The organism is Flavobacterium chungangense LMG 26729 (assembly GCF_000735715.2).
Taxonomy (GTDB): Bacteria; Bacteroidota; Bacteroidia; order Flavobacteriales; family Flavobacteriaceae; genus Flavobacterium; species Flavobacterium chungangense.
Genome location: NZ_JASY01000002.1, coordinates 807,399 through 922,741, shown reverse-complemented (window position 1 = coordinate 922,741; position 115,343 = coordinate 807,399). Strand labels below are relative to the sequence as shown.

General features: G+C 33.8%; 102 protein-coding genes and 4 tRNA genes (1 of these 106 only partly in view). 53 read left to right on the top strand and 53 right to left on the bottom strand.

Annotated features, from left to right (window positions below; genetic code table 11):
- The 5 genes in view from JE46_RS07210 to mraZ are tightly spaced (at most 15 nt apart) and all read right to left on the bottom strand, a layout consistent with a single transcriptional unit that may run on beyond the window.
- Positions 1–608: the 5' end (the start) of a UDP-N-acetylmuramoyl-L-alanyl-D-glutamate--2,6-diaminopimelate ligase gene (locus tag JE46_RS07210; RefSeq protein WP_031454588.1), read on the bottom strand. The gene continues 856 nt to the left of window position 1, outside the view; 608 of the gene's 1,464 nt are visible here — the first part of the coding sequence; the start codon lies at positions 606–608; its stop codon lies beyond the left edge, outside the window.
- Positions 605–2,611: a penicillin-binding protein gene (locus tag JE46_RS07205; protein ID WP_031454587.1), complete on the bottom strand. Its 2,007-nt coding sequence runs from the start codon at positions 2,609–2,611 to the stop codon at positions 605–607. Before JE46_RS07205 ends, JE46_RS07210 begins: the two co-directional genes overlap by 4 nt.
- A complete protein-coding gene (locus JE46_RS07200) occupies positions 2,602–2,949 on the bottom strand; it encodes an FtsL-like putative cell division protein (protein ID WP_031454586.1) in 348 nt (115 codons plus the stop codon). Before JE46_RS07200 ends, JE46_RS07205 begins: the two co-directional genes overlap by 10 nt.
- A gap of 15 nt (positions 2,950–2,964) precedes the next feature.
- Positions 2,965–3,873: a 16S rRNA (cytosine(1402)-N(4))-methyltransferase RsmH gene (gene rsmH / locus JE46_RS07195; protein ID WP_180904079.1), complete on the bottom strand. Its 909-nt coding sequence runs from the start codon at positions 3,871–3,873 to the stop codon at positions 2,965–2,967.
- Positions 3,848–4,321 carry a division/cell wall cluster transcriptional repressor MraZ gene (gene mraZ / locus JE46_RS07190; RefSeq protein ID WP_031454584.1) on the bottom strand — a complete coding sequence of 158 codons (474 nt, stop codon included), beginning with the start codon at positions 4,319–4,321 and terminating at the stop codon, positions 3,848–3,850. The genes rsmH and mraZ overlap by 26 nt, the downstream gene beginning before the upstream one ends.
- 379 nt (positions 4,322–4,700) lie before the next feature.
- Between mraZ and JE46_RS07185 the strand changes: the two genes are divergently transcribed.
- From JE46_RS07185 to JE46_RS07175, 3 genes are all read left to right on the top strand, one after another.
- Positions 4,701–5,465: an alpha/beta fold hydrolase gene (locus JE46_RS07185; protein WP_031454583.1), complete on the top strand. Its 765-nt coding sequence runs from the start codon at positions 4,701–4,703 to the stop codon at positions 5,463–5,465.
- 43 nt (positions 5,466–5,508) lie between these two features.
- On the top strand, positions 5,509–6,129 hold the full coding sequence (yihA, locus tag JE46_RS07180; RefSeq protein ID WP_031454582.1) for a ribosome biogenesis GTP-binding protein YihA/YsxC: 621 nt from the start codon (positions 5,509–5,511) through the stop codon (positions 6,127–6,129).
- Positions 6,130–6,290: 161 nt separating this feature from the next.
- Positions 6,291–6,917, top strand: coding sequence for a hypothetical protein (locus JE46_RS07175; RefSeq protein WP_157505882.1), 627 nt, complete (start codon positions 6,291–6,293; stop codon positions 6,915–6,917).
- 46 nt (positions 6,918–6,963) lie between these two features.
- Here JE46_RS07175 and gldC read toward each other — a convergent pair whose 3' ends face one another.
- Together gldC and gldB are read right to left on the bottom strand one after the other, a co-directional pair.
- Positions 6,964–7,299 carry a gliding motility protein GldC gene (gene gldC, locus JE46_RS07170; protein ID WP_031454580.1) on the bottom strand — a complete coding sequence of 112 codons (336 nt, stop codon included), beginning with the start codon at positions 7,297–7,299 and terminating at the stop codon, positions 6,964–6,966.
- Positions 7,299–8,255, bottom strand: coding sequence for a gliding motility lipoprotein GldB (gene gldB, locus JE46_RS07165; RefSeq protein WP_031454579.1), 957 nt, complete (start codon positions 8,253–8,255; stop codon positions 7,299–7,301). The genes gldC and gldB overlap by 1 nt, the downstream gene beginning before the upstream one ends.
- A 98-nt stretch (positions 8,256–8,353) precedes the next feature.
- Here gldB and nadE point away from each other — a divergent pair, with 98 nt between their 5' ends.
- Both nadE and JE46_RS07155 read left to right on the top strand, forming a co-directional pair.
- On the top strand, positions 8,354–9,160 hold the full coding sequence (gene nadE / locus JE46_RS07160; protein WP_031454578.1) for an NAD(+) synthase: 807 nt from the start codon (positions 8,354–8,356) through the stop codon (positions 9,158–9,160).
- A gap of 92 nt (positions 9,161–9,252) precedes the next feature.
- Positions 9,253–9,882 (top strand): response regulator transcription factor, encoded by a 630-nt coding sequence (locus JE46_RS07155; protein WP_007810686.1) that lies wholly within the window; start codon positions 9,253–9,255, stop codon positions 9,880–9,882.
- Positions 9,883–9,955: 73 nt separating this feature from the next.
- Here JE46_RS07155 and dnaG read toward each other — a convergent pair whose 3' ends face one another.
- From dnaG to JE46_RS07115, 8 genes are all read right to left on the bottom strand, one after another.
- Positions 9,956–11,986: a DNA primase gene (gene dnaG, locus JE46_RS07150; protein WP_031454577.1), complete on the bottom strand. Its 2,031-nt coding sequence runs from the start codon at positions 11,984–11,986 to the stop codon at positions 9,956–9,958.
- A 127-nt stretch (positions 11,987–12,113) separates the two neighbouring features.
- Positions 12,114–13,163, bottom strand: a complete 1,050-nt coding sequence (locus tag JE46_RS07145) for a porin family protein (protein WP_031454576.1) — start codon at positions 13,161–13,163, stop codon at positions 12,114–12,116.
- Between the two features lie 83 nt (positions 13,164–13,246).
- A complete protein-coding gene (locus tag JE46_RS07140) occupies positions 13,247–13,957 on the bottom strand; it encodes a hypothetical protein (protein WP_031454575.1) in 711 nt (236 codons plus the stop codon).
- A complete protein-coding gene (locus tag JE46_RS07135; RefSeq protein WP_031454574.1) occupies positions 13,944–14,504 on the bottom strand; it encodes an RNA polymerase sigma factor in 561 nt (186 codons plus the stop codon). The genes JE46_RS07140 and JE46_RS07135 overlap by 14 nt, the downstream gene beginning before the upstream one ends.
- Positions 14,505–14,803: 299 nt before the next feature.
- A complete protein-coding gene (locus tag JE46_RS24725) occupies positions 14,804–16,042 on the bottom strand; it encodes a DUF2207 domain-containing protein (protein ID WP_083480856.1) in 1,239 nt (412 codons plus the stop codon).
- Positions 15,948–16,712, bottom strand: a complete 765-nt coding sequence (locus JE46_RS24720; protein WP_031454572.1) for a DUF2207 domain-containing protein — start codon at positions 16,710–16,712, stop codon at positions 15,948–15,950. Before JE46_RS24720 ends, JE46_RS24725 begins: the two co-directional genes overlap by 95 nt.
- A gap of 12 nt (positions 16,713–16,724) precedes the next feature.
- Positions 16,725–17,276, bottom strand: a complete 552-nt coding sequence (locus JE46_RS07120; protein ID WP_031454571.1) for a LemA family protein — start codon at positions 17,274–17,276, stop codon at positions 16,725–16,727.
- A 60-nt stretch (positions 17,277–17,336) separates the two neighbouring features.
- Positions 17,337–18,314: a polyprenyl synthetase family protein gene (locus JE46_RS07115; RefSeq protein ID WP_031454570.1), complete on the bottom strand. Its 978-nt coding sequence runs from the start codon at positions 18,312–18,314 to the stop codon at positions 17,337–17,339.
- 154 nt (positions 18,315–18,468) lie between these two features.
- On the opposite strand from JE46_RS07115, the gene JE46_RS07110 reads away from it, so the two are divergent.
- The gene (locus JE46_RS07110) at positions 18,469–19,326 is read left to right on the top strand and encodes a hypothetical protein (protein ID WP_031454569.1); all 858 of its coding nucleotides are present in this window, start codon (positions 18,469–18,471) and stop codon (positions 19,324–19,326) included.
- Positions 19,327–19,409: 83 nt separating this feature from the next.
- Here JE46_RS07110 and rlmN read toward each other — a convergent pair whose 3' ends face one another.
- Complete coding sequence (rlmN, locus tag JE46_RS07105) at positions 19,410–20,453, bottom strand: 23S rRNA (adenine(2503)-C(2))-methyltransferase RlmN (RefSeq protein ID WP_031454568.1); 1,044 nt, start codon at positions 20,451–20,453, stop codon at positions 19,410–19,412.
- Between the two features lie 424 nt (positions 20,454–20,877).
- Between rlmN and JE46_RS07100 the strand changes: the two genes are divergently transcribed.
- From JE46_RS07100 to JE46_RS07080, 6 genes are all read left to right on the top strand, one after another.
- Positions 20,878–21,474 (top strand): YceI family protein, encoded by a 597-nt coding sequence (locus JE46_RS07100; RefSeq protein WP_035136433.1) that lies wholly within the window; start codon positions 20,878–20,880, stop codon positions 21,472–21,474.
- Between the two features lie 302 nt (positions 21,475–21,776).
- Complete coding sequence (locus tag JE46_RS07095) at positions 21,777–22,130, top strand: hypothetical protein (protein ID WP_031454566.1); 354 nt, start codon at positions 21,777–21,779, stop codon at positions 22,128–22,130.
- Between the two features lie 109 nt (positions 22,131–22,239).
- Entirely contained in the window at positions 22,240–22,881 is a 642-nt protein-coding gene (locus JE46_RS07090) for an O-methyltransferase (protein ID WP_031454565.1), read from the top strand.
- Between the two features lie 69 nt (positions 22,882–22,950).
- Positions 22,951–23,169, top strand: a complete 219-nt coding sequence (locus JE46_RS24675) for a hypothetical protein (protein WP_317041402.1) — start codon at positions 22,951–22,953, stop codon at positions 23,167–23,169.
- Between the two features lie 3 nt (positions 23,170–23,172).
- Positions 23,173–23,673 (top strand): phytanoyl-CoA dioxygenase family protein, encoded by a 501-nt coding sequence (locus JE46_RS07085; protein ID WP_317041403.1) that lies wholly within the window; start codon positions 23,173–23,175, stop codon positions 23,671–23,673.
- A gap of 134 nt (positions 23,674–23,807) precedes the next feature.
- Positions 23,808–24,275, top strand: a complete 468-nt coding sequence (locus JE46_RS07080; RefSeq protein WP_051872832.1) for a hypothetical protein — start codon at positions 23,808–23,810, stop codon at positions 24,273–24,275.
- Between the two features lie 181 nt (positions 24,276–24,456).
- On the opposite strand, the gene JE46_RS07075 is transcribed toward JE46_RS07080, so the two are convergent.
- The 7 genes from JE46_RS07075 to JE46_RS07045 all read right to left on the bottom strand — a co-directional run bounded on the left by JE46_RS07075 (position 24,457) and on the right by JE46_RS07045 (position 30,507).
- Positions 24,457–25,020: a phosphatase PAP2 family protein gene (locus tag JE46_RS07075; RefSeq protein WP_031454563.1), complete on the bottom strand. Its 564-nt coding sequence runs from the start codon at positions 25,018–25,020 to the stop codon at positions 24,457–24,459.
- Between the two features lies 1 nt (position 25,021).
- Positions 25,022–25,369, bottom strand: a complete 348-nt coding sequence (locus JE46_RS07070; protein ID WP_031454562.1) for a Sec-independent protein translocase subunit TatA/TatB — start codon at positions 25,367–25,369, stop codon at positions 25,022–25,024.
- Positions 25,370–25,471: 102 nt separating this feature from the next.
- Entirely contained in the window at positions 25,472–27,715 is a 2,244-nt protein-coding gene (locus JE46_RS07065; protein WP_031454561.1) for a M1 family metallopeptidase, read from the bottom strand.
- 64 nt (positions 27,716–27,779) lie between these two features.
- Positions 27,780–28,286, bottom strand: coding sequence for a DUF6702 family protein (locus tag JE46_RS07060; protein ID WP_031454560.1), 507 nt, complete (start codon positions 28,284–28,286; stop codon positions 27,780–27,782).
- The gene (locus JE46_RS07055; protein ID WP_031454559.1) at positions 28,283–29,038 is read right to left on the bottom strand and encodes a hypothetical protein; all 756 of its coding nucleotides are present in this window, start codon (positions 29,036–29,038) and stop codon (positions 28,283–28,285) included. Before JE46_RS07055 ends, JE46_RS07060 begins: the two co-directional genes overlap by 4 nt.
- Entirely contained in the window at positions 29,028–29,753 is a 726-nt protein-coding gene (locus JE46_RS07050; RefSeq protein ID WP_031454558.1) for a carboxypeptidase-like regulatory domain-containing protein, read from the bottom strand. The genes JE46_RS07055 and JE46_RS07050 overlap by 11 nt, the downstream gene beginning before the upstream one ends.
- Positions 29,740–30,507, bottom strand: a complete 768-nt coding sequence (locus tag JE46_RS07045; RefSeq protein WP_035136455.1) for a hypothetical protein — start codon at positions 30,505–30,507, stop codon at positions 29,740–29,742. The genes JE46_RS07050 and JE46_RS07045 overlap by 14 nt, the downstream gene beginning before the upstream one ends.
- A gap of 162 nt (positions 30,508–30,669) precedes the next feature.
- On the opposite strand from JE46_RS07045, the gene pepE reads away from it, so the two are divergent.
- Positions 30,670–31,377, top strand: coding sequence for a dipeptidase PepE (pepE, locus tag JE46_RS07040; RefSeq protein WP_031454556.1), 708 nt, complete (start codon positions 30,670–30,672; stop codon positions 31,375–31,377).
- 46 nt (positions 31,378–31,423) lie between these two features.
- On the opposite strand, the gene JE46_RS07035 is transcribed toward pepE, so the two are convergent.
- Positions 31,424–31,496: transfer RNA gene (locus tag JE46_RS07035), tRNA-Gly, on the bottom strand.
- Between the two features lie 92 nt (positions 31,497–31,588).
- Positions 31,589–31,661: transfer RNA gene (locus JE46_RS07030), tRNA-Gly, on the bottom strand.
- A gap of 135 nt (positions 31,662–31,796) precedes the next feature.
- On the opposite strand from JE46_RS07030, the gene JE46_RS07025 reads away from it, so the two are divergent.
- Both JE46_RS07025 and JE46_RS07020 read left to right on the top strand, forming a co-directional pair.
- The gene (locus tag JE46_RS07025; RefSeq protein WP_031454555.1) at positions 31,797–32,234 is read left to right on the top strand and encodes a GNAT family N-acetyltransferase; all 438 of its coding nucleotides are present in this window, start codon (positions 31,797–31,799) and stop codon (positions 32,232–32,234) included.
- A gap of 1 nt (position 32,235) precedes the next feature.
- Complete coding sequence (locus tag JE46_RS07020; RefSeq protein WP_031454554.1) at positions 32,236–33,819, top strand: L,D-transpeptidase family protein; 1,584 nt, start codon at positions 32,236–32,238, stop codon at positions 33,817–33,819.
- On the opposite strand, the gene JE46_RS07015 is transcribed toward JE46_RS07020, so the two are convergent.
- Positions 33,808–34,527: a murein L,D-transpeptidase catalytic domain family protein gene (locus tag JE46_RS07015; protein ID WP_031454553.1), complete on the bottom strand. Its 720-nt coding sequence runs from the start codon at positions 34,525–34,527 to the stop codon at positions 33,808–33,810. The genes JE46_RS07020 and JE46_RS07015 overlap by 12 nt on opposite strands.
- A gap of 479 nt (positions 34,528–35,006) precedes the next feature.
- Between JE46_RS07015 and gpmI the strand changes: the two genes are divergently transcribed.
- The gene (gpmI, locus tag JE46_RS07010) at positions 35,007–36,524 is read left to right on the top strand and encodes a 2,3-bisphosphoglycerate-independent phosphoglycerate mutase (protein WP_031454552.1); all 1,518 of its coding nucleotides are present in this window, start codon (positions 35,007–35,009) and stop codon (positions 36,522–36,524) included.
- 60 nt (positions 36,525–36,584) lie between these two features.
- On the opposite strand, the gene JE46_RS07005 is transcribed toward gpmI, so the two are convergent.
- Positions 36,585–37,838 carry a DUF445 domain-containing protein gene (locus tag JE46_RS07005; protein ID WP_031454551.1) on the bottom strand — a complete coding sequence of 418 codons (1,254 nt, stop codon included), beginning with the start codon at positions 37,836–37,838 and terminating at the stop codon, positions 36,585–36,587.
- A 187-nt stretch (positions 37,839–38,025) separates the two neighbouring features.
- Here JE46_RS07005 and map point away from each other — a divergent pair, with 187 nt between their 5' ends.
- From map to apaG, 6 genes are all read left to right on the top strand, one after another.
- Positions 38,026–38,844: a type I methionyl aminopeptidase gene (gene map / locus JE46_RS07000; protein WP_031454550.1), complete on the top strand. Its 819-nt coding sequence runs from the start codon at positions 38,026–38,028 to the stop codon at positions 38,842–38,844.
- A 70-nt stretch (positions 38,845–38,914) separates the two neighbouring features.
- Positions 38,915–39,319: a GxxExxY protein gene (locus JE46_RS06995; RefSeq protein ID WP_051872831.1), complete on the top strand. Its 405-nt coding sequence runs from the start codon at positions 38,915–38,917 to the stop codon at positions 39,317–39,319.
- A gap of 41 nt (positions 39,320–39,360) precedes the next feature.
- Positions 39,361–40,134 (top strand): class I SAM-dependent methyltransferase, encoded by a 774-nt coding sequence (locus tag JE46_RS06990; protein WP_031454548.1) that lies wholly within the window; start codon positions 39,361–39,363, stop codon positions 40,132–40,134.
- Positions 40,135–40,257: 123 nt separating this feature from the next.
- Positions 40,258–43,152 (top strand): DEAD/DEAH box helicase, encoded by a 2,895-nt coding sequence (locus JE46_RS06985; RefSeq protein ID WP_031454547.1) that lies wholly within the window; start codon positions 40,258–40,260, stop codon positions 43,150–43,152.
- A 75-nt stretch (positions 43,153–43,227) separates the two neighbouring features.
- Entirely contained in the window at positions 43,228–44,481 is a 1,254-nt protein-coding gene (locus tag JE46_RS06980) for a type IX secretion system plug protein (RefSeq protein ID WP_031454546.1), read from the top strand.
- An 81-nt stretch (positions 44,482–44,562) separates the two neighbouring features.
- Complete coding sequence (gene apaG / locus JE46_RS06975) at positions 44,563–44,949, top strand: Co2+/Mg2+ efflux protein ApaG (protein ID WP_031454545.1); 387 nt, start codon at positions 44,563–44,565, stop codon at positions 44,947–44,949.
- On the opposite strand, the gene pdeM is transcribed toward apaG, so the two are convergent.
- The 5 genes from pdeM to JE46_RS06950 form a co-directional block, all read right to left on the bottom strand.
- Positions 44,946–45,581 (bottom strand): ligase-associated DNA damage response endonuclease PdeM, encoded by a 636-nt coding sequence (pdeM, locus tag JE46_RS06970; RefSeq protein WP_031454544.1) that lies wholly within the window; start codon positions 45,579–45,581, stop codon positions 44,946–44,948. The two genes, apaG and pdeM, sit on opposite strands and share 4 nt — an antisense overlap.
- A gap of 81 nt (positions 45,582–45,662) precedes the next feature.
- Positions 45,663–46,721, bottom strand: coding sequence for an alpha/beta hydrolase (locus JE46_RS06965; protein WP_031454543.1), 1,059 nt, complete (start codon positions 46,719–46,721; stop codon positions 45,663–45,665).
- Positions 46,722–46,922: 201 nt separating this feature from the next.
- The gene (locus tag JE46_RS06960) at positions 46,923–49,382 is read right to left on the bottom strand and encodes a ligase-associated DNA damage response DEXH box helicase (protein ID WP_031454542.1); all 2,460 of its coding nucleotides are present in this window, start codon (positions 49,380–49,382) and stop codon (positions 46,923–46,925) included.
- A 103-nt stretch (positions 49,383–49,485) separates the two neighbouring features.
- Positions 49,486–51,087 carry an ATP-dependent DNA ligase gene (locus JE46_RS06955; protein ID WP_031454541.1) on the bottom strand — a complete coding sequence of 534 codons (1,602 nt, stop codon included), beginning with the start codon at positions 51,085–51,087 and terminating at the stop codon, positions 49,486–49,488.
- Positions 51,088–51,275: 188 nt separating this feature from the next.
- Positions 51,276–52,331 (bottom strand): ligase-associated DNA damage response exonuclease, encoded by a 1,056-nt coding sequence (locus JE46_RS06950; protein WP_031454540.1) that lies wholly within the window; start codon positions 52,329–52,331, stop codon positions 51,276–51,278.
- Between the two features lie 177 nt (positions 52,332–52,508).
- Between JE46_RS06950 and pruA the strand changes: the two genes are divergently transcribed.
- The gene (gene pruA, locus JE46_RS06945) at positions 52,509–54,137 is read left to right on the top strand and encodes an L-glutamate gamma-semialdehyde dehydrogenase (RefSeq protein WP_031454539.1); all 1,629 of its coding nucleotides are present in this window, start codon (positions 52,509–52,511) and stop codon (positions 54,135–54,137) included.
- 115 nt (positions 54,138–54,252) lie between these two features.
- On the opposite strand, the gene rsmG is transcribed toward pruA, so the two are convergent.
- Positions 54,253–54,882 (bottom strand): 16S rRNA (guanine(527)-N(7))-methyltransferase RsmG, encoded by a 630-nt coding sequence (gene rsmG / locus JE46_RS06940; RefSeq protein ID WP_031454538.1) that lies wholly within the window; start codon positions 54,880–54,882, stop codon positions 54,253–54,255.
- Positions 54,883–54,989: 107 nt separating this feature from the next.
- On the opposite strand from rsmG, the gene JE46_RS06935 reads away from it, so the two are divergent.
- The 13 genes from JE46_RS06935 to JE46_RS06875 all read left to right on the top strand — a co-directional run bounded on the left by JE46_RS06935 (position 54,990) and on the right by JE46_RS06875 (position 68,153).
- The gene (locus JE46_RS06935) at positions 54,990–56,087 is read left to right on the top strand and encodes a fatty acid desaturase family protein (protein WP_031454537.1); all 1,098 of its coding nucleotides are present in this window, start codon (positions 54,990–54,992) and stop codon (positions 56,085–56,087) included.
- Positions 56,088–56,155: 68 nt separating this feature from the next.
- Positions 56,156–57,346, top strand: a complete 1,191-nt coding sequence (locus tag JE46_RS06930; protein ID WP_031454536.1) for a pyridoxal phosphate-dependent aminotransferase — start codon at positions 56,156–56,158, stop codon at positions 57,344–57,346.
- 333 nt (positions 57,347–57,679) lie between these two features.
- Complete coding sequence (locus JE46_RS06925; RefSeq protein WP_031454535.1) at positions 57,680–58,135, top strand: ferritin-like domain-containing protein; 456 nt, start codon at positions 57,680–57,682, stop codon at positions 58,133–58,135.
- Positions 58,136–58,249: 114 nt separating this feature from the next.
- Positions 58,250–58,678, top strand: coding sequence for a hypothetical protein (locus JE46_RS06920; RefSeq protein ID WP_031454534.1), 429 nt, complete (start codon positions 58,250–58,252; stop codon positions 58,676–58,678).
- Positions 58,679–58,807: 129 nt separating this feature from the next.
- A complete protein-coding gene (locus JE46_RS06915) occupies positions 58,808–60,679 on the top strand; it encodes a peptidase U32 family protein (RefSeq protein ID WP_031454533.1) in 1,872 nt (623 codons plus the stop codon).
- 404 nt (positions 60,680–61,083) lie between these two features.
- Positions 61,084–62,244 (top strand): formate-dependent phosphoribosylglycinamide formyltransferase, encoded by a 1,161-nt coding sequence (purT, locus tag JE46_RS06910; protein ID WP_031454532.1) that lies wholly within the window; start codon positions 61,084–61,086, stop codon positions 62,242–62,244.
- Positions 62,245–62,246: 2 nt separating this feature from the next.
- A complete protein-coding gene (locus JE46_RS06905) occupies positions 62,247–62,567 on the top strand; it encodes a DUF6370 family protein (protein ID WP_031454531.1) in 321 nt (106 codons plus the stop codon).
- Complete coding sequence (locus JE46_RS06900) at positions 62,567–63,142, top strand: Crp/Fnr family transcriptional regulator (protein ID WP_031454530.1); 576 nt, start codon at positions 62,567–62,569, stop codon at positions 63,140–63,142. The genes JE46_RS06905 and JE46_RS06900 overlap by 1 nt, the downstream gene beginning before the upstream one ends.
- Positions 63,143–63,466: 324 nt before the next feature.
- On the top strand, positions 63,467–65,461 hold the full coding sequence (locus JE46_RS06895) for a tetratricopeptide repeat-containing sensor histidine kinase (protein WP_031454529.1): 1,995 nt from the start codon (positions 63,467–63,469) through the stop codon (positions 65,459–65,461).
- Complete coding sequence (locus tag JE46_RS06890; RefSeq protein ID WP_031454528.1) at positions 65,458–66,078, top strand: response regulator; 621 nt, start codon at positions 65,458–65,460, stop codon at positions 66,076–66,078. Before JE46_RS06895 ends, JE46_RS06890 begins: the two co-directional genes overlap by 4 nt.
- Before the next feature lie 11 nt (positions 66,079–66,089).
- On the top strand, positions 66,090–66,449 hold the full coding sequence (locus JE46_RS06885) for a hypothetical protein (protein ID WP_031454527.1): 360 nt from the start codon (positions 66,090–66,092) through the stop codon (positions 66,447–66,449).
- Positions 66,450–66,649: 200 nt separating this feature from the next.
- The gene (locus JE46_RS06880; RefSeq protein ID WP_031454526.1) at positions 66,650–67,366 is read left to right on the top strand and encodes a pirin family protein; all 717 of its coding nucleotides are present in this window, start codon (positions 66,650–66,652) and stop codon (positions 67,364–67,366) included.
- Positions 67,367–67,619: 253 nt separating this feature from the next.
- Positions 67,620–68,153, top strand: coding sequence for a YceI family protein (locus JE46_RS06875; protein ID WP_031454525.1), 534 nt, complete (start codon positions 67,620–67,622; stop codon positions 68,151–68,153).
- 135 nt (positions 68,154–68,288) lie between these two features.
- Here JE46_RS06875 and fabD read toward each other — a convergent pair whose 3' ends face one another.
- On the bottom strand, positions 68,289–69,164 hold the full coding sequence (gene fabD / locus JE46_RS06870; protein WP_031454524.1) for an ACP S-malonyltransferase: 876 nt from the start codon (positions 69,162–69,164) through the stop codon (positions 68,289–68,291).
- Between the two features lie 69 nt (positions 69,165–69,233).
- Positions 69,234–69,596, bottom strand: a complete 363-nt coding sequence (locus JE46_RS06865) for a DUF983 domain-containing protein (RefSeq protein WP_031454523.1) — start codon at positions 69,594–69,596, stop codon at positions 69,234–69,236.
- A gap of 97 nt (positions 69,597–69,693) precedes the next feature.
- On the opposite strand from JE46_RS06865, the gene JE46_RS06860 reads away from it, so the two are divergent.
- Complete coding sequence (locus tag JE46_RS06860) at positions 69,694–70,557, top strand: AraC family transcriptional regulator (RefSeq protein WP_031454522.1); 864 nt, start codon at positions 69,694–69,696, stop codon at positions 70,555–70,557.
- Between the two features lie 138 nt (positions 70,558–70,695).
- Here the strand turns inward: JE46_RS06860 and JE46_RS06855 are convergent, their stop codons facing one another.
- Both JE46_RS06855 and JE46_RS06850 read right to left on the bottom strand, forming a co-directional pair.
- The gene (locus JE46_RS06855; RefSeq protein ID WP_031454521.1) at positions 70,696–72,129 is read right to left on the bottom strand and encodes a rubredoxin; all 1,434 of its coding nucleotides are present in this window, start codon (positions 72,127–72,129) and stop codon (positions 70,696–70,698) included.
- Between the two features lie 94 nt (positions 72,130–72,223).
- Positions 72,224–75,742 (bottom strand): nitrate reductase, encoded by a 3,519-nt coding sequence (locus JE46_RS06850; protein ID WP_031454520.1) that lies wholly within the window; start codon positions 75,740–75,742, stop codon positions 72,224–72,226.
- A 281-nt stretch (positions 75,743–76,023) separates the two neighbouring features.
- Between JE46_RS06850 and JE46_RS06845 the strand changes: the two genes are divergently transcribed.
- The 6 genes from JE46_RS06845 (at position 76,024) to JE46_RS06820 (ending at position 82,417) form a co-directional block, all read left to right on the top strand.
- Positions 76,024–76,728, top strand: coding sequence for a Crp/Fnr family transcriptional regulator (locus tag JE46_RS06845; protein WP_031454519.1), 705 nt, complete (start codon positions 76,024–76,026; stop codon positions 76,726–76,728).
- A 313-nt stretch (positions 76,729–77,041) separates the two neighbouring features.
- A complete protein-coding gene (locus JE46_RS06840; protein ID WP_209445150.1) occupies positions 77,042–78,565 on the top strand; it encodes an alginate export family protein in 1,524 nt (507 codons plus the stop codon).
- Between the two features lie 31 nt (positions 78,566–78,596).
- Positions 78,597–79,808, top strand: a complete 1,212-nt coding sequence (locus JE46_RS06835; protein WP_031454517.1) for a CmpA/NrtA family ABC transporter substrate-binding protein — start codon at positions 78,597–78,599, stop codon at positions 79,806–79,808.
- A gap of 176 nt (positions 79,809–79,984) precedes the next feature.
- Entirely contained in the window at positions 79,985–80,872 is an 888-nt protein-coding gene (gene ntrB, locus JE46_RS06830; RefSeq protein ID WP_051872830.1) for a nitrate ABC transporter permease, read from the top strand.
- A 79-nt stretch (positions 80,873–80,951) separates the two neighbouring features.
- The gene (locus JE46_RS06825; RefSeq protein ID WP_031454515.1) at positions 80,952–81,758 is read left to right on the top strand and encodes an ABC transporter ATP-binding protein; all 807 of its coding nucleotides are present in this window, start codon (positions 80,952–80,954) and stop codon (positions 81,756–81,758) included.
- A 107-nt stretch (positions 81,759–81,865) separates the two neighbouring features.
- Positions 81,866–82,417 (top strand): chlorite dismutase family protein, encoded by a 552-nt coding sequence (locus JE46_RS06820; RefSeq protein ID WP_031454514.1) that lies wholly within the window; start codon positions 81,866–81,868, stop codon positions 82,415–82,417.
- 153 nt (positions 82,418–82,570) lie between these two features.
- Here the strand turns inward: JE46_RS06820 and JE46_RS06815 are convergent, their stop codons facing one another.
- The 8 genes from JE46_RS06815 to nirB all read right to left on the bottom strand — a co-directional run bounded on the left by JE46_RS06815 (position 82,571) and on the right by nirB (position 92,978).
- The gene (locus JE46_RS06815; RefSeq protein WP_031454513.1) at positions 82,571–82,936 is read right to left on the bottom strand and encodes a hypothetical protein; all 366 of its coding nucleotides are present in this window, start codon (positions 82,934–82,936) and stop codon (positions 82,571–82,573) included.
- Between the two features lie 187 nt (positions 82,937–83,123).
- Positions 83,124–84,512, bottom strand: a complete 1,389-nt coding sequence (locus tag JE46_RS06810; RefSeq protein ID WP_031454512.1) for a CmpA/NrtA family ABC transporter substrate-binding protein — start codon at positions 84,510–84,512, stop codon at positions 83,124–83,126.
- Between the two features lie 269 nt (positions 84,513–84,781).
- A complete protein-coding gene (locus JE46_RS06805; RefSeq protein WP_031454511.1) occupies positions 84,782–86,260 on the bottom strand; it encodes an MFS transporter in 1,479 nt (492 codons plus the stop codon).
- A 100-nt stretch (positions 86,261–86,360) separates the two neighbouring features.
- A complete protein-coding gene (locus JE46_RS06800) occupies positions 86,361–87,020 on the bottom strand; it encodes a response regulator transcription factor (RefSeq protein WP_031454510.1) in 660 nt (219 codons plus the stop codon).
- 300 nt (positions 87,021–87,320) lie between these two features.
- Positions 87,321–89,141: a PAS domain-containing sensor histidine kinase gene (locus JE46_RS06795; protein WP_031454509.1), complete on the bottom strand. Its 1,821-nt coding sequence runs from the start codon at positions 89,139–89,141 to the stop codon at positions 87,321–87,323.
- A 64-nt stretch (positions 89,142–89,205) separates the two neighbouring features.
- Positions 89,206–89,790 (bottom strand): DUF4202 domain-containing protein, encoded by a 585-nt coding sequence (locus tag JE46_RS06790; protein WP_031454508.1) that lies wholly within the window; start codon positions 89,788–89,790, stop codon positions 89,206–89,208.
- 33 nt (positions 89,791–89,823) lie between these two features.
- Positions 89,824–90,204: a nitrite reductase small subunit NirD gene (gene nirD, locus JE46_RS06785; protein WP_031454507.1), complete on the bottom strand. Its 381-nt coding sequence runs from the start codon at positions 90,202–90,204 to the stop codon at positions 89,824–89,826.
- A 263-nt stretch (positions 90,205–90,467) separates the two neighbouring features.
- Complete coding sequence (gene nirB, locus JE46_RS06780) at positions 90,468–92,978, bottom strand: nitrite reductase large subunit NirB (protein WP_031454506.1); 2,511 nt, start codon at positions 92,976–92,978, stop codon at positions 90,468–90,470.
- A gap of 271 nt (positions 92,979–93,249) precedes the next feature.
- Between nirB and JE46_RS06775 the strand changes: the two genes are divergently transcribed.
- On the top strand, positions 93,250–94,026 hold the full coding sequence (locus JE46_RS06775) for an META domain-containing protein (protein WP_031454505.1): 777 nt from the start codon (positions 93,250–93,252) through the stop codon (positions 94,024–94,026).
- A 67-nt stretch (positions 94,027–94,093) separates the two neighbouring features.
- Here JE46_RS06775 and JE46_RS06770 read toward each other — a convergent pair whose 3' ends face one another.
- Entirely contained in the window at positions 94,094–95,227 is a 1,134-nt protein-coding gene (locus JE46_RS06770) for a DegT/DnrJ/EryC1/StrS family aminotransferase (protein WP_031454504.1), read from the bottom strand.
- Positions 95,228–95,363: 136 nt separating this feature from the next.
- On the opposite strand from JE46_RS06770, the gene JE46_RS06765 reads away from it, so the two are divergent.
- Both JE46_RS06765 and JE46_RS06760 read left to right on the top strand, forming a co-directional pair.
- Positions 95,364–96,608 (top strand): 3-deoxy-D-manno-octulosonic acid transferase, encoded by a 1,245-nt coding sequence (locus tag JE46_RS06765; RefSeq protein WP_031454503.1) that lies wholly within the window; start codon positions 95,364–95,366, stop codon positions 96,606–96,608.
- Positions 96,609–96,945: 337 nt separating this feature from the next.
- Positions 96,946–97,161: a PG1828 family lipoprotein gene (locus tag JE46_RS06760; RefSeq protein WP_031454501.1), complete on the top strand. Its 216-nt coding sequence runs from the start codon at positions 96,946–96,948 to the stop codon at positions 97,159–97,161.
- A 106-nt stretch (positions 97,162–97,267) separates the two neighbouring features.
- Here JE46_RS06760 and JE46_RS06755 read toward each other — a convergent pair whose 3' ends face one another.
- From JE46_RS06755 to mutS, 4 genes are all read right to left on the bottom strand, one after another.
- Complete coding sequence (locus JE46_RS06755; RefSeq protein ID WP_031454500.1) at positions 97,268–97,642, bottom strand: hypothetical protein; 375 nt, start codon at positions 97,640–97,642, stop codon at positions 97,268–97,270.
- Between the two features lie 240 nt (positions 97,643–97,882).
- Positions 97,883–97,968, bottom strand: a tRNA-Leu gene (locus tag JE46_RS06750).
- Between the two features lie 76 nt (positions 97,969–98,044).
- Positions 98,045–98,117 (bottom strand) — tRNA-Gly (locus JE46_RS06745).
- Positions 98,118–98,263: 146 nt separating this feature from the next.
- Positions 98,264–100,870, bottom strand: coding sequence for a DNA mismatch repair protein MutS (gene mutS, locus JE46_RS06740; protein WP_031454499.1), 2,607 nt, complete (start codon positions 100,868–100,870; stop codon positions 98,264–98,266).
- A 160-nt stretch (positions 100,871–101,030) separates the two neighbouring features.
- Here mutS and JE46_RS06735 point away from each other — a divergent pair, with 160 nt between their 5' ends.
- The 3 genes from JE46_RS06735 to JE46_RS06725 all read left to right on the top strand — a co-directional run bounded on the left by JE46_RS06735 (position 101,031) and on the right by JE46_RS06725 (position 104,372).
- Positions 101,031–101,462, top strand: a complete 432-nt coding sequence (locus tag JE46_RS06735) for a DUF1573 domain-containing protein (protein ID WP_031454498.1) — start codon at positions 101,031–101,033, stop codon at positions 101,460–101,462.
- A gap of 74 nt (positions 101,463–101,536) precedes the next feature.
- Positions 101,537–102,088: an RNA methyltransferase gene (locus JE46_RS06730; protein WP_031454497.1), complete on the top strand. Its 552-nt coding sequence runs from the start codon at positions 101,537–101,539 to the stop codon at positions 102,086–102,088.
- Between the two features lie 199 nt (positions 102,089–102,287).
- Positions 102,288–104,372, top strand: coding sequence for an Ig-like domain-containing protein (locus JE46_RS06725; RefSeq protein ID WP_236010735.1), 2,085 nt, complete (start codon positions 102,288–102,290; stop codon positions 104,370–104,372).
- Between the two features lie 118 nt (positions 104,373–104,490).
- On the opposite strand, the gene folK is transcribed toward JE46_RS06725, so the two are convergent.
- Entirely contained in the window at positions 104,491–105,624 is a 1,134-nt protein-coding gene (folK, locus tag JE46_RS06720; RefSeq protein WP_031454495.1) for a 2-amino-4-hydroxy-6-hydroxymethyldihydropteridine diphosphokinase, read from the bottom strand.
- A gap of 137 nt (positions 105,625–105,761) precedes the next feature.
- Between folK and sppA the strand changes: the two genes are divergently transcribed.
- From sppA to JE46_RS06705, 3 genes are all read left to right on the top strand, one after another.
- Complete coding sequence (gene sppA / locus JE46_RS06715) at positions 105,762–107,519, top strand: signal peptide peptidase SppA (protein ID WP_031454494.1); 1,758 nt, start codon at positions 105,762–105,764, stop codon at positions 107,517–107,519.
- Between the two features lie 9 nt (positions 107,520–107,528).
- Positions 107,529–108,476 carry an alpha/beta hydrolase gene (locus tag JE46_RS06710; protein ID WP_031454493.1) on the top strand — a complete coding sequence of 316 codons (948 nt, stop codon included), beginning with the start codon at positions 107,529–107,531 and terminating at the stop codon, positions 108,474–108,476.
- 328 nt (positions 108,477–108,804) lie between these two features.
- Positions 108,805–111,432 (top strand): AsmA-like C-terminal region-containing protein, encoded by a 2,628-nt coding sequence (locus tag JE46_RS06705; RefSeq protein WP_031454492.1) that lies wholly within the window; start codon positions 108,805–108,807, stop codon positions 111,430–111,432.
- A gap of 41 nt (positions 111,433–111,473) precedes the next feature.
- Here JE46_RS06705 and JE46_RS06700 read toward each other — a convergent pair whose 3' ends face one another.
- Complete coding sequence (locus tag JE46_RS06700) at positions 111,474–112,553, bottom strand: glycosyltransferase family 9 protein (RefSeq protein ID WP_031454491.1); 1,080 nt, start codon at positions 112,551–112,553, stop codon at positions 111,474–111,476.
- Between the two features lie 236 nt (positions 112,554–112,789).
- Entirely contained in the window at positions 112,790–113,584 is a 795-nt protein-coding gene (locus JE46_RS06695) for a DUF2797 domain-containing protein (protein ID WP_031454490.1), read from the bottom strand.
- 227 nt (positions 113,585–113,811) lie between these two features.
- Between JE46_RS06695 and JE46_RS06690 the strand changes: the two genes are divergently transcribed.
- A complete protein-coding gene (locus tag JE46_RS06690) occupies positions 113,812–115,320 on the top strand; it encodes a GH3 auxin-responsive promoter family protein (RefSeq protein ID WP_031454489.1) in 1,509 nt (502 codons plus the stop codon).
- Positions 115,321–115,343 lie beyond the last annotated feature (23 nt).

The window sequence follows — 115,343 nt, the reverse complement described above, 5'->3', positions numbered from 1 at the left end:
AGGTTCGTAAAAATTCCTCCCACAAAATGCAAAGCTTCTGTTCTTTTTTGATGAATTCCGTGTGAACTCACTTCCATAAAACAATGTGTCACTCCCGCTTCAATCATTTCATTTAAATAATGATTAATTGTAATGGAGTCCGGAGTTGTATGCGTTGCTTTATATTCTGTTTCATCAACCATTATTTTTACGGTTGACAATAAACCAACTTTAAAATCTGCTTTTTGAAATAATTGAAATAATAAGGAAGCAATCGTTGTTTTTCCGTTTGTTCCTGTAACACCAACTAATTTTAATTTTTCAGAAGGATTTCCAAAATAATTGGCAGCCATAAAAGCCAAAGCCGTATTGGTATCCTTTACCTGTATATAAGTTATTCCTTTTTCAATATGTTCCGGTAATGTATCGCAAATAATTGCTGTCGCACCTAACTGAATCGCTTTTTCAATATATTCATGCCCATCAGAAAGTGATCCGCGAATAGCTATAAAAACATCATTTTCTTCAATTTTTCTTGAATCAAAATCAATTTTATGAATAGCAATTTCTGTTGAACCTATTACCGATTCAATGCCTACTTTGTATAATATGTCTTTCAGTATTTTCACGATAATTCTAATACTATTGTTGCGTTTTTACTAATACTTTCCCCAGCTTGTAAAGACTGTTTTTTAACTTTTCCTACTCCGTTTACTTTCACTTTCAAACCTAAATTTTCCAATAAAGCAATGGCATCCATTCCTGGCATTCCTTTTAAATTTGGAATCAGTTTTGGTTTTTTATTTGATTCTACATCAAACTTATTGTAGCTATTTTCCTGTTTGGTAATTTTTAAATCTAAACGCTTGATTTTATTTGTTGAAGGTGCATCTGTAAATATTTTTTGAGCGATTCTTTTAAAAACTGGTCCTGCAACATCTGCTCCGTAATAATTATTCATAGCTGTATTGGGTTTATGAACCACTACAATACAAGAATACTTCGGATGATCTGCCGGAAAATATCCTACGAAAGATGATGCATAATACATTCCTTCCCTTCCTGCTTTATTATAATTAACCATAGCTGTTCCTGTTTTTCCTGCCATTGGAAAATCTTTCGAATACAGTTTAGAAGCTGTTCCTTTTTTTACCACATTCCCTAAAACTGCCCTTACTTTTTTAAGTGTTTCAGGCGAACAAATCCTTGGATTAATTACCTCTGTATCAAATTTTTTAATCGTTTTGTTCCATTCTTTAATTTCTGAAACAAATTGAGGCCTTACCATTACTCCATTATTTGCAACCGAATTATAAAAGGCTAAAGTTTGCATTGGAGTAACTGAAACTGAATATCCAAAAGCCATCCACGGAAGTGAAATTCCGGACCAAATTTTATCACCAGGATGTGGAATAATTGGTCTTCCTTCTCCTTTAAAATGCAATCCTAAAGGCTTATCCAAACCAAAACTTCTGATATGATTTACAAATTTTGTCGGATTATTTTTATAATTATCATAAACTGCCTGAACCATCACTGTATTTGATGAAAGTTCAAATCCACGGGCTAATGAAATCTTTCCATAACCACCTGTATGCGAATCTCTCACAGCTCTTCCGTAATACTTAATTACACCACCATTACTATCATACACCGTGCTTGTATCAGCAACCTTATCTTCTAAAATTGCCATTAAATCAACCAACTTAAAAGTTGATCCCGGTTCGTGAGATTCTGCTACTGCATAATTTATAGTTTCTGTATACGATCCGTCTTCTTGTCTTCCTAAATTAGAAATTGCTTTTATATGACCCGTTTCTGTTTCCATTACGACTACACAACCATGATCAGCTTCGTAATCCTGAAGCTGTTTCAATAAGGCATGGTGGGCAATATCCTGAATAAAAACATCAATTGTTGAGATTACATCGTAACCATCTATAGGGTCTACTTCGTTCAAATCACGAATAGGTTTCCACTGCCCTTTAGCAATTTTTTGCTTTAAGATTTTACCATCTTTTCCGTTAAGATAACTTTTAAAAGCCCATTCAATTCCTTTTCCAACTTCAACACCCGTTACAGGATCAATACGATCATACCCAATTGTTCTTTCAGCAATTTTTCCTATCGGATGTTTCCTAACGGTTTCCTGCTCAACGATAATTCCTCCTTTGAATGCACCTAAATTAAACAACGGAAACCCTTTAACCCTCACATAATCAGTATAGCTTAATTTACGTGCAATTAAATAATAACGATTTTTATTGTTTCGTGCTCTTCTTAATTCATTTTGATAGTAACCGCTTGGTCTGTCAAAAATAACAGCCAAAGAATCTGAAAGAGGTTTTATATATTTCTCAAAATTTTCTTCTTTCGGTGCTTTCGAATCAAAACGGATTTCATAATTTGGAATTGATGTTGCAAGCAAACTCCCATCAGCAGAATAAATATTTCCTTTATTGGCCGGAATCACAAAATTTCTTACCGTACGCTGTTTGGCTAATTTTCGATAATAATTACCCTCAACCCACTGAATATTAGTTAATTTAACAACAATAGCAATTGCCATCACAAAGATGAAAACTGCTACAAGGTAAATTCTGTAGGATATATGTTTATCGTCTACTGCCATATTCTTTTAAAAAAACTTTTTTCTTCTTCTTTTTTAACTTCTATTTTTGTCGGAGGAACCGTTGATGGATAAATTTGTTTTTCAAGCATTTTATTAGAAACTGTTGATTCCATTTTCAGTTTCATTAATTCTGATCTTCTGTCTACAAATTCAGAACGTAATTCTTTTACTTCATTATTCAGTTTTGCAATTTCAAAAACCTTTTGTTCGTATCGTTGTGTATTTGCAATCATTATTATAGCAAGCAGAATGATAAAAACAATGAATCGCCAGTTTTTCACAGCGTCATCATTAATCAAGAATCTTGCTTTTAATATGCCAAATACACCACTTTTCATTTTATACCTATATTATTATATCTTTTCAGCAATTCTAAGTTTGGCACTTCTTGCCCTGTTATTAATTTTGATTTCGGCATCATCCGGGACAATCAATTTACCGACAGTTTTAAACGGAACTGAAAAATTTCCATAAAAATCACGTTCAGGCTCACCTTCAAACATTCCGTTTTTAATAAATCTTTTTACCAGCCTGTCTTCTAAAGAATGATAAGATATTACAGAGAATCTTCCGCCGGGTTTTAAAATTTCTAATGATTGCTCAATAAATTCTTTTAAAACATCCATTTCCTGATTCACTTCAATTCGAATAGCCTGATAAATTTGAGCCAATACTTTATTACGAACCCTTTCAGGTAAATATTTCGCCAAAACCTCTTTTAATTCATCAGTCGTTTTTATTGGATAATGCTCTCTGGCTTCTATAATTGTTCTTGATAAAGCAGGAGCGTTTTTTAACTCTCCATAATCCGAGAATACTCTCCTCAAATTTGCATCATCATATTCATTAACTACACGATAAGCATTTAAATCATTCTTCTGACTCATTCTCATATCCAGCTCAGCATCAAAACGCGTCGAAAAACCTCTTTCCGGAACATCAAACTGATGCGATGAAACTCCTAAATCAGCCAAAATTCCATCTACACTTTTCACTCCATGAAACCGTAAAAATCTTTTTATAAATCTAAAATTCTCATTAATTAAAGTAAACCTTTCATCCGGCAATGCATTTGCTAGCGCATCTTCATCCTGATCAAAAGCAAACAACTTCCCGTTTGGACCTAATCTTCTCAAAATTTCTTTTGAATGTCCTCCGCCACCAAACGTTACATCCACATATATTCCGTCAGGTTTAATATTTAAACCATCAACTGTAGGATGAAGTAAAACCGGATTATGATATTCCATTGTCGTCGTCATTAATATTTCCCATTACTTCTTCGGCTAAATCTGCAAAATCCATATCTTCGCCGCTTATTGATTTTTCATATAAATCCTTATCCCAAATTTCCACAATATTAACCGCAGATGAAAAAACCACATCTTTCGAAATACCCGAAAAAGCAACCAAATCTTTCGGAACCAACAATCTACCTAATGCATCGATTTCTACTACTTTAACTCCCGCTGTAAATCTTCTGATAAAATCATTATTTTTTTTTACGAAACGGTTTAGCTTGTTAATTTTTTGCATCATCAAATCCCATTCTTCCATTGGATACAATTCTAAACACGGCTGAAAAACTGAGCGTTTCAAAACAAATCCGTTTTGAAGAGAGGAAGCCAATTGCTTTTTCAAAGGTGCAGGCATCATTAGCCTTCCTTTAGCATCCACTTTACACTCATATGTTCCTACAATAGTGTTCAAAAAAAAACTCATTAACATGTTACACAGCAAAAATATAAAAAATATTACCACATTTTACCACTATATACCACTTTGTTGATAAGTTTACCCACTTTCACTCCACTTGCTCTAATCAATAGACTATCAAGATGTTAAACATTAATCATTTTCTAAATCCATTCCTTTCGCAATTATAAAAAATACATAGTCTTTCTCTTAAAAAATCAATTATAACGCAATGATTTTAACAATTTAAAAATTCAACAAAAACCACTCTAAAAGCTGATTTTTAAACAATTATAAATTCTACTTAAATTATATAGTTAAAAAATGACAGCAAAAATTCATTTTTATTTATTAAACCCTATATTTGTCCAAATTGAAATTGGCATTAAATTAAATGGACAAACACTACAAAAAAGAGGGCAAATACAGCTATTTTGAAGCTGGTGAAGGAACTCCTATCGTAATTCTTCACGGATTAATGGGAGGTCTTAGTAACTTTGACGGTGTAGCGCAATACTTCCCAACAAAAGGATACAAAGTTGTAATCCCGGATTTGCCAATCTACACTCAAAGTATTTTAAAAACAAACGTGAAAAGTTTTGCGAAATACGTTAAGGATTTTATCAATTTTAAAGGTTTTGATAAGGTAATTTTATTAGGGAATTCTTTAGGAGGACATATTGCCCTTTACCACACTAAACTATATCCCGAAAAAGTAGCAGGACTAGTAATCACAGGAAGCTCAGGTCTTTACGAAAGCGCAATGGGAGACAGCTACCCTAGAAGAGGCGATTATGAATACATCAAAAAGAAAGCTGAAGCCGTATTTTATGACCCAAAAATTGCTACTCCTGAACTTATTGATGAAGTATACGCAACCGCAAATGACCGTATAAAACTGATTAAAACATTAACGATTGCCAAGAGTGCAATTCGTCATAATATGGCAAAAGATTTGCCAAAAATGACAGTTGAAACCTGTATCATCTGGGGTAAAAATGACACCGTAACTCCTCCAAATGTAGCTGAAGAATTTGATCAGTTATTACCTAATTCAACTCTATATTGGATAGACAAATGCGGACACGCTGCTATGATGGAACATCCTCAGGAATTTAATGAAATTCTTGAAGAATGGCTTACTAAAAAGAATTTTTAGTATCTAAACTGTAGAATTTAAGACGTTTTAAAAATCAAAAAACATGAAAATTACTACTGCTGAATTCATTGTCAGTAATTCTGAAGTTGCAAAATGCCCACAAGAATTTTTACCGGAATATGCTTTTATCGGAAGATCAAATGTAGGAAAGTCTTCTTTGATAAACATGCTTACAAACCATAAAAATCTTGCAAAAACTTCAGGCAGGCCTGGTAAAACACAATTGATAAATCATTTTAAAATCAATAATAATTGGTTTTTGGTCGATTTACCGGGTTATGGATATGCCAAAGTTTCTAAAAAAACCAAATCGGTTTTCCAGCAATTTATTACTGATTATTTTGAAACCAGAGAGCAATTAGTTTGTGCTTTTGTTTTAATTGACATACGCCATGAAGCTCAGAATATTGATATTGAATTCATGTCTTATATGGGCGAAAGCGAGATTCCGTTCTGTATTATTTTTACAAAAGCAGACAAAATCAGCAAAGTAAAAATTGATTCACATATTGCAGCATACAAAAAACAAATGTTTGCCAACAACTGGGCAGAAATGCCTCAGTATTTTGTTACCTCATCAACAGAATCAACAGGAAAAGAAGAACTTTTATCTTATATAGATGAAGTAAATCAGGAAGTTTTTAAAAACAATAGTGGATTTTAAACCTAAATTCGAATCTTTAAATACTCCTGGCCGCATCTTCATTTTATCATTCTCTTTGAAGAACAAGAAGATACTCCTTTAGATCTGAATTTATTTACGGATAACTTTAAGTCAATATCTTTTTTTAAATTATATTTGAACCAAATTAATTTCATTCTTTTATGAAGAAAACTCTTTGCTTTTTACTTTTATTACTCTTATCTGCCTGCAATGTCACGCACTACTTTTTACACAGTACAGATAAAGCGAATAGTTTGGATTTCACTAAAGGCACCTGGCTTGTTGGCGATATTGAAGTTGATCAAAATACCAAAACAAAATTAACCCGTTATGTAATGGCTGATTTTTCTAAATATTTAGGAAGGAGAGCAAAGTATTCAATGGACGAACGAAAATACTTCGCTACCAAACAAGTCCCATTGAAATTAGACAAAGCAGCAATTTTAGAGCTTAAAAAAGCAGCTGATGCTGATTATTATGTCAATATAAAATGTAAAAATGCAAAAAATGACTTTAGTAGTTTTGAATTTCAAAATCATTTTTACTACAAGAAACAAATGACATACGCTGAAGTCATTTTAGAAGTATACGATTTGAATCGCGGAGAGATAATTTACTCTCGAGCATCGGGAGGATGCCTGGAAGAAGAGCTCAGTATTACAAACTACCCCACATCCGTAGTGATAATAGGATGTTACAGGAAAATTATAAATGACATCAAAAAAAATTCTATCAAGCCTGTAAATCGCCTGCCGACCTATCAGGAGAAAAAAAATTCCAGATCCTAGTTGTAGTAATACATGGAATCTGGATTTTTTTTATTTCTTTTTACTGCTACTTGGTAAGTTCCAGTTTTTCTGCAAAATAATCACAGAAATCTTTCATTGTATCTGACATTTTTACATCATCAGTTGCACGTTTAAAAGTGTCAGACATTGCCACCAAAGTTTGGTGAAAGAAAATTTTCATTTCATCAACAGGCATATCTTTCGTCCAAAGATCAATTCTCATTGTTTCTTTAGCTTTGCTGTCCCAAATCGACAACATAATTGCCTTAGCTTCTTCGGCCTGAACTCCTCCATCCTGAGCGCTCCATGTTAGCTTTTCAGGAACACGGTTTTCATCTAACTCAATATTGAATTTAATTTCTGAATTTATTGTATCTGACATTATTTCTTAGGTTTGTATTTTGACTTTTCAAAGATTTCTTTCGCGCTTGTTTTTAATAACTCCGGCAAAGTTACGGTATTATTTTTCATGTACGAACGTACCATTTGCCAACCTATCCAGGCACCAACCTTTCCTGGAGAATCATTATCTATTTCCAGATAAAATTTTGAAAAAGGTGCCGGAGCAATAAATCGGGTTGTCAACTTCGGATCGACACTATATAACATCTCTTTTTCTATAAAATAACGCCACATGTATGCTTCATTTTCTTCACACCATTTTATCTGCTCAGTTGTGTAACCTATTTTCTCAGCATCTGTATATTCAGGTAAAAGCAAATCTTTGGCATATAATTGTTTTCCTTCGAAAATCATTTGAGATACCAGATTTTTATCAGCATAAGCCGGAATATTCCTGTAAGCAAAACTTGAAACCACATCTGGCATTATTTGTCTTTCTTCAAAATTTTGTTTCAGGTAATTTGGAAACTGATAAAATTTATGCTCCTTTCCCAAATATAATTCAAGTGCTACTATAACCAGACTATCTGCATAAATAGCTTTGGCATTATAATCCATTTCTCCAATCACCGTAATTACTTTTGGTGTTTTTGATTTTGGAAAATAATATTTTACATGCTGAAAAAGCGCATTAAACTCCTGACGAACCGGCTCAAAATTTGAATATTTTTTTTGAACTTCAGTATAGACTTCTCTCCAAATCGGTTCCTGCATTTTACTTAACCAGACGCTATCATCGTTCCCTGCAGGAAAAAAGAAAGGGAACTGTTTTTTGACTTTTTCTAAATCTTCAGGTTCGGTTTCAAAAAAAACTTTATCAAAACGTTCAACCTTAATATCAACCGGAATTTCTTCAACAGCTTTTTCTACTTTGTTTTTTTGATTACAGGATAAAAAAAACAAGGACAGAACCACTACAAAGCGATATAATTTCATTTTATTTTAATTAGATTTGTGTTACTTATCTTAAGTAAACATATACTTAAAAATATTTGTGCAAATATACATCCCTACATCTTAAAACTTGAATTATTATGGCTAAAAAAAGCACTATTCAGACAGAAAAAGTAAATAACCACATTGTAGAGTGGCTGAAAAATTATGCTAATAAAGCAAAAGTTAACGGTTTTGTAATTGGAATTTCCGGGGGAGTTGATTCAGCTGTAACTTCTACATTATGTGCTCAGACAGGATTGAAAGTTCTATGTGTAGAAATGCCTATTCATCAGGCACCAAATCAGGTTTTGAGAGGAAGAGAACACATTGAACAATTAAAAAAGCGTTTCTCAAATGTTTCAGATGTCGAAACAGATTTAACAGCGACTTTTGAAGCATTTAAAACTACAGTTCCAAAATCTGATGATGAAGCAAAAGTAAATCTTTCACTTGCAAACACCCGTGCTCGATTAAGAATGACTTCTTTATATTATTTAGCCGGAATTCATGGTTTATTAGTTGCAGGTACTGGTAACAAAGTAGAAGATTTTGGCGTTGGTTTTTATACAAAATACGGAGACGGAGGTGTTGATTTGAGTCCGATTGCAGATTTGATGAAATCTGATGTATATGCCCTTGGAGAATTTTTAACAATTCCTGACTCAATTTTAACAGCTGCTCCTACAGATGGTCTATTTGGTGACAACAGAACAGATGAGGATCAATTAGGCGCAAGTTATGACGAATTGGAATGGGCTATGTTAGCCGAAGAAGCAGGAAATACAGCAGATAATTTTAGTGGAAGAGAAAAATCTGTCTTCGAAATTTATAAACGTCTAAATACCAGTAACAAGCATAAAATGGAAGAAATTCCGGTCTGTATCATACCAAAAACGTTAAAATAATACTTTTTAACATTTGTCAGCTATAAACTACAGAATTTATTTATTAATTTTACAGCTCCAAAAACAATGTACAATTCTAAAAAGGTAAAATTATGATTAAAGTATGTCTAGCAGACAACCACCCTGTGACTCACTTTGGCGTTAAGTCGTATTTTAAAGACCACGATCAAATTTCAATCGTTGCCAATGTAGGTAATTTTTCAATGGTTAGAGATATTCTTCAGACGAAGGAGATCGACATCCTAATTCTAGATTTAGAGCTAGAAGGTCTTTCGAGTATCTTTGAAGTGAAATCTATCCTGAAAAATTTTCCTAAAACGAAAATTGTAATCTTCAGCGATCTGGCCGAGCAAATGTACGCTCCTAATGCAATTAAAGCGGGGGTTTCCGGGTACGTGCACAAAACAGAAAAACTTGAAACATTAGGTGTTTCAATTATTAAGGTACACGAAGGAAAAGTTATTATTAACGAAACTGTACGTAAAAACATGGCACTTATTGCTAAACAAAGCAAAAGTGAGCGTTTGTACAGAAAACTTTCTAATCGTGAAATTGAAGTTTTACGTTACTTAAGTGACGGTAAGAAAAACAACGAAATTTCTAAAATTTTAAACCTGAATGAAAAAACAATTAGTACTTATAAACTAAGACTATTAACTAAATTGAATGTGACCAATTTAGTTGACTTGGTTAATAAAGCTAAGACTTTAGAAATTATTTAAACAATATGACTGATTCTTAAGTGAATCATCAAAAGTAAAAAGCTCTATATTGAAAAATATAGAGCTTTTGTCTTTATGAATGATAAGGTACAACAACCCTACCCAGTTTTTTTGAAAAATTATTAAGCAGTTTAGAATAATCAACAACCATAGATAATATTTCTGAATTATCTTCCTTCGGATCGCTTAATAAGGTATTTTTTAATTCATGAATAATTTTAGAAATTAAATACCATCGCATTGAAAAAATGGTATCTGACACATTTTGCTCAATGGTTGCATCTTTGTGTTTTGGAAAAATATTCTGTCCCTCCCAGTTGTGAATAGTCAGTCTTTCATCTTCCATCAAAATATTCGTTACTTCCTGAGCAAACTCTGGTTGAAGATGCATCAAATATTTATCTAAACTAAAAGTTTCATTTTGATTATAAAAATCAATTATATTATTAAAAATATTTTGAAATAATTGATTTGATAGTTCTACTTCGTCTTCCTGCAAACTAAGGTAAACTTTCTCATAAACCTTATATTTTCTTTTTTCTGTAACCTCTTTTACATTTCCTTCTTCGTCAGCCTTTAAGAAAACGTCTTCAAAATCTTCGGTAACACTTCCATAGAGCAATAAAATTTCAATGATTTTTCTTTCTAAACCGTATAAAATATCTATTTTTTCAGACGGCTGTTCCATATCTCCAGGAAAAGTTGGGTCATCATAATATCTAGGATCATCCGGCGGATAATTATTTCTATGAACCTCAAAAGCTTTTTGTTCTTGCTTTTGCTTTTTACCAGCGTCAGCAATCTCTTTTTGAGTTAACTGTGCCAATGTACTTACCAAAACCTGCTCAGAAATATCCATTATTCGGGCACATTCCTGTATGTAAACTTCACGCTGAATACGGTCTGGAATTTTAGAAATACTGGTAACCATATCCCGAATCAAATCGGCTTTTTTTATAGGGTCGTTTTTTGCTTCTCCTATTAAAATTGAAGCTTTAAACTGTATAAAATCTTTACTATTGTTTTCTAAATAAGCAACCAAATCATCATGTGATTTTTTTCTGGCAAAGCTATCAGGATCTTCCCCATCCGGAAAAGCACAAACCCTTACATTCATACCTTCTTCCAGAATCAAATCGATTCCGCGAATTGCGGCCCGGAGACCTGCAGCATCGCCATCAAAAAGAACCGTAATATTTCTGGTTAATCTATTTACCAAACGAATCTGATCCGGCGTTAAAGCTGTTCCGGAGGAAGCCACAACATTTTCAATACCGGCCTGATTAAACTGAATCACATCCGTGTAACCTTCAACCAAATAACAATTATTTAGTTTAGCAATTGATTGTTTAGCCTGAAAAATTCCGTAGAGCACTTTACTTTTATGGTAAATATCACTTTCCGGTGAATTCAGATATTTTGCTGCTTTTTTATCATTGGTTAAAATACGTCCTCCAAAACCCAAAACACGACCCGACATACTTTGTATCGGGAACATTACGCGTCCTTTAAAACGGTCAAAAGGTCTGTCTTCTCTTGGAATTGTTAAACCGGTACTTTCCAGAAACTCTAGTTTATAGCCTTTCCCTAAAGCTTCTTTGGTCAGAGCATCCCAAGTCTCCGGCGAATACCCTAAATTGAATTTTTTGATAGTTTCATTTGTAAAACCTCTTTCTTTAAAATAAGACAACCCTATGGCTTTCCCTTCTTCTGAATTCAAGAGAGTATCATTAAAATACTTTGCAGCAAATTCTGAAACCAAATACATACTTTCGCGAACATCTGTTATAGCTTTTTCAGCATCCGTTTGTTCGGTTTCTTCGATTTCAATATTGTATTTCCTGGCCAGGTATTTAATAGCTTCCGGATAAGTAAACTGTGAGTGTTCCATTAAGAATTTAACAGAATTCCCACCCTTTCCTGTACTAAAATCTTTCCAAATCCCTTTTGCAGGCGAAACCATGAATGACGGTGAGCGCTCATCTGAGAATGGACTCAATCCTTTAAAATTACTTCCGGCACGCTTTAAATTAACAAAATCACCAATAACCTCCTCTACACGAGCAGTTTCAAAAACAGTATCAATTGTATTCTGTGAGATCAAACTTAAAATATTTTTAAAAAAATAATAGCCTGTAAAAGTACACAAATCCTTCTTTAATTTACTGCTTTTACATAAAAAAAGCGCCTCTTTTAAAGCGCTTTTTCTACTAATTAAAAAAATTGAATACTTAATTAAAATCAAACCTTAACCCTAATGAAATATTATTTTCTTTAACTAAATTATCCTGGAATAATGGATTTAAATCATACTTTAAATACAAGCTCAATTCTTTATAACCAATATAAGAACTCAATCCGTAAATAAAATTATTCACGTTATAATCGCCTTTTATTGTCGTTTTATATTTCAGATCATCTTCTTCAAATTTTAAAATCTGTTTCGATTTCACATTGATTCCGGCATACCCTCCAATTCCAAAACGAAAACTTTTATGCGTTCTAAAATACGTTTTTCCATCTTTTTCTTTTGGTTTTGTAAAATCAAATTCTAAATGTACCGGCAAAACTAAATATACATTTCTAAAACGTGATTCTTTTAAATTTACAGGATTAATCTCTAAATTGGTCTGATCTCCGTTGACTACAAAACTGCGATTATTGGTTGGGCGAATATTATTGTACATTAATGACAACCCGTATTTTGCATGCAATAAATTATAATTTTTAATTAATCGTGAATTATAAGTAAAACCCCATTCGTAAAAATGTGAGCCCATAAACTTATAATTAGAATCCTGCAGTTCCCCATCTGCTATAATATTATTGAGACCCATGGCAAAAACAAATTGCGAAGTTGTTCTTTTTTCTCCACGAATAGAGTCTTTACCATTTTTATTATTCCAATCGTTTCTGTCCCAATGAATTATTAACCTGTTTTTCTTTGTTGAATCCTGCTCTTTCAGCTTCCCGTCTACTTTCTGCTGAACCAGGTCATTAAGTTCATTTTGAGCAAGAGTTACTTTCTCTTCGATAATGACAGCTCTTGCTTCTGCTAACTCTTTTTTACGTTTATCAGCCTGCTCTCCTGTAATTACTCCATTTGAAAGCTGTACATTTATTTCTTCAACTTCTTTTTTAAGGGTTTCTTTTTCCTGTTTAGTAATTTTTTCAATTTTATTAGCAATTTGCTTAGCTTTTGATTCAAATGTTTCTTGTCCGAGTACCTTACTGACGAATAAGAAAACTAAAATAACGAGGTAAATGGTAAAATTTTTCATGATTGATTTTTTAATTGATTGATGATTTTATTCTTATTTTTTTGCATTGAATTTGTTATTTGCAATTGAGATTGAATTTTCAATTATTCCTGCTGATTTCTGCTGGCTACGGCAACTTTTACTGTCTGATAATTTTTATTGACTTTTGAAATTATTTTTTCTCTAAAAGAAAGTTCTAGTTCACCGTCAACCTGATTGAGTAAATCATTGGCATTGACTTTCACCTTTGATTTTGGTTTGGTCGAATTTTCTGCGACAACTTTGTTTTCTGCATTTTCCAATAACTGATCGACATTTGAATTTTTAGTGTTTTCGGCAATTACAGTTTGATTATTGATAGATTGTTTTTCCTGATTGTTTTTGATGATGACTGAAGACTCCGCTATTTGATTTGATTCATTTTTAATTGTTTTATTTGAAATTTGATTAGATTTTTTTTCTTCTTTATTTAAATTTTCCTTTGAATTATTTTCTGAGACAGCAATTTTTGTTTTTACTGGATCTGTATTATCCAAAACCGGTTTCAGAACCGAATCTTTTTTAGTATTTTCCTCAATAACAACTTTCTTTGGCGTTTGGGTTGCATTATTATTTTGAGTAAAAAAGAAAGTTCCAACCAATAAAATTCCCATGACACTCGCTGCAACATAAAGCCATTTATTACTCTTTTCCGGCTTCTTTTCTTCGGCAATACTTAACATGGCATCCAATCTGTCCCAGGCTTTATTGCTTGGTTCAATTGTGCGCTGATTTAGTTTTTCACGGAAATCCTTTTCAAAATTATTCGGTTCCATTTTCTTGTTTTTTTAAAATAGTAATTTGTGTTTGCAGCATTTTCCTTGCATGCGATAATTGCGATTTTGATGTTCCTTCATTAATTCCTAACATCTTAGCAATTTCATTGTGTTTATAACCTTCAATTGCATATAAATTGAAAACCATTTTATATCCGTCCGGCAAGGCATCTATTAAAAACTGAATCTGATCAACAGTAAACTGGCTATCAATTTCGTTGAAACTTTCTTCTGTAAAAAACTCATCTTCTGCAAATTTTACTTTTTTCTGAACTCTCAAATACGAAATACATTCGTTAACCATAATTCGGCGGATCCAGCCTTCAAAACTTCCTTTATGTTCAAAGTTCTTTAGATTCGTAAATACTTTCATAAAAGCGGTTATCATTACATCTTCTGCAAGCTGAATGTCTTTTATATATTGACGGCAAACGCTAAGCATTTTCGGAGAAAACCTGCTATAAATCTGCTGTTGTGCTTGTCGGTTATTTTCGACAGCCAACTTTATGATTTTGGTTTCTTCGTGATGTAACTGAATAATTTTCATTAATAAGCGTTCAGATTTTGTTTTACTAACAGACTTCTATTAGCATAGACGAGTATCGTTTTAAAATGGTTGCATGTGAGTAGAAAAAAATCAAAAAAATAAATTTAAAATCCTAATTCATAAATACAAATTATTGATTTACTGATACTTAAATTCATGTTCTTTTTTATTTTGATTTTATAAAAAAACAGCATCCGGCTAAAACCAAGAAAAAATACAATAAAAAAACCTTGCTATAAAATTATTGCAAGGTTCTTCAAAATAAAATATTTTTCAAAATAACTCTTTACGGGCAAGTTTTACCAACCGCCACGGCCGCCACCGCCGCCTCCACCGCCGGAACTTCCGCCACCAGAGCTGCCGCTGCTCCAACTGCCACTACTTCCTGATGAAGAGTTCGATGATCTGGAGGGAGTTGGATCGGTTCCTGCTGCACTTACAGAATTTCCAAAACCTGATAAAAACAGTGTTGGCTGCCTGTAAAAAGTATCGTTTCCTTGATACCAATCCGGATTATATTTTGCGAGTTCTAAAATTTCTTCAAATTGTTTTCCCCATTTTATTTCGACTCCCAATGCTATTGCGTACGGAAGTAACTTTTCGAATAATTGAGGTGTCAGCTCAGGCGGATTCAACATATTCATTCTGTCTTTCTCCGCAGTTTCGAGATATAACTTAAATCCTTCTAATCGATTAAATTCTTCTGCACCTTTTTCTGTAAATTTTCCCAAAGTCACTACGTAGAAGATATACATTAAAAAAACGATACCAATAACTACAATTTGTATTGTGCTTAAAAAAGGAATTGTCATTAAAAAAATTCCAATTGCCAGTGGATAAGTAAAGAAAGCAAAAAGGAATCTTAAAATTACTAAACCAGTTCTCTCTTCTTTTTGTAAAAACCAATAGGTTAATGCCGCCACAGCACAAATTAATCCTGTATAAAAAGTATAATTTATAAATCCTTTGTTTTTAGACAATATCTCATAAATCAATCCTCCAATTACAAAAACGGCAAAACCAATCCATTTTAATCGCGTATTGTTTTGGTAAATTTCTTCTAACTTAATTTGATCTTCTATCGCTTTAGTCCATTTAGAATAAGCTTTCTCAAAAATCCTATAGTTAGAATCCTGCACTTTTATTTTTGCTTTTTTAGAAAAACTATCTACTATTGCTGATTCTTCAGAACTTAAAGATTTTGAATCTTTTTCTAAAACTTCAATTTCGTATTTGTTTTCGTTTACAAAAATACCGCTTTCTATCGTAGACGAAATTTTAACAGCACCCTTTACTGCGGTATTTATAAGGGAAGCCATATGTATTTTTGCATTGAGTTCTCTATGATAGACATACCCTACAAGGGCAGGAGACCAATCAAAAGGAGGCAAAAATTCTGGTATTACTGTTTTTTTAACGGGATCTTTTCCATGTTTTCTCCAACTAAAAAAGAAAAAAAAGAAACATTCCAATTCCAAAAACAACAGACCAGAAATAGGTTTTGATTCGTTTATAGAAAGAATTTGATTTTTGAACATAAGTTGGGGGATCAATAATTCCTTTAGGAAATGAAGCCGCAACTGTTAATCCTTCATTTGATCGAAGTTGATGTGCCGAAAAAGTAACAATTGTTTTACTTTCATTTAGGGAACTAGTACAATTTGAAGCCGAAGATCCTTCACTACCGGTGTAGCAATGTAAGTTTTCAAATTTATTGTTTTCAGATGGGAGATAAAATTGGCAGGTTGCTTTATCAATAGGAAAATCCCAGCCATTTCCGGTTACATTCCAATAGAGTTCATCATAATTGTCAAAATATCCAATCTGAAATGGAACGCTGTAACTGATCTGGTATTTATACGTTCCGTCTTCTAATTCAACAGCTGCATCTCCAATGTAAATTTTCCAATAATCTTCTTCTTCTTTTGTAAAATAATCTTCGGTTGCTCCGTCTTTTTCAATGGAGTTTATCGAATATTTTACATCGATATCATTACCGTCTTTATCTTTTCGGGTTAGCGGAAAAGTTCTTAAAAGTCCGTGTTTAAAAACATTTCCTTCTGCTTTTATCGTAATATTTTCGACAACCTCAATGGTTCCTGATTTTTCAATTTTAACTTTAACATCAAAATTTAAAATTCTTTCCTGAGCGTGTAGTTGATTTACGAAAATAGAAAATAGAACAAAAAATATTTTTTTTAGCTGCATATAATAAAGGAATTAAAACTGAACTTTAGGTGATTCTCTTTGGTCTTCCTCTTTTAATTCAAGGAAATCTTTTTTCGGAAAACCAAAGATGCCGGCAATTAAATTACCCGGAAAAGATTCTACAGCAATATTGTAATCTCTTACTGTTCCGTTGTAATATCGTTTTGAGCGTTCAATTTCAGTTTCTATTTCTCCTAAATCAGATTGCAGACTTAAAAAATTAGTATTGGCTTTTAAGTCGGGATAACTTTCTGCTAAAGCAAAAACTGATCCCACAGCATTATTAAGCTTTTGATCCAGTTTTAATCTTTCATCCGGATTATTAGTGCTCAAAGCCTGATTACGAAGATTTACAATAGAACTAAATGTTTCTTTTTCATGACTCATATATCCTTTTACGGCTTCTATAAGATTCGGGATCAGATCGAATCGTTTTTTTAAGATAATGTCAATGCCGCTAAATGCCTCTTCTACCCGATTCCTTTTGGAAACGAAACCATTATAAAGTACAATAAAGAGAATAAGAATTAGTAAAAAAGAAACAGATATAAGTATGGTAATCATATTTTAGAATTAAATTCGGAGTCAAATTTAACAATAAAAATATTAAAAAATGACACAGAATTATTTCTTTCTCTCAATAACGTAATTCACCATTAAGGTAAGTGCGCCCTTGAATTCAGAATCCGGGTAATTTCCTAAAAGAGAAAGTGCTTCCTGCTGAAACTGCACCATTTTGTTTTCGGCATAAGCCAAACCATTATTGTTTTTTACAAAGGCAATAACTTCTTTAACGCGTTTTTTATCTTTGTTATGGTTTTTGATCGAGTTTATAAGCCACTTTTTTTCCTGCGGAGTACAAGTATTTAAAACGTGAATTAAAGGCAAGGTCATTTTTTGCTCTTTAATATCGATTCCGGTTGGTTTTCCAATGGCTTCTTCACTGTAATCAAATAAATCGTCTTTGATTTGAAATGCCATTCCGATAAGTTCGCCAAATTTGCACATGTTCTCAACCTGAATATCGTCTTCAATTACCGATTTTGCACCAAGCGCACAACAAGCTGCAATAAGTGTAGCGGTTTTCTTTCTGATGATTTCATAGTAAACATCTTCCGTAATATCGAGTCTTCTCGCTTTTTCTATCTGAAGCAATTCGCCTTCACTCATTTCGCGAACGGCTACCGAAATAATTTTCAAAAGGTCAAAATCGCCATTATCAATAGAAAGCAGTAATCCTTTTGAAAGCAAATAATCCCCAACCAAAACTGCAATTTTATTTTTCCAAAGTGCATTGATAGAAAAAAATCCACGGCGGCGATTACTGTCATCTACCACATCATCATGCACTAAAGTAGCAGTATGAATGAGCTCAATTACCGAAGCACCACGATACGTTCTCTCATTTACAACACCACCAGAAACCATTTTTGCGGTTAAAAAAACAAACATCGGACGCATTTGTTTTCCTTTTCTGTTTACAATATAATAGGTAATGCGGTTGAGCAAGGCAACCTTTGAAGTCATCGATTCATAGAACTTTTTTTCGAAAAGTTCCATTTCATTAAAAATAGGTTGCTTTATTTGAGAAGTAATATTCATTTCGTTTTCAAATATACTATTTTAAATAAAAAAACGTTGTTTATTTTAGGTTAGTATATCAACATTTTGTGTACTAATTCAAAAACATACCAAAAAAAATCTAATACCTAATTTGAATTCAATTAATTAAAAAGTAAAATTTAAATTATTTATTATGAAAACAAAATTTTTATTCATTGGATGTATTGCATTCACTTTTTTCATTGGATGTAATTCTGACGAAAACACTAATAATGAAACACCAACAGCAATTTCTAACGACGAAATTATCACCAACTCTAAAATTGATGCCTCAATAGAAGACGTTACCAATATTGCCGATGATCAATTTACCGCACAGCAAAACATCAATAACAAACCTGAAGGGACTGTCAAAAACTATCTGCCAAGCTGTGCTACCATTACAACAGTCTTAACTAATAATACCTGGACAAGAACGATTGATTTTGGCGTTGAAGGCTGTACACTTGAAAACGGTAACTCTGTAAAAGGAAAAATGATCCTTTCATTTTCTAATGATTTTTCAGCCTCAACACAGACTATCAGTTACACTTTTGAAGGTTTTTATCATAATGGCAAAAAACTACAGGGAAGTAAAAGTATTGTCCGCACTAAAAAAGCTACCGCCTTACAATCAGAAATACATCCGGTTTTGACAGCATTAATTGATTTGACTATCACTTTTGATAACGGAGGTATTTACAGCCGAAAAGGAACTCTGACAAAAGAAACAATTGCAGGTTACGATACATGGTTTAATTGGGAAGATAATGTTAACGTAGTAACAGGAAGCGGAACAACAACTTTCCCTAATGGCGATACTTTTTCTGCAGAAATCACAACTCCTCTGGAATTTTATGCTACCTGCAGAAAACCATTTGCTGTAAAAGGAATTCTATCCATTACAAAAAACGGAGCAAATGCAATTGTTGATTTTGGAAACGGAGATTGCAACACTCTTGTAAACGTAACCAAAGATGGTGTTACTACCGAAATAGATTTGAAAAAATAACCTTTTTTGCCCAAAAAGAAAAAAGCATTAAAAACAAGTACGAGTCTTGTTCTTAATGCTTTTTTATTTTCTGTTTAAAATTTCTAACCTTCTTTATTAGCCAATTGTCCGCAGGCAGCATCAATATCTTTTCCACGGCTGCGGCGTACTTTTACCACTACTCCAATATTCTCCAATGCTTTAATATACGCCATGATTGATTCTTCTGAAGCTTGCTGAAATTCACCATCATCGATTGGATTGTATTCTATTAAATTTACTTTGCAGGGTACATATTTGCAAAACTTAACCAAGGCATCAACTGAAGCTTTATCATCGTTGATTCCTTTCCAGACCACATATTCGTATGAGATTTTGCTTTTGGTTTTTCTGTACCAATATTCCAAAGCTTCACGCAAATCCTTTAACGGGAAATTTTGACTAAAAGGCATAATTCTCGCACGAATTTCATCAATCGCAGAATGCAGGGAAACTGCCAATTTGAATTTCACATCATCATCGGCCATTTTTTTAATCATTTTTGGGATTCCTGAAGTTGAAACCATAATACGTTTTGGCGACATTCCTAAACCTTCTGTAGAGGTAATCATATCAATAGCCTTAATGACATTGTTATAATTCATTAAAGGCTCCCCCATTCCCATAAAAACAATATTCGAAAGCGGATGATTATGATACAGACGGCTTTCTTTATCAATTGCGACAACCTGATCGTAAATTTCGCCCGGTTCCAGATTTCGCATACGTTTTAATCGTGCAGTTGCACAAAAGTTGCAATCCAGACTGCAGCCTACCTGACTGGAAACACAAGCTGTTGTTCTGGTTTCAGTAGGAATCAAAACTGATTCTACCACCAAACCATCATGCAGACGAACGGCATTTTTTACAGTTCCATCACTGCTTCGCTGCATCGTATCAACCTTAATATGATTGATTACAAAATTATTTTCAAGCATCGCCCTTGTAGGCTTTGCTACATTGGTCATATCATCAAAACTATGTGCTCCTTTGCTCCACAACCATTCATAAACCTGATTCCCACGAAAAGCTTTGTCATTATTAGCGACAAAAAACTCACGTAACTGATCTTTTGATAAGGCTCTTATGTCTTTTTTCTCGATTTGCATGGTGCAAATTTAATCACTTTTGTTCTTTTTAAATGCTTTTTTGAGTCATTCTTGCCAGTAAAGCCCAATTTTTAAAGTTATTTTAGGAAATTCTCAATTATTTTGTTCAAATAAAAGACTTTATATACCACATCCAAAATATTCAGACATCGCAATTAGCATCCCCAACAACTTATTAAATTTCAAATAGATACAAATTTCAAACCTTTTAATCAGAGCTCCTTTTAGTAATACAAAGATTGTACCTACTATTATTATAGTCTTTTAAAACAATTTTATCTATGATTTTTATCATCAAATATGCTTTGTATTCACAATAAATTTGATACAAGAATTAAGGAGATGATTGTTGACATAAGATTTCATTAGACTATTAAAACATCATTCCCTTAATTAAATGATTAACAAAATAAATCAATAAAAAATGAAAACTCTCAAATCTTTTTTTCTAACAGTTATCTGTTTAGGAATTACATTTTACACCAATGCTCAAAAAAATTATACGGTAAATACAAAATCAAAATTTGAAGTCGCGGGTACTTCTACTGTTCACGATTGGGTAATGAAATCTACAGAAGGAACCGGCACCGCGAATTTAACGGTTAAAGATTCTAAACTAACCGATATAAACAGTTTAACGATTATATTACCTGCAGAAAGTTTAAAAAGCGGCAAATCAAGTATGGATGACGTGGCTTATGAAGCTTTAGACACAAAAGCACACAAAAACATTAAGTATGTTTTAAAATCTGCTGATAAAGTAAATGAAACCGTTTGGAATCTAACCGGTACTTATACCATTTCTGGTATCAGCAAAGAGTACAGAACGCAGGTAAACGTAACGGCTGTTAATGGGAATTTTGTTTTAAGAGGTTCTAACCAAATTACTTTTGCTGATTTTGGAATATCTCCTCCAACGGCAGCACTTGGAGTTGTGAGAACAGGAAAAGATCTGACTATCCTTTTTAATATTACTTTAAATGATTATACACAAAGCGAAAATGTCTTAGTAATTAAATAAATCCTGATTGAAGTAAACTATATTTACTACTTTCAAAAATGAACGGAGTCGAAGGCTTTTTATCCAAAAAGGCTTTGACTCCGTTTTGCTTTCCTGCTGTTTTGAATTAGATACAGTCGTAAAAATATTTTTCTTTAAAAAAAATCAACAGCATACCCAAAAAAATAAATTTTGGCACGGGAATTGTCTTGCACTCGATAGGAAAATAATCTTACAAAGAGCGCTTAATTTTAAAATTTGTACTTTTATTTTTTCAGCTTTATACCCTTTATATATTATCAATTTTAAAAAATTAAATTATCATGAAAAAACAAATTTTAAGTTTAGCAGTTATCGCTTTGTTAGCATTCGGTGTTCAGTCTTGTGAAGACAAAAAAGCAACTAAACCTGAAGAGGAATTAACTCTTGGAAACAAAGTAGACTCATTAACAACAGATATTGAAGAAGTAAAAGACAGTGCTGTTGTAAAAGCAGAAAATGCAGCTGATAAAGCAAAAGCAGCTACTGAGGAAGCAAAAGAAAAAACCAAGGAAACGATAGAAGATGTAAAAGATGCTACTAAAAAAGGTGCTGAAAAAGTAGAAGCTGCTGCTAAAGCTGCTAAAGACGGAACAGTGAAAACTGCTAAAGAAGTAAATGAAGCCTTGAAAAAATAATTTCATCAGAATTCAACATTAAAACCATCCACTTTACGGATGGTTTTTTTTTGACCAAAAGTGAGCTTATATTTTGTATTTTTACAGCCAAATTTGAATACACTACGCAATGCATTTTATCTCACAAGACTTAGAAGATTATATTGAACAGCATTCTGAAAACGAACCGGAATTGTTAGCGAAACTTAATAAAGAAACGTACCAGAAAATCCTTTTACCAAGAATGTTAAGCGGGCATTTTCAGGGGCGTGTTTTAAGTATGCTGTCAAAATTGATCCGACCGGTGAATATTTTGGAAATTGGAACTTATACGGGTTATGCCGCTTTGTGTTTGTGTGAAGGAATGCAGGAAAATGGACAGCTTCACACCATTGACATTAAGGAAGAGCTCATTGATTTTCAGCGTAAATATTTTGATGCATCGCCATGGGGTGCACAAATTTTTCAGCATTTAGGTGAAGCAATCGATATTATTCCGACTCTGGATGTAAAATTTGATTTGGTTTTTATTGATGCCGATAAAGAAAACTACATTAATTATTGGGAAATGATTGTTCCTAAAATGAATAAGGGCGGAATCATTTTGTCTGATAATGTTTTATGGAGCGGAAAAATCCTGGAACCGGTACATCCGAATGATGTAAGTACCAAAGTACTTTTAGAATATAATTTACTTTTGAAAAATGACCCAAGAGTAGAAACAGTTTTACTACCAATTCGCGATGGATTGACAGTGAGCAGGGTTTTGTAAATTTTAAGATTCTGATACGCTAAGTTTCTAAGATTTTTTCGTAATAAACTTGATATTCCAAAATTTAAAATGAAGAATTTACATCAAATAAATACTGACGGATTTACAATTATTGATAATGTTTACAACGAAGATGAGATTCAAAAAATAATCTCGTTAATTGAAGATAAAACAGAAAATAATCCTGAAAACGCTACTTTCAGAAAATCTCAGGATTTATTTGCGATAAGGCAATTTCACAAAGAAATACCCGGAACTTTACCTTTTATATTCAATCAAAAATTATAGAAAATTATAGAAACTGCTTTTGGAAAAGGCTATTTTATAACCAAGTCCATTTATTTTGACAAACCCGAAAAATCGAACTGGTTTGTTGCCTATCATCAGGACCTGACTATTTCTGTCAATAAAAAAATTGAGGTTGAGCATTTTGAAAACTGGACTGTAAAACAAAATCAGTTTGCGGTTCAGCCTCCTGCAGCAATTCTTGAAAATAATTTCACTATCAGAATTCACATTGACAAAACCACAAAAGATAATGGTGCTTTGAAAGTCATCAATAATTCACATTCAAAAGGAATTTTAAGAATTGAAAAGCTTGATTTCGAAAACGAAAAGGAAACTATCTGCGAAGTTGAAAAAGGCGGCATTATGATTATGAAACCTTTGCTGTTTCATGCTTCAAATAAAACTACAAACAACGAACGAAGAAGAGTTATTCATATCGAATTCAGTAAACAGGAACTTCCGGACGGATTGAAATGGAGCGAGAAAACGATTCTTTTGAACTAATATTTTCTTTTTGAATTATGATCTGAGAGTTTAGATCTGTTTTCTATTTCCTAATTCACGACGAACTTGAGGTAAGTCAAATTTATAGAGAATATTTAAATGTTGAATCATTCATCTATGTAAAAAAATAAATTTTGAATTGGATAATAAGAAATACAGAAAAATTATACTGCCACACAAACTTAAATGATCTTTTAAATTCATCATGGATAAACATTTCCGAATTTAATTGGGTGATGTCTGACTTAGACGTTATAAATTTTTCAAAAGAGCAATTACCAATTGATCTGAAAGATGATTATTCAATAATAACACCTGAAAATTTAAAAAAAATAGTTAAAACAGATTCTCAAATCATATGGGGTGTAATATCTGCCGTTAAAAAAACTGAAGAGCCAATATTTGATATAAAAAACCCTCCATTTGCAGAAGGAAATGATGATGTTTGGATTAATGATAAATTTCAGGTTAAAAACTCATCCTGCGAAATTACCGCTTGGGATAGTTCTTTTACAATTGTAAAATTTAAAGATGGAGAATTATCTAAAAAGTTTAAGGCTTATTTTGACGAAGCGATAGAATTAGAAGAATTTAATTTCTAAAGAAAGTATTTTTAAAAACAGGTATATTTAATAATTACATCTGTTTTTAAAAATTTCTTTTTGAAAACGAGTGTCCTAGCCCGGATGGAAGTGACATCCTTTTGTGCCAGAGTTTGGCGCAAAAGATAGAGCGGACAGCCGGAATCAGCTCCTTCTTTCGACTAAGCTCAGGATGACAGTATTATCCCGGAAAGTATTTTGGTTTTAAATTTTGATATACTTTGAACATCAAAAATCCAAACAAAGCTCCAAAGAAATAGCCAGTCAGAATGTCTCCCGGGTAATGTAAACCTAAATAGATTCGGCTATAGGCGAAGATTAATGGCCATAAAAACAAAAATCCAAGGTATTTGAAATGTCGTTTTAAAACCAGAAATAAAAACATAGCAACAGCCATTGTGTTAGCAGCATGACCTGAGAAAAAACTATACGATTTTCGGGATTGTACTACCCTGATAATTGTGTTGATTTCAGGATTATTGCAAGGTCGTAAACGCTGAAAAGTGTTTTTAAAAAGATTGGTTGTCTGATCTGTAAAAGCAATCAAAACTGCTATAAAAAGCAATAAATACAAGGTTTGTTTTCCTCCAATTTTTCTATAAATAAGATAAAACATTAATAAAAAAACGGGAGTCCAATTTAACTGACTTGTAATAATCAGCCAGAAATTATCGTATGTTTCAGAACCTAAACTGTTAAGATAAACTAATAAATGAGTATCTAATTCTTGTATTTTTTTAAGCATATTATCTTTGACGTTTTACAGGTCCTGCGATGGAATCAATATCTTCTTTTACTTTGTCAATTTCTGTAGCTGTGTCGCCCAATAAATTTGTTGTATCACCTAATAAATTCGATTTGGCATCATTAATTTGAGCGTTGATATTCCCTGTGATATCTGAAAGCGATTTTGCATCAAGACCATTTGCTTCAGCCCCTTTTTGAATTTCGCTTTTAATATCATTTGTTGCATTTTTTAACTGCGCCATCGCTTTACCCATTGTACGGGCAATTTCAGGCACTTTATCTGATCCAAAAAGCATTAGTACTATAAAAAGTATAAAAACTAATTCTCCTCCTCCTATACCAAACATATCTTTTATTTTTTGTGTCACAAAGATATTAAATTTTACAGGCTGGTGTTTTAAAATTTACTTAAAAAAAAGACTCTTTTCAGAGTCTTTCTAATTTTATATTTAATCAAATTTTGACTTTTGCTCGACTTTTGGCCAAGAGTTGTTGGTTACATCAATATCAGCGGTCAATAATTTAGGGTCTATCTGAATGCTTTTGACAGGTTTTTCAGTTGCATACACTTTTTTGGCTGACTCACTGCCTTTTCTCCATATTTGTGCAGGATACTGATAATTGTCTTTTGTACCGTCTTCATAGGTAATTTCAACCAAAATTGGCATAATCATTCCGCCTGGTTTATTGAATTCTACTTCGTAGAAATATTTAGGCGATTTAATGCTTGCTTTTTCCTCTGCCGTAAAAGTCTGATCTACATAATCAGCCAAAGGCTTAAAATCTTCTACTTTTAAAGCCTTTTTCTTAGATCCCTCTACTTCTGTATTATCACCTGCCACCAAATAAACAAAAGGTCCTTTTTCGTATCCGAAACGTCCTTTTCTAACTTTGACATCTTTGATATCTGTAGTTGGAGTTTCTGAAACATAATATTGCTTTACCTCTTTGATTCCGATATCTACAAAGTCAGTTGAATAAAACCATCCTCTCCAAAACCAGTCTAAATCTACTGCAGAAGCATCTTCCATCGTTCTGAAAAAATCTTCCGGAGTTGGATGTTTAAATTTCCATCTGTTTGCATAGGTTTTAAAAGCATAATCAAACAATTCTCTTCCCATCACTACTTCTCTTAAAATATTAAGTCCTGTAGCCGGTTTTCCGTACGCATTATTTCCGAATTGATGAATGGTTTCAGAATTAGACATAATTGGTTCCAAAAACTTCTGGTCTCCGCTCATGTACGGAACAATATTTTTTGCAGGTCCGCGTCTTGAAGGGAACTTTGGATCTAATTCCTGTTCTGCCAGATATTCTAAAAATGAATTTAAACCCTCATCCATCCAGGTCCACTGACGTTCATCAGAGTTTACAATCATCGGAAAGAAAGTGTGCCCAACTTCGTGGATTACAACACCAATCATTCCGTTTTTCACTTCTTTGCTTGTTACACCATTTTCGTCAGGACGACCAAAATTCCAGCAAATCATAGGATATTCCATTCCCTGATCTTCTGCAGAAACGGATACTGCTTTTGGATATGGATAATCAAATGTATGTGACGAATAACTTTTTAAAGTATGTGCGACTGTCAAGGTAGAAGTTTCTCCCCAAAGCGGGTTTGCTTCCTTTGGATAAACGGATTCAGCCATTACTATTTTACCACCCAATTTTACAGCCATTGCATCGTAAATGAATTTTCTTGAAGAGGCAATTCCAAAATCACGTACGTTTTTTGCACTGAACTTCCATGTTTTTTTCTTTTCAGAGAAACCTTTTTCAGCAGCTTCAGCTTCTGCCTGTGTAACAATTACAACCGGTTTATCAAATGATTTTTGAGCCTGTTCATAACGTTTTACCTGTTCTGCCGTAAAAACTTCACTTCTGTTGGTCAATTCTCCCGTAGCATCAATAACATGATCAGCAGGGACTGTAATATTTACATCAAAATTTCCAAAAGGAAGTGCAAACTCCCCGCTTCCCCAAAATTGCATATTTTGCCAGCCTTCAACGTCATTGTAAACTGCCATTCTTGGATAAAACTGGGCTATTACATATAATTTATTACCGTCTTTTTCAAACAACTCATAACCGGAACGTCCACCTTCTTTTCTGTAATTATTGATGTTATACCACCATTTTACAGACAATGAAATCTTTTCTCCATGTTTTAAAGGTGAAACCAGATTAATACGCATCATGGTTTCATTGATGGTGTAGGACATCGGATTTCCTTTAGCATCTTTTACATATTCGATATTAAAACCGCGTTCTAAATCTTTCTTTAGATATTTACCCGAAAAACCCTCCAAAGGCAAGACCTGATTAATTTTCTCTCCTTCGGCCAAAGCAGATTGTGTATTGGCTTTAGCCTGATTTTGATCCAGTTGAATCCATAAATACTCTAAATTGTCAGGTGAATTATTTGTGTAAGTAATCGTTTCAGATCCGCTTAATCTTGAGTTTTTATCATCCAGTTCAATATCAATCTTGTAGTCTGCCTGCTGTTGATAATAAGCAGGCCCCGGGGCTCCTGATGCCGTACGAAACATATTTGGCGTAGCCATCAAGTCATACATCTGGCTAAATTTGTTTGTATCATACTTTCCCTGTTGTTTTGGAGCAACAGTGGTATTTTTCTCCTGAGCCATTAGCACAGCAGGAAAAAGCAATAGTAATGAAAGTCTTTTCATAAATATTTTTTGGAGTTTTTGAAGCCGTGAAAATAGGAATTAAAACAACAATTTTACCCGTTCATTAATACTTTAACACTTCTTTCTTTGAAGATTCCGTAAAAAGCACACTTCTTTTGGTTCCATATGCTGAAATATGTGTAATGTTTTGCTGTTCAGCATTCCAATCAACTAAAACTGTATTTGAAATTTCTAATACTTTAAATTTCTCAACAGCAGTAATTCTGGAATAACAAACCAAAACATCATCGGCTTCGAGTTCTTTTGATAAAAAAGTAATAGGTTTTAGATGACCATTTATTTTTATATTAAAATTTTCTGAAAGGTATCTTTTTAATAAATCAATATCAGCCTGAGTTTCCTTATCAGTACCCAGAAAGGTCTTTTTATTGTATTTTTTTTCTATCCCCTTATTCAGATCATCAACAAATATTCTAGAGGTAATTTGAATCATTTTTTTTTCAGCCGCATAATTAATTTGAAAAACTCCCATGTAGAATTTATGGAATGCAAATGCCGACAAGGATAAAAATAATATTCCAATTAAGAAATAAAGGAGATTCTTTTTCATTTCTGTTTCAACACAACCTTTTTAAAATCTTTATTTTTATTGATCATAAAATCCATCAGTTCAAATTTTTGATCTGTTTTTAAATGTCGTTTAGATTCTGAATCATTCGAACAATACATTAAAAACAAATCGATTTCATCTTCTTTTAGTCCTAATGTTTTAGTAAAGAAATCAGGTGTAAAATTATCTTTCGAATATTCAACAAAAGCGATGTCACTTATTACTTCCTCTTCAACTTCTTTATCTTTTCGAAGCAACTTTTTAACATCTTTAAAAATTCGGACAAAATCAGTCCCGTATTTAATCGTCTGATTTGAATACATTACCGTGTTTTTAGCAGTTGATTGTTTGTCGTCTTCAAATTGCATGTCAACAAAACGCTGCGAACCACCATCTAAAGAATTAATTTTTAAGTCTTTATGAACCAAAACTTCTTTTAACTCAATATTGACTAAATCCAAAGGGACAAATAAAAGCGTTTCCGCACAGTCTTTTTCTGTTAAAATAATTTTTTTAGACTGAAACGCCAAACCTGTAAACAATAGAGTATCTTTTGGCCTTGCCAAAAGATCAAACAATCCTTTTGGACCAATGTAAGTTCTTATTTTAGCATTTATATTCATCACATAGCCTGTCTCTATAGGAAGAGAACTGTTCACTACCTGGCCGTGTAAAGTTTTTCTCGAATTAGTTTGTCCCACTACAAATTGACAAAACAAACACAGTACAAATATTCCTAATTTATTTTTCATGCTCTATAATTGTTAGATATTCCTGCGCCAAACGAGTTATCAAAAACATACTCATTGTTTTGTTCTTAGTATCCAAAGATACAGCAAATTCAGGATTATCCACGCAATAAAGCTGAAATCCTTTTATATGTTCTAACGGAATTTTAAGACGATCCGTATAATATGCTTCCTCAAAAAGATATTCAATTTTCCTAAAAAGAGCTTCCTTTTTCTCAACTTTAACCTCCTTTTTTAACATCTTAGTTCTTCCGGAAATTGCATTTATTACTTTATCAACAGAAGTTGATGTTGCCGTATAAACCTTTCTTTCAGCCGGAGTGTATTTTTTTTGTCCTTGTGGAATAATCCCTAGATTTTCCGCTGTGATATTAGCATTCTCATTTACAACTACTTCTTTTAGCTCAATTTGTTTTGCTGTCATTTTTATCAAAAGCGAACTTGAATTTAAATCATCAGTAGTAATGCGGCGCTTTAAAGGCTCTAAATTTACTGATGAAAAAACCAGAACATCTCCTGCTTTTACCACAATAGAAAACATTCCATTTACATCTGAAACAGTAGTAATCTGTGTGTTATTATTAATAATATTTACACCCTCCACAGAAGTAGACTGCTCAAAAATTTGTCCAAAAATTTCTTTCGAAACTTTATTTTGACCAAGACAAATTTGAACAAAAAAAAACAAGATTATATATAAGGTATTATTTGTTTTCAATAGCGATTATCTCTTTGTATTTAACAGCCAATTCTCCCAACAAAAATTCTGTCGAAGTTTTATTTTTAGAATTTAAAATCGCTGTAAACTTATCATTTTCTACAACATAATATTCAAATCCTTTTACATATTCAAGAGGAATTTTTAGTTTGTTTACAAAATGATCCAATGTAAATAAATTTTCTAAAAGCCGCATGTAAGACTCTTTTTTCTCTACAGCAACTTCCTTTTTCAACATTGCCGTACGCCCTGAAAAGAAATTCAATAAAGGATCAACAGAAATAGAACCTCCAGCCATTGTTCCTGCATTTGCAGTAGGATTTAATGCGGTAGCTGTATGCAACTTTCTCTCAGCTTCAGTATAGCTTTTTTGTCCCGAAGGAATAATCCCCAAAGCAACAGCATTAATATTATCGTACCGTTTTACAATTACCTCCTGCAATTGATACATGAGAAGATTTAATTTTACAGTATAATTAAGGTCTGAAAAATTTTCAGGCGTCAATAGCACCCGGTTTTCCTTAAATTGAATTGATGAAAAAACAAGTATATCTCCGCTTTTGGCCTTTATAGAAAACGATCCATCTGCAGTAGTTGTTACCATTGCTTCAGTTTGCGCATTCACCACATACACCCCTTCTAAATCATTTGTATTTGAAATTATTTTTCCGTTTAAAACAATACGTTCCTGATTCTGAGACCAAACAACCTGACTCAGAAAAACAACCAGTAAACAGATAATTTTATCAATCAAAATCAAAAATTTAGAATTACTCTTAAAAATGTAAAAATATCCTAATGTGTTCCAAATTTAATACTAACAGCTTGGTAAAAATATGTTAATTTAAAAAGGCTTTTAACAACAGAAAAGGCTTTTCAATACCTTTATCCTTAAACAATCAGAGTTTCTAATTTTATGAAAAACATCATTATTGCAAGCACCTCTACACTACATGAAGGCCGTTATTTAGAATATTTGCTACCTGTATTGCAATCGCATTTTAAAAATTGTTCAACTATCTTATTCATTCCCTATGCCCGTCCTGGCGGAATTTCACATGATGAATATACTCAAAAAGCAGCTTCAGTTTTTCAAACTATCAACATTTCAGTAAAAGGAATTCATGAATTTGAAGATCCTGAAACAGCTTTAAAAAACGCTGAAGGAATATTTACTGGCGGAGGAAATACTTTTTTATTAGTTACTCAATTATACAAAAATAATGCTATGCAGGTTCTTTCTGAAACGGTAAAAAACGGAATACCTTATTTAGGAACCAGTGCCGGAAGTAATATTTGCGGTCTTTCAATGCAAACTACAAATGACATGCCTATAGTTTACCCTCCTAGTTTTCAGACATTAGGATTAATTCCTTTTAATCTAAACCCTCATTATTTAGATCCTGATTTACAATCTAAACACATGGGAGAAACCCGCGAAACAAGAATAAAAGAGTTTCATGCTTTTAATACTATTCCGGTTTTAGGATTAAGAGAAGGCAGCTGGCTTGAAGTAAAAGGAGAAAAAATTACTTTAAAAGGAAATCTATCAGCCCGTTTATTTCTACAGAATCAACAGCCAACTGAGTTAAATCCCGAAAGTGACCTTAGTCATTTAAAATAACCTAAAAACAAAAAATCCTCAAACAAATTGTTTGAGGATTTTGAAGAGCGAAAGACGAGGCTCGAACTCGCGACAACCAGCTTGGAAGGCTGGAGCTCTACCAACTGAGCTACTTTCGCATTAACAGGGTGCAAATATAAATAATTAAATCGTTTAAAAAAATAAAAAACAAATTATTTATATTTTAAATCTAAACCTAAGTTTTGATTAGAGCGAAAGACGAGGCTCGAACTCGCGACAACCAGCTTGGAAGGCTGGAGCTCTACCAACTGAGCTACTTTCGCATTACTGTGGTGCAAATATAAAAAATAAGTAAGGTTTAAAACAAGCTTTTTTTGAAAAAAAATAAATTAAAAATCACTATTTTTAGTAATCTATTTAAAATTAAAATGTTATAGCTTTGTTTTTTTATTCAGAACATGACATTAATTAAAGAAATATCTGCACAGGAAGCCATTATTGTAAGACATCCTGTACTTCGAAAAGAAAAACCCATAGAAACCTGCATTTTTGATGGGGATGATTTAGAAACAACACATCACTTCGGATTATTTAAAAATTCAAATTTAACAGGAATAATTTCGTTATTCGTAAAAAGCAATCCTATCTTTGCAGAAATTTTTCAGGTGCAAATTCGCGGAATGGCTATTTTAGAATCGCACCAAAAAAAAGGTTTTGGAGAGAAACTAATAATACATTGCGAAGAATATTGCCTGTCAAACCAATTCGATTTGATATGGTTCAATGCAAGAACAGCCGCTGTTGGATTCTATAAAAAACTGGGATATAAAACAAAGGGAAATCCGTTTGAAATCCCAAATATTGGAGAACATTATTTAATGTACAAAAAAATATAAAATGAATAAACTTTACTTTCTGTTGATACTATGTTTCTTTATAAGCTGCAAAAAGAACCAAAAAGACACACTCCCAAAAATAAAAAAAGCTTTACCTGCCATAGTAATTACAGATGCAAGAACTGTTGACATAGATACTGCACTTATAAACGCTTATAAAAGTGAAACATTAAAACAATTTTACCTGTCTTCTGACAACAAAACCATTTGGGGAAATATTAAAAAAAGGACTTATATTTTATCGCAACTAAAACAATCTGATGAATTAGGCCTGAATCCAAATGATTATAAGGTAAAAAAGATGGATATTTATGAAAAACAAATCGATAAACTAAATAATAAACAGCTTGCTGAGTACGACCTGCTGCTGACTCATAATTTTGAAAAATATGTCACCCATTTATACGAAGGAAAACTAAATCCAAAATTTTTATATAGGGACTGGGCACTTGAAGACAAGGATTTAGACATTAACACTGCATTAGTAAAAAGTTTCAATCACAATACTTTAGATAGTTTAGTTAAAAATATCCAGCCTAAATCGGAAACTTATATACAATTACTAAAAGCCTTAAAACTTATCAATAGTTTTCCTGACGATCCTATTAGCACCATTGAATCAAAAGAAAAAATAGTACTGAATGATACTAATCGCGCATTAATCAATATTAAAAAAAGACTTTTATATTGGAATGATATGTCAGGTAAAGACAGCTTAACGGCTATCTACGACAATAAAACATTTGAATCTATGAAAAAATTCCAGTCCCGTCACGGTTTAGTTCCGGATGGTGTCATTGGGGCCAGCACTATTCATCACCTAAACTTTTCTAAAGAAAAAAGAAAACATCAGATTATTGCCAATTTAGAGCGCTGGAGATGGTATCCGAATGAATTTGCTGAAAATTATTTTATAGTTAACATTCCTGATTTTAGTTTGCATGTTGTAGAAAATAAGGATACGACTGCTGTTAGAAATGTTGTTGTTGGAACCAGTAAAAGAAAAACACCGGTTTTAACCTCTACCCTTAAAAGCATCGTTTTCAATCCAACATGGACTGTCCCTCCTACCATTCTAAAGGAAGATGTGGTTCCTGCAATGAAACGAAACAGAAATTATTTGAAAAACAAAAACATCACCATTTATGATAGCGCCGGACACGAAGTCAATCCTGCAAACTGGAACATAAATAAACCCCGCAGCTACAGGTATATTCAAAAACCAGGTTATTACAACTCACTTGGATTAATAAAAATTATGTTTCCTAACAATTATAGTGTTTACTTACACGACACCAATCACCGAAATTATTTCGAAAGAAGCAATCGTTCTTTGAGTTCCGGCTGCGTACGTGTTGAAAACCCATTGGAATTGGCCCAGCACATTTTAGATGATTCTAAAAACTGGTCAAAAGATAAAATTGACACCATAATCGCCCGTAAAAAAACAACGAGCATTAAGATTACCAAAAAATATAAATTATATCAATGGTATTGGACTGCCTGGAGTAAAAAAAATCAATTGATTTTTAGATATGATGTTTATGATCTCGATGAAGACTTGTATTCTAAATTACGAAATTAGTTGCTCCATAGGAAAACTTCGCGAAGGATGATAGATATACAAACATGATTTACCCTTTATGGTCTGAATAATTTCGTCTGTTAATTCAACAGGAATTGCCGGGCATCCCTGACTTCTTCCTAATCTTTTGTGATCTCTGATAAACGATTCAGAAACATAATCGGCTCCATGCATGACAACGCCTCTGTTACGAGCCTGATCATTTATTCCTTTTTCTAAACCATCTAAGCGTAATGAAATACCATGTTTTCCCTGATAAATTTCTCCGGTACTATAAAACCCTAAGCTGCTTTTAAAAGATGAACTAACATTTGAAAATGCTGAAGCAAACTCCTCACCGGTATTTCTGCCGTGCGCTACAAGAGATTGAAATAAAATAGTATGGGTCGATAAATCAATAACCCACAGACGTTTTAAGTTTGATGACAAACTAAAATCAACCAGAGTTAAAATATCTTTTTGAATAAAACCTTTTTCTTTCAATAAGTAAAAACCTTTCAAGGCTTCCGTAAAAGTTTTTAGTTCAGGAAGAATAAAACTATTCGTATTTAATGTGTTATAAATATTTTCAATCTTCGCATCGATAGCCGGTTTTTCAACTTTAGCAATGTTGCGTACTGTTACTTCTTTAGCTTCAGTGTTATTTTTAGTATCTGTACCAAAAGACAAAAATAAAAATAAAATTGCGGGATAAATCTTATAAATCATTGATTTCGTTTAGATTACACTTATTTGAGGTTTGACAAATGTATAGTTTATTTGCAATCCTAAAAATTAATATCACTAAATTAGGTGATTTTTGCTCAAACTTTAACACTAAATCGCAAAAAAAGTTAAATTAAGCTAAATATATCATTTTTTTTTGCAGGAATTTACGTTGTTTCATAAACATAATTCATTATTTAAAAACAAATTGAATTGTTTTTAAAACCTAATTAATATGAAATCAAAAGCTTAGCAATATTTTTGTATCTAAAAAAAATATAAATCACTAAGACTATTTAGTCAATATAAAATACTATTCAACTACTGCAGAATCATAAGCCTGCCTGCATTAATTTTAAAAAACAAAGCTTTCTTCAATTAAATTATTATTTTTTTGCACTGTTCATTTTATAAAACATAATTGTCACAATCGTTTCTTGCCTGTTTTATAAATGGTTTATCTTTGCCAAAAACTAAAAACCATGAATAAAAAAGTAATTCTTATGATTTTAGACGGTTGGGGAAAATCTCCTGACCCTAAAGTATCTGCAATAGACAATGCAAATGTTCCTTTTATAAATAGCCTTTACCAAAATTACCCAAGCGCACAACTTCGTACCGATGGATTAAACGTTGGCCTACCGGAAGGACAAATGGGAAACAGCGAAGTTGGACATATGAACCTGGGTGCCGGAAGAATCGTTTACCAGGATTTAGCCAAAATAAATTTAGCAGTAGCTCATCAAACACTTGCCAAAGAACAAGTTCTTGTTGACGCTTTTACTTACGCTAAAGAAAACAATAAAAAAGTACACTTTTTAGGATTGGTTTCTGATGGAGGTGTTCACTCACACACATCGCATTTACGTGGACTGATTGATGCATCACAGGAATATGGTTTGGAAAATGTATTCGTTCATGCTTTTACAGATGGACGTGATGTTGATCCAAAATCGGGAGCTAAATACATTCAGGATTTAGAAAATCATATTAAAGATACTCCGGTAAAAATCGCCTCAATAGTTGGTCGTTATTATGCAATGGATCGTGATAAGCGCTGGGAACGTGTAAAACTGGCTTATGATTTGGTTGTAAATGCAATAGGAACTCCGTCAAAAAATGCTGTCGCAAGTATTCTTGAAAGCTATTCAAAAGATGTAACCGATGAATTTATTGCACCAATCGTAATGGTTGATGAAGAAGAAAAACCATTAGCAACAATTGTCGAAGGCGATGTTGTGATTTTCTTCAATTTCAGAACCGACAGAGGCCGTGAACTTACAGAAGCCCTTTCTCAACAAGATTTCCACGAGCAGAACATGCACAAATTGAACTTGTATTATGTTACGCTTACCAACTATGACGAAACTTATTTAAATGTAAAAGTGGTTTACAATAAAGATAATATTACTGAAACCCTTGGTGAAGTTTTAGAAAAAGCCGGCAAAAAACAAATTCGTATCGCCGAAACAGAGAAATATCCACACGTAACCTTTTTCTTCTCAGGAGGAAGAGAAGTACCTTTTGAAGGAGAATCACGTATTTTAAGAAATTCTCCAAAAGTGGCAACTTACGATTTACAGCCTGAAATGAGTGCATATGAATTAACAGATGCCCTTGTTCCTGAATTAAACAAAGGTGAAGTAGATTTTGTTTGTTTAAATTTTGCTAACGGTGATATGGTTGGACACACCGGAATCATGGAAGCTGCAATTAAGGCTTGTGAGGCTGTTGATGCCTGCGCAAAACAAGTTATTGAAACTGCTCTTGAAAACAATTACACCACCATTGTAATTGCCGATCACGGTAACTGCGAAACGATGATCAACCCTGATGGAAGCCCAAATACAGCGCACACAACGAATCCGGTGCCGATTATCTTGGTTGACAAGGAGTTAAAAAACATACAAAATGGTGTTTTAGGCGATATTGCCCCTACTATTTTAGAATTGATGGGTGTTCCACAGCCTGAAGCAATGACTTGTCATTCATTACTATAGAAAACCACTTTTTTAATAGAAGAGAGACAAGTTTTAGGATTTGTCTCTCTTTGCTTTTATTTACATTACAAAATAATGATAGGTCCATTCCACACCATATATTATAAGCCCGATAAGTCCGCCGACTAAAGTTCCGTTGATTCTGATGTACTGAAGGTCTTTTCCGATTTCAAGTTCTAATTTTTCAGAAACCTCTTTTCCGTCCCAACTTTTTACAGTGGAGGAAATTAAATCTCCTATTACCTTTTTATTATTCAAAAGAACAGAAAGCAAATCGTTTTTAATAAAATTATTGATTTTATCAACCATTATCGAATCTTCTTTGAGTCCGTTTCCAAAATTCTGAATCAGACTGGCAATATTTTTTCGTATTGAAGACTCCTCTCCTTTCTCCAAATCATTTGTAATTGATAATTTTATTTCATCCCAGATCCCGTTAATGTAATCCTGAACTTCTTTTTTTCCGGCAAAACCAACAATCAGATTATTGATTTTGATTCGCATTTCTTCCGAGTTCTTTACCTTATTCAGGAAATCAGAAATGTATTCATCTATTTTAATTCTAACTGCACTCTCCGGATTTTTGGCTTCATCAAGAAACTCCTGCAAGCCATTAAAAACACCTTCCGAAATGCTTTTATCAGCAAGGCCAAAACTCAAAAAAGGGGTAGATTGTTTTACTTTCTTTCTAATTAAGTCTTTATTTTCGCTCAATTCGGCACTCATCACTTCAAGAAGATTGGTCAATAATTGATCTTTTACATTTCCTTTCTGTAAAGGTTCCAATGCCAGCGCTACCCAGTCTCCGAAATTAATTGCTTCTAGTTTTTCTTTAAACTGTACCTGAATGAATCGCTTTATATCTTCGTCTTTTATCGTTTTTAAAACCCCCGGAATAATATTTAGAGCTATAGCATCTGCAATTTTATTGGAATTTTCATCCTGCGAAAGCCAATCAGATGCTTTAGAGGCAAAATTGAATTCGTCTAACTTAACTTCCAGCTTTTCACGATTCAGAAATTCTTCAGAAACAAAATTGCCGAGATTTTCACCGATCTCATTTTTTTTGGTCGGAATAATTGCCGTATGCCAAATCGGAACTCCCATCGGATGGCGAAATAAGGCTACAACTGCAAACCAATCCGCAATTCCGCCCACCATTGCTGCTTCGCTAAACGCCTGCAGCATAGGAATTTTAAAATAAATGGCAATTATAAACAACAGAACTGCAACGCCCAAAAGTGCCAAAGCATTTCTCTTCATTTTTCTAAGAGCTTTTACTTTATCAATATCCTGATCTGTAATAGTTTTCATGGTGAACAACGTTTTACAACTAATTTATGTCTTTTTTCTGAAATGCTCTTTTAAAAAAATGTTAGAATTGAAAAGAAACTTTGATTTTTAGATAAATTATTGAAATTTCAGTTCTAATTAATTTCAAAATCAACGTTAAAAAAATAAGATTAAAATTGTACTTTTGCGAACTGAAAATCTGAAAAATATGATTATCCAAAAAACCCGTGAGGAAATCGAATTAATGCGCGAAAGTGCTTTGATCGTATCAAAAACATTAGGAATGATTGCTTCTGAAATAAAAGAAGGAGTCACTACATTATATCTTGACAAATTAGCCGAAGAATTTATTCGTGATCATGGTGCGGTTCCAAGCTTTCTTGGTTTGTACGATTTTCCTAACTCACTTTGTATGAGTCCGAATGCTCAGGTTGTTCACGGAATACCAAACAACACGCCTTTGCAGAATGGTGATGTTATTTCTGTAGATTGCGGTGCTTTCAAAAATGGATATCATGGAGATCATGCCTATAGTTTTGAGATTGGGGAAGTTGCCCCGGAAACCAAAAAACTTTTACAGGTAACCAAAGAATCTCTTTACGTAGGAATCAGAGAATTTAAAGCCGGAAACCGTGTTGAAGATGTTGGAAACGCCATTCAAAAATATACTGAATCTCACGGATACGGTGTTGTTCGAGAATTGGTTGGACACGGATTAGGTCAAAAAATGCATGAAGCTCCGGAAATGCCAAATTATGGTAAAAAAGGTCGTGGAAAACTTTTCGTTGAAGGAATGGTGGTTGCCATTGAACCGATGATCAACATGGGAACAAAAAACATCAAACAGCTAAAAGACGGGTGGACAATCCTGACTGCTGACGGAAAACCAAGTGCGCATTTTGAACACGATGTTGCTTTAATCGACGGAAAACCGGAAATTTTATCGACTTTCTATTACATTTACAAAGCATTAGGAATCGAAAGCAATGAAGAAGATGAATTTAGAAAAGTGCCATTAGTACTGTAGTTATTGCGCAAAGATTCACAGAGATATACGCCGAGATTCACAAAGAAATATTTATTTACAAGCTTTTAAAATGTTTGAAGAAAACAACGAATCTCGTAATAAATTAGATGCAATTACATATAAGATTATTGGTCTTGCAATTGAAGTTCATAAACAACTGGGGCCAGGCTTATTAGAATCTGCCTATCAGGAATGTTTATTTTATGAAATTGCAAATTCAGGTTTGATTGTTGAAAAACAAAAAGTCCTACCGATAGTATATAAAGACATAAAACTTGATCATGGATACAGAATTGATTTACTGATTGAGAACACAATTGTAATCGAATTAAAAACTGTTGAAGCTTTTACGGATGTACATTTTGCACAAATATTAACCTATTTAAAACTCGGTAATTATCCATTAGGACTTCTTATCAATTTTGATTCAAAAATTTTAAAAAACAACATAAAACGATTTATAAACACTCTGTGAAACTCTGTGTCTCCTTTGTGAAACTCCGTGAAATAACCCCAATGAAAAAACTTTTTAAATTAGTTTTAAATACTATTCCAAGACCTTTATTAATTCGTTTGAGTTATGTAGTGCGCCCAATTTTAGCTTTATCGTTAAGAGGAAGCAAATTTACTGATCCTATTGACGGAAAAAGTTTCAGGTCGTTTTTACCTTACGGATATGGGAAGCAGCGTAACAATGTACTTTCGCCTAGTACACTTTCATTAGAAAGACATCGTTTACTTTGGTTATACTTAAATGATCAGACTGATTTTTTTACAGCACCGAAAAAAGTACTTCATTTTGCTCCGGAACAGGCATTTTATAAATTATTCCGCAAGCAGAAAAATCTTGATTATACAACAACTGATTTGTTTTCGCCTTTGGCAGATGTAAAAGCGGATATCTGCAATTTGCCTTTCAAAGACAACGAATATGATGTGATTTTATGTAATCACGTTTTAGAACACATTCCGGATGACACCAAAGCAATGCAGGAATTGTACCGTGTTTTAAAACCAGGCGGAATGGCCGTTTTGCAGATCCCACAGGATTTAAACAGAGAAGTTACTTTTGCGGACGATTCAATTACAGACCAAAAAGAACGCGCCAGAATATTTGGACAGTACGATCACGTTCGTATCTATGGAAGAGATTATTTTGACAAACTAAGAAGCATTGGTTTTATCGTTATCGAAGAAGATTATACCAATAAAATCGCTCCTGAATTAGTTGAAAAATATTGTCTGGCAAAAGGAGAAATCATTCCACTTTGCTTTAAACAGGAAAACTAATTTTTTTTCACCATATAAGTGATATAAGTTCATTTAAAAAAGCGTTTTCAAAATAGAAATAATTTGAAAACGCTTTTTTTTAGCACAATTCCCAAATTACAAGCCTAACCAAACCTTTAAACCTTGGAACCTACAAAATCATTTCAGTTCTGTTTTGACATCAGTTTTGAAAAAAATCTGAATGCTTATATTCCAACGTCCTATATTATCGGGAACACAAGCGATATTAAATACTTAGACAAAAAGGCAACTAAAGATATCATTGAAAGTTTTGGAATTGATTTTGAAAATTTAGATTCAAATACAAAAAAAATCCTGACAGCCTGTGAATCTTTAAAACCTGAATTCATTTTCAAAAAGTTCAGTGCCAAAATCAAATCGGCTAAAACCATTGCTGATTTGCAAAAAGATTCTAAAATTGATTTTGCCATTCGCCAGTATTTAAATTTCAATTTAAGTTCCTTTTACGATTTGATTGTGAAGGAACAATTTCCACTATCTTTGAATTTGGGGCCTGAAAAAGACTTTTATCGTTCAAGAGTTGTTATCGAACCTCTTTATTTTGAACCTCAGATTCAATTTGATAAACATTCCGAAGGCATTACTTATACCCTTTCTTTAAAAGAAAACAAAACTACATTTTTACCCATGAATAGTAGTGTTACCATTCTTTTAGATGAACCGGGCTGGTTAATTATCAATAAAAAATTAGGCCGATTAAAAGAACTCAATTCTAAAAAACTAACCCCTTTTCTGAAGAAAAAATCAATCGAAATTCCTTCAAAACTGGTTGATAATTATTTTAAAGGCTTTATTCCTGAAATAGCCAAAAAAATCGATATTGAAGCGGCGGGTTTTGAAATGGAAGTTCGTGACAAAATTATTTCAAGTACGATTCAGCCTGTTTATGATTTCTTTAAAAATTGTTATTACCTCAACCTTTATTTCGATTATAACGGCTATTTATTTGACGCTGGTAAAACTAAAAAAACACATTCTTTTGTTGATTTCGGTGTTGCTAATGAACCCAAAATAATTCAGTTTAAAAGAAGTGCCGTAGAAATTTTATACACAAAAAAATTACTTGAAATTGGTTTAGTAAAAGTCAAAAACGAATTGTTTGGACTTGAAACAGAAGCGAATGATCCATATATTAATATTCAATTGATTATTGACAACAAGGAAAAGCTTGAAAGTTTAGGCTTTACAATCCAAAACCTGAAACTTGAAAGCAAAGAAATCATTACCGAAAGCAATACGATTTCGATTGCAAAAGAAACAAAAGCCGATTGGTTTGACATTAAAATCATCGTAACTGTTGGCCATTATAAAATCAATTTCAGCGAAATTATTCCGAATATAAAAAGCAAAGAAAGACTTTTTATGTTACCTGACGGAAATTACTTTTTGATTCCGCTGGAATGGTTCAGCAAATATGGTTCTTTGGCAAAACTGGCAAAAACAGAAAACGGAGCTTTGCTTTTACGTAAAAGTAATTTTACTGCTTTGGACGGAATTTCAGAGATTGATAATGATGTAATTTCTCATGCTGAATATACTGCTTCAGATTTACTAAAAGCAACTTTAAGACCGTATCAAATTGACGGTGTAAAATGGCTTTTGGGACATTTCAATTCAAATCTTGGCGCTTGTCTCGCGGATGACATGGGACTGGGAAAGACATTACAGACTTTAGCAGTTTTGGTTTCTGTACAGGAGCAATTAGGCTTTACAACCAAAACGACCAATTTTGATTTGTTTGCAAATGAAACGACTGTTGAAAGAGAACCTCTAAAAGCTTTAATAGTGCTGCCTTCCTCTTTGGTTTTTAACTGGTTTAACGAAGCCGGAAAGTTTACACCACACTTTTCAAAAATGCAATATGTGGGTAATGATCGAAAATTACTCGCAGGCAGATTTGATTCAACTGATTTGATTTTTACCAGTTACAGTATCGTTCACCGGGATATTTCCATTTTAGAAAAGTATAATTTCCGCTATCTGATTTTAGATGAAAGTCAGTATATTAAAAACAAAAATTCTAAGATTTTTAAAGCCATCAATAAAATCAGTACAGGTCATAAAATTGCGCTGAGTGGTACGCCAATCGAAAATTCGCTTGACGATTTATGGTCGCAGATGCAGTTTATCAATCCGGATATTCTGGGCAGTTATGCTTTTTTTGTGGAAAATTTCAAAAATCCGATTGAGAAAAAACAGAATGAAGAAGTTTTAACTGAATTAAAAAACCTCATCCAGCCCTATATTTTGCGACGAACCAAAGAACAGGTTTTAAAAGATTTACCGGAATTGACAGAGCAGATTTATTATTGCGACATGGATCCGGAACAGGAGAAATTATACGAAAAAGAAAAATCTAAAGCGCGTAATTTCCTCCTTAAAACCGATGGTTCAAGTCCGGATAAAATCAGTATTATCAATACTTTGATGAAACTGCGACAATTGAGTAATCACCCGAAAATGGTGGATGCAGATTCAGAAATTGATTCCGGAAAATATATTGCTGTTACCAATTATCTTGAAAATTTGGTTAAAGCAAAACAAAAAGTAATCATTTTCAGTTCGTTTGTTACCAACCTGAACTTCTATACCAATTGGTGCAAACAAAACAAAATCGAATTTTGCGAAATTACAGGAGAAACCCCGGCAGGCAAACGAGAACAACAGGTAAAATTGTTTCAGGAAAACGAAAATCCGTTGTTGTTTTTTATTTCGTTGAAAGCAGGGGGCGTTGGTCTGAATATCACAAAAGCTTCTTATGTTTTATTTTTAGATCCGTGGTGGAATCCTTTCGCAGAAAAACAAGGAGTTGCACGAGCACACCGAATTGGGCAGTTGAATAAAGTCAATGTAATTCGTTTTATCTCGAAAAATACAGTTGAAGAAAAAATAGTGAAGCTTCAGGAAAACAAAAAACTATTATCTGATTCTCTTTTGGAAGAAAGTTATATCAATGACGAACTTGAAGGTAACTTAGCCTATATTTTGGGATCTTAATAATGAAATCCAATACAACGGCGTCTTTTTCGTTCTATAAAATTGTTATATTTACAATCTTAGAAACGTAATCTGATGCTAAAATTTTCATATACAAGCTTTATTTTTCTTTTTATTTTCAGTTTGGCGAAAGCCCAGGAAAAAGAAATTAATCCGCCATACAATATAAAAACAGTTTCATTTGTACAAAATGGCAGCAATGTAGTCCCAATATTTGAATTAGGTTCCACATTTGAACTTCAATTTGATGATTTATACGGCAACGAAGCCAATTATTATTTCGAAATTGTACATTGTGACTACAACTGGAAGCCTTCTGAAATTCCAAAAACAGATTATATTCGTGGTTTTGACAATCAAAGAATTATGGATTATTCGAATTCTTTCAATACGCTCCAGAATTACTCGCATTATAAGTTACCTTTTCCAAATCAGTTTGCTACTCAGCTAAGAATTTCGGGTAATTATATGGTCAAAATCCTAAATGAAGACAGAGAGATTATTTTCTCCAGAAAATTCATTTTATACGAAAATCACTCTACCGTAGCAGCTCAGGTTAAACGAACCCGAAATTTAAACAACATTGAATACAAACAAAATCTTGATATTGCCATTACTTCAAATGACATTGCTTTTCAGACGCCATTACAAAACATAAAAATACTTTTAATGCAGAATGGTGATTTTAATACGAGTATTAAAAATATTCCCCCTCAATATACACTTGGTAATCAATTGATTTATAAATACGACAGTGAAACACAATTTTGGGGCGGAAATGAATTTTTATACTTTGAAAATAAAGATATCAGAGCTGCAAATAACAATGTAGCGAAAGTAAATTCAAGCAGTGATATTTACAGTTCATTTTTATACACAAGCCCAGCAAGAGGTAATCAGATTTATACGGTATATCAGGATGTCAATGGAAATTTTGTAGTCAAAAATATTAACGGATCCAATCAGGAAATTGAAGCTGATTACGCCTGGGTCTATTTTAGCCTTTCAGCTCCTGCATTCAGGTTAAACAAAGACATTTATATTACCGGAATGTTCAATAATTACAGTTTGTCGCCAGAATACAAAATGGATTATAATGCAGATAAAGGTATTTATGAAAAAGCCGTAATGATTAAACAGGGTTTTACAAATTTTCAATACACAGTTGCTGACAAAAATGGTGTTATTGATTATGAAAATGCCATCGACGGAAACTTTTATCAAACTGAAAACGAATACACTATTTTAGTCTATTACCGTGAAAATACAGACCGTTACGAAAGAGTTATCGGAAAAGGAAACGCCAACTCATTGAACATTATTAACTAAACATTCTAAAAAAGGATTTAATCGAATCATTTTTTTTCGTAAGTTTGTACATATAACACACACATATATACTACGTTAGTTATGGTTTCTCAGATAACAAGAGGCATAAAAATATCTGTTTTAACTAGTTTTGAAGGTACTTACTTCAAGAACTATAAGATTCATTTTGCTTTTAGTTATGTGGTCACAATCGAAAATCACAGTAAGGATTCAGTTCAATTAACATCCCGCCACTGGGAAATTTTTGATTCCCTAAATGACTTAGAAGTAGTTGACGGAGAAGGTGTTATTGGGAAAAAACCTGTTTTAAAACCTGGCGAAAATCATACTTACAGTTCAGGTTGTTTATTATCATCACCTTATGGATCAATGAAAGGTCATTTTAATATGATTAATTTTACTACAACCAAAATATTCAAAGTAATAGTTCCTACGTTTAGGATGTGCGCTCCTTTCGCTTTGAATTAATTTAAGGCAACTTCTATTACTTTTTCTTTTGTAATAGCATAAACTTTGTCGTTTTCTGTCGGAATTAAAAAAGAATTTCCTGTAAATTCCCCAAAAGCCGGAAAAATCAATTGATTTGGTTTCAGAAAAAAACAAGGTAAATTTAAAGATTGTCGCCCTAATCCTCTTAGTTGTATCGCAGGATGAATGTGTCCGCAAAAATTTAAAAGCCCTTCTTTTTCGGTTGGATGATGTGTCAGTAAAAAATCATCAATAATTAATTCATTATAAATTTCAATATTAACTTCTTCATAATTCTTTTTTGAAATGATATCATGATTTCCTTCCACTAAAATTATTTTCTGCGAATGTTCTTTTATCCATTCTGTAAAAAGCTCCCATTCGTTATTGATTTTACTGTGAAATAAATCTCCTAAAAAAACAATAGTTCCCGAGTCAAATAGTTCTAAAACTGTTTTTAAACGATTAAAGTTTTGAAAAATAGCATCTTTCGGAATTCCGATTCCGTGTTTCCTAAAATGAGTCACTTTTCCCAAATGAACATCAGAAATCAGAAGTATCTTTTTTTCTTCCCAAAAAACAGCACCAGACTGATGCAAAATAAAATTCTGATTATTTATTATAATATTCATTGTTTTTCTCCGATAGAAATAAAAAGGAAAATAATAAAACCCCCAATTCATGAGAATTGGAGGCTATTTAATGTAAAAATACTAATTACAATTAGCAATTCTTGGATTATTAATTGATCCGCATTGAAAAGAATATTTACTTTGAGGATATAATGGTGAAGGACTATCTGTTACTATTAATGGTGATAAGGCTTGTCCATTAAACTCCGGCATTGTTATTTGTTCTTTTGAGCCATTTCCAAGTGCAATATTTTTAGCTGCAGCGTTTCCGTTAAAACTATAGTCTATCATTGCGTCAAGTAATCTGTAAATTCCATAATAGTCATAAGCATCGTATGAAGTTTGAGTATTCGGAAGATTGTGCTCAGCAGTATAGGTAAAAGTTGGCAAAACCGATTTCTTAATTAAAATGAAATCCTTTTCAGAATTTGAAATATTGATATTTTTAAACATATCAATTGCTAACCTGTGATCGTTGACAATATCATCATCATAAACCTCACTAATTAATTTAGTATTTGCAGGAAAATTTTGGAGTTCAGCTTGCGAAATTTGATAGGAATACCATTGAGCCATTGTAAAAATAAAACGACCGTTTTGTCCCCAGCCTTCATCTATAAATCCTTTATAAGCCAAAGCAAATGAAGCTCCCCCTCCAAAAGAATGGCCCATAAAGCCAACTTTTTTTGTGTCAATTATATTTGGATAATCTGTAACAGCCTTTTTAAAACTCTGCCATAATGTATTGTATCTTTCATCAACAGTAACGCCAGCGGTTGGATAAGGGGCAAAAACAACGACATATCCTTTTTTTGCTATAAATTCATATAAACCTATATTGTAGGCGCTCTCTTCTCCTCCAAACGGATGTGAGTAAAATATTGTTGGTTTTGCAGAAGTTATTCCCTTTGGGTAAAATATTTCAACATTTTTTCCATTATACAAAGGGCTTGGGAAAGTAATTCTCGCAACACTATAATTTCCATCCGAACCATATCCTGTTTTTGGCCTTGAGATTGGCCCTGCCAAATCATCATTAACATAACCAGAATCCTGGTCTGATCCTTCTGGATCATCATTTCTTGAGCAGGAACTAATTAAAAAAAGAGACATAAGAATGAATAGTAAATGTGGTTTCATATTTATATTTTAAGATTATTAAGGTAAGACTGAGAATATATGAAACAGTTTAATTGATTTTGCGTTTTTATCAACATTTCTTCAGTCAAAAACAACATATTCGATTTAAACTTTACAATTATCAAATTTTACTTGCAAAAATATCGTCATTATACTTTCAACAGGATGATATAAATAATAGCCTTTGATATTTTCTCAAAATTATTTCATGTAACTGGCTGTCATTTTTTTGATTCTTTCTTCTAATGTTTCGCTTGATAATTTTTCCCTCAAACGATCAGTAATGATTGGAAAACTGAATGGCGTAGGCTTTTTGCATTGTTTCCAGACAATGGTCTGCTGATTAACCCTTTCTAAAGCCTGAATCAAACGTCCTTCTTCCAGCTGATGTTCAAACGTTTCTGAATACGCCTGTTGAAGCAATAAATTATCCGGCTCATAATCCCTGAAAACTTCAAACAACAATTGTGACCCACTCTGCAAATGTTTTGTTTTAACTGGTCTACCGGGCATTCCTGTAAAAACCAATCCGGCTATTACGGCGATATCCCTGAATTTTCTTCGCGCCATTTCAGTTAAATTTAAGCTTTTTTGCAAATCGTGATGCACATATTCTGTTGAAAATAAATTATTATCAAAAACCGACTGCATGTCGATTTCCTGGTCGGAAAGCAATTCAAATCCGTAATCATTATAGGCAAGAGAAAAAGTGATCGGAGACAACAAACTAATTCTGTAAGATAAAATACTCGCTAAAGCTTCGTGCACAAACCGGCCTTCAAAAAGGTAGAAAACAGCATGAAAACCTTCTCTGGTTTTGAAAGTTTCAATTAAAAATTCATCATCAGAAGGCACAATACTTTCTTTTCTCTGTCTTACAAAAATAGGCTGCAAAGCTTTTAATTCCGGGGTCAAATCATCAGAATTAGCAGCGTACAATTCTTCCCGAAGCAATTCACTCATTTGCACCGATAATGCCATTCGCCCGCCCATCCAGCTTACGGTTCGGGATTCTTTTTTGGGATCTGCTTTTCGTACCAATACCTGCATATTTTTTACACGAAATAATTCCAATCTTTTTCCGGCGAAAGTAAAAACATCTCCCGGCTGGAGTTTTGAAGCAAACCATTCTTCAATATTTCCTATGTAACCACCGCTTAAAAACTTAACGTTCAGTGAGGCGTCGCCAACAATGGTTCCGATTTGCATTCTGTGGTGCATCGCAATCAGTCGGCTATTGATTTTAAAACGTCCGTCTTCTTCGATTTCTACTTTTTTGTATTCATCATAAGCCTGTAAACTCTGACTTCCATTGGTAATGAAGTTCAGAATCCAGTTCCAGTTTTCCTTTGTGATGTTTTGATAACAGAATGTTTGTCGCACCTCTTCAAAAATTTCATCCGGAAAAAATCCGTCAGAAACCGCCAACGTATTGAGATATTGAACCAAAACATCCCAACTGTTCAAATATGGAATCCGATCTTCAACAATGGTTTTAGCAACCGCTTTTTTTAGTGCCGATGCTTCAATCAATTCTATAGCGTGAGTTGCCAAAAAGTAAATCACACTTTCTTTTCCGGGTTGGTGACCGCTTCGTCCTGCTCTTTGCAGAAAACGTGCAACACCTTTTGGACCGCCTACCTGGATAATAGTTTCAACAGGGGCAAAATCTACTCCCAAATCCAGGCTTGAAGTACACACCACTACTTTTAATTCTTCGTTTCTAATCGCATTTTCAACCCACAAACGGGTTTCCCTTCTTATGCTTCCGTGATGCATCGCCATATCTCCGGCAAACTCCGGATATTTCTCCAATATTGCCTGAAACCACATTTCGCAGGCAGAACGTACATTGGTAAAAATTAAAGTAGTTTTGCTTTTCCGCACTATTTTAGCAACCTCATCAATTAGATGCAGTCCCATATGACCTCGCCACGGATAACTGTCCATTTTGTCGGGCAATATTGAAAGTACTTTTATTTTTTTATTGATGTGGGCTTTAATCAAAACCGAATTTTGATAGGCTTCAGAATTTAATCCTAATAATACTTGCTGCGCCAGTTCAAGATTTCCGATGGTGGCAGAAATTCCCCAAATTCGCATTTTGGGTGCAATGGTTTTTAATCGGGATAAAGCCAACTCCATTTGAACGCCACGTTTTGTTCCTAATAATTCATGCCATTCATCGACTACAATTGCTGAACAATTAGCAAAAGTTTTCAAAAATTCTTTTGAAGCCAAAAGCAATTGCAGACTTTCCGGTGTGGTAACCAGCAGATCCGGCATTTTTTTACTTTGCTTGGTTCTTTCACTTTGGGAAGTGTCTCCGGAACGAATTCCAACAGTCATTTGCGTATCCAGATCGTTTAGAATTCTTTCGGCTGCTTGTTTAATTTCAACGGAAAGTGCCCGTAAAGGCGTAATCCAGATGGCTTTTAATCCGGGTTTATGTTTCGTTTTATAATTCGGATTTTTCTTCATGTAATCGAGAACTATCGGAAACCATAAGGCATAGGTTTTTCCGCTTCCGGTGGGAGCATTTAGTAAACCGTTTTTGCCTTGCAGAAATGCAGTCCATGTCTGTGTTTGGAATGGAAATGCTTTCCATCCCTGAGTATGAAACCAGTTTTCTGCAATGGTATATAGTTCGTCTCTGTTCATTTTTTTATAAGGTTCAAAGTTGCAAAGGGTCAGAGGGACAAAGCTTAGCTGTTTCCTAAAGTTTTTTTCTTTGAAACTCTGTTACTTTGTCCCTTTGAACCTTTTATGAAATCATACTTTTTAAATCTTCAATTGAATTGGCATCTTCAATTTTCTTGTCCTGTCGCCATCTCAAAATTCTTGGAAACCGTGTCGCAATACCGCTTTTATGTCTTTTGGAAAGTGCAATGCCTTCAAAACCAATTTCGAAAACGAGTTGTGGCGTTACACTTCGAACTGGGCCAAATCGTTCCAACGTATTTTTTTTGATAAAGTCATCTACTTTTCTGAATTCGGCATCCGTTAAACCGGAATAGGCTTTGGCGAAGGTTACTAATTCCCGCTCTCCTTTATCATTGTTTTGCCAAAGTGCAAAAGTGTAATCGGTAAAAAGATTTGAACGTCTTCCATGTCCGCGCATCGCATAGGTTAAAACAGCATCAATTACCAAAGGTTCAATTTTCCATTTCCACCAATCGCCTTTTTTTCTTCCGACCTGATAAGGCGAGTCGTTTCTTTTTAACATCAAGCCTTCGCTTTTCATTTCGCGGGCACGCATTCTTTCATTGGTTACATCTTCCCAGGAATGGAGCAAAACTCTTTCTGATAATTGAAAATGTGGCGTTTTATCTTTTATCGAATCGTATAATTGTTCTAATAATAATCTTCTTTCGGAATACGGTAAATTTCGAATATCCTGACCTTCCCATTCTAAAATATCGTAGGCTTTTAAAATTACGGGAACTTTTTCTAATAAAGATGCAGAAATAGTTTTACGTCCAATTCTGGCTTGTAAATCGTTAAAAGTTCCGATTTCTTTTTCGGGAAAAGCTAAAATTTCAGCATCAATCACCGTTCCGTTTGGAATAATTCCGACGAAAGATTTAAACTCCGGATATTTATCGGTAACAAGCTCCTCGCCTCTTGACCAGACATAGATTTCGTTTTCACGGATGATGGTCTGTGAACGAATCCCATCCCATTTATGTTCGACAGACCAATCTTCGGGACTTCCTAAATTGTCAACTTCGCCTTCAATTGGATAAGCCAGATAAAATGGATAAGGTTTCGACAAATAATCGCTGCTTTTTTCATCCAGAATCAATTCCTGAAACGTAATCGTATTCGGATTCCAATTCCCCATTAATTTATAAGCCAAAGCATCTTCATCAACAGCTTCTGCTTTTGATAGGGCTCGGGTCATTAATTTTTGGCTTACACCAATTCGCAAACTTCCAGTGATTAATTTGGTAAAAACAAAGCGTTCATAATAATTGAGAGCCAGCCAATTTTCATGTAAATATTCTTTTTTCTCAATATCTGATTTCTTTTTTAAGGCAATAATTTCCTGAAGATATTCGGTTAAACTTTTATCAGAATGTTCTTTTGTAGTTGGAATGATCAAAGCAATAGTTTCTGCCAAATCTCCTACAATATGATAACTTTCTTCAAAGAGCCATAACGGAATATTTGCTAATTCATTTGCCCAAATACGCAACAAAGTAGTATTGACAGGTCTTGGCGGACGCCGGTGTGAAAGTATCGCAATCGTCCATACTTTATCTTCCGGCGATGCATTTTTAAAATACGTCGTCAGGGCATCAACCTTTACGTTCGTTTTATTCGAACTGTCAAGTGTTTTTATAAGTTGGGCGAAATTTTTCATTTACTTCGTACTATTTTAAACTCGTTGCGTATAATTTTTAAACACATAGAAACATAGGTTTAAAATTGAAAAAGAAGATGGTTTTAAAAAATCTAGATTTTCACACATAGCTATGCTTGTTTAAAAAAAATGAAATGCCTTTAACTCCAAAGAAAAACTATGTTTCTATGTGTTAATTTTTTTTATTATTAATTTTCAGAAATAATCGAAGTTTGCGTTTCATCTATTTCTGCTTCTTTATCATCTTTTTCCATTTCTGCCGCTTCACCTTCGTATTGTGTTTTTTCGGTTCTGGCGTCGTAACCTAATTCCCTTAAATATTTGGAGAAAATATCAGTATAACCGTGTGTGCAGATTATTCTTTCTGCTCCTGTTGATTTGATGCTTTCCAAAAGTGAATACCAATCGCAATGATCGCTTAAAACAAAACCTTTATCAATAGCACGTCGGCGTCTGGCGCCACGAAAAGCCATCCAGCCACTTGCTGAACCGGTAACGAAAGGCGTCATTTTTCTGATCCAGATACTTCCGTGAGCACTTGGCGGAGCGAGAACAATATTTCCTGCAAATTCTTCTTTTTTTGTTTCTCTTGTCACTAAGGTTGTTGGCGGAAAATCTACCATCGGACGTAAAACATTCGTCATATTCTCGATTGCGCCATGCGTGTATATTTTTCCGATATCAGTATCTAAATATTTCAAAAGTCGTTGTGCTTTGCCTAAAGAATATCCAAAAAGAATGGACGTTTTTCCCTCTGCTTTATTTTCTGCCCACCAATTATTGATTTCCGTAATGACTTCTGCCTGTGGCGTCCAATTGAAAGCTGGTAATCCAAAAGTACATTCCGTGATGAAAGTGTGGCATTTTACCACTTCGTACGGAACTGATATTCCATCGTCTTCGGTTTTGTAATCGCCAGTAAAAACCCAGACTTCGCCTTTGTGTTCAACCCGAATTTGTGAGCTTCCTATAATATGTCCGGCTGGGTGGAGCGAGAACTTTACATTATTGATGACAAAAGTTTCTCCCCACTCTTTTCCCGTCACATTTATTTCACCCAAACGGTGCCGAATTATGGGCACATTGGTATGATGTGTAATATAATTTTGATGTCCCCAACGAGAGTGATCGGCGTGACCGTGTGTAATAATAGCATTCTTTACCGGCCGCCAGGGATCAAGATATACATCAGCCTGTTGGCAGTAAATTCCTTTATCGTTAAAAGCCAGAAGTGGAATTTTCATAGTCCTATAAATTGAAGTCACTCAAATTTAAACTTTTATATAAACAGCTGTTTTACAACTTGACAGCATTAGTTTATTAAATTACAACATTTTAGTATTGTATTGTGATATAATCAAAATAACCTTTGTACTTTTGCCTAAAATTAAACAATTCGTAATTTTAAAATATCATATCCCATGTTAAAAGGATTTTTTAATGTACCTAAAGCGGTAAATGAACCGGTAAAAGGATACGCACCCAACTCTCCGGAAAGAACCGCTGTTCAGTCAGCTTATACTACAATGTGGAACTCTCAAATTGATGTTCCTTTGCATATTGGAAGCGAAGAAATCAGAACCGGAAATACCAGAAATATAACAGCTCCTCATGATCACCAGCACGTTGTTGGAAAATATCATTTAGCTGAAAAACAACATATCGAAAAAGCGATTGCCAACGCTCTTGAATCAAGAAAAGCATGGGCAAATATGGCGTGGGAACAACGTGCGGCTATTTTCTTAAAAGCTGCTGAATTAATCGCAGGACCTTACAGAGCCCGTATTAATGCTGCGACTATGATTGGTCAGTCTAAAAATATTCATCAGGCAGAAATTGATGCTTCATGTGAGTTGATCGACTTTTTACGTTACAACGTAGAATTCATGACGCAGATTTACTCAGATCAGCCAAAATCGGATTCTACAACCTGGAACCGTTTAGAGTACAGACCTCTTGAAGGTTTTGTTTACGCGATTACACCTTTCAACTTTACGGCAATTGCTGCCAATCTTCCGGCTAGTGCTGCAATGATGGGTAACGTTGTAGTTTGGAAACCAAGTGACAGCCAGGTATTTTCTACAAAAATTATTTTGGATGTTTTTAAAGAAGCAGGAGTTCCTGATGGCGTTATCAACGTTGTTTTTGGTGATGCGTTAATGATTACGGATACTGTTCTGGCAAGCCGTGATTTTGCAGGTGTTCACTTTACAGGATCAACCCATGTATTTAAAGATATCTGGGCTAAAATTGGTGCCAACATCCACAACTATAAAACCTACCCAAGAATCGTTGGTGAAACTGGTGGTAAAGATTTTATCATTGCGCATCCAAGTGCTAATGTAAAACAAGTTGTTACAGGAATTACGCGTGGCGCATTTGAATTTCAGGGACAAAAATGTTCTGCTGCTTCAAGAGTTTACATTCCGCAAAGTTTATGGCCAGCTGTAAAAGAGCAATTGATTACGGATGTAAAATCAATGAAAATAGGTTCTCCGGAAGATTTTGGAAACTTTATTACTGCGGTTATCCACGAAGGTTCTTTTGATAAATTGGCCAGTTATATCGATCAAGCTAAAAAAGATGCTGATGCTGAAATTATTGTTGGAGGAAATTACGATAAATCGGTTGGGTACTTTATTGAACCAACGGTTATTGTAACGACAAATCCAAAATACACAACCATGGAAACCGAATTATTCGGGCCGGTTGTAACGCTTTACATTTACGAAGATGCAAAATGGGAAGAGACTTTAGAATTAGTTGATACTACTTCTGAGTATGCTTTGACAGGAGCAGTTTTCAGCCAGGATCGTTATGCGATTGAAGTGGCTACTGTGAAATTGCAAAATTCAGCAGGTAACTTCTACATCAACGACAAACCAACCGGAGCCGTTGTAGGAATGCAGCCTTTCGGTGGTGCAAGAGCTTCAGGAACTAACGACAAAGCGGGTTCTGCATTGAACTTATTGCGTTGGGCTTCTCCAAGAACGATCAAAGAAACTTTTGTAACTCCTGAGGATTACAGATATCCTTTCTTGGGAGAATAGTCGTAAAGTCGAAAGTCGTAAAGGACTTTTTCAATATAAAAAAGGCCGAATCTTGAAATTTAAGATTCGGCCTTTACTTTTGACTTTATGACTTTTAAACTTTTAAGACTATTTTTTAAACCTGAAATTTCAATGGCAAATGCACTACTTTTTTAGTTTCAAAAAATTCATCTTCAAAAATTGTGGACAAATCATATAAAGTAGCTTTTGGAAAATCTTTTAATTCTTCTGTCAAATCACCTCCTTTTAAATACAGGATTCCATTTTTCAACGTGTGTTTGTGCTGTTTTTTGATTTTATCATGAATCCACGAAACAAAATCCGGCATATTGGTTACGGCACGGCTTACTATGAAATCGAAATCACCTTTTACCAATTCGGCACGTTTTTGTTCTGCTTTTACATTTTTTAATTCTAAAGCATCTACAACTCCCTGAACCACTTTTATTTTTTTGGCAATCACATCAATCAAATAAAAACGGGTTTCCGGAAAAAGAATCGCTAATGGAATTCCCGGAAATCCTCCGCCTGTTCCAACATCCAAAACTGTTGCTCCAGGTTCGAATTTCATGATTTTTGCTATTCCAAGCGAATGCAAAATATGTTTGGTATATAAGGCATCAATATCTTTTCTGGAAATGACATTGATTTTTTCATTCCAGTCGTGATATAAAAAGTCTAATTTTTGAAACTGTTCGATTTGAATGTCGGTCAAATCAGGAAAATATTTCAATATCTCATCCATTGTGCTAATTTTTTAACAAAAGTACTACTTTACGATTGAAATATTTAACTCAATTTTGCAAATTGAAAATTTATAATAATTACCTTTGACAACTATTTAAAATTAATATGAATAATACCGCACCGACATTTTCAAAGCAGGATAATCTGAAGTTTTTCAGAACGCTTAACTCACGGGTAAACAATTACTTCAAGGAGAACAATATCCAAAAAACCGGAAACTGGAAGTTGCACTTAAAGGCGATTATTCTTTTCTCCATCTTCCTTACACCTTATTTTTTAATTTTAGCACTGGATACCATGCCTTTCTGGGCACAGTTATTATTGAATATTTTGATGGGTATCGGCATGGCCGGAATTGGAATGAACGTAATGCATGATGGTAATCATGGTTCTTACTCTTCAAAATCATGGATTAATAAAATTATGGGCGGCAGTATATACGTTTTGGCGGGAAATGTTTACAACTGGCAGGTTCAGCACAATGTTTTGCACCATACTTACACCAATATTCACGGGCATGATGAAGATCTTGACGCCGGAAGAATTATTCGCTTTACACAAAATGCCGAGTGGCATCGTTTTCATAAATTCCAACATTATTATTCTTTTTTTCTATACGGATTATTGACTTTTAACTGGGCTTTAACCACAGATTTCAAACAGATGAAAAACTATCTGAAAAGAAAATTGTCGTATGGAACCCCACAAAGTCCAACCAAATTATGGACTGTTTTGGTTATTACAAAAATAATTTATGTAATGATCTGGATGGTTTTACCAATGCTTTTAGGAGTAATCTGGTGGAAAGTCGTTATCGGTTTTTTTGTAATGCATTATACTGCCGGATTAATTTTAAGTATCGTTTTTCAATTGGCACATGTTGTTGAAGAAACGACAAATCCTGTTCCGAATGAAGAAGGGGAAATCGAAAATACCTGGGCAATTCACCAATTATATACTACCGCTAATTTTGCACCAAAAAACAAAATTGTAAACTGGTTTACCGGTGGATTAAACCATCAGATTGAGCATCATATTTTTCCAAATATCAGTCACATCCATTACGGAAAAATTGCTGAAATTGTAAAACAAACAGCCAGAGAATGCAATTTGCCTTACCATGAATTCAGAACGATGAGGGGAGCCGTTTGGGCACATTACAAACACTTAAAAGATCTTGGGACAAAACCCGAATTAGCATAATCAAAAATCTATTAATAATTAACCTCTCTTAAATACACAGCAAATTAAGAGCAATTAAATTTTTTATAATGAACCATATTCTTTCAGACAGAATTAACAACTTAGCTACTTCGCAAACTTTAGCGATGGCCGCATTAGCCCGTGAGCTAAAAGCACAAGGAAAAGATATTATCAGTTTAAGTTTGGGGGAACCTGACTTTAATACACCTGATTTCATTAAGGAAGCGGTTAAAAAAGCAGTAGACGAAAACTATAGCACTTATTCTCCGGTAGAAGGATATTTAGAATTAAGAGAAGCTATTTCCAGAAAATTCACAAGAGATAACGGATTAGATTACAAACCTTCTCAAATCGTAGTTTCTACAGGAGCAAAACAATCTTTATACAACATCGCACAAGTAATGCTTAACGATGGTGACGAGGTTATTTTACCTGCACCATACTGGGTTTCGTATTTTGAAATCGTAAAACTTTCAGGGGGTGTTCCTGTAGAAGTTCCTACTTCTGTTGACACTGATTTCAAAATTACACCTGCTCAATTAGAAGCTGCCATTACACCAAAAACAAAAATGATGTGGTTCTCTTCTCCGTGTAATCCTTCAGGTTCTGTTTACAGCAGAGAAGAATTAACAGCTTTAGCTAAAGTTTTAGAAAAACACCCAAATATATATGTAGTTGCTGACGAAATTTATGAGCATATCAATTTCTCAGGAACTTTCTGCAGCATCGGTTCAATCCCGGGAATGTTAGAAAAAACAATTACTGTAAACGGAGTAGCAAAAGCATTCGCTATGACAGGATACAGAATTGGTTACATAGGAGCTCCGGAATTTATCGCAAAAGCGTGTACAAAAATCCAGGGACAGGTAACTTCAGGAGCAAATTCTGTAGCACAAAGAGCTACGATTACGGCTGTAGATGCGGATCCAAGCGTATTAAACCACATGGTTCAGGCTTTCCACACTCGCAGAGATTTAGTAGTTGCATTATTAAAAGAAATTCCAGGCGTAAAAATCAACGTTCCTGAAGGTGCATTTTACGTATTCCCAGACGTTTCTTCTTTCTTCGGAAAAACATTAAAAGGAACAGAAATCAAAGATGCAAACGATGTATCGATGTATCTTTTGGCTGAGGCTAACGTAGCAACTGTAACAGGAGATGCTTTTGGAAATCCAAACTGTATTCGTTTCTCTTACGCTACTAGCGACGATATTTTAAAAGAAGCATTACGCAGAATCAAAGAAGCTTTGGCTGCATAACAACATAATCGTTTTATTAAAACGGCTTAAGGTTTAAAGTTTCATCACTTTATACTTTGAGCTGTTTTTTTATTGGCGTGCCCCAAGGGTCGGGCTATCCGCTATATCTTTTATGGCGAACACCGCCATAAAAGGATATCGCTGCTATCCCTCACGCAAACGGTATACGAGGAATATCATTTTTAAAAGAAGAATCTGCTATACTTAATATACACATTTTTGAGTTTCAAAATTCCCATTCCATAATAGTATAAAATAACAACGTAATCCTGTAAAAAAGAACATGTTATAAATTCCATCTTTGTTATATATAAATTTTAAATCATATTTATCATGATACATACAGATGAAACTACAAAAGAAGCAGTTAAGACTTTGGAAGGATTAATTTCAATTCTGGAAGACGGAAAGCTGGGCTATACTAATGCAGCCGAACATGTAGAAAATTCGGCAATGAAAACTGATTTCCTTGAATATGCCCGCGAAAGAGCCTTATTTATTGTCGAATTACAAGACGAAATCAATAAATTAGGTAAATCAACAGATACTTCCGGCGGAGGTCCGCTTGGAGCCTTACACCGCACCTGGATTGATATCAAATCATCTTTTACAGGGGGTGACACCGAAGCAATAATCAACGCATGTGTCACTGGTGAAGAAGCAGCCATCGAAAAATACAAAATGGCACTGGAAGAAAACCATCTTGAATACAATCAGGTTAACATTGTTTCAAAACAATTAAACAGCATTCAAAATACTTTGTCATTAATTAAAACGAAAGCCAATTAATCGATCGATTCATGCTTTTTTTTTGAGAACTGTCTGGTCTTCGGATCAGGCAGTTTTTTGTTTATTTTTAAGACCATCCTCAAATTGAAAATTAGGTATATTTTTTTTATACTTTTGACTTCAATCAAAAAATCAATCATACATGAGATATATTTTTTTACTTTAATAATTTTTCTTTTATTAATCAACTGTGTAAAAAAGGAATTAAAAAATATTAATATCAAATTCTCATCAGAAGAAGCTTTTGATTCCGGCTATTTAAAAAGAAATGAAAGTAAAACTGCAAAATTAATTACCTCTAAAAAAACAAAAAAGGGAATTGAAATCATAGTTGAAAAATATGAAACAGGAGGCCTAAAATATTATGGAGATGCAAAAGTAATTAATGACACTTTATTTCTTTACTATTGGATTAATACAGATCCAATGGATATGTCAGCAGTATTAATCCCAAAAAGATTTAAATACGAAATTAGAAATGTATCCTATAAACAAATACAATTTGAAAACTTAGGAAATAAATTCAAAAGCAAGGCGGAATAAAATATCAACTCTTTCTATATTAAGTTAACAATTTCAAAAAAACACCTTTAACATTAGCAATCTCAAATAATTTATAAGACCTTTGCACACTTTTTTTCGTGAATACCACAAAAACCTAAAGTTTTAAAAATGAAGAAGAAGAAGATTGAAATATTAGCTCCGGCCAGAGATTTAATTGGCGGAATGGCAGCTATAAACAGCGGTGCAGATGCAGTATATATTGGTGCGCCACAATTTGGAGCACGTTCTAATGCCAACAACTCAATCGAAGATGTTGCTGCTTTAGTAAAATATGCACACTTATTTAACGCTCAGGTTTTTGTGGTAATGAATACCATTTTGTACGACAACGAATTAGAAACGTGTCGCTCGATGATTTGGGAATTATACGATATTGGTGTCGATGCCCTGATTATTCAGGATATGGCAATTATGGAAATGGACTTGCCTCCTATCGTACTTCATGCCAGTACACAAGCCAATAACCGTGACGCAGACAAAATCAAATTCCTAAAAGATGCCGGAATTAAACGTGTGGTTTTAGCACGCGAATTAAACCTGCATCAAATTAAAACAATCTACGACGAAGCTGATGTTGAATTAGAGTTTTTCGTAACGGGTGCATTATGTGTATCCTTCAGCGGAAATTGTTATATGAGTGTGGCAAACGGAGAACGCAGCGCCAATCGTGGTTCCTGTGCTCAAAACTGCCGTTTACCCTATAACTTAATCGACGGAAACGGAGAAACTTTAATCAAAAACAGTCACTTGCTTTCGATTAAAGATTTAGATGTTTCAGATCAAATCCCGAATTTAATTGAAGCCGGAATTGTATCTTTTAAAATCGAAGGTCGCCTTAAAGATGTGGCTTACGTAAAAAATAACGTGTCTTATCTTCGTCAGAAATTAGACAGCTATTTAGAAGGCAGCGATAAATATACCAAAGCTTCTTCCGGAAAATGTACGTATACTTTCGATTCTACTTTAAACAGAACCTTCAATCGTGGTTATACCGATTATTTCGTAAACGAAAGACACGCCAGCATTGGTTCCTGGGAAAGTCCAAAATCAAAAGGTCAATATATTGGTAAATTAATCCGAACTGTTGGAAATGCTTACGAAATCGAAAACGGTGAATTGCTAAACAACGGCGACGGACTTTGTTTCATCAACGAAAATAATGAAGCCGACGGAATTTACGTAAACAAAGCAGAGAACGGAAAAGTATATCCAAACGTTTTAAAAGAAATCAAAGACGGAACTTTTATTTACCGAAACAACGATACAGCTTTCATCAAAATTGTTGAAAGAGAAGACAGCGCCATCCGTAAAATTGGAACTACTTTATTGCTTACCGAAAACGAAAACGGTTTTGAATTAATCGCAACCGACGAAGACGGAAACGTAAGCACCGTAAAATTAGAACATTCAAAAGAACAGACTAAAACCGGCGAATCAATAGAAGAAAACATCAAAGTACAATTGGCAAAAACGGGTTTTACACCTTACAGCGCCGATGAAATCAACGTAATGTTCTCTCAAAACTGGTTCCTTCCTATTTCAAAAATCAACGAAATGAGAAGAAATGTTTTCGATCAGTTATCAGAAATTCGTCTGGCAAATTACGTTCGTGAGGAACACCAATTGGTAAAAACGTCACATCCATATCCTGAAACCAAACTGGATTTTATGTACAACGTTTCAAACAAAACTGCTCGTAAATTCTACGAACGCCACGGTGTTACCGAAATTGAAAAAGCATTCGAATTACAATGGGATCCAGGAAAATCCCGTGTAATGACCACAAAATATTGCATCAAATACGAATTAAAAAAATGTCCGATACACCAAAAAGATATTGTAGGTGTTAAGGTAAAAGAGCCATTAGTTTTAAAACAGGGCGAGTTAGAATACAAACTAAAATTCAACTGCAAACCCTGCGAAATGGAAATCTGGGAAAAAGATGCCGAATTTGAAATTGAAGAAGATCATTTTCATTAAAAATACAAAACCGATGCTTTTTAAAAGAAGTATCGGTTTTGTATTTTGGAAGTATCCCTCCGGGTTGGGCTTTCCGCTACAATCTTTTGTTCCATTTCATTTCCTACTACCCACAATCTTGTCATTTCGAGGAACGAGAAATCTTCATTAGGAACTCTACAAAGATTGACTACATTCTGTACGGAGCTACTTGCGGAGATTTCTCGTTCCTCGAAATGACAAACTGTATGGTTACTTTATCCAAAAATTAAATTCCCAGTTAAATTAAATCTGCCAAATCTCCAAAATCTGCGAGAAAACTCTCCCCGTAACTTTCTTCTAATTTAAAAGCAAAAACTTAACGAACTTTGCGGTTAAAAACATTTTTCGCTACTTTTACTACTTCAACAATACACTACTCCAAAATGAAAATACTCCTCCTCGGTTCAGGTGAATTAGGCAAAGAATTTGTCATTGCCGCGCAACGAATCGGACAAACTATAATCGCTGTTGACAGTTACGAAAATGCCCCGGCGATGCAGGTTGCGCATGGTTTTGAGATCATTAATATGCTTGACGGCGAAGCTCTTGACCAAATTGTAGCCAAACATAAACCCGATTTTATAGTTCCAGAAATAGAAGCCATTCGCACCGAACGTTTTTACGATTACGAAAAGCAAGGCATTACTGTTGTTCCTTCAGCGAAAGCGGCAAACTTTACCATGAATCGTAAAGCAATCCGGGATTTAGCTGCAAAAGAACTTGGATTAAAAACAGCAAAATACCAATACGCAACTTCCGCAGAAGAACTGCAAAAAGCCGTTCAGGAAGTTGGAATTCCGTGTGTGGTAAAACCTTTAATGTCTTCATCTGGAAAAGGACAATCGACTATAAAATCTCAGGAAGATATTTTAAAAGCATGGGAATATGCCGTTGCTGGTTCACGCGGCGATGTAATTGAAGTTATTGTAGAAGCTTTTGTAGATTTCCATTCTGAAATTACCCTTTTAACGATTACTCAAAATAATAATCCAACTCTATTCTGTTCGCCAATTGGCCACAGACAGGAAAGAGGAGATTATCAGGAAAGCTGGCAGCCTGCTCAGGTTTCAGAAAAAGATTTGCATGAAGCGCAGGATATGGCCGAAAAAATTACAGAAGCCCTTGGCGGAGCCGGACTTTTTGGTGTTGAATTTTTTCTGACGAATGAAGGCGTTTATTTCTCGGAACTTTCTCCTCGCCCGCATGACACGGGAATGGTAACTTTAGCAGGAACACAAAATTTCAACGAATTCGAATTGCATTTACGAGCCATTTTAAGTCTTCCAATTTTCGAAATCACTTTAGAAAAAGCCGGAGCAAGCGCTGTAATTTTAGCATCCGAAGATTCTACAAATCCAACTTTTAGCGGAATCGAAAAAGTAGCAGCTTTACCGAAAACCGATTTCAGAATTTTCGGTAAACCAACATCAAGACCTTATCGAAGAATGGGTATAGTTTTAAGCCACGATTCACTTTCAACTCCAATAAACGAAGTAACAGAACGTGCCAAAGAAACAGCAAAATTAATAACTGTAAATTCTTAACTATGAAAAATATATTATTGGCGACGTTCCTTTTCATTGGAATCGCTGTACAAGCTCAAAACAAAAAGAAATTTGACGAACCAACCATTGTAGAAGCTTCCTGCGGTGAATGCCAATTTGGAATGAAAGGCAAAAGCTGTGATTTAGCAGTTCGCATTGACGAAAAAAGCTATTTTGTGGATGGAACAACGATTCACGATCACGGAGATGCACATTCAGAAAAAGGTTTTTGCAATGCGATCAGCAAAGCTGCTGTTACTGGAGAAATAGTGGGTGACAGATTTAAAGCAACTTCATTTAAGCTAATAGAAGATAAAAAATAATGGCATTGATTCTTGAAAATATTGCCAAACATGTTTCACTGACTCAGGAAGAACAGGAACTTTTTTTATCTAAATTAGAAACAAACACTTACAAAACCAAAACGATTTTACTGAACGCCGGCGAAATCTGCAAACATTCGTATTTTGTAAATTCGGGAATTTTAAGAAGCTTCAATATCAACGATAATATTGTAGAACATGTGCTTTCCTTTGCTTGCGAAGGCTGGTGGATGAGTGATATGTACAGTTATTTTTCGCAAAAACCGGGGCAGCTTTTTATAGAGGTTTTGGAGGAAGCTGAAGTGGTTTCTTTATCCAAAGAAAATCAGGAGCAATTGTTCTTTGAAATTCCAAAACTGGAACGTTTTTTTAGAATTTTAATTGAAAATTCGTTAGTTGCCAATCAACAGCGATTGATGGACAATTTAAGTTTGCCTGCCGAAGAACGATTTGAAAAATTTACTAAAAAATACGGAACATTGGTTCACAAAGTTCCTCAAAAACAAATCGCCTCTTTCATTGGAGTAACACCGGAATTTTTCAGTAAAATGAAAGCTCGACTTTTAAAAAAATAAGTTCACTTATCTAAAAAAAACAAAAAGCTCTGAAAATCATTTTAAATTGATTTTCAGAGCTTTTAAACTAATTCATTATTTTGAATCTTCTTAAAACTACTTTTCAAAAATTTTACTGTTTTTTCTAAACCGTTTGAGGATAATTTTACCAGGTTATAAACCTTTTTTAGAAAAATCAAGTATAAGCACTTTAAAACAGATAAAATGTGAGAGACAAAATTGACGCGTTAAAAAAATAAAATTATACAAGGGTAAACCCTTAAATTTTCTTTCTGATATTGAAGTTTATTAGAAATAGATACATTTGTCGAAAATATATCTGAAATGAACAATCCATTTGTAAGCAGTCTGTTAATTGCAATATTAATACTTTTTTCAGGCTGTAGAGATAAGAATGAAAACGAAGTTGTTTTTACTAAAGAAAAGCCTGCGAAAGAAGACCCTACTAAATCCTGGCTACGTAAAGTTGAAAACTATAAAAAAAATGATAACTATTTGGTCGTTCTACACAATTATTACAATCAAAAAATAAAAGAAAAGAAATACGCAAATGCAGCAGACGTTTTAGATATATCTTGTGTCTATCTCGCAGATTCTTACGATTTCAACGATCGTTTTATGGCTACTGTCAGAGAATTTGATTCCAAATACAGAGAAAAAGTCCCTGCATTAAAAACAACTTTTGTGGATGCTTATCTGGCCAATTATTATTTCGACAAATATAATTTAAAAAAGGCATGTGAGTACTTTAAAAAGATTACTACATTAGAACCTGACGACTATAATAGCTGTTACAATATTGCCAGAGCTTACTACGATTTGTCTTATATTTATTATATTATGGGGAAGCAAAATTTAAGTTTGCTTGCCAATCAGAAATCTTTTGAATATTTCAGCAAAATAGATAATCCTAAAGGTTTGGCTTTTGTTTATTCGAATTATGCTAACATATATACTGCTATTGGTGATAAAAAAAGAGCTATTCAAAATGCGGACAAAGCAATACAAGCTTATAAAAAAATAGACAATACCTATAATGTCTATATCGGTTTGATTAATAAAATTTCGATATACGAGTACTTAAAAGATAAGCGCCAAAGACCTTTGATTGACTCTGTTTATCAGGCTTTTATCACTAGTAAAGATGAAAGTAAAATATTAAAAATAAAAATATTTGATTTTAAGGCCGAAAATTTAATTCATGAAAATAAATTATTAGAAGCCAAAAAGATACTAAACGACTTAAAACCTGTTGTTGAAGAAATAGATTCTGATGATTTAACTCAGGAATATAAAGTAACAACTGCTTTGTATGAGATAAAAAAGAATCCAAATTATTCCTATTTTGCAGATATAAAAAAAACATTACCCACTCTAATCAGCAACCAGCAATATGAAAAAGTCAATATGTTTTATGGGGTATTACAAAACAATGCGATTCAAAATAAAGATTATAAAAGCGCTTTAGCTTATGAGGCACAAAAGAAAATTATTGCTGATAGTATAGGCAGCATAATTACAAGGGTAAAAACAGTAGAACTCGAAAAAAAATATCAAACTGAAAAAAAAGCACAGGAACTAAAAATAAAAGAACAGACCATAACAAACAAAAACACTACAATTGCGCTTTTATGTGCCAGCCTGCTGGGGATACTGCTTATAAACTTCGTATTTAACCTGACGCAAAAACAAAAAAAGTTACGTTTAGAAAAGCAAAGTGCCCAATTATACACCAAACAACTCCTTGAAAAAACAGAAGAAGAACGTAAGCGAATTGCAAGCGATTTACATGACAGTGTAAGCCACGAACTACTGAGTTTAAAAAACTCCATTGAAGAAAAAACAGAAATTACCAATCAAAAAATTGATGCTATTATCAATGATATTCGAAGTATCAGCAGAAATTTACACCCCATAATGTTCGATAAAATTGGATTAAAAGAAAGTATTAACCAAATGGTAGAAAGAGCACAATCTGTCAATAATTTCATGGTTACGGCCGAGATTGAATATGATTCTGTTTTATCTTCTTCGCATGAATTGCAAATTTATCGTATTGTTCAGGAAGCACTTTCCAATATCATAAAATATGCTGATGCAATTGCTGCTAAAATTTCTATAACCGAAAACGAAAACAGTATTATCATTGAAATCAAAGACAATGGTAAAGGATTTAATGTAGAAGATACCTTAAGCAGTAAATCCTCCTTTGGCTTACATAATATTATTGAACGAAGCAGGGCAATTGACGGACAGGCTATTATCACATCAAATGCAAACGGTACAATAATTACTATCGAAATAAAAAAGAATCAATGAGAATATTAATTGCAGATGATCATCCGTTTACCCTTATGGGTACAAAAAGTTTTGTTGAATCTTATGGTTATAGAGTCGAAGATACCTGCTCTAATGGTATTTCAGCATTAAATTTAATCAAACTTCACATGCCGGATATTGCTATCTTAGATATTAACATGCCTGGTCTCGACGGACTTGACATTGCCAAGAGCATACAGGAAAGTAAACTGAAAACCAAAATTATTTTGCTGACTATGCACAAAGAAATGACGATATATAAAAAGGCAAAAGAATATGGCATTTATGGTTATATTTTAAAAGAACATGCCCAAACCGAATTAGAAAAATGCCTCCAGGAAGTAAAAAAGGGGCATCAATATATCAGTACTTTTTTGAAAGATGATTTAATCACAGATACTCCTAATGATAATAATGAACTGGCATACCTGACATTATCTGAAAGGAAAATTATTGAACTTATTATACAGCAAAAAACTACAAAACAAATTGCAGAGTTATTATTTTTATCTGAAAAAACAGTTGAAGGCCACAGAAGTAAAATAATCGATAAATTAGGTTTGCCTAAAGAAAAAAATGCATTACTGATTTGGGCAATGCAGAATAGTAAAAAGTAGACATCTAAAACATGAAATCTTTCTTTTTTATAATTACTTTCTTTTTTATAAATTTTGGCAATCAGGAAACCGATAAGCTCAAAGGCAGTTATAATTGTATTGTAGAAAATGAATATTACAATATCCAGAAAAATAAAATTACTTTTAATGACAGTATTTATGCTTTTGACAATAAGTTTATACCTAAAGGTAAAGTCTCATACAAAAGTATAATTGTATTAGATAACTTTATCAATCCAGATTTAATCGTAAGTATTTTTAAAAATCAAATAACAAAAGATACTATTCAATTTTCTATTCATAATAAGAAAGACGGCGGGAATTATCTTGACATTGCTTCAGGGAAAGGAAAATTCATTAAAATAAAATAATTTAAATTCTTTCTACAAGCTTTCAGCATAATATTCATCAAAATCTTGTCATTTTATGACAAACAATATGGTTATATTTCATTAAGGACCTCAGCAACTTTGGTATTGAACCTCTTCACAAACTTCTTAATCTACATTAAGTACGTTTTACTTACTACCATCGTAAATTTGTACTATAAAAATAACAAATACACAAAATCATGGAAAATATAGTATTGCACAAAGCAGAAACAAGAGGAAATGCAAATCACGGATGGTTGAACGCTTATCACAGCTTCAGTTTTGCAAGCTGGTACAATCCGGACAGAATTCAGTTTGGAGCACTTCGTGTTTTGAACGATGATACAATTGCCGGCGGAATGGGATTTGGAACACACCCGCACGATAATATGGAAATTATTACCATTCCGTTGGAAGGAGATTTGGCTCACAAAGACAGTATGGGGAATACTGAAATCATTAAAAATGGCGATGTTCAGGTGATGAGTGCCGGAACCGGAATTCAGCATAGTGAGTTTAACCCGAATGCAGATCAGCAGACTAAATTATTGCAAATCTGGCTGTTTCCAAATAAAAGGAATGTAGAGCCGCGTTATCAGCAAATTACTCTCGATGTTGCGGACAGACACAATAAATTGTCTCAGATTTTGTCTCCAAATGCAGATGACGAGGGAGTTTGGATTCACCAGGACGCGTGGTTTAACATGGGTAATTTTGACGCTGGAACTTCAGCCGAATATAAAATCAAAAAAGAAGGAAACGGCGTTTATGCTTTCATCCTAAAAGGAAACGTAACCATCAACGGGCAGGAATTAAACACCCGTGATGCGGTTGGAATTTCAGGAACTGATACTTTAAGCATTAAGGCCAATACAGATGCCGAATTTTTATTGATGGACATTCCTATGAATTATTAATTCAGTAAGAAAAAAATAATACCTGTACCGTGAAACGATAATAGATCTGTTAGTCAGATTGTTATCGTTTCTTTTTTTTGCTTTCTTGAAAAACTAAAAAGAAAGGTTAACTTTACAAATAGGCTTAGTTCTGGTCTGTACAGCCTAAAAATCAGATTTTATTTCTTAATCTAGGTTAAGTGTCATTTGAGTAGTGTGGCTGTAACTTTGTCCTATCAAAATGAAATAAATTAATTATTTAAAAAATAAAATTATGGCAACTACAAAATGGTCAATTGACCCAACTCACTCAGAAATTGGTTTTAAAGTAAAACACATGATGTTTACTAATGTTTCAGGAAAATTTGGAACTTATGATGCAACAATCACTACAGAAGGTGATAATTTCGAAAATGCAGCGATTGAATTTTCAGGTGATATCGCTTCAATCGACACAGCAAATGCAGATAGAGACGGGCATTTAAGAAGCGGTGATTTCTTTGATGCAGAAAATCATCCAAAATTAACTTTTAAAGCTTCAGCGTTTAAAAAAATTAATGAAGGAAGCTACGAAATCACGGGTGATTTAAACATTAAAGGTATTTCTAAAACAGTAACTTTTCCGGTAGAATTTAGTGGAATCCTGACTGATCCATGGGGAAATACAAAAGTAGGTTTGAGCATTGAAGGGAAAATAAACCGTAAAGACTGGGGCTTGAACTGGAACTCTGCGCTTGAAACCGGTGGTGTTTTAGTTGGCGAAGAAGTGAAACTAAACATCGAATTACAATTTGCGAAACAGGCTTAATTATTATTTATTCTTTTGATTTTTTATTTTTATTAAGTCAGCTAAATATTTACATAAAACCCTTCTTAAACTATTTGGTCTAAGAAGGGTTGTTTATTTTAACCCAACAAAATATCAGGGATTTAAAACTAAATTTTAAGCATTTGCTGTAGCAGCTTCTTTGTCTATTTTATTGATTAAACCTGCTAATACTTTTCCAGGTCCAACTTCTGTGAATAATGTAGCGCCGTCAGCGATCATTTGCTGTACAGATTGTGTCCATTTTACAGGAGCAGTCAATTGGATGATTAGGTTCTTTTTAATTTCGCTGGCATCAGAAACCGCATTTGCCGTTACGTTTTGGTATACCGGACAAATTGGAGTAGAAAAAGTAGTCGCTTCAATAGCTGCTGCCAGTTCTTCTCTTGCAGGTTCCATCATTGGCGAGTGAAAAGCACCTCCAACAGGCAAAATTAAAGCGCGTTTTGCTCCTGCAGCTTTCATCGCTTCACAGGCTTTTTCAACCGCTGAAGTTTCTCCTGAAATTACCAATTGTCCAGGGCAGTTATAATTTGCCGCAACCACAACTCCGTCAATAGAAGCACAAACTTCTTCTACAATATTATCGGCAAGTCCTAAAACTGCAGCCATTGTAGAAGGGGTGATTTCGCAGGCTTTTTGCATTGCTAAAGCACGTTGTGAAACCAATTTCAGACCATCTTCAAAAGATAAAGTTCCGTTGGCAACCAAAGCTGAAAATTCTCCTAAAGAATGTCCTGCTACCATTTCAGGTTTAAAATCATCACCTAAAGTTTTAGCTAAAATTACCGAGTGTAAAAATACGGCCGGCTGTGTTACTTTTGTTTCTTTCAGTTCTTCGGCAGTGCCTTCAAACATGATATCTGTAATTCTGAAACCTAAAATCTCATTTGCTTTTTCGAATAGTTCTTTTGCCAATGGAGATGTTTCATATAAGTCTTTACCCATTCCTGTGAATTGAGCACCCTGACCCGGAAATACGTATGCTTTCATTTGTCTAATTTGTTTTTTATTTTTTGGAATTGAAATTAGCTTCAATTGAAAGGCAAAAATAGTATTTTTTTAGCTCGTATAATCCTTAAACATATAAATCCACGCTAATCTTGAGAATCGGAGATTAAAAGAAGTCAACAGGATAATGACAACGGCAATAATTGGAATGATTCTTAAATCGAATGTGTTTTCAAAGAAAAACTGAGCGATACAGTACGTTGCAATTCCCTGAGCTACTGTCAGACCATAATTTACATACATGGCGCCAAAGAAAAAACCTGGCTCTTTTTGAAATTTATAATGACAGTGACTGCAGGTTTCATTCATTTTTGGAAAACCAAAATTCAGGAAAATATTCTTGTCTTTAAAAACTTTTCCTTTATGACAAACCGGACATTCGTTGCTTAAAATATGAGTTAATGCACTAGACATGATATTGTTGTTTTATATTTATACAAAGGTAAATCAGATTCTTTCAAAACCTTTTTTATATCTTCGCTACTTATAGCACAATAAAGACATTTCTATCATGAAAAAATATCCGGTTTATAGTGTGGGAAATTTTAGCTGTAATGATATTCATCGTGAATTTTATGTGAATACGTTTAAGGAGCATTTAAAAAGTCACAGTTTTGTAGAAGAACCGCACCGCCATGATTCGTATCTGATGGTGTTTTTTACGGATGGCTCAGGAATACATGAAATTGACTTTGACCGTTTTGAAATTAAGAAAGGTAGTTTATTCGTCTTGCAGCCTGGACAAATGCATCATTGGAGTTTGTCTGAAGATATTGAAGGCTTTGTGATTATATTTTCGCAGGAACTTTATAATTTATACTTCGGGCAGAAAAACATCAATAATTACAACTTTTATCATTCGATTCACAACCGTCCGGAAATGCTTTTTGAAGACAGTGAAACACCTAAAATTTTGCCTTATTTCAATCTTTTGATTGAAGAAAATAGTCAGCATAATAATTTCCAGCTGGATAAAATGCTGAATTTACTGGATTGCATTCACATTGAAATTGCCCGAAAATACAGTGAAACTTATTCACATCAGGCACATTCGTACAACATCAAAATAAACACTTTTGAAAAGCTTTTGGAAGAGCATTTTAAAGAAGAAAAATTGCCTTCTTTTTATGCAGACAAATTAAATATCACCCTGAAACACCTCAACCGGATTTGTAATGAAATTTTACAAAAGACAGCTACAGAAGTTATTATGGACCGGGTGATTCTTGAAATCAAACGAATGCTGACAGATAAACAACTCGCTGTAAACGAAGTTGCATCGGCTATTGGCTATGATGATTACTCTTATTTTTCAAGGGTTTTCAAAAAACAAACCGGGCTTTCTCCAACTGCTTTTCGGGAATTGAAAAATTAAAAAATTTAAACCATATAAGTGATATAAGTTCATTTAAAGTCGTGCTCATATTTATTGCGAAAAATGCATTTTGAGCTCCCTGTATGTGAAAGAATATTAAAACCTAAATTTTCTTATATAACTTATATTGTTTAAAATCTATACAGTAACGGTTTCTAAAATTTTAAAGTTGCTTTTAGGTGCTTCGCATAAGGAGCAGCAATAGGTTTCGGCTAAATCTGTGAATAAAATACCTTTTGGAATATTCTGGCTTTCATCGCCATACTCAGGATTATAGAGCGAAAGGCATTCCTGACATTGGTAAATATCCAATTGTGGTTTTTCTTTTTTCTGATTTTTTTCGACTGTTTCAGGAATTGAATTTCCTAGCTCTTCAAAATATTTTCGGCTTAATTCAATCAAAATTGTTGGCAGCTCCAGTTTGTCTATATCTTGTGAATGTACAATATATTCTCGTGTATTCGGATCAAAATTCTTCGCATACAACACATTGTAAGTATCACGAATCTTAATCGACTCCAGATCTTTGGGTAAATCATTTTTTTCAACTACAATCGAAGTAAAATAATGTCCGTCACGATTGTATTCAGATATTCCGAAATTTAATCCGTAGGTACTGATATCAAACTGATCGAGCGTACGAACCAAAAATGTTTTCAGGTTCAAGGCCCATTCCATTGCTACTGGTAAATGCCAGTTCAGTTCTAAAAGGGAATGACGCACATTGATCCCTTTTTTTCCTAAAAATTTTTCCCATTCCAGTTTTCGGTCTTTTGGAATCCCTTTTACAATAAATGATTTCCAGGGCGTGATGCATATTTTACCGATTTTGCAATCAAAACATAAATCGCACATTTCTTTTAGGAAATCTAAATCGTAAAGATTGTTTCTCCAGTACAAACCAAGCCAGTACTGATCGATTCCCATTCGGTTCATCCCTTCGTAGTACGGAAAAGGGTAAAATGGAACATTCAGAGGTTTATCAATTGTTCTGTTATTGGTATCCAAAGTTTCGGTAACCAAACTAAAAATTAGGTCGATTCCACAAGACTCTTCAGTAGTAACTATACGTTCAATTTCGTAGTAAAAAGTGGCAATGTCCCAACTGTAAATTAATACCGGATATACTTCCATACGCTGCCATTTAGGCAAACGAATGTACAGATACCAATAATCTTCATGTTCTGAAGCAATAAAATTAAGATGTCCTGTAAACAATGGAACCAACTGTTGTTTTGGGTCATTGATATTTACCTTTAGCTTTGGCTGCTCTTTAAATTGTTCTAAAATATATAAAAACTTATTTCCTGTAAGCCAATTTGTATTTCTAAAAATATCTGTAGACACATAAGAAGAAACGATATTATTACCGCTCTTTTCATCCGGAAAAACAAAATGATGTTTTCCCATTCTTTCTTTATCCAAGGCTTTAAAGCCTTTTGGAAAAATAATATCCTGTCTTGAACCAAATGAAATCGAATCCAAACCCTGATCCGCAGCCATATTGACCACTTCTCTGAGTTCTCCCGGCGAAATAACGCCTCCCTTTACTATTAATCTCGTTAATTCCATATCTTTAATTTTGTTTCAAGTTTTTTAGTTTCAAGTTTTATGTGCAGTTCCAGCAACCTGAAACTTTAAACCTGAAACCAAAGAAACTAAAATACTATACTTTACACTTTGCTAAAATCTCTTTAACCTCCGTTTTACAGCTTCCACAGCCTAATCCGGCTCCGGTGTTTTTACATAAATCCGTAAAATTATTAACTCCGCTTTTAATGGTTTCTTCAATGTTTCCGGCTCCAACCTGACTGCAGGAACAAACTAGTTTTCCGAGAACAGGTTTGGCGTTCGAACTTCCTCTAAGCAATAAATTTCGTTTCTCAGACAATTCGATTTTGCTTTCAATCATGGTTTTAAACTCGGCAAACTCGTTTTTGTCACCCATTAAAATAGCGCCTACCAATAAGTCATTTTTAACGATACATTTTTTATAGTAACGCTGTTTCAAATCAGAAAAAACAATTTCTTCGTACGAATCATCGTTTTCCGGAATTTCAACTTCTCCGATACTACACAAATTAATATCTTCTAATTTCAGAATGTTCATTAAAACTGAACCTTTGTAATAACTGCTGATATCTCCAGCCAAAAAGTTAGCCAGAATATCAGCCTGCTCTTCTGCGGCTGATGTGATTCCGAATAACTGGTTGTTGAATTCAGCTATTTCTCCAATGGCATAAATATCCGGATTTGACGATTGTAAATACTGATTTACCTTCACACCACGTCCACACGAAAGTCCTGTTTCTCTTGCGATTTCGATATTAGGGATTGTTCCAATCGTATACACAATGGCATTTGCCGTAATGATACGTCCACTTTTTAGTGCTATTTCCAACTCATTATCGTTATCCGTTTCAAAAACGGTACTGACTTCATTATCAAAATAAATTTGAATATCGCGAAGCTGAACTTCTTCGGCCAATAATTTGCTTGAAACACGGTCCAACTGTCGCTCCATCAAACGTGAAGCTCTTTGAATTATAGTGATTTTTACTTTTTTATGTTTTAAGGCTGCTGCCAATTCTAATCCCAACAACCCTCCACCAACAATCACTACATGCTGTTCTTCCGGAGGTAAATTAGTATTATCAAGGTGTGCTTTTAAACGATCTGCATCTTCTTTTCGTCTCACGGTAAAACGTCCAGGCAAATGTAATTGTGCATTTTCTGGTACAAAAGGACGGCTTCCGGTAGCCAGAATCAATGAGTCGTAAGAATGCCTGTCGCCATTACTGTCGATTATTGATTTTTCGGCAGCATTAATTTTACCAACAGCAATCCCGGCATTCATGGTGATTTTTAACTTGTTTAATGCTTCGCCATCCTTAACCTTTAATAATTGCTGCCAGGAAAATTCGCCTGTCATATATTCAGGAAGCAATACACGATTGTAAAATGGATTTACTTCATTTGAAAAAACAATAATTTCATCAGTAGAATTGAACTCGCGATAATTCTGAATAAAACGGAAAGCAGCGGCTCCCGCCCCTACAATTGCAATTTTCTGAAAAGGTTTTACATACTTGGCAATAGAAACCGTTGTATATTTAAAATCAGGCTCTTTTGAAATTGGATCTACTAAAGTATTGGTCAAATTATTGGTTCTGTTCAAATCATTTTCAAGTTGTTTTCCCCAGTGCATGGGCAGAAAAACCACTTTTTCTTTGATAGAATCTGTCACTTTTGCTTTTACGCGAACTTCTCCGTTTTTACTCGTTACAATTACTATATCACCATCTTTAATATCTGCTTTAAAAGCATCAATTGGATTTATTTCTAAAACCGGACTTGGCGTATGGGTCATTAAACGTGATACTTTCCCGGTTTTTGTCATAGTGTGCCATTGGTCACGAACTCTTCCTGTGGTAAGAATAAATGGAAATTGAGGAGTTGGCTGTTCGGATGTATTTTCTATAGATACCGGTAAATTAAAAATGGCTTTTTGTGATGGTGTATAGAATTTTTTATCCGTAAAAAGACGCGGTGTCCCAGGATGTCCATAATCAGGAACCGGCCATTGAAAAGTACCTTCGGTTTTTAATCGGTTATAATTTAAGAATGAAATATCAATGTTTGTATTTTTAGTCAGTGCACAATGCTCTTTGTAAATCTCTTCGGCATTATTAAAATTAAAACCGTTAAAATTCATTTTTTTAGCAAAGCGAATTAAAATCTCAATGTCCGGAAGGGCTTCTCCTGGGGCATTTATTCCTTTTGGGAGATAAGCAATACGACGTTCTGAGTTGGTCATTGTACCCTCTTTTTCCAACCATCCTGCTGCAGGCAATAATAAATCGGCATATTTAGCCGTATCTGCATTATGCGAAATATCCTGAACGACAACAAATTTGGCATTTTGCAATGCTTTTTCGATACGACGGGAATCAGGTAAACTTACTAACGGATTGGTGCAGATGATCCAAACAGCTTTCATTTTACCTGATTCTAATGCCTCGAACATTTCGGTTGCAGTTAAACCCGGTTTATCTGATATCGAGTCAACACCCCAAAAATCAGCCACTTCTTTTCGATGCTCCGGATTTGCAATGTCTTTGTGAGCTGCAAGCAAAGTTGCCATTCCGCCAACTTCTCTTCCTCCCATTGCATTAGGCTGTCCTGTTAGTGAAAAAGGTCCGGAACCCGGTTTACCAACCTGACCTGTTAAAAGCGATAAATTCAGTAAAGCGGTGTTTTTATCTACCCCAACTGCACTTTGATTTAATCCCATAGCCCATAACGAGATAAATCCTTTTGCTTTTCCAATGGTATCAGCGGCAAGTTTAATATCGTTTACTGAAATTCCGCATAATTTTGAGGCTTTTTCCAGTGAAGTTCCTAAAACTAAATCTTTGTATTCTTTAAAATTTTCTGCGTGATTTTTTACAAAATCGTGATCAACATATCCTTTTTCGATAATCCGTTTTGCCATCGCATGATATAAAATAATATCAGAACCCGGAATAATCTGCAAATGTAAATCGGCGAATGCAGCAGTATCCGTTCTTCTTGGATCAACTACAATGATTTTTACTTTTGGATTATTTTCTTTGTGTTTTTCGAGTCTTCTAAATAAAATAGGATGACACCAGGCAGGGTTTGCACCTGTAATCAAAAATGTGTCTGCCAGTTCGATGTCATCATATGCAATTGGCACCGAATCCTCCCCAAATGTTTTTTTATACCCTACCACTGCAGAACTCATACAAAGTCTGGAATTGGTATCTATATTATTGGTCTTTAGAAAGCCTTTTACTAATTTATTTACCAGATAATATTCTTCCGTTAAACATTGTCCCGAAATATAAAAACCAACACTATCCGGTCCGTGTTTTTTTATGATAGAAGAAAAAACGGCTGCAGCACGATCAATTGCAGTATCCCAGCTAACACGCTCCAAAGGATACGATTTGCTTCCGCGCATTTGCGGATACAAAATCCTGTCTGAAGTATCATTAACGACATAATGCAAATTCATTCCTTTAGAACACAACATTCCCCTGTTTACAGGATGATCTTTGTCTCCTTCAACCATTACACCGTTTTTTGCATCATTTGTAACGATAATTCCGCAGCCAACGCCACAATACGAACAGGTAGTTTTGATTTTTGTGTTTTGCATTCTAGATATTTTTTAAATACTACAATTATTATCTTTTGATAAGGTTTAGATAAAGCACTTATTTAAAGCTATACAAAAATAAGTATTTTTACGTATAAATACTTATTTTATCAATTTATTTTCCTATTTTTGAATCAAAATAAATAAGGAGCAGAATCGTACGGTACTAAAGTAACTAGTGAATAGTTGCCTGAAGGCATAAAATTAACATGAATAAGAAGCTAATTACTCTTCACTAATTCACTATGGACTAAGTAGTAAATCAAATAAAAAGGGATCCCATGAAAGAAGAATTGGCCATTTGTTATACTTGTACAAACGAAAACTGTTTCATAAAAAAACACCTGCATTTAGAGCAAATGAAGCAGTATGTTGCTAAAAAACACAGTTTTGTATGCAAAAAATCACATCAGTTTATCATTGAAGGCGCTCCAATTCAGGGACTTTACTTCATTTGTAGAGGTAAGGCAAAAACCGTAAAAACAGGCATTAATGGCCGTGAACAGATTGTACGCCTCACCACAAACGGTGACACAATTGGGTTCAGGGGTTTTGGAACCAGTAAACGATATTTAATTGGCGCGTATGCCCTTGAAGATACCGTTCTATGCAATTTCAGTAATGAAACGATGATGGAAATACTTCAAAACGTTCCTGAGTTTACTTACGACTTAATGTTATTTTATGCTGATGAATTAAACAAAAGCGAAAATAACATTCGAAAAATTGCTCACATGAATGTTCGGGAACGTATAATTGATTTGCTTTTATACATCCACCGTAAGTTTGGTCAAACCAATGGGTTAATCGAAATTGAACTTTCCAGAAAAGAAATTGCAGACTTCGCAGGAACTACTGAAGAACAAGCAATTAGAATTCTTTCAAGCTTAAAAAAAGAAGCTCTTATAAAAACAGTTGGTAAGAGAATTGGCTTATTGGCCCTTACAAAACTGCAATCAGAAATTATGGAACATAAATATTTCTAAAGTCCTAAGTTTTCTCCCTTCTTTTTAAAACAGCATTCTTTATCAAATTTCCTTTTAAGTAGTTCCTACAGACACTTAGTAGAAATCTACGTATTATTTCTAAGCTATTTCGCTTTTTATTCTCAAAAACACTTAAAAAAGATTGTTTTTTCTCTTCAATTATACCACCATTCCGTCAAAATATCAATTGAAACTTTAAAAAATAATATTCGAAATGCCTTGATATGACTAGGATGTTTTAAATTTTATGCGATAACACAGCAAATAAATTGATTTTAAAACGTTTTTTTTAGTTAAAAAAAAATGTTCTGATATGGCAAAAGCACACTACTTAAGTATTAATACGTATGTAAATTTGCTTCATACAAATCAAAAACAAATTAATATGCTACCATTAACCAACATCAAACTAACCAGTCTAAATTCAAAAAAAGAACGTTTTTCAAACCTAAAGATCTCAAAATCAATTTTATTAGGATTTGCCATTACATGTTTTTCTCAATATGAAGCAAAAGCACAATTTACACTGACAGGTCAGTTAAGAAATCGAGTTGAAATGCGTGCCGGACAAGGAACACTACAACAGGATGGCGATAAAGCAGCTTTATTTACAAGTCAGAGAACAAGATTATCCGCAGGATATACAGGATATCGTTTTAAAATTTACACTTCATTACAAGATGTTCGTGTTTGGGGTCAGGATGCTTCTTCTATCAACAGAACAACTACTGAAGCTAATAACGGAATTTTATTGCACGAAGCGTGGGCAGAGATTTCATTAATAGACACACTAAGTACAATTCAAAACTTAAGCATCAAAGCAGGACGTCAGGAAATTGCTTATGATGATCAGAAAGTTTTAGGAAGCTTAGACTGGTTACAGCAAGGAAGACGCCACGATGCAATCGTTTTTAAATATGCAAACAAAGGCTGGATTGCAGATGTTGGAGCAGCTTTCAATCAAAATAAAGAAAATAATACCGGAACAATTTATAACGGAACCAATTCAGCTTATGGCGCAGGAACAAACGGAATTGGAACTATGTACAAATCATTTCAATATGCTTATTTAGGTAGAAAATTCTTCTTTGGTGATTTGTCTTTTCTATTCTTTAAAGATGACTTTAATAAATACACCAACGTAACTTCAGGAACACCCGCTGTAACTACAAAAGTAAATGGTGAAGGTGTTTGGAGCAGAAACACAACCGGAATTTATTATAATGTAAATGCAACCCGAAAATTAAATTTCACGGGAAGCTTCTACCACCAGGGCGGCCATGATAAGGACGGAAGATCTTTAAGCGCAAACATGGCATCTATTACATCAACTTATCAAATTGGAAGAAAATTATTTGTAGGTCCGGGAGTTGATTACTTATCCGGTGATGACGGAACAAAAACCGTAACTGCTACTTCTGATAATAATCGTTTTGATCCACTATACGGAACACCTCATAAATTCTGGGGGAGTATGGATTATTTTTATGCAGCCAATGGATTCGGAAAACAAGGTTTATTAAATTATTTCTTCAAAATAAAATACAATGCCAAAGACAATCTAAGTTTCTTTTTAGATGTACACGGTTTTGAATCGGCAAACAAAATAACTAATGGCGCAGGCGGTAAATTAAACTCTTATTTAGGTACCGAAGTTGATTTAACGGTAAGATACAATCTAACTAAAATTATCAATTTTGAAGCGGGTTACTCTATCATGAAAGCAACAAATTCATTGGCTTCTGCACCGGTTAAAAATGTCGCCAATGCAGATTTAACACCACAATTTGCTTATGTAATGCTAAATATCAAACCAAATTTCCTTGCAAAGAAATAATCGAATAAAATAACTTTTAAAACTATTTAAAATGAAAAAAGGACTCATAAATACAAAAATGCTATTGACTTTATTATTAGTTATTATAGCTTCCTTCACAGAAATATCAGCTCAGAATGACCCTGTAAAACTAGGATTTATTCCACTAACAGACTGCTCGCCAATTGTTATGGCAAAAGAATTGGGGTTGTTTAAAAAATACGGCGTTGAAGTAGTCGTTACCAAAGAATCTTCATGGGCAAATGTTCGTGATAAAATTTTAACCGGAGAATTAGACGGAGCGCACTGTCTGTATTCAATGCCATTTTCGGTTTACACAGGGGTAGGAGGAAAAGCAGGTTCTGAAATGAAAATCGCCATGATGCTTAACGTAAATGGCCAGGCGATTACACTTTCTAAAGATTTTTGCGGGAAAGTTGGGTTCAAGCAAATGAATAAAGTAGCACCGGTTGTGGCAGCAAAATTAAAAGCCGAGAAAGAAGTGACTTTCGCTATGACTTTCCCGGGAGGAACGCACGATTTATGGTTGCGTAACTGGATGGCAATTGCGGGTGTAAATCAAAAAACATCAAAAATCATTACGATTCCGCCTCCACAAATGGTTGCAAACATGAAAGTAGGAAACATGGATGGTTTTTGTGTTGGAGAACCTTGGGGAGGAGTTGCAGTAAAACAGGGAATTGGTTTTACACAAGTTGCATCTCAGGACATCTGGAAAGACCATCCTGAAAAAGCTTTGGTAGTAAACAAAGAATTCAGTGAAAAACGCAGAACCGATCTTGTAAAAGTAATGAAAGCTGTTTTAGAAGCCTGCATCTGGTTAGACAATCCTGCCAACCGCAAAAAAGCGGCTGCTGTAATTGGAAAGGCACCTTATGTAAACGCTCCTGCAGATGTGATCGAAAACAGATTAATGGGTAATTATGATTTAGGTTGTAATCAGGGTACTCAGGTTTATTCTAAAGATTATATGCTGTTTTATAAAGGCGGAATGGTAAATTATCCTCGTAAATCACATGCAATCTGGGCAATGGCACAATATGTACGTTTCGGAATGCTAAAAGAAGCTCCAAATTACAAAGCTATTGCAGACAAACTGATTTTACAGGATTTATACGAAGAAGTTGCCAAAAGCATGAAAGTAAAAGTACCAAATGATGATATGAAACCTTTCTCTTTAACGATGGACAAAACGGTTTTTGATCCTTCAAACCCTGCAACTTACCTAAAAGCAGTTAAATAATAAAGTTCTTTTTATTCCCATACATAAGTTTGTTTCTTGCCACAGATTTAATGTCTTTAAAGCATTATCCTTTACGCCTACTTAAAGTTTTAATCTGTTAGAATCATTTTAGCTGTGGCAAAATTTACTTACTCGGGAATTCATAAATCTAATTTTTAAATTTAAATTACAATATCATGTCTGATAAAGATACCTTAACACTAAGTGCTGTTTCCGGTCAAGCCGAAGTTTTGACACCAGGCACTTCAAATGATTCCGTAAAAAATGACAAAATAAAATTGATTATCAGTCAATTTGCAGGAAAATTAAAATCGACTGTCTTCGCAGGAATCGGAGTTCTTGTTTTTATAGGCTTTTGGAGCTTACTCAGCATTTATACCAAAGATGCCCTTCCTGGACCTTTAGCAACTTTTACCGTTTTAAAAGAAATGCTAAGCGATCCGTTTTATGATTACGGACCAAACGATAAAGGAATCGGATTGCAATTATTCAATTCAATAAAAACTGTTTTAACCGGATTTTTGCTGGGATCTTTAATAGCAATTCCAATTGGAATTCTGATGGGTGCCAGTACTATTTGCAAACAAATTTTCTATCCAATTGTACAGCTTTTAAAACCGGTTTCACCTTTGGCATGGTTTCCAATTGGGCTTGTTGTTTTTAAAGATACCGGAATGGCGACTATTTTTATTGTTTTCATTACCTCATTATGGTCAACTTTAATCAACACTTCTTTTGGAGTTGCTTCGATTCCGCAGGATCATAAAAATGTAGCAAAAGCTTTTGGGTTTTCAAAAATGCGTTATTTAACCAAAATTTTAATTCCATACAGTTTGCCTCACATCATCACCGGATTGCGTTTAAGTATTAGTGTGGCCTGGCTGGTAATTGTTGCCGGAGAAATGCTTTCGGGTGGCGCAGGAATTGGATTTTTTGTTTGGGACAGCTGGAATGCCCTAAGCCTGGAAAAAGTAATCTCAGCCATTATCATTATCGGAATTGTGGGACTTCTTTTCGATAAATTATTCACTTTCATTGAAAGTAAAGTCGCTTATAAAGCCTGATGAAGCAACAAAGGTTCCTAGAAACAAAGTCGCAAAGGCTCTAACTTGAAACTTTTCAAAAATTTAAAACTAAAACATCATGAGTTATTTAGAAATAAAAAATTTAGAAATATCATTCCCAACACCAAAAGGAAAATACATTGCAGTTCGGGATATTAATTTGTCTATTCAGAAAGGAGAAATAATCTCCATTATCGGACATTCAGGATGTGGAAAATCAACTATTATGAATGCCATTGGCGGGATGTTAACTCCAACTGGAGGTTCTGTTGAACTGGCTAACGAAAAAATAAAAGGACCAGGACCGGATCGCGGAATCGTTTTTCAGAACTATTCGCTTTTGCCTTGGTTAACCGTCGAAGAAAATATTTTTCAGGCTGTTGATTCGGTAATGAGTATTTCTAAAAAAGAAAAACACGACATCGTAATTGAGAACCTTAAAATGGTGAATCTTTTTGAGCACAAAGACAAATTACCAGGACAGCTTTCAGGCGGAATGAAACAGCGTGTTGCTATTGCAAGAGCCTTCGCTATAAATCCGGGCGTATTGCTTTTGGATGAACCATTTGGTGCTTTGGATGCTTTAACAAAAGGTTCTATGCAGCTTGAAGTATTAAAGTTATGGAACTTAAACAATCGCGAAAAAACGATCGTCATGATTACACATGATATCGAAGAAGCGTTGTTTTTATCAGATAGAATTGTGGTTTTGAATAACGGGCCAGCTTCTACTATCCGCGAAATTGTCGAAGTACATCTGCCAAGACCGAGAAATAAAATTGAAATTGTAAAAACCCCTGAATATATCGATTTAAGAGATCGTCTATTGCATTTGTTAACAGATAAATTCTCTATTGAAGATATGGGAATGGTATATAAAAGCTAGTTCTCACTTATTTCTCAATAACATATCCTTGTAATAAATGGCATTACAAGGATTTCTTTGATTAAAAAAGAAGACAGAAAATATTTCAATAACTCAATCCTGAAACTATGACAAGTACTATTTTTGATTTCGTTGGAGACAATTCCGGAGAATGGCAAGTTACTTCAATGACAGCCTACAAAGGCAATCCTATCGAATCTGTTTCACATTTGACTAAAGTTCCTTTAGGAGATTTGAGTCAATCTGAAAAAGGAATCTGGTCTTTTAAAGGAATTATCAGCAATTTGCGTTACACTGAAAAAGAAGAAAAAGACAAATTAACTTCAATTCAGGAAGACCTTGGGAGAAAAAATGCTACCCTCGCAGCCTTTATTCCGATTCGAAAATCAGAAACCTGGTGGAATCTGGCGCAAGACGAACGCAGAAAAATAATGGAGAGCAAATCGAAGCATACTCAATCCGGAATGAAATACCTGCCTGCTATTGCCCGAAAATTATTCCACTCGAGAGATATTGGTGAGGCATTTGATTTTTTAACCTGGTTTGAATATGCTCCAGCTGATGCAGAAGCTTTTGAGGAACTTTTAGACACTTTAAGAAAAACAGAAGAATGGACCTATGTTAATCGTGAAATTGACATTCGATTAAAGAAAGTTTAGTAGAGACGCACAATTGTGTCTCTATTTGCTATTTTATTTAAAAAAAAATAATTACAAACTCAAAAATACGTAAACCCGCACAAAAAAAGAGCTTCTGAAATCAATCAAAGCTCTTTTTGTTTATATGTTATTTTAAATATGGTTTTAAAATCTTTAACCAATAAGTTTTGTCATGCCACTATTTACATCTATTTCTGCAAAATTGTGTTTTCCCATTACGATAAGTAGTTTGTCTGTATTGTATCCTACATATCTTATTTCAGGATTCCCTACTTTTGGTTCTCCACAAACAGAAATTACATTGGTTTGCCATTTTAATTTGCTTCTTTTGTAGGCAGATATTGTTTGCAGGTCATTTTCAACATAATAAATAATGTTGTTTTTTTTAATTCCTCTTTTTTGTGTTTTTGCAAAATTTATTTCTGAATTTTTTGAAATTAAAGCATCATTTAATTTTTCAGCAATACCCGTTTGAGTTACAAAAAAGGTTAACATAGATAATTTTAAAAATGGTTTCATCAGGATAGAATTTGGGGTTCATAATCGGCTCAAATATAACTAATTAAAGCATATAATATGCTTTTAGTAAGTCAAAAAAAATACCCTTTTTCTGAAATAGAAAAAGGGTTAAAATATATAAGTAAATTTCGGATAAAAACGATTTTTTTTAGCTAAAATTCTTATATTCAGTGACAATCATAGGTAACTAATCCTTTATTCCAATTTTAAAACCTTTAATATATTCAACAGGTTTTTTCCCATCATACAGCATATTATCAATAAATTCTGTAGTTGCAGGCTTATAGCCATCAGTTACAGGAATCTCTGCTTTTGTTAAAAATCCTTCTTCTAATAATAATTTGGCGGCAGTGTTCCAAATTTCGGGTTTGTAGACCTCTTTGATTTTAGTGTGATACCATTCATTTGTTTTGGGTTCTGCAATTTGTCCCCAGCGCTTCATTTGAGTCAAAAACCAAATCCCATCAGAATAATAAGGATAAGTGGCATTGTATCTAAAAAAAACATTGAAATCAGGTATAGATCTAACATCCCCTTTTTCGAATTCAAATGTTCCCAACATCGAATTGTCAATTACTCTTTTTTCTCCGTCCACATAAGCCGATTTTGACAGAATACGGGTTGCTTCTTTTCTGTTCACAGGGTCATCCAGCCATTTTCCTGCTTTAATCAATGCTTTTGTAATTGCAATTGTAGTATTTGGGTATTTTTCGACAAATTCCTTCGTCATCACAAATACTTTTTCAGGATGGTTTTTCCAGATTTCCCTGCTTGTAACAATCGGTACCCCAATTCCCTGATCAACAGCCTGCTGATTCCATGGCTCTCCTACGCAATAGGCGTTTATAGTCCCTGCCAGTAATGTTTCCGGCATTTGTGGCGGTGCTGTTATATTCAACAGTACATCTCCGCCTGTCGTTCCTTTACTTCCCTGAATATTATTGTTACTGTAAAATCCCGGATTAATTCCTGCGGCAGCAAGCCAATAGCGCAATTGATAGTTATGATTTGAATAAGCAGATACAACTCCAATCACAAAAGGTTTGTTTAGTTTTTTATAAAGGTTTAAAGCCGGCATAAGCGCACTTGCAGGTATTGGATGTACCGGTTTGCCATATTCCTGCGGAATACTATCCACAATTTTTGACCATACATCTTTTGAAACCGTAATAGCATTTCCGTTCAAATCCATAGAAAATGTTGTAACAAGAGCTCCTTGTCGTCCACAGCCAACTGCAGCAGCTATGGGTTGTCCGGCAAGCATCTGTGCACCATCAATTTGCTGATCTAATACTTTATCTAAAATATCTCTCCAGTTGGCCTGTACTTCCAGTTTTACATTTAAGCCTTCTGCTTCAAAAAAACCTAAATGTTTTGCAATTGCCAAAGGAGCCATATCAGTAAGTTTAATAAATCCTATTGTTACATTTGGCTTCTCAAGAACAAGTTTTTTTGTTGTTGGAGGATCGGTTAATAGAAATTTAAAAGATGTACTATTTGTATTTTTGCCTTTAAAACTAAAAACAATAAAGAGTACAATAATAAGCGTAGACAATCTGAGTAATGTAGGTTTCATACTGGCTGATTTTTGGTTAAAAAATAAATTGGCATTTACTCTAAAAAAAGAGTACTGAATTATTTCCTCAATGAAATAATTAGCAGAAAAACGACATCAATCGTTTAGGAGATAATTTTATAAAAAAAGAGTTTTTGATTAATTTCAAAAACTCTTTTTTTAAGATTCCTTTTACAGTGGTTATAAAAAGGAGAAAAAAAATAGAATACTTTTGGCTTCAGCCTAATTCAAATAACTAAATAACTAAGAATTAAAAAAAATATAAAAGTTTACTGTCTATCAATTACTTTTGACAAAACAGGTTGTTTTTCGTTCATTATTTTGGTAATTGTATAATGCATCCAAATCAAACAAATAACAGAAAGAAGAAGAATAAAAATCCATGAGCTTGACCAGATTCCTGTTGCAGTTAATAAGTATCCAAAAATAATTGGACCAAAGAACCCTCCTAAACCACCAATCATACCTACCATACCGCCAACAACTCCAACTTCTGTCGGAAAATATTCAGGAATGTGCTTGTAAACTGCTGCTTTCCCTATTCCCCATGAAATTCCAATTAAAATTACCAATACCAAGAAAACCCACATATTGGCATCAAACTTAATTACAGTAATTCCTTTTGCAAGTAATTCTTTTTTCTTTACGGTTTGATTTTGTTCTACAACTACCTGCTGCCATGATGTACTGGTTGGAAAAATAGCACTTTCAGCTGTGATTTCCTTTTTCTTAGCTACAGGAAAATCTGTCTCCCCAATTTTAATATTTTGATCAGAAACTGAAGTAATTGTTCCTTTTTTAGTCGCCAAAACTCCAGGACCCGTGGTAGTAATTTCCATTTTTGGAACCATTAACAAAGCACTCAAAATAACAGAAGAACTCAACACCCAGTACATTACTTTTCGGGCTCCGTACTTATCTGACAAATAACCTCCAAAAGCCCTGATAACACCGGATGGCAAGCTAAACATTGTAGCAAATAATCCCCCCATTACCAGACTCGTTTGATAAACGTTCATGAAATTTGGTAACAACCATTGAGAATATGCAACAAAACATCCGAAAACTAAAAAGTAATACGCTCCAAAACGCCATACACGGGCAGACTTTAAAGAACCCAACATTTGTGAAACGCTTTTAGTATTGTTTTCTATTTTTTTGTTTTCTGCGAATAACAAAAAGGCAACCCCAATTACAACTAATGCAACTGCATAAATAACAGGAAGAATTTTCCAGCCATTTTGTGAATCCTCTATAGAAAAATGATTTAATAACGAAGGAGCTAAAAAAGTAGTAATTGCAGCTCCCGCATTCCCCATTCCGAAGATTCCTAAAGCGCGTCCCTGCCATTCTTTTGGATACCAAATTGAGGTGTATCCAACTCCAATTGCAAAACTTGTTCCTACCATTCCGAACAAAAAGCTTAATATAGCAAACATTAAAAAGCTACTGACAAAAGGCAATAAAAATAAAGGAATAGAACACAGTAATAATAATAATGAAAATACATATTTTCCACCAAATTTATCCGTGAGAATACCCATTGGCAAACGCATCACAGAACCGGTTAGTATAGGAATCCCAAGCAACCAGCCTACCTGAACAACGCTCCAGTTAAAGATTCCGTTGTCTACTAAAAAAGTTACTAAAACTCCATTTAAGGTCCAACATGCAAAACACACTGTAAATGCCAATGTGTTTAAAAATAAAATTTTGTGTGATTGCGATAATGAATTTGTATTTGTCATGGTACTTATATTTTTTTGGTAAAAATAAGTACTATGACGTAGTTAAAAACTGCGAAAACGCAGTTTTTGAAAAATATTTACGTAATTATACGTAGTTTTTTTATAATAATGAGTATTCAGCAGCTTTATTAGAAAGTTCCATTAGGTTTTTTACTTTTAATTTTTTCATCAAATTAAAACGATGTACCTCTGCAGTACGTTTGCTTATATCTAAAGCTTCAGCAATTTCTTTATTGCCTTTTCCGGATAATAAAAGTGTCAAAATTTCTTTTTCTCTCTTTGTGATCATCATTTCTTCTCCAAAATTTTGTTTTGGCTCGGCAGAAAGTGATGAAGTTGTTAACTGACTTATTAAAATAGAAGAAATATCACCGCTAAAATATTTACCTCCATTGGCCACGGTATGCAAGGCTTTCAAAAATTCGTCTTTGCTTGAACCTTTTAATAAATACCCGTCAGCTCCTGCTTTTATAGACTTTAATACATACTCCTCCGATTCGTGCATCGAAAGCATGATAATTTTTACGTTGTTACTATTGCTTCTAAGTTTTTCTACTACTTCGATACCGGTCAGGTTAGGCATGCGAATATCTACTATAAGTAAGTCCGGCTTATGGGCATCAACAACATCAAGTGCATCGGCACCATCAATTGCTTCACCTACAACCTCTATGTTTGCTTCATTTTCAAGTAAAGATTTAATTCCATCTCTTACAAAAACATGATCGTCTGCTAATACAACACGAATAATATCACTCATATTCTACTTAATTTTGATTCTGAACTTTTACGTATATTCATCTATAACGAACCGCTAAGATACGTAATTTTTAAATTAAGAAATTAGTTAATGTGAAAATGTGTCAATTAGGTAATTAGATAATTTCATAGTGAATCAAATTTTGGTGTTCTTGAATTGTAAAATAAAAAACAGTCTAAACTTTATTATGATTTAAGAAACATACTTTTAATTGAAAATGAAAAAGTTACGCTATTAATTATATCAAATATCTATTATCACATTTTTCCAATTATCTAATTGGCGTATTTCTCTAATTGACTAATTATCTATTTTCGAAATCGGGATATTAAAAGTAATTCTAGTTCCTTCTCCCAGAATAGAGTTAATAAATACACGACCGTTGATGTATTGAATTCTTTCATTCATAAACAATAGCCCCATTCCGGACTCACTGCTTCGTTTTTTATCTACGCTTGTCTTATCAAACCCTTTTCCATTGTCATCAATTATAATACTTAATAAAGTTTCACTGTGAGAAAGCTGCACAATAATATGGGTTGACTCCGCATATTTTATAGCATTATTAATGGCTTCCTGAGTCAGACGATAAATATTTATTTCAATTAAAGAATCCAGTCGCTGGTCAAAATCGGTTTTATTGTAAAACAGTATTTCTTTTCCTGTCAATTTAGAAAGCTCCTGAGTCAATTTTGCAATTGACGAAACGATTCCGTGGTCACTTAATTCGGGTGGCATCAAATTAAAAGTCGCCGTTCGAACGCCTTTAATAATATCGAGTGATAATTTTTTCAGGTATTCTATTTTCTGTGCCGATTTCTCTTTTTCATCCAGATTAATACTCTCCAGACTAAATTTCAATCCGGTTAACATCTGCCCTATTCCGTCATGAATTTCTTTGGCAATACGATTTTGCTCATTTTCCTGATTTTCAACAATTTTACTCGAAATAATCTTTTGCTGATTGATTTTTTCGGTACTGTTTTCAATGTTCAGACGTTCAACTTCGCGTTGTGCTTTTTTACGTTCAGTAATATTAAAACAGACAATTAAAAGTTCCAGTTCGTCCTTTTTAATCATTACAGGCACCATTGATAAATCCAGCCAGATTGTCTGATCTTCTCTGTTATGAATTTTAATCTCGCCCTGCCAGCCACTTCGCTGCTTCTCAAAAATAATACGGTCTATATTAAGCTGTTCCTTTTCATCAATCGTTAAGATCTGTGAAAAAGTTTTATTCGACGAAAATTTGGTATAATTTAAAAGTTTTGCAAATTTTTCACCTACGTGAATGATAGATCCGTCAGGTGCAATACGGCAATAAAGCAAGGTATTTTCCATCGCATAATTCAGCGATTTCAACTCTTTTACAGAGTTTTCCTTGATTTCACTAATGATTTCGGTATCGTAGGCAAGTTTTAAAGCTTTCTTTTGAGAAGATAAAAGCTTAGCAATAAGCTTTTCAATTTTTTTGTTGGTAGGTCTAAAGATAAAAAAGAATTCGAGAATCAGTACCAACAATGTAAATCCGAAAATCCAATATTCAGTTTTGCGCTGTTCAGTGACTTTCTGATGTGCTTCAATATCATACTGGCTAACTATTTCATTCATTTTCGAAAGAAAAATACTTTCATTTTTCAGAATAATAGCTACCAGTTTTTGATTGGCTTCAAGATTGTTTTTTTGTTCTAAATTAAGAAGAAACAATTCTGTTGTTTCAACAACAGCTGCAAAATTAGGTTTTATTTGAAAGTATAATTCATTTAGCTTCTCGCTTTTTTCTTTTGGAAAAGCAAGACTGTCACTTCCATTTTCTAAAGCATCCTGATTAATTTTCCAAAGTGACAATAAATTTCGAAGATGGGCAATTTCCTTTTTTGGAGAAGCATCAGAAACAAAATTTAAAATTAAAACTTCCTTAGTAATTCTTTGACTCAACATCCTTTGTTTACCGGAAATATTGATAATTTTAGAATCGCTAAGCTGCTGTTTTAAGTTATATTGAATTAAAAGCTGACTTAAAATAATGGTTATGGCAATAGTCCAGAGTGCAAAAAAATACAAACGTCGTAAGTTTTTGAATGTAATTTTCTCTGCAACTTCCTGATTGCCTTTTTTCATTCGAAGATAATATTTGTTTTTAGCGGAAAATGGAACTCACTTTCGCTTATTTCATAAAATCAGATTATAATCCCAAAGATGCTTTTATCAAATTTAAGTTTTCTTCTGAGTATTTGATTTTTAAGGCTTCCTGATGTCCTTTTTCAGACATTTTATCCCAGGTTTTTTTAATGATGTTTTTAAGTTTTTCATCATCATGCTTTTCAACAAACGGCTCTAAGTAATAATCTAAGAATACCAGACAAATTACATCTTCCAGCAATTGGGTTTCGGCATCTTTTTTAAGTAATTTTTTTTCAATTAAAAAAGAAACACGGTCAATAAAGGCTTGCTCATACCCGGCTCTTTCGAGAATTTCTGCAGTGGTTTTGGCATGAAATTTTTTTAAATCTTCTCTCCATCTTAAGTATCCCACACGATCCATTGGGTAAGACTCGCGTGCAACTTTCCATCTGCAGATATGCTGTGCTTTTGAAGCAATCTGAACCTCTTCTGATGCCTCAGAACAAAACTGCATCAGTTTTTCATACATCCTGTTTGAGTATAAAAGCTCTTTTGGATATTCAGTATTTTGATCAATTTCAATATTCGGATCCTGAGCATTTTCGGCATCAATCCATTCACTTGCTTTCTGAAAAGGTGTATTCATTTTTTTTGAAAATATATTTTCAAATATACGTAATTAATCTAAAAAGCCAATGAACACTTCGTCTTCAACAATTTTAACCGGATATGTTGCAATTTTCAAATCATCATCTCCATTTAGATTAGAACCATCCACTAATGAAAAAGTTTTTTTATGCATTGGGCAGGCAATTTTAGGAATATCATTTGCAGAACCTGTCATTCCTCTTGACAAAACCATTTCCATTTTGTGCGGACAGGCATTTTGGCAAGCATACCATTCGTTACGTCGTGCAAAATTAAAAACGGCAATTTGTTTATTTTTGTATTTGATGCAACCGCCACGGTTAGTTGGAAAATCACTCACATTACCGGCTTTGAACCATATTTTGGCATCACTTGGATGCACAGTTTCGTATTGGTTTAAAATTTCTTCCATTTTGGTTGTATTTATAAATCTGTGTTCTTATCCCTCCCTTTACAATCAAGAGAGTTTGATGGCGCAGTAAAAAAGAGGGTAAGAGGACAGCAATCGTTAATTATATTTTTTAAACTTTATTAAACACATAGGAACATAGACTTTAATTATCGGAAAAGGAACTCCAAAAGAAACTCGTTTCTCACACATAGCTATTTGTATGATAATAACAATATCTTTATTGAGTTTATAAAATCTATGTTGCTATGTGCTAAACATTAAATTTATGACCAGGCTTTTGGCATTTTTTGATCTCTTAAAGGAACGAAAGCAATATTATCATCCTTTTCATCTGAGTTTACAAAGTGACTGAAGCGTTTCAATAATCTTGGCTTTTCAAGAGCTTGTTTCCACTCACATTCGAAAGTGTTAACCAAAGTCTGCATTTCAGCTTCTAAAGTTTCACACAACCCTAAACTATCTTCAATGATTACTTCTTTCAAATAATCTAAACCTCCATCCAGTTTTTCAAGCCAGGTTGATGTTCTGATTAGCGGACCTGCAGTTCTGATGTAATACATTAAAAAGCGATCCATATATTTAATGGCAGTTTCTTTATCAATTTGTTCAGCCAATAAAACAGCATGTTTTGGATTAGCCCCACCGTTTCCGCAGATGTATAAATTCCAGCCGCCTTCTACAGCGATTAAACCAAAATCTTTTCCTCTTGCCTCGGCACATTCACGAATACAAGCCGAAACACCTCCTTTTAATTTATGTGGAGAACGAATTCCTTTATATCTGTTTTCCAGTTCGATTGCAAATCCGGCACTGTCATCCATTCCGTAACGGCACCAGGCGTTTCCGACACAGCTTTTTACAGCTCTAAGTGATTTTCCGTAAGCATGACCACTTTCAAACCCATTATCAATTAATACTTTCCAGATTTTAGGAAGATCATCTAAATGTGCTCCAAATAAGTCAACACGCTGTGCTCCTGTAATTTTTGTATATAAATCAAATTGTTTAGCAACTTGCCCAATTACGATTAATTTCTCGGCAGTTATTTCTCCACCGGCAACTCTTGGAACCACAGAATAGGTTCCGTTTCTTTGAATATTTGCCAAAAACCTATCATTTGTATCCTGAGTCGTAAGGTGTTTATTAGCCGTATCATTATAAATACTGGAGAAAATTGAGGCAATTACAGGTTTACAAACCTCACATCCATCACCTGTTCCATGATGATCAAGAACGTCATAAAAATTCTCGTACTTATTAATTTTTACTAAATCAAATAATTCCTGACGTGTATGTTGAAAGTGTTCACAAATAACATCTTTTACCTCTTTACCCATCGATTTCTGAGCTGCTTTTACTAAGTCAGAAACCATTGGCTTACAACCACCACAACCAGAAGTCGCTTTGGTCAATTTTACAACATCTGAAAAACTGGAACAGGTTTCATCTAAAATAGAACAGCAGATGGCACCTTTGGTCACATTTTCACAAGAACAAATTACAGCAGTATCAGGCAAATCCATTACTCCCATTGCTGAACCTTCTGAACCGTCTCTTGACCCTAAAATAAGATCTTCCGGATTTTTAGGCAACGCCATTGCATTGCTGTAAATCTGAAAAAGTGAATTATAATCACTTGAATCTCCCACTAAAATTCCACCCAATAAGGTTTTAGAATCTTTAGTAACATTTATTCTTTTATAAACTCCTGATAATTTATTTTCATAAATAATCGCAGTAACTTCATCATTTTCGATAAAAGGATCACCAAAACTCGCAACTTCAACACCAATTAATTTTAATTGAGTAGACATATCAATGGTTTCTCTCATGGTTTTAGAACCATTTAAGATTTGTTCTGCAGCAACATCTGCCATTTCGTAACCCGGAGCGACCAGCCCGTAAATCATTTGATTGTATAAAGCTGCTTCACCAATTGCATAAATAGAAGGATCTGATGTTTGCATCTGATTGTTAACCACAACTCCTCCACGCAAACCAACTTCAAGTCCCGAAACTCTAGCCAGTTCATCACGCGGTTTAATTCCGGCAGATATAACCAACATGTCAACTTTTAACAATTCATCATCGGCAAACATCATTCCCGTTATACATTCTTTCCCGTCAATATATTGTGTTGCTTTATTAAGATGTATCCCAATATTGAGCTCCTCGATTTTAGACTGCAACATATCACTTGCCCCTTTATCCAGCTGTCTTGGCATCAGGCGCGGAGCAAATTCTACAACATGTGGATTCAATCCTAAATCACGAACCGCTTTTGCAGCTTCAAGACCTAATAATCCTCCGCCCAAAACAGCAGCTTCGGTAGCGCCTTTTTGTTTTATTTTTTTGGCATAGGCCATAATCGCATCTAAATCTTCGATAGTACGATATACAAAAACACCTTCTTTTTCCACCCCATCAATTGGGGGAACAAAAGCTGAAGATCCAGTTGCAAGCACTAAGTAGTCATACTTATGCGTTTTTTCTAAATGTGTATGAATTGTTTTTTCTTCTCTGTTGATATCAGTAATTAACTCCGAAGTATTTAAAGTAATATTATTATCTATATACCAATTACTTGTTGATAATGACAAGTCATCTGCTGTTTTCCCGCCAAAGTATTCACTTAAGTGAACACGATCATAAGCACGTCTTGGCTCTTCTCCAAATACGGTAATTTGATAATTTTCTTGTCCCGGTTTTGCTATAAATTTTTCACAGAACTTATAACCCACCATCCCGTTTCCAACTACTATTACTTTAATCATGATTTCTTTAATTAAGTATTACTACGCAAATATAAGTATTTATACTTATACATAATACTTATCTACGTATTTTTTTCATTAAATAGAATTCTTCTAAATACGTAGTTTATCGCATCACCTATAAGTACAAGGATTTACGATTTATAGATATTTTCATAAATTATTTTATCTGTACTATTTTACTTAAATTTGAACACAAACTACCATATTGTTTATCAATGATTTACACACAACAAACCTTTTCCAAATTTTACGATCGAAACTACTTCATATGAAAAAATACTTAATTTTACTGATCACAATTTCTCTTGTATATAGTTGCAAATCCGTCAAAACAAAAAACTCAAATTCGAATACTACTTCTGAAAACACATCTGAAGAAGATAGTATTAACCATTTTAAGGCAACCGGAAACGAGCCTTTTTGGGAATTAAAAATTGGAATGAAAAAAATTGTATTCACCTCTTTAATACAAGGAAAAGAAAATCTAAGTTTCTCATCTGCTAAACCAATCAGAGCAATGGGTGCGAATATAAAATCATACAAAGCCAGCAATGCAAACTCAAGTATTACAATTTCAATTCAGCACACAGACCGCCAGAATTCAATGTCAGGAGCAATTTCTCCTTATAAAGTTTCTATTGAAATTAAGAATAACACTGAGGCCAATTATCAAAAAACAGAAGGCTGCGGAAAATACATTACCGATTACCGCTTACACGACATCTGGGTTTTAGAAGAATTAAACGGATACAAAGTCTTTGTGGCAGATTTTCAAAAAGAATTCCCCAGAATAGAAATTCATGCTGAAGAGAACAGATTTATGGGGTTTGGAGGCTGTAATTCAATTACCGGAAGCTTATTTTTCGAAAATGATTTACTTAGATTCAGCAGTATAACTTCTACTTTAATGGCTTGCGCAGAAAATAACAAAGAAGACAAATTTGTAAAAGCGCTTCAAAACAGCACTACTTATTCAATTAAAAACAACCTATTAACTCTTTCCAACCCATCAGGAAAGCTTTTAGTTTTTAGGAAAGTAGATTAATTTCAAACAAAAACCCAAATCATCAAGACTGACAATTTGGGCTTCATTTGATTATTAAATCTTAAAATTATTTGTTCAAAAATTCTAAAACTGAATCTGTAATAAATTTAATTTGCTCATCATCAAGTTCTGTGTGCATTGGCAACGCAATTACTTCTTTTACCAATTGGTTCGTTACAGGAAACTGCTCTTCTTTATATCTTGAATCTACATAAGCTTTTTGAGAGTGCAACGGAATTGGATAATAAATCGCACATGGAATTCCTTTATCCAACAAATGCTGCATCAGAGCATTTCTGTCTGCATCAATGATCCTTAACACATATTGATGAAAAACGTGATCGTTTTCATTTGCATCAAATTCTGGCGTAATAATATGTGCATTTCCAGCGAATGCCGCATTATATTTTGTAGCCGCTAAACGTCTAGCTTCATTATACTCATCCAAAAGTGGCAGTTTAGCATTTAAAACTCCAGCCTGAATACTATCTAAACGCGAATTTACTCCCACAACATCATGATGGTAACGCTCATACATTCCGTGATTAACAATTCCGCGGATAACATGCGCTAATTTATCATCGTTAGTAAAAATTGCCCCACCGTCTCCGTAACAGCCTAAGTTTTTAGACGGAAAAAATGATGTCGCCGCAACGTGACCAATAACTCCAACTTTGTTTTTTACACCCGATTTAGAAATATAATCAGCCCCGATTGCCTGGGCATTATCTTCAATTACATATAAATTATGTTCTGCAGCAATTTCCATAATCGCATCCATATTGGCAGCACGGCCAAATAAATGTACCGGAACAATCGCTTTAGTTTTTGGCGTGATCGCTTTTTTAATCGCTTCGATGTCAATATTCATATTTGTAATATCAACATCAACCAAAACCGGAGTCAATTGTAACAAGGCAATCACCTCAACAGTTGCAGCAAAAGTGAAATCTGCCGTAATAACCTCATCTCCCGGCTTCAAATCCAATCCCATCATCGCAATCTGCAAAGCATCCGTTCCATTTGCACAAGGAATTACATGTTTTGCTCCCAGGTAATCTTCAAGATTTTTTTGAAACTGATGAACCAAAGGCCCATTTATATAAGTATTTGTATCTAAAACTTCCTGAATAGAAGCATCAACAATAGTTTTTATTTTCTCGTATTGACTTTTTAAGTCAACCATTTGAATTTTTTTCATTTATCTTTCTTATTTAAATCTGAAGATTCTGATTTACACCAAAATCTTTAAAACGAAAAGCAAAAATAGTTATTTAATACCTTCAAACAATGAAAAATAATCGAAAGAAACGTATTTTTACCACAAAAATAAACAGATGCTTTTTCTATACAATTTAGTAGTTTCAATTACTGGTTTTTTTCTTAAAATAGTAGCCCTTTTCAGTCCCAAGATTAAGCTTTTTGTAGATGGGCGAAAAAATGTTTTTACTATTTTAGAAGAAAAAATAAAACCTGAAGATAAAACAATTTGGTTTCATTCTGCTTCATTAGGAGAGTACGAGCAAGGCCTTCCTGTAATTGAGAAAATCAAAGAAAAATATCCCACCCATAAAATCATTGTTACCTTTTTTTCTCCTTCAGGATATGAAGTACGTAAAAATAATAATATCGCTGATGTTACTATTTACCTCCCTTTAGACACTAAAAGCAATGCTAAAGAGTTTTTAAAATTAACCCATCCTGAATTAGTCTTTTTTATCAAATATGAATTTTGGCTTAACTATTTAAAAGAGCTGGAAAAATTAAAAACCCCTACCTATTTAATTTCAGGTATTTTTAGAGATAACCAAATGTTCTTTAAATGGTATGGTGGATTTTACAGAAAGGCATTGAAAACTTTTACTCATTTTTTTGTTCAGAATGAGAACTCAAAACAAAAAATTGAATCTATAGGATTTCAAAACGCAATTGTTTCAGGCGACACCCGATTTGATCGTGTAAACGCAATTTTAGAGAGAGATAATTCACTTGAATTTATTGAAACTTTCAAAAACAATCAACCAACAATAGTTATTGGAAGCTCCTGGCCAAAAGACGAGGTGTTATTAGCTGAATACATCAACGAGGCTCCTGAAAATGTAAAATTTATTATTGCCCCTCACAATATCAAAACAGAACAAATTGAAAATCTAAAAAATGCCATTACAAAAAAAACAGTTTTATTCTCTGAAAAAGAAAACAAAATCTTAGCAGATTACACTGTTTTCATAATTAACACTGTTGGTTTACTAACTAAAATTTACAGCTACGGAACTATAGCGTACGTAGGAGGTGGTTTTGGAAATCCCGGCATTCACAACATATTAGAACCTGCAGCCTTTGGAATTCCAATTGTTATCGGACCTAACTATTCTAAATTTGCCGAAGCCATTGAGTTAGTAAAACTTGGAGGCTGCACAACAATCTCGAATACCGAAAACCTAAAACATGTCTTTAATCAGTTGCTCTCAGACAACAATTTTCTGGAAGAAAAAGGAAAAATTTGCCAATCTTATATTCAAAACAACAAAGGAGCAACAAATACTATCATAAAAGCCATTTCACAGAAACAAACTAACTAACAAATTTCATGTTTTTAAGATTTGAATGTTATAAAAACTTCACAAAATAGCTCATATCACTTTTTTTTCAATATAGAATTATCAATCAAAAGCAAAACAAACCACAAACAAACAATTCAAAATAGCCAAATGTTTTTCGAATATTCAATAAAAAATAAAATTCACAAAAAATACAGCAATACAACGCATTTTATTGGTTTTGGCACACTAATTGATAAATAACATCATCGAGTAACAAAGGAAAATATTTTAAAAAAAAAATAAAAAAATATTTTACATATTAAAAAATTTATATCTTTGCCTCGAATTAATAATTAACCTTTTATAATAAAGTAAGATGAAAAAAGTATTTTTAAGTTTAGCTGTTGTTGCTGTTTTAACTGTTGTATCTTGTAAAAAAGCTGACGCTGCTGCTGAAGCTCCTGCTGTAGATTCTGCTGCTGTAACTGTTGATTCTGCTGCTGCTGTAGTTGATTCTGCTGCTGCAACTGTTGACTCTGCTGCTGCTAAAGTTGATTCAGCTGCTGCTAAAGTAGAAGAAGTAAAAAAATAATTAGAACCTAGTTCTAAAAATTTTAAAACCATCACTAAGATGGTTTTTTTTATGATTAAATTCTAATCACAAAAAAAAGCGTTTGTTGCTACAAACGCTTTTTTTCTTATAACACTTCACCTTCAGCTACCATTTCGTTATCAAAAATCAAATCATTTGACGAGAAGTCCAAAATCTCTGCTTTCGAAGCATACAAAACAATTTCTTTTATTCCTTTCTGCAAAAGCAATTCAGTCGTGTATTTACGACTCATCGCAAACTGAACCTCACCCAACATTAGTTTAAAGAAATACTTTCCGCCTGAGCCCTTAAATTTTAAAAATTTGGCATGCTCCACATTCAACTTAAACTTCTCAATATCTTCCTCACATTCAAATTTCAACTCATAACTTGAACTTGTAAAAATTACTTTTCCTTTTCTGGAAGTAAATACAAATTTATATTCATCATTAAACCTTCTACTAATTACGAAAGCACCCATTTTGATTGTTGATTGTTGATTGTTGATTGTTGATTGTTGATTGTTGATTGTTGATTGTTGATTGTTGATTGTTGATTGTTGATTGTTGATTGTTGATTGTTGATTGTTGATTGTTGATTGTTGATTGTTGATTGTTGATTAAACAATAACCAACAAAATAAATTTGCTGCGCAAATTTACCCACAACACCCCCAGATTTACACCATAAAAAAAGCCTCTTCAAAAAAGAAGAGGCTTTAGTACTCAGAGCGGGACTTGAACCCGCACGAACATTGCTGTTCACTGGATTTTAAGTCCAGCGTGTCTACCAATTTCACCATCCGAGCAATTAAGCTTTTAATGTTTTTATTTAGCTGATTTTTAAAAAAACCAAATACAACACCATTTAAATATATGGCTTTGAGCGAAAAACGGGGCTCGAACCCGCGACCTCGACCTTGGCAAGGTCGCGCTCTACCAACTGAGCTATTTTCGCGTTTCAAATCTTATTAAGAACTCGCAATACTTGTTCTGTATTGCGAGTGCAAATTTAGGACATTTATTCAATTAAACAAGCCTTTTTTGAAAAAAAATCAAACTTATTTTATAACTTTCTGATAACCTAAACTTTAAATATGAAATTTATTTCTTAATCAGCATTCGCTTAATTTCATTCAGCTTCATTAATGCTTCAACCGGGGTAATTGCATTTATATCAAGACACATAATCTCTTCTTTTATCTCTTCCAGCAAAGGATCATCCAGATTAAAGAAACTCATCTGCATTTCATCATTTGCAGATTTGATTCCGTTTAATGCATCACTGGAATGATTTTTCTCCAGTTTCTTAAGCAGCTTTTGAGCCTTTGAAATAACCAGCTGTGGCATTCCTGCCATTTTCGCCACATGAATACCAAAGCTATGAGCACTTCCACCTTTTACGAGTTTACGAATAAAAAGAACAGTATCCTTTAATTCTTTTACCGCCACATTATAATTTTGGATTCTTGGCAACAATTCTGTCATTTCATTTAATTCATGATAATGGGTTGCAAACAATGTTTTTGCCCTGCCCGGATGTTCATGCAAAAATTCGGCAATCGCCCATGCAATCGAAATTCCGTCATATGTACTCGTCCCACGCCCGATTTCATCTAATAAAACCAGACTTCGGTCTGAAATATTGTTTAGGATTGAAGCAGTTTCGTTCATTTCAACCATGAAAGTCGATTCGCCCATCGAAATATTATCCGAAGCCCCTACTCTGGTAAAGATTTTATCTACAATACCCATCCTCACACTATCTGCCGGTACAAAACTCCCCATTTGAGCCAAAAGTACAATTAAGGCAGTTTGTCTCAAAATTGCCGACTTACCCGACATGTTAGGACCGGTAATCATGATAATTTGCTGCACATCCCTGTCTAAATAAACATCATTTGCAATATAAGGAGTACCAACAGGCAATTGTTTCTCAATAACAGGATGTCTTCCATTTTTGATATCCAATTCGAAGGTTTCATCAATTTCCGGACATACATATTGATTTTCTACCGCCAACTGAGTAAAGGAACACAAACAATCTAATTGAGCCACCAAACTTGCATTCATCTGAACCGGCTTGATATAAGTTGCAATCCAGGCTACTAATTGTTCAAAAAGGTCGGATTCAATTTTATGAATTTTTTCTTCAGCTCCTAAAATTTTGGTTTCGTATTCTTTTAATTCTTCCGTAATATATCGTTCGGCATTTACCAAAGTCTGTTTACGAATCCATTCTTCCGGCACTTTATCTTTGTGTGTATTTCGAACTTCGATATAGTAACCAAAAACATTATTGAAAGAAATTTTCAAAGAAGAAATTCCGGTTCTTTCTGATTCCCTTCTTTCAATTCCCTCCAGAAACTCTTTTCCTGAAGTCGAAATAGCACGTAATTCGTCTAATTCTTCGCTGATTCCTTTTGCAATCGCATTACCTTTTGCAATCGCAACGGGAGCGTCCTGATTTAAGGTAACTTTAATCTTCTCTCTTAGCAAATCGCAGGCATGTAAACTGTCCCCAATGATTTTAACCGCTTCTTGCGGGCTTTGCAATGCCAAAGTTTTAATTGGAATAATAGCATCCAGAGATTCTTTCAAATAAACAATTTCACGAGGTGAAACTTTTCCGGCTGCGATTTTAGAAATCAAACGTTCTAAGTCTGAAATTTGCTTAATTTGATATTGAATATTATGCAAAACTTCAGGATTTGATTTTAAATACGAAACCACATCATGACGCCCTTTTATTTTATTAGCATCTTTGAGAGGCAAAGCCAGCCAACGCTTCAACAAACGCCCACCCATTGGCGAAAGCGTTCTGTCAATTACATCCAAAAGCGTTACAGCATTTGGGTTATAGCTGTGATATAATTCTAAGTTTCTGATTGTAAAACGATCCATCCAGACGTAAGCATCCTCAGCAATACGCTGAATTGCTGTAATATGCTGTACACGATTGTGCTGAGTCTCCGACAGGTAATACAAAATCGCTCCAGAAGCAATAATTCCTTCTTTTAGCTCTTCAACTCCAAAACCTTTTAAAGAAACAGTCTGAAAATGCTTTGTCAGAGTTTCTAAAGCATAATCTTCCTTATAAATCCAGTCTTCCAGATAAAAACTATGAAAGTCATCTCCAAAAGCGCTTTTAAAATCGCCTTTGTTATTTTTAGGAACCAGAACTTCGCTCGGGTTAAAATTCTGCAATAACTTATCAATATATTCTGCATTTCCCTGAGCTGTTAAAAACTCTCCTGTAGAAACATCCAAAAAGGAGATCCCGATATTTTTATTAGCAAAATAAACCGATGCCAAAAAGTTATTGGTTTTGGATTGTAAAACTTCATCATTTAAAGAAACCCCTGGAGTAACAAGCTCTGTAACCCCACGCTTAACAATTGTTTTTGTCATTTTAGGATCTTCCAGCTGATCACAAATTGCAACACGAAGTCCGGCTTTAACCAATTTTGGCAAATACGTATTAATAGAATGATGCGGAAAACCCGCCAAAGCTGTTTCGGTTTCAGAACCAGCTCCTCTTTTGGTTAATGTTATCCCGAGAATTTTAGATGCCCTGATGGCGTCTTCTCCAAAGGTTTCGTAAAAATCCCCTACCCTGAAAAGCAGACATGCATCAGGATATTTCCTCTTGATTTCGTTGTACTGTTTCATCAAAGGTGTTTCTTTTACCACTTTCTCTTTCGCTGCCAAATTATTGTGTTTTAAAAATGAAAATTACGACAGCGAATTTATAATATTTTAGCGGCATATCGAAGACCATCAAAAATTAAAATATTTTAAGGAATTTTTAAGTTGACATTTAAGAATTTTACATAGATTTGTTCATCATTAAAACAAAGACTCTTAAAAGATGAAAAAAATAATTTTATTCGCTATGTTGGCTGTAGTTGGAATTACAGCTTCTAATGCTCAAAGTACTAAAAAAGCTGCTACAGCTAAAGTTGCTAAAGTTCAGGGAGCCGGAATGGTTTTTGAAAACGAAACAATTGATTACGGAACTATCGCTCACAATGCTGATGGTAATCGTCAGTTTGTTTTTGTAAACAACGGAACAAAGCCATTAATTATTACTAACACTCAGGGATCTTGTGGTTGTACTGTACCAACAACGCCTAAAGAACCAATTGCTCCGGGAGCTAAAGGTGTTATTGGTGTAAAATATGCTACTGACAGAATTGGTGCATTTACAAAAACGGTAACTGTTACTTCTAATGCTGAAGGACAACCTACAAAAACATTAACTATTAAAGGTACTGTTTTACCGGATCCGGCAAAAAGCTAATCTGAAAACAATAAAATAATCGAAAAAGCTTCCTTATCTTTGGAAGCTTTTTTTATGACCATAATTCAACCCGAATGAGAAAACTTGAAAATAGTGAACTGGACCGAAAATCGATTGATGATTTTAAAAAATCAGATAAAACTCCTTTAATTTTAGTATTAGACGATATTCGCAGCCTACACAATATAGGATCTGTATTTAGAACTGCCGATGCTTTTTTGGTAGAAAAAATTATCTTGTGCGGTATCACAGCTACGCCTCCTAATAAAGAAATTCATAAAACAGCTCTTGGCGCTACTGAAACCGTTTCCTGGGAACATCAGGAAAATGTTTTGGAAGTTATTGAAAACCTTAAAAAAGAAAACGTATTAACCCTCGCTATTGAACAAGTAGAGAGCGCTATTTTTCTTCAGGATTTTAAAGTTGAAAAAAATCAAAAATATGCATTCGTTTTTGGAAATGAAGTATATGGAGTTGCTCAGGAAGCAGTAGCTATTTGTGATGGCTGTATTGAAATTCCGCAATTGGGCACTAAACATTCTTTGAATATCGCCGTTAGTGCAGGGATAGTAGTTTGGGATTTGTTTTCCAAGTTAAACTGGTCAGAAAAACATTCAAAATCATAATTCTTAAAGAATACTCACATATTTAACATTAAAATAAAAATATCTTTTTTTATTATTATAAAATCGATATTTTTATAGGATGAAAAATATCAATTTCTTAAAAATATCAATTTTATTATATATTTTAAGTTTTGTTCAGACTTACGCAACTGAGAAAAAAACTGTTGATAGGAACTTAATTACTTTTAAAAATGACACTTTGAAATCAAATAAAAAAAGTCATTCCAAAACAGTTTTTACAATTGATCCTCCTGTAATTAAAGCTCATGGAAACCAACTATATTGCCCTCAAAACACTATCAATATTGTAACCGGAATCACTATTAGCCATGATCCTGCAGAAACAGGAACTCAGGCAGTTTATATTCAGATTTCTTCAGGATATTCTAATGGTTTTGATAAACTTGAACTTTCTAACCCTGCATTGCACCCTTCAATTACAACAAGTTGGGATGTTACTGCCGGAAAATTAAAATTATCAAGTCCAACAGGAATCGATGTTTCATACTCCAATTTTGAGTCTGCGATTAGAGATGTTGTTTTTTCAAACTCTTCTGCTACTGCCTCCGGAACCAAAACTTTTTCTATCACTATTGGACAGGCAAATTATTTACCATCAACCGGACATTTTTATCAATTTATCTCTAACGTTGGCATTACCTGGACACAGGCAAAAGCAGCCGCAGAAAACAGTACCTATTATGGTCTGAAGGGCTATCTGGCCACTATTTCAGCAAGAGATGAAGCAAAATTATCAGGTGAACAAGCCTCAGGAGCCGGCTGGATTGGCGGAAGTGATGCTGAAACAGAAAACATCTGGAAATGGGTCACAGGCCCCGAAGGCCTTGCAAATAATGGAAATGGAACAATTTTTTGGAATGGTCTTTCTAACGGCACCACTCCTAACTTTGCTTTTTGGAACAACAACGAACCAAACCAGGCCGGAGATGAAGATTATGCACATATCACAGCTCCAGGAATTGGAATTCCGGGTTCATGGAATGATTTATCAGATACAGGATCACTAATTCCAGGAGATAATTATCAGCCAAAAGGATACATTGTTGAGTATGGAGGAATGCCTGGGGAATCGCCTTTAGAAATTGCTGCCAGCACCCAAATTACAATTCCGGAGGCTATAATAACTTCTCCAAAACCAATTTGCGACTCAGGAATCTTTATTTTAAAAGCGATCTCGAATGCCGGAACGATTAACTGGTATGATGCAGCTGTAGGAGGCAATTTATTGGGTACCGGAAACACATATACGACTCCAACAATAAGCTCCACAACAACTTATTATGCTGATGCTGGCTGCGAAATAAATCGAAAAGCAGTAGTTGCTACTGTTAATAAAACTCCGGATACTCCAACTGTATATTCCCCCGTTTACAGGTGTGGAGCAGGAACTGTAACATTACAAGCAGCTTCAAATATGGGAGTTATTAATTGGTTTACAACTTCAACAGGCGGAACGAGTGTTTATACAGGAAATAATTTTACTACACCTGGTATTTCAGCAAATACAACTTATTATACTGAAGCTTCAGATAGTGGGTGTACTTCAAATCGTACTCCTGTAAATATAATAGTATATACTCCTCCTGTTGTTAGTGACGAAGAAATTATTTTATGCGAAAACCAAACTGTTATGTTAGATTCTAAACTGAGTGGAATGTTTTATAAATGGTCAACAGGAGAAACGACACAAACTATTTCTGTTTCAACTCCAGGAAGTTATAGCGTAGAAGTAACCAGTCCGAATCCTGAAAACTGTACCAGTAAAAAAACTATAACTGTTATTGAATATAAAAAGCCAATCATTAAAAATATTAATGTTAACAAAACAACTATTACTATCAATCTAAATAATGCATCAGATTATTTTGAATACTCTGTTGATGGGGTAAATTATCAAACTTCAAATACTTTTTATGATGTGACCGGTGGTTTGCAAACCGCCTATGTAAAAGTAAAAGATAATTTGTGCAACATTAATGAAACAACTCAGCATTTTATTGTATTGATTATTCCGGCATTTTTCACTCCTAATAACGATTTTCAAAATGATTTCTGGGAAGTAACCGGAATGGAGAATTATCCTCAGGCACAAGTCACTATTTTTGATCAGTACGGAAAATTATTAGCACAATTAAGCGGATCAAAATTGAGTTGGGACGGCACTTTCAACAAAGCTCCTCTTCCTTCTTCGGATTATTGGTATGTATTAAAAATTGACGATACAACCCCTCTTTTTAAAGGCCATTTTTCTTTGAAGAGATAATTTTAATTAGAAAATTTTTCAATTAGAAAATGAGATAATTATTCAGGCAAGAAAGATAAAATTCACACTTGTTAGAAAGTAAAGCCTTTAAAAGTTTTCTCATTATCAGATTGAAACATTATTTAATTACCTTTTGAATTTGATTCAATATAAAAAGATAATCTTCATGTTTCCTGACAAAATCGCGATCTGAAACATCAATGATCAAAACGTTCAGATCTGTTTGAGATTTAATATACTCTAAGTACCCGTTATTGATTTTATCTAAATATTCAGCCGAGATATTTTGCTCATAACTTCGGCCGCGCTTTTTTATGTTCTGAAGCAGTCTGGTTGTGTTTTGATATAAATAAACATACAGATCCGGCTTTGGCATTTCTTTATAAATGATATCAAACAAGTTTCGATACAAACGGTATTCATCTTCGGCAAGCGTAATTTTTGCAAAAATCAGGGATTTAAAAATATGATAATCGGCAATCACAAAATCTTTAAACAAATCAAATTGTGCCAAATCATCCGATAATTGCTGATAACGATCAGCAAGAAAAGACATTTCTAACGGAAAAGCATACCGGTTTTGATCCTTATAAAATTTTGGTAAAAAAGGATTATCTGCAAAACGTTCCAAAACGGTTTTTGCATTAAAATCTTCAGCAATTTTCTGTACCAAAGTAGTTTTTCCTGCACCAATATTTCCTTCAAAAGCAATATAATTAAACCGCTCAAGCGGAATTTCATCCAATGGATTTTTTAAGTCCTGAACCACAGTACAAATACTATCATCCGGTGTTATTGCAATTAATTCAGAAACAGTTTTATGAAGAACCGGGTGTTTCCAGTTTAATTTTAAATCCTGCATGGGCAGCAAAACAAAATTTCGGTTTTGCATTAATGGATGCGGAACCCGAAGCTTATCCGATTCGATAATTTCATCATCAAAAACAATCAAATCAATATCGATAATTCGGGATTGGTAGCCTTGCTGATCAGAACGGATACGTCCTAATTGTTTTTCTACTTTTAAAACCTGACTGAGTATTTTTTGTGCAGAGGAAGAACTGTGCAAAAGCAAAGCACAATTATAAAAAGCATCACTTTCGAATCCCCAGGCAGGCGTTTCGTACAATTTTGAAACCCGGATTACGGTTCCCACTTCCTGATGTATTAAATCAATACAACTTTCGATATTTTCCAGCCGATTGCCCTGATTGCTGCCTATTGATAAAATGACCTGATGCTGTGATTTCATAATTAATGCAAATTAACTAAAACTATTTTAGAATTAACAATATATTTGTGTAGTGCCATGTTTGTTCAATTGAAAATTTATCCATAAAAGTTGTAACAAAGCAGCCCCTTTTACTACTTATTTAAAAAAAGTATTTTATGAAATTTCTAGGAAATGTAATTGCCACAGTTGTTGGTATTTTTGTTTTTATTATGTTATTCTTTTTTGGAGTAATCCTAATAGGAACTATTTTTGGAAGCGAGGACACTGTTACAGTCAAAGCCGATTCAGTTATTGAATTAGATTTAAAAGAAATCAATAATGACTATGCCGGAAAATTTAAAGATCCATGGGTAACGCAATTCTCCAAAGATGGAAAAATTGGTTTAACTGATGTAATTAATGCTATTGAAGCGGCAAAAACAGACGACAAAATTAAAGGAATCTCTATATTAAATGATGAATCTTCTTTAGGACTGGCGCAATATAAAGATTTGAGAAATGCGTTGGAAAGCTTCAAGAAATCAGGAAAATTTGTTTGGGCTTACGCCAATACTTATTCTCAAAAAGAATATTATTTGAACTCGGTAGCAAATACTATCTATTTGAATCCTGCCGGAGATCTTGATTTTAAAGGACTTTCTTCTGAAGTAATGTTTTTTAAAGATTTTCAGGAAAAATCAGGTATCCATATGGAAGTGATTCGTCACGGAAAATACAAAAGTGCCGTTGAACCTTTCCTTGAAAACAAAATGAGCGATGCTAACAGAGAACAAATTACTGCTCTTTTAAATTCGATATGGTCAACTGTAGTAGCCGATATTTCAAAAAGCCGAAATATTCCGGTTACCAAATTAAACGAAATTGCAGACGGCTTGTTAGCCAGAACACCCGAAATGGCAAAAAATGCACATCTGGTTGACATTATAGCTTATGAAGATGTCTATCACAATGCCATAAAAAAAGCTTTAAAAGTGACCGGTGATGATGATTATAATAAAATCTCGATTTTAGATTACACTCAAAATAACGTAACCACAGCTTTAACTAATACTGCAACCGATCAAATTGCAATTATTTACGCTCAGGGCGAAATTGGCAGCGGTGAAGGTGATGTTAATCAAATTGGTGAAGGTTCCATGAGACGTTCACTTCAGGAAGCCAGAAAAAATGAGGATGTAAAAGCTATTGTGCTAAGAGTAGACAGTCCTGGAGGAAGCGCACTTACTTCTGATTTGATCTGGAGAGAAATTGAGATTACCAAAAAAGTAAAACCTGTTGTGGTCTCAATGGGTAATTATGCTGCATCCGGAGGTTATTATATCGCTTGCAATGCCAATAAAATTTTTGCCGAAAAAAATACAATCACGGGTTCTATTGGTGTTTTTGGTGTTTTACCAAATTTTAGCCCTTTGGCAAACAAATTAGGAATTAATACCGAACAGGTAAAAACACATGAAAACTCAGCAAATTATAGTCCGTTTGTACCGGTTGACGAAAAATTCAAAGCTTTTACACTGGAAAGTGTTGAGCACATTTACAACACTTTTGTAACACACGTTGCCGAAGGCCGAAAAATGACTTTTGCACAAGTAGATGCCATTGCACAGGGAAGAGTCTGGTCTGGGACTGAAGCTCTAAAAAATGGTTTAGTAGACCAAATTGGAGGGCTGAATGATGCTATTGCTGAAGCAGCCAAAATAGCAAAAGTAAAATCATACAGTACAGAGAATTATCCTGAATACGAGAAAGATTTCAATGACCTTTTATCAGGTCTTCCATTCGCTCATTCAAAAGAAACTTTTATAAAAGAAGAAATTGGTGAAGAAAATTATTTGCTTATCGAACACATCAAAAGACTTCAAAAACTTAAAGGAGCTCAGGCCATAATGCCCTACACCATCAACATCAAATAATTTCAGAATATGAATAAAATAATTCTTCTTCTAACCGTTTTTATACTAAGTTTTGTTAATGCTCAGGACAAAAAAGAAATCACTTTTAAGGAATCTCCAATTGTATTAAAAATAAATACAGATCAGCTTTTTGGAACATTAACGACTCCTGACCTAACAAAAAAATATCCCGTAGCATTACTAATTTCAGGTTCAGGACCAACAGACAGAAATGGGAACAATCCGATGATGAAAAACAATTCATTAAAAATGCTTGCCGAAAGTCTTGCAAAAAACGGAATTGCATCATTACGCTATGATAAAAGAGGGATTGGAGAAAGCAAAGCTTCGGCAATTTCAGAACAGACACTGGTATTTGAAAATTATACCGAAGATGCTAAAAGCTGGATTAATTTACTAAAACAAGACAAACGTTTTTCTGAGGTAATTATCATTGGACATAGTGAAGGTTCATTAATAGGAATGATAGCGGGAGCAAAAGCAAACAAATTCATTTCGATTGCAGGTCCCGGAGAATCTGCTGATATATTAATAAAAACACAAATCGGATCCAAATCAAACAAACAACTCAACGATTTGACTTTTCCAATTATTGATTCGCTGAAAAGCGGTAATACAGTAAAAAAAGTTGACCCGATGCTGAATTCTCTCTTCAGAGCCAGCATTCAGCCTTATTTAATTTCATGGTTTAAATACAATCCACAAACAGAAATTAAAAAATTAAATGTCCCTATTTTGATTGTTCAGGGAAATAAGGATTTACAAGTAACCGTCAAAGATGCCGAACTTTTATCTCAGGCCAGCAAAAATGCCGAACTTTTGATTGTCGAGAACATGAACCATGTTCTGAAAAATATCGAAGGCGATACTCAGGCAAACATGGAAAGCTATAACAATGAAAGCTTACCTGTTTCAGAAGTCATGACCAATAAGATTATTTCTTTTATCAAAAAGTAATCAAAATCATAAAACCATAAAATATCCGTTTGAATCTATATTCAGACGGATATTTTTTTATCCCTAAAAATCAAGTATGTTTCTGAATATGTTTGAGAAAAGTTTATCTTTAAACTCAATCAAAAAAACTATTTTTGCACTAAGAGCCTGTTTAAAATTTATTTATTGGCTTTTTTATGATGATTTTCGGCTACAACTTCGTTAAATTTTCATGCAATAGCGCTGCTATTCTATAAAAATTTGCCTTATTTCGCTCAAAAATCATTCAAAAATAAATTTTAAACAAGCTCTAAGTCAATTATATAATTAAACCTCAAATTCTATTTATATGCTTAAGAAAATTCTAAAAATCACCGGAATTATACTCGTAGTTTTTATTGCGGCTTTATTTGCGATTCCCTACTTTTTTAAAGATCAGATTAAAGCTAAAATTGCTGAAGCCATCAACGAAAGTGTAGATGCAAAAGTAAGTTTTGCAGATGCTGATTTAAGTTTATTTAAAAATTTCCCAAATGCAAATGTTTCGATTGAGAAATTAGTGATCATCAACAAAGCTCCATTTGAAGGAGATACTTTAGTTTCCTTAGGTGAATTAGATTTAAAGATGAGTATCAAGGAACTTTTTAAAGGAAAAGAAGAACCGATGAGCATCGAGGGAATCAGTTCTCAAAATGGTCTGATTAATATTATTTTCAACAAAGACGGAATCGGAAACTTTGATATTGCTTTAAAAGATAAAAAAGAAACCCAGAAAGATGATAAAAAAAGTGATCCACTTTCTTTAAAAATTCAGAATTATAAAATTGAAAATTTCACTTTCAGATATATCGATCAGGGTTCAAAAATAAAAATGGTAATTGATAGTTTAAATCACGAAGGGACCGGTGATTTCACCAATTCGAATCTTGACCTGACTACAAAATCCACTGCTAAAGTTTCTTTGGACATGGATAAAATGAATTATCTTAAAGATGTAAAACTGACTTTAGATGCTGTTTTAGGAATTGATTTAGCCAAAAGCAAGTATACTTTTAAAGAGAATAAAGCCCTGATCAATCAATTGCCTTTAGAATTTGACGGATTCATTCAGATGGTAGAAGCTGGACAGATTTATGACTTGAAATTCAAAACTCCTACCTCATCTTTTACTAATTTCTTAGGATTAATTCCTTCAGCCTATGCATCAAGTTTAGATGGCGTAAAAACAACCGGAGATTTTACTATTGTTGGTTTTGCAAAAGGAGAATTAACAGAAACAACAGTTCCTAAATTCAATATTGCAATCGCATCAAACAATGCTTCTTTTCAATATCCAAACTTACCAAAATCGGTTCAGAGTATTGTAATTGATACTAAAATCATCAATGAAACCGGTATTTTGAATGATACCTACGTTAATCTTGACAAACTTTCTTTCAAAATAGATCAGGATGTTTTTAGTGCCAAAGCAAATATTAAAAATATAACGGTAAATCCTATTGTTGATGCCGCTTTAAAAGGAACTATCAATTTGGCGAATCTTTCAAAGGCCTATCCTGTTAAATTAGATAAGCCACTGGCAGGAATCTTAAAAGCTGATGTTACGACTAATTTTGATATGGCATCTGTAGAGAACAGCCAGTATCAAAACATTAAAAATGCAGGAACGATAAGTTTGTCAGGATTCAAATATACTGATGAGAACAATAAATCAATGAACATCAGCACGGCTTTGGTTGAGTTTAATCCGAGCAGAATTAACCTAAAGCAGTTTAATGCTACCACCGGAAAAAGTGATATTGCCATTAATGGAATTTTAGAAAATTTCTACGGTTTTATGTTCAAAAAACAAGAGCTGAAAGGAAACTTCAATATGAGTTCAAACCAGTTGGCTGTTGACGATTTTATGACTTCAGGAGAGCCTGCAAAAACTACAACCACAAATGGTGAAGCTAAAGCTGAAACAAAAACGGCTGGAAAGCCTGCAGATGCAATGAAGATTCCAGCATTTTTAAATTGTACTTTAAACGCAAAAGCAAATACCGTTTTGTATGATAATTTAAAATTGACTGCGGTTTCAGGAAAACTAATCATCAAGGATGAAAAAGCCACTTTAGAAAACTTTAAAACATCAATTTTTGGGGGATCAATCGGATTGACAGGTACGGTTTCTACAAAAGCAAAAGTTCCTACTTTTGATATGAATTTAGGTTTCAAACAGGTTGATATTGCTCAGACTTTTACGCAATTGGATATGATGAAAAAAATTGCACCTATCGCAGGAATAATCAACGGAAAATTAAATTCGACTATTAAATTAAACGGAAATCTGGATGCCAAAGAATTAACTCCTGATTTAAAATCACTTTCCGGGGATTTACTGGGGCAATTACTTTCGACTACGGTAAATGCAAAAAATTCGACTTTGTTGAACAGTTTGAGTTCTAATGTTAAATTTATTGACGTAAATAAACTGAACTTAAATGATTTAAAAATGGCACTGACTTTTGATGACGGGAAAGTAAATATCAAACCATTTGACATAAAATACCAGGACATTAAAATTAACGTTGGCGGAGCTCATGGGTTTGATCAGACGATGAGTTACAATATAAAAATGGATGTACCGGCAAAGTATTTAGGCACTGAAGCAAATGCTTTTCTCTCTAAGTTATCTCCTGCAGATGCTGCTAAATTAGATAACATTCCAATTTCAGGTATGATAACCGGAAACTTCTCAAAACCTAAGGTTGCCATAGATACCAAAACGGCCATAAATAATCTTACCTCTCAGGTAGTTAAGCAACAAAAAGAAAAGCTAACCAAACAAGGCGCTACAGCCCTTACGGATTTACTGAACAAAAACAGCAAATCAAAAGATACAACAAAGACGGCTACTGATAAGGCGAAAACTAATGAAGAAGTTAAAACTAAAGCAAGTGACTTACTGAATGGCTTGTTTAAGAAGAAAAAATAACAAAAAAAGAAAGGTCAATCTAAACAGATTGACCTTTCTTTTTAAATCGCTTTATAATAGATGGCTGATTTTCCGTTATTTAAAATTGTATCAAAAACTCTAAAATAATCTTGTTTCGAAAAATTATTTATATCAACTCCAATACTATTATTATCGTATGGTTCATATTTCTTTAATTTTGAAACAGAAAACAGCCCCACTGTTGGCGTTAGAACCGCACTGGACAAATGCATGATTCCACTGTCCGCACCTATAAACAAATCGGCATTAGCTATAACAGCGCCAATTTCCCGAATATGCTTACTATAAAATGTAGGTGCTTTAAAACCAATCTGAGAAACATTTTCTATTGGTAAAATCTCTATAATATTATAATTTTTATATTCAGCTTTTAAATTGGCATAAAAATCTTCCCACCAGGATTCCGATAAACATTTTGCTCCTGTTGCATAAGTAAAAATACAAATTGTTTTGTTCGTGTTTCCTACCAAATTTTCCAATGTTTTCTTACCAGCTGCAATTTCATGAGAATTCAGTTTAAGATCTAAAGGTGCAATAGTACTATCTTTTTTCTCAAATCCTAATTTGGTCAAATAATCCCGAAAGTGATAAATTGGATATTTGGCAATATGAGCATAATCGCCAGAAAATAAATTGGCAGAAAAAGGCAAATCGCCAAAAAACTTAAATTTAGAATTAGAAAACTTGGTTGCCAATCGACCAGAAGAAGAGCCGTGATCTACATTTATGGCAATGTCGTATTTGTACTTTTTTAAGGAAATCCAAACACTAAAATATTTTAATAAATTGCTAAAAGGCTTTTTAGGCAATTCTATTATTCTGGATATCTGACCATAATTTTGAAAAATGACAGGTGCCAAAGAACCTTTTACAAACAAATCGATTTTACAATTTGGAAACGTCTGTTCTAATTCCTGAACAAAAGGAGTAATCAATAATAAATTCCCTAATCTGGCATTCGGTCTGCAAATCAACACTCTTTTGATATCGTTTCTATTAACCAAAGTAATCCCTTGTTCAGTGTTTGATTTTCCAATATTCTTAGTCAAATTACGCATAAGACTACGTCTGACAATATTTACTTTACTTAAAATTCCCATTTTATAACTAATTAAGCTGATTTATAATTTAAAAATGAATTCTTCTTGTAATCTGTTACAAAACTAATTCGTATATCTTTTTAAAATTAAAACCTCTCAATAAGTAATTATTATAAAATTGTAATGAAATGTTTCATTTTTCACATGTCAATATTTTAAATATCAGTAAATTAAAAGACAAAAGCTTTGAGAAATCCCAAAGCTTTTGTCTTTTAATTAATATTTTAAATCATCTGTTAAACTGAAATAGTAACTAAATATCCTTCAGATCCTCTGACATTAAAAACAGTACCGTTTTCAAAAATTAAATATTGCCCTTTAATTCCAACAAGCTTTCCTTGAAACGATGGAGTTTTGTCCAAATTTAAGCTTGCTACTTTTACAGGATAATCTAAAACCGGGTAATGTAAATCGTATACATCATTCTTTTGACTGTAAAAATATTCCTGAGCTTCTGCCGGAATTAAACTTTCTATTTTCACTTTTTCGGCAATCAAATCGAAAGTTTGTGTGGGGTTTTGAAGCATTTTTCTCCAGTTGGTTTTATCTGTGTAGAAGCTTTTTAAAGCGACTTCTGTAATACCTGCCAGATATCTGTTAGGAACCTCAACTATTGAAATTGCCTGACTTGCCCCCTGATCTATCCATCTGGTTGGCACCTGAGTTTTACGTGTTACACCCACTTTTATTTCACTGGCTACAGCAAAATAAACAACATGAGGCTGCAATTGTACTTTTTGTTCATACTCCAGGTCACGATCAGCGATTCCTAAATGTGCCGTACTCAGTTCAGGTCTCATAATCCAGTCTCCAACGGCAGGACTGGAGTAAAAACAATCATAGCAAAATCCCTGACGAAATATTTTTTTCTTTTTACTGCAATTCAAACATTGATACCCTGCAAAACTGATTTCTATTTCGCTATTCAATAATTGGTTCATATGTAGAAAACTATCTTCAAAAACCAGATAATATTGAATTGGATTTCCAAATTCGGTTTGCATTTTTGTAAGTACACCTTGATATTGCATTTGAGATTGTAATGTTTAAATTGTAGTGTTTGGATTTTTGTTTCCCTTTTAAAATTAAATTCAAGAAAGGGAATCTTTGTCGCAAATAAATTGTTTTTTATAAAAAAACACTATTTTTGATATAACGACAAAGTTAGTATTTGTATATCGATATTCAAATTTTAAATCTCCGGCTTTTGCAAAAAGCATGAATCAGAAAATTTAAAATCTAAATCTAAAATTCCCCCATGCCTATATCCATAATAAATTCTTTTGCTTCATGGGTCCTGAAACAAAGGATACATCAAATAGAACTTTTTTTAAAATATCCCAACGAAGTTCAGGAAGAACTGCTCCATAATTTATTGACTGCTTCAGAAAATACCATTTTTGGAAAACAATATGACTTCGCTTCTATAAATTCGTACCAGACTTTTGCAGAAAGAGTACCTGTTTCAAGTTATGAAGAGTTAGAGCCTTTGATTGAGCGAACACGTCAGGGAGAACAAAATGTATTTTGGGAAACTCCTATAAAATGGTTTGCCAAATCGAGCGGTACTACTAACGCTAAAAGTAAATTTATTCCGGTAAGCAATGAAGCCCTTGAAAACTGTCATTATAAAGGAAGCAAGGATTTGCTTTGCATGTATTTAAATAATAATGAAGATTCACAGTTATTTGTTGGGAAAAGTCTTCGTTTAGGCGGAAGTTCACAGATCTACGAAAACAACAATACTTTTTTCGGAGATTTATCGGCAATCCTGATTGAAAACATGCCTATTTGGGCTGAATTTAGCAGTACGCCGAGCAGTAAAACTTCTTTAATGACCGAATGGGAAAGTAAAATAGCTGCTATCATCAATGAAACCAAAACCGAAAATGTAACGAGTTTTGCCGGAGTTCCTTCATGGATGCTGGTTTTAATGAATCGGGTTTTAGAAGATACCGGAAAAGGAAATCTCCTTGAACTTTGGCCAAATCTGGAAGTTTATTTTCACGGCGGAGTGAGTTTTTCTCCGTATAAAGAACAGTACAAGAAAATTCTCCCGAGCAAAGATTTCAAATACTACGAAATATACAATGCTTCAGAAGGCTTTTTTGCCATTCAGGATTTGAATAATTCAAATGATTTATTATTGATGCTGGACTACGGTATTTTCTATGAATTCATTCCAATGGATACCTTCGATACACCAAATCCAAAAGTGATTTGTTTAGCCGACGTCGAGCTAAATAAAAATTATGCCATTGTAATTACCACCAATTCCGGATTATGGCGCTATTTGATTGGTGATACGGTTCGTTTTACTTCATTAAACCCATACAGAATCAGGGTTACGGGAAGAACTAAACATCATATCAATGTTTTCGGCGAAGAACTGATGGTCGAAAATACTGATCAGGCGATTGCCAAAGCCTGCGAAATCACCCAAACGGAAGTTATTGATTATACCGTTGCTCCAATTTTTATGCAGGACAAAGAAAAAGGTGCCCACGAATGGATGATTGAGTTCAAGAAAAAACCTGCTGATGTTGGACTTTTCCAAAAGGTTTTAGATGAAACTTTACAGACCTTAAACTCTGATTACGAAGCCAAACGCTACAACAATATGACGTTAAATCCTTTGGTAATTAATGTCGCCAGGGAAAATTTATTTTACGATTGGCTGAAGGAACGTGATAAATTGGGCGGACAGCATAAGATTCCGAGGCTTTCGAATCAGAGGGATTATCTGGAGCAGTTGAAGGAGATGTAGAGTTTATATATTTAGTTTAAAAA

What these genes read in the sequence shown, in the direction of transcription:
- JE46_RS06855 (WP_031454521.1), bottom strand. Translation starts at nt 72,129, where the DNA reads ATGGAATTAACGAGATTAATAGTAAAGGGAGGCGTTATTTCGCCGGGA.
- JE46_RS06705 (WP_031454492.1), top strand. Translation starts at nt 108,805, where the DNA reads ATGCTTAAGAAAATTCTAAAAATCACCGGAATTATACTCGTAGTTTTT.
- JE46_RS06875 (WP_031454525.1), top strand. Translation starts at nt 67,620, where the DNA reads ATGGCAACTACAAAATGGTCAATTGACCCAACTCACTCAGAAATTGGT.
- nadE (WP_031454578.1), top strand. Translation starts at nt 8,354, where the DNA reads ATGGCTAAAAAAAGCACTATTCAGACAGAAAAAGTAAATAACCACATT.
- nirD (WP_031454507.1), bottom strand. Translation starts at nt 90,204, where the DNA reads ATGGAAGAAATTTTAAACCAATACGAAACTGTGCATCCAAGTGATGCC.
- JE46_RS06845 (WP_031454519.1), top strand. Translation starts at nt 76,024, where the DNA reads ATGAAAGAAGAATTGGCCATTTGTTATACTTGTACAAACGAAAACTGT.
- pdeM (WP_031454544.1), bottom strand. Translation starts at nt 45,581, where the DNA reads ATGAATATTATAATAAATAATCAGAATTTTATTTTGCATCAGTCTGGT.
- gpmI (WP_031454552.1), top strand. Translation starts at nt 35,007, where the DNA reads ATGAATAAAAAAGTAATTCTTATGATTTTAGACGGTTGGGGAAAATCT.
- JE46_RS06935 (WP_031454537.1), top strand. Translation starts at nt 54,990, where the DNA reads ATGAATAATACCGCACCGACATTTTCAAAGCAGGATAATCTGAAGTTT.
- JE46_RS07200 (WP_031454586.1), bottom strand. Translation starts at nt 2,949, where the DNA reads ATGAAAAGTGGTGTATTTGGCATATTAAAAGCAAGATTCTTGATTAAT.
- JE46_RS07005 (WP_031454551.1), bottom strand. Translation starts at nt 37,838, where the DNA reads ATGAAAACTATTACAGATCAGGATATTGATAAAGTAAAAGCTCTTAGA.
- JE46_RS06760 (WP_031454501.1), top strand. Translation starts at nt 96,946, where the DNA reads ATGAAAAAAGTATTTTTAAGTTTAGCTGTTGTTGCTGTTTTAACTGTT.
- JE46_RS06690 (WP_031454489.1), top strand. Translation starts at nt 113,812, where the DNA reads ATGCCTATATCCATAATAAATTCTTTTGCTTCATGGGTCCTGAAACAA.
- JE46_RS07205 (WP_031454587.1), bottom strand. Translation starts at nt 2,611, where the DNA reads ATGGCAGTAGACGATAAACATATATCCTACAGAATTTACCTTGTAGCA.
- JE46_RS07175 (WP_157505882.1), top strand. Translation starts at nt 6,291, where the DNA reads ATGAAGAAAACTCTTTGCTTTTTACTTTTATTACTCTTATCTGCCTGC.
- JE46_RS07120 (WP_031454571.1), bottom strand. Translation starts at nt 17,276, where the DNA reads ATGATTACCATACTTATATCTGTTTCTTTTTTACTAATTCTTATTCTC.
- JE46_RS06805 (WP_031454511.1), bottom strand. Translation starts at nt 86,260, where the DNA reads ATGACAAATACAAATTCATTATCGCAATCACACAAAATTTTATTTTTA.
- JE46_RS06710 (WP_031454493.1), top strand. Translation starts at nt 107,529, where the DNA reads ATGAATAAAATAATTCTTCTTCTAACCGTTTTTATACTAAGTTTTGTT.
- yihA (WP_031454582.1), top strand. Translation starts at nt 5,509, where the DNA reads ATGAAAATTACTACTGCTGAATTCATTGTCAGTAATTCTGAAGTTGCA.
- ntrB (WP_051872830.1), top strand. Translation starts at nt 79,985, where the DNA reads ATGTCTGATAAAGATACCTTAACACTAAGTGCTGTTTCCGGTCAAGCC.
- JE46_RS06930 (WP_031454536.1), top strand. Translation starts at nt 56,156, where the DNA reads ATGAACCATATTCTTTCAGACAGAATTAACAACTTAGCTACTTCGCAA.
- rsmG (WP_031454538.1), bottom strand. Translation starts at nt 54,882, where the DNA reads ATGGATGAGATATTGAAATATTTTCCTGATTTGACCGACATTCAAATC.
- JE46_RS06835 (WP_031454517.1), top strand. Translation starts at nt 78,597, where the DNA reads ATGAAAAAAGGACTCATAAATACAAAAATGCTATTGACTTTATTATTA.
- folK (WP_031454495.1), bottom strand. Translation starts at nt 105,624, where the DNA reads ATGAAATCACAGCATCAGGTCATTTTATCAATAGGCAGCAATCAGGGC.
- JE46_RS06955 (WP_031454541.1), bottom strand. Translation starts at nt 51,087, where the DNA reads ATGAAAAATTTCGCCCAACTTATAAAAACACTTGACAGTTCGAATAAA.
- gldC (WP_031454580.1), bottom strand. Translation starts at nt 7,299, where the DNA reads ATGTCAGATACAATAAATTCAGAAATTAAATTCAATATTGAGTTAGAT.
- pruA (WP_031454539.1), top strand. Translation starts at nt 52,509, where the DNA reads ATGTTAAAAGGATTTTTTAATGTACCTAAAGCGGTAAATGAACCGGTA.
- JE46_RS06795 (WP_031454509.1), bottom strand. Translation starts at nt 89,141, where the DNA reads ATGAAAAAAGGCAATCAGGAAGTTGCAGAGAAAATTACATTCAAAAAC.
- JE46_RS07070 (WP_031454562.1), bottom strand. Translation starts at nt 25,369, where the DNA reads ATGTTTGGTATAGGAGGAGGAGAATTAGTTTTTATACTTTTTATAGTA.
- JE46_RS07110 (WP_031454569.1), top strand. Translation starts at nt 18,469, where the DNA reads ATGAAAACAAAATTTTTATTCATTGGATGTATTGCATTCACTTTTTTC.
- JE46_RS06815 (WP_031454513.1), bottom strand. Translation starts at nt 82,936, where the DNA reads ATGAAACCATTTTTAAAATTATCTATGTTAACCTTTTTTGTAACTCAA.
- JE46_RS06730 (WP_031454497.1), top strand. Translation starts at nt 101,537, where the DNA reads ATGAGAAAACTTGAAAATAGTGAACTGGACCGAAAATCGATTGATGAT.
- gldB (WP_031454579.1), bottom strand. Translation starts at nt 8,255, where the DNA reads ATGAAATTATATCGCTTTGTAGTGGTTCTGTCCTTGTTTTTTTTATCC.
- JE46_RS06865 (WP_031454523.1), bottom strand. Translation starts at nt 69,596, where the DNA reads ATGTCTAGTGCATTAACTCATATTTTAAGCAACGAATGTCCGGTTTGT.
- JE46_RS07015 (WP_031454553.1), bottom strand. Translation starts at nt 34,527, where the DNA reads ATGATTTATAAGATTTATCCCGCAATTTTATTTTTATTTTTGTCTTTT.
- JE46_RS07020 (WP_031454554.1), top strand. Translation starts at nt 32,236, where the DNA reads ATGAATAAACTTTACTTTCTGTTGATACTATGTTTCTTTATAAGCTGC.
- sppA (WP_031454494.1), top strand. Translation starts at nt 105,762, where the DNA reads ATGAAATTTCTAGGAAATGTAATTGCCACAGTTGTTGGTATTTTTGTT.
- JE46_RS06885 (WP_031454527.1), top strand. Translation starts at nt 66,090, where the DNA reads ATGAAATCTTTCTTTTTTATAATTACTTTCTTTTTTATAAATTTTGGC.
- JE46_RS06820 (WP_031454514.1), top strand. Translation starts at nt 81,866, where the DNA reads ATGACAAGTACTATTTTTGATTTCGTTGGAGACAATTCCGGAGAATGG.
- JE46_RS07185 (WP_031454583.1), top strand. Translation starts at nt 4,701, where the DNA reads ATGGACAAACACTACAAAAAAGAGGGCAAATACAGCTATTTTGAAGCT.
- JE46_RS06980 (WP_031454546.1), top strand. Translation starts at nt 43,228, where the DNA reads ATGCTAAAATTTTCATATACAAGCTTTATTTTTCTTTTTATTTTCAGT.
- JE46_RS06770 (WP_031454504.1), bottom strand. Translation starts at nt 95,227, where the DNA reads ATGAAAAAAATTCAAATGGTTGACTTAAAAAGTCAATACGAGAAAATA.
- JE46_RS06810 (WP_031454512.1), bottom strand. Translation starts at nt 84,512, where the DNA reads ATGAAACCTACATTACTCAGATTGTCTACGCTTATTATTGTACTCTTT.
- JE46_RS07090 (WP_031454565.1), top strand. Translation starts at nt 22,240, where the DNA reads ATGCATTTTATCTCACAAGACTTAGAAGATTATATTGAACAGCATTCT.
- JE46_RS07155 (WP_007810686.1), top strand. Translation starts at nt 9,253, where the DNA reads ATGATTAAAGTATGTCTAGCAGACAACCACCCTGTGACTCACTTTGGC.
- JE46_RS07100 (WP_035136433.1), top strand. Translation starts at nt 20,878, where the DNA reads ATGAAAACTCTCAAATCTTTTTTTCTAACAGTTATCTGTTTAGGAATT.
- JE46_RS07055 (WP_031454559.1), bottom strand. Translation starts at nt 29,038, where the DNA reads ATGAAAAATAAATTAGGAATATTTGTACTGTGTTTGTTTTGTCAATTT.
- JE46_RS07075 (WP_031454563.1), bottom strand. Translation starts at nt 25,020, where the DNA reads ATGCTTAAAAAAATACAAGAATTAGATACTCATTTATTAGTTTATCTT.
- JE46_RS06925 (WP_031454535.1), top strand. Translation starts at nt 57,680, where the DNA reads ATGATACATACAGATGAAACTACAAAAGAAGCAGTTAAGACTTTGGAA.
- JE46_RS07060 (WP_031454560.1), bottom strand. Translation starts at nt 28,286, where the DNA reads ATGAAAAAGAATCTCCTTTATTTCTTAATTGGAATATTATTTTTATCC.
- JE46_RS07095 (WP_031454566.1), top strand. Translation starts at nt 21,777, where the DNA reads ATGAAAAAACAAATTTTAAGTTTAGCAGTTATCGCTTTGTTAGCATTC.
- JE46_RS07065 (WP_031454561.1), bottom strand. Translation starts at nt 27,715, where the DNA reads ATGAAAAGACTTTCATTACTATTGCTTTTTCCTGCTGTGCTAATGGCT.
- nirB (WP_031454506.1), bottom strand. Translation starts at nt 92,978, where the DNA reads ATGATTAAAGTAATAGTAGTTGGAAACGGGATGGTGGGTTATAAGTTC.
- JE46_RS06800 (WP_031454510.1), bottom strand. Translation starts at nt 87,020, where the DNA reads ATGAGTGATATTATTCGTGTTGTATTAGCAGACGATCATGTTTTTGTA.
- JE46_RS07115 (WP_031454570.1), bottom strand. Translation starts at nt 18,314, where the DNA reads ATGAATATTACTTCTCAAATAAAGCAACCTATTTTTAATGAAATGGAA.
- JE46_RS06775 (WP_031454505.1), top strand. Translation starts at nt 93,250, where the DNA reads ATGAAAAAATACTTAATTTTACTGATCACAATTTCTCTTGTATATAGT.
- JE46_RS06895 (WP_031454529.1), top strand. Translation starts at nt 63,467, where the DNA reads ATGAACAATCCATTTGTAAGCAGTCTGTTAATTGCAATATTAATACTT.
- JE46_RS24725 (WP_083480856.1), bottom strand. Translation starts at nt 16,042, where the DNA reads ATGTTCAAAAATCAAATTCTTTCTATAAACGAATCAAAACCTATTTCT.
- JE46_RS06960 (WP_031454542.1), bottom strand. Translation starts at nt 49,382, where the DNA reads ATGAACAGAGACGAACTATATACCATTGCAGAAAACTGGTTTCATACT.
- JE46_RS06860 (WP_031454522.1), top strand. Translation starts at nt 69,694, where the DNA reads ATGAAAAAATATCCGGTTTATAGTGTGGGAAATTTTAGCTGTAATGAT.
- JE46_RS06840 (WP_209445150.1), top strand. Translation starts at nt 77,042, where the DNA reads ATGGCAAAAGCACACTACTTAAGTATTAATACGTATGTAAATTTGCTT.
- JE46_RS06990 (WP_031454548.1), top strand. Translation starts at nt 39,361, where the DNA reads ATGAAAAAACTTTTTAAATTAGTTTTAAATACTATTCCAAGACCTTTA.
- rlmN (WP_031454568.1), bottom strand. Translation starts at nt 20,453, where the DNA reads ATGCAAATCGAGAAAAAAGACATAAGAGCCTTATCAAAAGATCAGTTA.
- JE46_RS06950 (WP_031454540.1), bottom strand. Translation starts at nt 52,331, where the DNA reads ATGAAAATTCCACTTCTGGCTTTTAACGATAAAGGAATTTACTGCCAA.
- JE46_RS06900 (WP_031454530.1), top strand. Translation starts at nt 62,567, where the DNA reads ATGGCATTGATTCTTGAAAATATTGCCAAACATGTTTCACTGACTCAG.
- rsmH (WP_180904079.1), bottom strand. Translation starts at nt 3,873, where the DNA reads ATGACGACGACAATGGAATATCATAATCCGGTTTTACTTCATCCTACA.
- map (WP_031454550.1), top strand. Translation starts at nt 38,026, where the DNA reads ATGATTATCCAAAAAACCCGTGAGGAAATCGAATTAATGCGCGAAAGT.
- JE46_RS07140 (WP_031454575.1), bottom strand. Translation starts at nt 13,957, where the DNA reads ATGGAACCGAATAATTTTGAAAAGGATTTCCGTGAAAAACTAAATCAG.
- JE46_RS07135 (WP_031454574.1), bottom strand. Translation starts at nt 14,504, where the DNA reads ATGAAAATTATTCAGTTACATCACGAAGAAACCAAAATCATAAAGTTG.
- JE46_RS06995 (WP_051872831.1), top strand. Translation starts at nt 38,915, where the DNA reads ATGTTTGAAGAAAACAACGAATCTCGTAATAAATTAGATGCAATTACA.
- purT (WP_031454532.1), top strand. Translation starts at nt 61,084, where the DNA reads ATGAAAATACTCCTCCTCGGTTCAGGTGAATTAGGCAAAGAATTTGTC.
- JE46_RS06905 (WP_031454531.1), top strand. Translation starts at nt 62,247, where the DNA reads ATGAAAAATATATTATTGGCGACGTTCCTTTTCATTGGAATCGCTGTA.
- JE46_RS07025 (WP_031454555.1), top strand. Translation starts at nt 31,797, where the DNA reads ATGACATTAATTAAAGAAATATCTGCACAGGAAGCCATTATTGTAAGA.
- JE46_RS06755 (WP_031454500.1), bottom strand. Translation starts at nt 97,642, where the DNA reads ATGGGTGCTTTCGTAATTAGTAGAAGGTTTAATGATGAATATAAATTT.
- JE46_RS06735 (WP_031454498.1), top strand. Translation starts at nt 101,031, where the DNA reads ATGAAAAAAATAATTTTATTCGCTATGTTGGCTGTAGTTGGAATTACA.
- pepE (WP_031454556.1), top strand. Translation starts at nt 30,670, where the DNA reads ATGAAAAACATCATTATTGCAAGCACCTCTACACTACATGAAGGCCGT.
- JE46_RS06965 (WP_031454543.1), bottom strand. Translation starts at nt 46,721, where the DNA reads ATGAAACCACATTTACTATTCATTCTTATGTCTCTTTTTTTAATTAGT.
- JE46_RS06825 (WP_031454515.1), top strand. Translation starts at nt 80,952, where the DNA reads ATGAGTTATTTAGAAATAAAAAATTTAGAAATATCATTCCCAACACCA.
- JE46_RS06890 (WP_031454528.1), top strand. Translation starts at nt 65,458, where the DNA reads ATGAGAATATTAATTGCAGATGATCATCCGTTTACCCTTATGGGTACA.
- JE46_RS06915 (WP_031454533.1), top strand. Translation starts at nt 58,808, where the DNA reads ATGAAGAAGAAGAAGATTGAAATATTAGCTCCGGCCAGAGATTTAATT.
- JE46_RS06850 (WP_031454520.1), bottom strand. Translation starts at nt 75,742, where the DNA reads ATGCAAAACACAAAAATCAAAACTACCTGTTCGTATTGTGGCGTTGGC.
- JE46_RS06880 (WP_031454526.1), top strand. Translation starts at nt 66,650, where the DNA reads ATGGAAAATATAGTATTGCACAAAGCAGAAACAAGAGGAAATGCAAAT.
- apaG (WP_031454545.1), top strand. Translation starts at nt 44,563, where the DNA reads ATGGTTTCTCAGATAACAAGAGGCATAAAAATATCTGTTTTAACTAGT.
- JE46_RS24675 (WP_317041402.1), top strand. Translation starts at nt 22,951, where the DNA reads ATGAAGAATTTACATCAAATAAATACTGACGGATTTACAATTATTGAT.
- JE46_RS06790 (WP_031454508.1), bottom strand. Translation starts at nt 89,790, where the DNA reads ATGAATACACCTTTTCAGAAAGCAAGTGAATGGATTGATGCCGAAAAT.
- JE46_RS07145 (WP_031454576.1), bottom strand. Translation starts at nt 13,163, where the DNA reads ATGAAAAATTTTACCATTTACCTCGTTATTTTAGTTTTCTTATTCGTC.
- JE46_RS24720 (WP_031454572.1), bottom strand. Translation starts at nt 16,712, where the DNA reads ATGCAGCTAAAAAAAATATTTTTTGTTCTATTTTCTATTTTCGTAAAT.
- JE46_RS06695 (WP_031454490.1), bottom strand. Translation starts at nt 113,584, where the DNA reads ATGCAATATCAAGGTGTACTTACAAAAATGCAAACCGAATTTGGAAAT.
- JE46_RS06765 (WP_031454503.1), top strand. Translation starts at nt 95,364, where the DNA reads ATGCTTTTTCTATACAATTTAGTAGTTTCAATTACTGGTTTTTTTCTT.
- JE46_RS06700 (WP_031454491.1), bottom strand. Translation starts at nt 112,553, where the DNA reads ATGGGAATTTTAAGTAAAGTAAATATTGTCAGACGTAGTCTTATGCGT.
- fabD (WP_031454524.1), bottom strand. Translation starts at nt 69,164, where the DNA reads ATGAAAGCATACGTATTTCCGGGTCAGGGTGCTCAATTCACAGGAATG.